Genomic DNA, 82661 nt, shown 5'->3' on the forward strand with positions numbered 1-82661 from the left:
TGCAGAGTACGGTTTTGTGGTTTTGCTGCACCCATTGCTGCAACAGCCGGAACACCTTGCTCTTGTAGTATACATCCAGTTGCTGCGTAGGCTCATCCAACAGGTTTATACTGGCGTCCTGCAGCATCAGCTGTGCGAGCCATACCAGCTGCTGCTCACCGCCGGAAAGCGTCGTAAAGTCGTGGTCCAGGAGGTGTGAAAGCTGTAATTGTTCCACTGTCTGGGCGGCCAGGGTATAATCAGCGGCATCGTAATTCTCAAAAAAGCGCTTCTTGCGGAATAGGCCCATCACCACTAAATCCTTTACTTTTATTGGGAAGGTAACGGTGCTTTTCTGAGGGAGGTAGGCAAGCAAGCCTCGCTCGGTAGGGCGGTGGATATGGCTCAGGTTTTGCCCATGCACCAACAAATCGCCTTTGTACTCAATCTGCTGTTGAAAAGCCCGGAAGAACGTGGTTTTGCCTGCCCCATTATGCCCGATAATGGCGACAAAACTTGGGGTGGGTATAGAAAAAGAAAGGTTGCGGATAAGGACACGCTGTCCATAGCCCGCAACCAGATTTTTTACTTCGATGATCAAGCTTTTGGTAATTACGAATTACAAATTATCAATTACGAATGTATGAACGATACTGAATCCGTAATTCGGAATTAATAATTCGTAATTCCTTTAGTACTCGTCTTCGTTAAACATGAAATCTTCCTTGGTAGGATAGTCAGGCCAGATTTCCTCGATATTCTCGTATGGCTGACCATCATCCTCCAAGGCTTGCAGGTTTTCTACAACCTCCATTGGTGCTCCTGAGCGGATCGAGAAGTCAATCAATTCATCTTTAGTGGCTGGCCAAGGGGCGTCCTCCAGGTATGATGCTAATTCAAGTGTCCAGTACATAATATTTTCTCCTTTAACTTATGGCTTTTTTGAAATGGTTTGCAAAAGTATGAATAAAAAGATAAACAAAAATTTTTCGCAGAAATTAATTGTTTTTTTGTTCGTTTTTACCAACACAACGCAGAGGATTCACAAATGTTCAAAATGCGCCAAATATTTTTCGATTGCCTGGGTTTAACCGTAACAGGGGATATAGGAGGGTGTTTGGCATAGAAATCAAACAAAAAGGTCCCTGCCGCATGAGTGGCAGGGACCTTTGATATTCTATTTAGCAACTTCAAGCCTGCTGGTTAGTTAGCAGAGCTCAACTGGCTTTTGAACATCTCGATCATGGCTGTTTTGGTGCCGATCTTCCGGTTAAAGTTGCGGATCTTACCTTTCAGCATGTTGCGGAAAGCATCGTTCCCCGGCGTGTCGCTTAACTTGCCCAGGTTGCCTTCCAGCACCTCCAGTTCATTTTTATCAGACTTGATGAAATCTTTCAGGGCGCTGATACGGGCCTGTATACCGTCTACTTCAGTAAAGTCTTCGTTGGCGGCCTGCTGGCGCTTACGGATGTAGTGCTCCAGGCTGCTCATTTCAAAAACCCGGTCGCAGGCTTTTATAAAGCGCTCCCAGATCATATCTGACACCTCAGGGCTCACAGGGCCTACTTTCTTCCACTCGGCCTGCAGTTCCTTGGCGCGCTTCACGGCCTCGTTCAGGCTATGCTGTTCCAGCAATTGCTCGGCTTCCTCTACCAACACCCGCTTTCGGTCATAGTTGTCATCGTAGTACTTGCCCCTCGATTCAACCTTCTCGTTGCTGATCTTTTTCTTCAGGCGCTCAAAGAAGTGGTTATGCGCCTTCCGGAAGTCTGTCCAAAGGCGTGTCATGGTTTTGCGTGGGAGGGTGCCGCCTACCTCTTTCCATTGGTTTTGCAGCTGCTTTAGCTTCGCAGTGGTTCCTTCCCAGTCCTCAGAGTTCTGCAGGGCCACCGACTGCGAGATCAGGTCACGGTATTTGTCATAGATGCGGTTCTGCATCTTCTTCTTGTCTTCGAAGAAATTCTTCTTGCGCTCGAAAAAGCCCTCTACCGCCGCTCGGAAACGCTCTTCGATCTCGTCGGTCAGCTCTTTCTCCACAGGGCCTGTTTTGATCCAGGTGCCGCGCAGGTCCTTTAGCTTATCGGTCGTTTCCTGCCATTCAATGCTATCACGCAAGGTTTCGGCCTCCTGTATAAGGGCAATCTTCGTGGTCAGGTTTTTCTCGCGGTTCTGCTTGATGGTCTCATTGATGGCTTCTTCTGCCGCCGTCAACGCATGGTATAGCTTCTCGAAATCGCCCAGCGCATCATAGCTGCCAATCAGCTCCTTCATGTGTAGCACCTTCATCAGGAAAGAGCCTTTGTTCTCTGATGCCTCAATGCGCTCCAGCAGGTTATTCACCTTTTCCTGAAACATCTCATACCGTTTTGCAAAATACACCAGTGAGTCATCCTCGGATTCCTTCACATCGCCCACTTGGCGGGCGGGGTAATTCATAAAAGGTTTCAGCCATACTTGCTGGTCCTGTGTAAAGCCGTACTTTTTGGCTTCTTCTAGTAGGTCATTGTTTTCCATGCTACTGGATAGGGTTAAGGGTCGAAAATTGGGGCTTTCTGAAACCAGAGCAAGCCCGCTGCGCAGCATCGCAAAAGCCAACGGCGGCAGTAAACGTTTTAGTACTGGTAAGTAACGCTTTGCCAACTTACCAGTACTAAGATATGCAAAGGAGTGCTACGCCTAATACAGTTTTTTTACAAGTTTAAGGATTTCAACCAATTTTGCGAAGTGCAAATGCATGAATTTTTACGATATTTGTAATTCTTTATCAAATAAGAATCAATACGATAGGGTTTGGGCCTGGCAAATGGCTGATGGCGATACCCTTGGAATAATATTAGGAAAACACTATAAATTACAGCATGAGTAACGAAACCATAATTTTTTCGATGGCTGGGGTAAGTAAAATCTACCCGCCGCAGAAGCAAGTGCTAAAAAATATCTACCTGTCGTTCTTTTACGGCGCCAAAATAGGCGTACTGGGCCTTAACGGATCCGGTAAGTCCACGTTGCTGAAAATCATTGCAGGCGTTGAAAAGGAGTTTCAGGGCGAAGTGGTATGGTCGCCGGGCTACACCGTAGGCTACCTGGAGCAGGAGCCGCAGCTGGACCCTACCAAAACCGTACGCGAGGTAGTGGAAGAGGGCGTGAGCGAAGTGGTAGGTCTGTTGAAGGAGTTCGACGAGATCAACATGAAGTTTGCCGAGGAGATGAGCGACGATGAGATGAACAAGCTCATCGAGCGGCAGGGCGAGGTGCAGGAGCGACTGGACCAGCTGAACGCCTGGGAACTGGACAACCGGCTAGAGCGCGCCATGGATGCCCTGCGCACGCCACCGGAAGATGCCAAAATCGAGCACCTGTCGGGTGGCGAGAAGCGCCGCGTGGCCCTTTGCCGCTTGCTGCTGCAGGAGCCGGATGTGCTCTTGCTGGATGAGCCAACCAACCACCTCGATGCAGAATCGGTGGACTGGCTGGAGCAGCACTTGAAGCAATACAAAGGCACTGTGATCGCCGTTACGCACGACCGTTACTTCCTCGACAATGTGGCTGGCTGGATTCTGGAGCTGGACCGTGGCGAGGGTATTCCGTGGAAAGGCAATTACAGCAGCTGGCTGGAGCAGAAGGCAAACCGCCTGTCGCAGGAGGAGAAAACGGAGAGCAAGCGCCAGAAAACCCTGCAGCGTGAGTTGGAGTGGGTGCGCATGGCACCAAAGGCGCGGCAAGCCAAGTCTAAGGCCCGTATCAGCCAATATGACAAGCTAGCCGGCGAGGAAGCCTCTAAGAAGGAAGAGAAGTTGGAGCTATTTATACCGGACGGTCCGCGACTGGGGGCACAGGTGATTGAGGTGAACCACGTAAGCAAAGCCTACGGCGACAAGCTACTGTTTGAGGACTTGAACTTCGCGTTGCCACAAGGCGGTATCGTGGGTATCATCGGGCCAAACGGAGCCGGTAAAACCACGCTATTTAAGCTGATAACAGGACAGGAGAAGCCAGATGCCGGTGATTTCACCGTAGGTTCCACTGTAGAGATATCTTATGTTGACCAGGAGCACGCGCAACTCGACCCAAGCAAATCGGTGTTTGAGATAATTTCAGGCGGCACGGAGCATATGATGCTGGCCGGGCGCCAGGTAGTATCCCGCGCCTACGTGAGCAAGTTCAACTTCTCGGGCGGCGACCAGGAAAAGAAAGTGTCGAAGCTATCGGGAGGTGAGCGTAACCGCGTGCACTTGGCCATGACGCTGAAAGAAGGCGGTAACCTGCTGCTGCTCGATGAGCCGACCAACGACCTGGACGTAAACGCGATTCGGGCCCTAGAAGACGCACTGGAGAACTTTGCGGGTTGTGCCGTAATCATCTCCCACGACCGTTGGTTCCTTGACAGAATTTGTACCCATATCCTGGCTTTCGAAGGTGACTCGCAGGTGTATTGGTTCGAGGGTAACTACTCGGAATACGAAGAAAACAAGAAGAAGCGTATGGGCGATGTAGAGCCAAAGCGCATCCACTACAAAAAGTTGGTTTAAACGCACTGCATAATTTTAGCAGGAGTTTAAACAAGCTTCTGTAACCGATAAATGAAAACAGCCGCTGTATTGGATACAGCGGCTGTTTTCATTTATCGGCAAATCGGGCCCTTTTTTCTCCTGGTGCAAGGCTAGATTTTTATTTGCACAGGCGCTGTAGAAGAGAAATGGATATTATTTAGGTATAGATCATAGGATATTAGCTCTGAAATTTAACTTATTTTTTTCTAACTCCGTAAATTAATAATAAGACAGTCAAAGGTTTACAGTGTTGTTTAACTTAAACGGATGTCAATGATGAAAAAATTTTACTCTAACAGCGATGCACTCGCTTATTGGCTTATCGCAGGGTATTTTACTGCAGTTGGCGCTTTCGCCATTTTAGTTTCTTAAATGTTAGTCCAACATTGTTGAGAAGGCCGCACATTGTGTGGCCTTTTTGATTTTATACCTACCTACCGTAACCAACACTTACGCGATGAATTCGTGTGGATAGGTCTATCCGGACTTTAGATGTAGCGGTACTTTTGTAAATTGCCCGCAGGCATCGTGTATGTCCGGCTTTTTTGCTGAAACAGAAAAGGCAGACGTCCGACACGCGACAATTTCATCAACTAACCGCTACATGGCCGTTTTATACCTCCAGCACAATGCCATCGACAAGGCAAAATGGGATGCCCTGGTTATGCAGTCGCGGCAGCGGCAGGTATATGCGATGTCGTGGTACCTGGATGCGGTAGCGGCAGGGTGGGAGGCCTTGGTAGAAACGGACTTGGCTGGCGACTACCGGAACGTGATGCCGGTGCCATGGAAGCGCAAGCTAGGGATACGGTATGTGCAGCAACCGCTGTTTTGCCAGCAGTTGGGCATTTACAGCAGTGCCGGGGTTGTGCCTGAGGCTATTTTCCACGCCTTTCTGCAGGAGTTATACCAACGCTTCCGGTATGTGATCAACCTGCACTTTAATGTGGCAAACCCCTTGCCTGATGGTCTGTCGCCAAACCTGCCTTTCAGCTATACTGCCACGCATTACCTGCCTCTACACAAGCCTTATGCCCAACTGCAATCCGCCTATACCCGCGACCGGAAGTTAAACCTGAAGCGGGCCTGCAAAGCAGGGCTCACCATACAGGAGAGCAGCGACATTGAGCCACTCATCCAATTCTTCAAACAGGAAACAGCCGGACAAATATACGGAGGTGTGGCAGCAGTAGCCTACCAGCAGTTGCGTGCACTGTACCAAGTCCTGCAGGAGCGGGGGATGGCTAGGTTATACTATACCCTGGACCGGCAGGGGCGGTTAAACAGCGGGTGTCTTTTTGTTATTTGGCAAGGGTATATCATTTACCTCTTCAACGCTGCGCCCCAACATGGCCGGAAACAAAATGGCCGCACGCTGATCATCGACCATGTCATTCGTCAGTATGCAGGGCAGGAAATGATACTTGACTTTGAAAGCCCGGTAGAGGAGCAGGAAGCGATTGTCCATTTCTACGAAAGCTTTGGCCCCGAGGCAATGCCCATCCCGGTGCTGCGGTATAACCAGTTGCCAACAGGCATCCGGCAAATCCGGGATGTGCGGATGCGGTTGGTCCAAAAGCTACAGCGCAAAAGCAAGCCTTAATGATCGCCCTCCTCGCGCGGCTTGTGCTGGCCGGTTTCATACGCCTTCTGCTCCTGTTGCAGCTTTAGCAACTCTTCTGCTGATAAAGCCTTCGGAAATGTGCGAAGGTCAGGCTGGCCGGCATCCACCCAGGCGGTATACCAATAGCTGGCCACTGTCCGGATTGCCAGGCGCATCTGCCGCTCCACCTGCCCGTTTAGTTTATCGCTGTAGGCTTTGGCAAAAGCTTGGGAGTAGACGCGGGTAGTCACGTTATTGCGCACCTCAAAGCTGTATTTCTTTTCTTCCTTAAACTCCTGGGTCAGTTGCTTCTCGAAATACAAGACCGAGTCCAGTGCGATATGGGCGCTGGCCACCAAGTCCCATGCCCGCAATTGCGGCTGCTCGATGTACTGGGCCTGACCTACAAAAAAGTCGTAGTTGCTGGAGAAGAGCTCTGGCAAGCGGGTTTCCCAAAAGCCATGGATGCCGCGCTGGTCTGTTAGCTGGCCGTTGTAGTTCTGGGTGGTATGCAGCGGCACGCAGGCATCGGCTACGTAATGGCCCAATTCCGTGCTGAGGCGCAGGATGCGGTCCAGGTTTCGCTCCTTAAAGGCTTGCGTTAGTTGAAACTTCATCAGGTTGATGTGCCAGGGCACGATGCCATATGCTTGTAGGGTATCTTCGGTATACCGTGCGACTGCCGCTGGCCAGAACCGGGGCATTTTATACAGGGCGCTGTCGCCGTATACGTCCAGGTCGATGTAGTGGCGGGCGGCTTCGCCATCCACGGCATAGCGACGACGGTCGGGGTTTACGGCATGCTCGGTGATGTAGCGGATATGCTTTTTGTAGAATCCTACCATTTCGGGAGGCAATGTGAAAACGGCCAGCCTGTTGATGCGCTGGTGCGCGAAGAACCCCCAACTGTAGCTGTTGAAGGGTAAAAGTAAGCTGATGAGCAGCAGGAAAGCTGCTTGTCGTCTGAGTGCCATACCAGCGGTATACGCGTATTTTCGGGAAGCAGGTGCTGGTGTGCCAGCGGGGTGGCTGCGGCTGTGGGAGGGGATATGAAAGAGGGGTAGTTTGCGGCGGGTTGCCTAAAAAGCACACATCACCTAAGCACCCACTGAAAAATGGTGGATGAGGTGATGCAGTGCGTTGGAAGGGCACCGGAACACGCTGTCGTATTTGTGCTTTCCGGGGTTATGAAGGAGTAGGGCGTATTAAGATTTTTCTTTCTCGTCCTCGTCATTGCTTTTTTTCTTCTCTTCTGGTGGAGTATCGGTTATGTTGCCGAACTCGTCCACATAAGCAATCATGTTTTCAAGGCTTCCGTCCGTGGAGTTCTCCTGACGTTCCTGCTTGCGCTGCTGTTTTTCTTCTTTCTTCTTCGCTTTTTTCTTTTCGAGTTGCTTCTTCATGAAGCTGTTCTGAGATCTACCCATATTGTGAATAATTTAGTGGTACATGTGCCCGGTGTTTTGCTGCTTACCTATAGCTATACGTAGCGGCAAAAAAACAAAGGGCAATTTTTAATGATGTATACGCTGCGCCAGGTGTAGCGGCGTTACTGAAAAACGGTAATTCAATACTGATTCCGAAGATTTCTTGCAAGAGCCAGGCCAATATTCGCTGCCAGGCAGAGTAAGAGACAAAAGGCCAGATTGGCGGAGAGAATTAAAGGAGAGTCAATTAACGCTTTCTTTTACAAAGATAAGCATTTTTATGCTACAAAACAGGCTCTGGGGCTAATTGGCTCGGTGTCAGTGGGAAATCGAAAAAGAAAGGCGGCCTGCCACATAAGTAGCAGGCCGCTGATAGGATCATCTGAATCTACTTTTGCTTAGCGCTTCTTGGTCACCAACGGAAACTTCATCTTGTAATCGGCATCCACGTCGCCTTTCGAGATCTTAGCCAACCTGCTTTTGATCAGGCGCTTTTTCAGGGCGTTCAGGTGATCTGTAAACAGGATGCCCTCAATATGGTCATACTCATGCTGTATCACGCGGGCCGTCATGCCATCGTACGTGTCCTCGTGCTCGTTCCACTCCTCATCAAAGTAACGAATCACGATGCGCTCCGGACGGTATACCACCTCGCGCACACCCGGTATGCTCAGGCAGCCTTCCTCAAAGCCCCATTCCTCGCCGTCTTCTTCAATTATCTCAGGGTTGATAAACGCTTTCTTTACGCCTTTGCCCTTTTCCTCGTCGTCCATCATCGGCTCTGAGTCGATCACGAACAGGCGGATGCTTTTGCTGATCTGGGGAGCTGCCAGGCCTACGCCGTGCGCATGGTACATGGTGGCAAACATATCGGCAATCAGTTCCTGCAAGCCAGGGTAATCCTGCGGGATGTCTTGTGCTTCTTCTTTTAAAACTGGATCGCCGTAAGCGGTAATCGGATAAATCATATAGTTCTGCTTTCTAAATACGATTGTAAAATAATGGCGGCGCTCACACGGTCCACGGTCGCTTTGTCCTGGCGGTCTTTTTTCTTCAGTCCACCGGCCAGCATGCTGGCCTGCGCCATTTTAGAGGTAAAGCGCTCATCCACGGTATGCACCGGTATGGCGGGCAGGTCCTTCTGGAGCTTGCGCACAAAGCCCACCACATGCTCCGTGGCCTGCGTCGCCTCGCCCGACAGCCGGCGGGGCATGCCCACCACAATAGCGTCTACGGGTTCGCGTAGCACATACGCCTTCAGGTAAGCTAACACATCCTTGGCATGAACGGTTTCTAGCGGGTTGGCAATTATCTGCAAGGGGTCTGTCACTGCCAGTCCCACGCGTTTTGTGCCGTAATCAATTGCTAATATCCTGCCCATGTGTAGCTGCCTAAACTGCAAAGGTAAAGATTTTATGCGGTTTCTTTCTCGCTGTGTTTTAGGGTAGGCATACGGGGCAAGAGGGTGCTTGGGGCAGGCATTAAATCATTTACAGCGAACGGGTGTTCTAGGTAATAGCAGCAGGCCAGCGGGGATACCCGAAACCTTCGCAAATTTGTGCTGGTATACTTATATTGGGCCCTTTGGATATTTAGTAACTTGTAGCCGCTACCTGCTATGACTACAGGTGTCAGCATTTTATTTCGAAAATTATGGACAACAAAGCGCACGGAGAAGAAAGGCAACACGTCCGAAACTCGGCCTTTCAGATAAAACTGCCGCTTTTTGTGGCCTTGGGGTTAGCCGTGGGCGTGCTGATCGGTGCCAATTCCTTTTCGCCCTCCACCAACAACCCGCAGGGCACTGCCAAAAGCTACCTCAAGTTCCGGGATATCCTCAGCTACATTGACCGCGATTATGTGGACACAGTGAACATAGAAGAGCTTTCAGACTACGCCATCACCAAAATGCTGGAGAAGCTGGACCCGCACACCGCCTATATTCCGGCCGACGAACTGGCCATGGCGCGCTCCTACCTGGAGGGCGACTTCGAGGGTATAGGGATAGAATTCAGCATTTTCAATGATACCATCTATGTCATTTCTCCGCTGAGCGGTGGCCCATCGGAGACGGCGGGCATACTGGCCGGCGACAAGATCGTTTCTGTGAATGGGGAGAAAGTAGCGGGCATTGGCATCAACAACGAGGGCGTGTTCAAACGCCTGCGCGGTCCGAAGGGTTCGAAGGTTGAGCTGACTGTGAAGCGCGAAGGCACCAAGAAACTATTGCCTTTCACGCTATCGCGCAGCAAGATCCCTACCCATTCGGTGGATGTGAGCTATATGGTGGATAACCGGACGGGCTATATCAAGGTGAGCCGCTTCTCGGCCACTACCTTCGACGAGTTTAAAGAAGCGCTCCTGAAGCTGAAGAAGCAGGGGCTGGAGCGCCTGATCCTGGACCTGCGCAACAACCCGGGAGGGTATATGGACCATGCGATCCGGATGGCCGATGAGTTTATTGCGGGCGACAAGATGATTGTGTATACCGACGGGAAAGGCACCAAGTACGACTCCAAGACATTTGCCCGCACTAAGGGCGAGTTTGAGGACGGCCCACTGATCGTGTTGCTGGATGAGGGCAGCGCCTCGGCTTCGGAGATTGTGGCCGGCGCCCTGCAGGACAATGACCGCGCCCTGATTGTGGGCCGCCGCTCGTTCGGGAAAGGGCTGGTTCAGATGCCGATTCCGCTAAACGACGGCTCTGAGCTGCGCCTGACCATCTCCCGTTACTTTACGCCGAGTGGGCGCTCTATCCAAAAGCCGTACAAAGCCGGAGCCGAGGAGTATGGGAAGGATATTGTGCACCGGTTCGAGAACGGCGAGTACTTCCATCCGGACAGCAGTTTGTTTGTGGATTCGCTGAAGTATAAAACCTTGCGCGGACGGGCAGTGTATGGCGGCGGCGGCATCATGCCCGACATATTTGTGCCCCGCGACACCACAGAGCTCTCGCCATACCTCAGCCAGCTGTATAACAAGAACGTGCTGCGGGAGTATACCCTGGAATATTACCGCACCCACCGCAAGGAACTGGAGAAAATGACGTTCGATAAGTTTAACAGAAGCTTCTCCGTAACCGACAAAATGCTGCAGGAAGTAGTGCAGTATGCCAGTGCCGCCGGCGTGGAGTTTAACCAACCAGAGTATAGCCGCTCCAAAAACCTCATCCGCAACAACGTTAAGGCTTTTATTGCGCGCAGCGTATATGGCAACGAAGGGTTTTACCCGGTGCTGCACCAATCAGACGAAGAGTTTAAGGAGGCGCTCAAGCACTTCAGCAAAGCCCTGGGGATGGCGAAGGGCGGTGCGTAGGTACAGCTAGCCTACAATGTCAAGAATTTTGAGAAGGATCATATAGCAAGAACGCATGGCCTACTACCATAAGTTAGGAGAGGTGCCGCACAAGCGGCATACGCAGTTCCGGCAGCCCGACGGCAGCCTCTACAAAGAGCAACTGGTGGGAACACTGGGCTTCAGCGGCGTATCGTCGTTGCTCTACCACATCCACCCGCCCACCCAGATCAGCCGCATTGGCGAGCCGGTGCCCTATGCCCCCAAAAAAGCCGAGGGTATAAAGCTTGCCCCGCACCACCTGCGCACGCTGCCCGTGGAGACGACGGGGCCGGATTACCTGGCTGCCCGCAAAACCATGCTTTTCAACAACGATGTGGCCATCAGCATCTGCAACCCTTCGGAGGCGGAGATGGACTACTACTACAAAAACGCGCAGGCCGATGAGGTGGTGTTCGTGCACGAGGGTACCGGCGACCTGCTGACCCAGATGGGCCGCATCCCGTTCTCGCCGGGCGATTACCTGGTTATACCCCGCACCATCATCCATAAGTTCCGCTTTGATGCGGGGCAGGTTAGGCTGTTGGTGGTGGAGTCGTTTAGCCCAATAGAGACGCCGCGCCGTTACCGCAACCACTTCGGGCAGTTGCTGGAGCACGCGCCCTTCTGTGAGCGCGACATGCGCCCGCCTGCGGAACTGATCACGGAGACAGACCCCGGAGAGCGCCTGGTCCAGATTAAGAAGGAAGGGGAGCTGCACCAGTTCTATTACGACTTCAGCCCGTTTGATGCCGTGGGTTGGGACGGGTACTTTTACCCGTATGCCTTCTCGATCTACGATTTCGAGCCGATTACGGGCCGCATCCACCAGCCACCGCCGGTGCACCAAACCTTCGAGGCGCATAACTTTGTGATCTGCTCGTTTGTGCCACGCCTCTTCGACTACCATCCGCTGTCTATCCCGGCGCCCTACAACCACTCCAACGTAGATTCGGATGAGGTGCTATATTATGTGGAGGGCGATTTTATGAGCCGAAAGGGCGTGGATCGGGCCTCGTTTACCGTGCACCCCGGGGGTATACCGCACGGGCCGCACCCCGGCACCACCGAGGCTAGCATCGGCAAGGCCGAGACAAAGGAGTATGCCGTGATGGTGGACACCTTCAAACCGCTTTACCTAACCGAGGATGCCGTGCCGTATATGGACCACAAGTACCCGATGAGCTGGAACGAGCACGGCAACGGCTCGGTGCGCAAAGGCGATCTATTTGATTAAAAGTGCTTAAGCTTTTGTAAATTTGCGGCAGGGGGATGGGTTCAGGCCTTTCACCCTGCCGCAAATTGCGTTTTTATACCCTTTTACAAATACCCTTTTTTATGAACAAAGTAGCTTTAGCCGTTGTCGCCCTGTTTGCGTTTGCAGCCATGGCCTGTGAGAAGATTGATAAACTGCTGACATTTTACATCGAGGAGCAAGAGAACATTACCATCGAGTCGCGCTTCCCGGTAGGGGCGATCGTACCCTTAACCCCGGTAACGGTTACCACCAACTCCGAGGAGACGTTCAAGAACAACCAAACCCGCGCAGAGCTGGTGAAGGACGTAACGCTGGATAAGTTGAAGCTGACCATCGTGAAGCCGGAGGGAGAGAACTTCAACTTTCTGCGCAGCATAGAGATCTATATATCCAGCCAGAATAAAGATGAGGTGCGCATCGCTTACCTGGACGAGGTGCCGCAAAACACCAACACCCTGAACCTGAAGCTGACGAACGCCAAGCTCGACGAGTTCATCAAGGGAGATTCCTATAGCATCCGCACGAAGGCGGTGCTGGCCAAGCCAGTCTCTCAGAACATTACCATCAGTGCCGACATGCGCTTTAAAGTGACGGCAGACCCATTATAAGATGCATTTGATACCCATGAGGATTTCGGAAGATAACAAACTGGAGAAAATTATCATTGTTGGCGACCGGGTGCTGATCAAGCCCAAAACAGCCCGCGACCAAACCAAAAGCGGTTTATACCTGCCGCCGGGCGTGCAGGAGAAAGAGAAAGTACAGGAGGGCTATATCATGAAGGTGGGCCCTGGCTACCCCATCCCGGCGGACTACGGGTTTGAGGAAGAGCCCTGGGGGCAGGAAGAGGAGGAGGTGCGCTATATTCCGCTGCAGGCAAAAGAGGGCGACCTGGCCATTTACCTGCAGCGCGACGCCATCGAGATCAACTACCTGAACGAGCGCTATTTTATTGTGCCACAGTCGGCGGTGCTGATGCTGGTACGGGAAGAGGACTTGTAGGCTTGCCTGCAGCCACCAGACAAAGGCCCGGCAATACTGCCGGGCCTTTTCTGTGTCTATACTATGTGCCATCCTGCCATAGTATAGATACAGAAAAGTTGGCTTATACAGAGGGGAGTAGCAAGAAGGGTCTTTCAAGGGAAAGTCGAAAAGGGCTACAGCCTGCCCTTCAAGTTGTCCGTAGTGAACCAAATGGAGAAAGGGCCTTGTCCACCATCTCGAAGCACCACCTGCGCAAGTTCCGAACGCCACATCTACACTGCAGGAGCTAATACAATGTTTTTTATGTGGTGGAGGCAACTATTGTGCTGGCAGGGTCATCTTTATACTATACCCACTGCCATCACATTACCTATACTATGAAATTGTGCATTAAAGCTTTTGTTAAAACCCTGTTGTTGGCGCCACTGGTAGCCTTTTTTTGTTGCCAGATGGCACAGGCGCAGTCAAAAAACGACGGTAAGTTTCCGCAACGCAGCCTGCAGGCCCTGCGCATTAGCGAACTACCTAAGATAGACGGAGTGCTGGACGAGCCGGCATGGCAGCAGGCCGAGGTAGCCTCGCAGTTTATCCAGCACAGGCCCACCCCCGGGCTGGCCTCCCGCTACCCGACAGAGGTGCGCATGATGTATGACGACGTGGCTATTTATATTGGGGCTGTGATGCAGGATGCGTCGCAGGACAGCATTTTCCGGGAGTTGGGCCGCCGCGACAATCTGGGCAACACCGACTTCTTTGGCGTGTTCTTCGATACCTATCATGACAAGCTGAATGGCTTTGGCTTTATTGTTACACCGGCAGGGGTGCAGTGGGATGCCCGTTACTCGTCGCAGGGCGAGGACGAGAGCTGGAATGCGGTATGGGAAAGCAGTACCCGGATGGAGGGCAACAGCTGGGTCGCAGAGATCAAGATCCCTTATTCAGCCATTCGCTTCGGGAGCAAGCAGGAGCAGGTGTGGGGCCTTAACCTGATGCGCAACCGGCAATCCACGCGCGAGCAATACTTCTGGAATTTCGTGGACCCTGCCACAGACGGCTTCGTGAACCAATGGGGCGTGCTGCAGGGCCTCAATAACATAGAAGCGCCGCTGCGGCTCTCCTTTACGCCTTACCTGTCGGGTTTTATGCAACGCTATCCAACAGGCAAGGAAGAAGAGAAGTATGGGCAGGATTTTAACTTCAGCGGGGGTATGGACCTGAAATACGGGATCAGCGATGCCTTTACGCTGGACATGACGCTGGTGCCGGACTTCAGCCAGGTGCAGTCTGATAACCGGGTGCTCAACCTCTCGCCATTTGAGCAGCAGTTCAGCGAGAACCGGCCCTTTTTCCTGGAAGGCACCGAGCTGTTCAACAAAGGCGATTTCTTTTACTCCCGCCGCATTGGCGGCACGCCGGTAAACTACGGGCAGGCTTACGACCAGGAGAAATACGCGGGGTATGAGGTGCTGCAAAACCCCCGCGAAACCAAACTGCTCAACGGCACCAAAGTGTCCGGACGAACGCAGTCGGGTTTGGGGATCGGGATATTCAATGCCGTGGTAGGCCGACAGCACGCGGTGTTGCAAGACAGTGCCGGCAACCGCCTAGAGGTAGAAACACAGCCGCTCACCAATTACAATGTAGCCGTCTTCGATCAATCGCTAAAGAACAACTCGTACATCACCCTGGTAAACACCAATGTCATGCGGCAGGGCGGAACCTACGACGCGAACCTGACGGGTGGCCTCTTCCGGCTGGCGAACAAGGGCAACAAATACGCCGTAAGCGGCAAGGCGGCGCTAAGCCAGCGGCATCTGGCGCAGGATACAGAGCTAGGGTATCTGTATGAGGTGGAGGCCGGCAAGGTGAGCGGGAACTTCCAGTACAGCATCAGCCATTCCGTTAAATCAGCAGATTACAACCCCAACGACCTGGGCATCCTGTTCATCAACAACACCATGGAGCAGGAGGTGAATCTGTCATATAACAAGTTTGAGCCCTTCTGGAAAATGCTGAACATGTCGGCACGGGTTGGGGCTGAGTACTCACGGCGCTATGAGCCCAGCGCGTTTCAGAACTTCTCGGTTTACAGTGGTGTAAACGGCACGTTCAAGAATTTCACCAGTGCCGGGCTTTCTTTTAACCTGGAGCCGGTGCATACCTACGACTTCTTTGAGCCGCGCATTGCGGGTTGGTACTATACCTTCCCGGTGAATTACAGCACCAACGCCTGGATTTCGACGGACTACCGCAAAAAGTTAGCGCTGGATGCAGGGTTCTATTACCGCAACTTCGAGGAGAACGACCGCCGGCAGCTGAACTTCTTCATAGCCCCGCGTTACCGGGTGAACAACCAGCTGAGCTTTTCTTATAATTTCGATTCCGGCAGAAGGCACGATGACATTGGTTTCTTCACTTCCACCACAACGATAAATTCGGAGGACAAGCCAGCGGATAAGATCATTTTTGGGCTGCGCGATGTTAACTCGGTTTTCAACAGCCTTTCGGGGAGCTACATCTTCAACAACCGCATGTCGGTGGCCTTGCGCATGCGGCACAACTGGTCTAAGGTGATCACCAAAGACTTCTTTGCGCTGCAGCGCGACGGCAGCCTGGAGCCGGATGCGTACCGTTCGGAGAAGCCGCACCAGAACTATAATTCCTTTAACCTGGATGTGGTCTACTCGTGGTGGTTTGCACCGGGCAGCGAGATCAACATCGTCTGGAAACGGGCTTTTGAGGAGAATCTTCGAATGGTGGAGCCGCGTTATTTCGATAACTTCTCGCACACGCTTTCTTCCCCGCAGTTCAGCACCTTCTCTATCAAAGTGCTTTACTTCCTCGATTACCTGACCCTGCGCGACAAACTGAAAAAGAGTTGAGACAACCCGTATAAACACAGCAACGGCAGGCTTCTATAATGGGAGCCTGCCGTTGCTGTGTTTATACTTACAACGCTTAACGCCTGATCAGCAATCGTTGCGTTTCGGTTTTATCTCCGTGCTGCACCTTCAGGATGTATATGCCTGACGAGTGCTTAGACAGGTCGAGGGGGATACGGTACTGGCCGCTGAACTGCTTTTTAGAATTGGTGTAAAGCCGTTTTCCGACCAGATCCACCACTTCGATGTAAATATCCTCTTTGCCCTGCGTTTCCAGCGTCATCGTGAACCTGCCGTTGTCGTTCGGGTTCGGGAATACGAGCAGGTCGGCGCTAGCAGCGTTTTTAGACGATTCGAAGTCAAAGAACAGTGGGGCCGAGGTTTCGGACACGCAGCCATTGTATGAAACAGCTACTGTATACTCGCCGCTAAACGTAGGGGTAAAGGTGCCGCCCATCGGGGTTTCTATCGGGCTGCCATTCAAATACCATTGGTGCTCGCCATTCGGGATGCTGGATACCAGCCTTTCCCCTTCCCGCGTGATGACGGGCACAGGCAATGGTTCACCGGCAATGATCGGTACTTCCACGCGTGGACTCTCGCAACCCAGCCCGCTTACTTTCAGGTCATAGAAGTAGTAATAGTAACCCAGCGTATTCGTGGTGGCGGTATTCCCGGTAATGGCGAACACATTGGGGATCTCAAACGGATAGCCTTGCACGCCCTCGTTGTTCCGGAAAATGGTCGCGTCATTCGCGTAAGAAATAGCGATGTTGTAGTTACCGGCTTCAGGCAGTTGCAGGCCCAGGTAATAAATCGCGCCCTTGTCGGCCGGGTCGTTTGGCTGTGCGCCAGTGGCCGGCACGGTACGGGTAGGAGTAACCTGCAGGGTGCGGGACGATACAGGCGAGCCGTTCTCATTGTAAACCGTAAACGTAATCAGTCCGCCATGCCCGATGTATAGCCTGGCCGATTCAAGTACCAGCGGAGCTTTGGCTGTGACCGTTACATCCGGAGAAAACTGATTATAGCCACCGCCAGAAGCAAAGTTTTTGTCTGGTGCGCCCACTGTGCCCTCAAAATCATTGAAGGCAGCGTAGAGCTTGCCGTTAACCTGACTTGCGGCCACCTGCTGCTTTGTGCCTGCTGCTAACGGCTGGGTACTTGTAGGCGAGTTATACCAGAACACAGTGCCTGCGGGCTCCTGGTGTGTAAGGGTAAGAACGGGCGAATTGCCGCAGCGTGTGGCAGAGGCGGTGGCAGGAGGCGCTGTGTCGCCTTGCACTGTAAAGGTTCGCTGCAGGCGGTTGTTTGTTGGGATAGCATCGTTTACCAACCCAGACAGCGCAACCAGTTCATAGGTTTTGCCTGCCTGTGTGGCAAAGCCAGCTGCCAATAGCAGCTCCCCTTTGCCAAATGCCTGCAGGGTATGTTCGTAAACCCCGTGCAGTTGGGCAATCTCTGTCCCGTTCTCCCGCACACTTACCGTAATCGGGATGTCGCGCTGCGTTTGCGTGCCCAGGTTACGAATCGTTACAGCCACTTTCTGGTCAGAGGAGGCGCAGAGTGAAATACCCACCGGCGAAACTGCCGTGATAGCGATGTCTTTGGCAGGCTGCACAAACCGTAGCAGGTAATCCTGGGTTTCGCCGCGGGTATAGCTGCCACAGGCCTTTACTGCGGCGGCATCCTGGGTTTCCTGCAACACGACCCGCATCCGCACCACATGGCCCACAGGCACCGTGGCGGGTGCCTTCACACTGCCTGTAAAAGTCGCCCCATTCAGCAGTACTCCCGAAGTAGCCACTGCCTCACCGGCATCGTCGAAATCAGCATCCCCGTTCCAATCCACAAACACCTTTGCTATTTTAGGCGCGTCTGCCCCGCAAGACCCTGCCACAAGGGAGAATTTGCTGGTTTGGTCGGGCTCTATTTGGAAGACGGTGTTGGTCAGGTTGCGGTAGGTCGTGCAGTTAGCAGCCCCTGCTACGGGTTTATCGGCAAAGCCAAATGAGGTTATCTTGGCGCCTGCGTCAGAAGTGGGTGCACTGGTGCAGGCTGTATTGCCGCCAACACCACTTACCAGCAGGGCATAGGCCTGCGGGCCTTTGGTTAGGGAGTTCTTATGGTTCACCGTGATGGTATACACTTCTCCCGGCACGGCATTGCTGACCAATACCTGTTCGAGGTTGTCGCGTACGTTGTCCCCCTGCTTAGCGTCGGATTCAGGCTTTAAAGGGTCCAGAATCCAGGGCAGGTACGTGGCTCCGTTTCCGCGCACGCGCACATCCAGGTCGTTTACCAGTCTCGGTGTCCGGTTGTTCAGCGCATTGCTTCCTACCGGTACCACAATACCCTCAGGGTCGGTCCACGAGATGGTAACCCGCAGCGGGCCGGCTCCGGAGGCTCTTACTTCCAGTGTTTGCGTCTGGCCCTGCGTCAACGATTTTTCCTGGATCAGATGAGTGCCGTCGGCATTGGTGATCATTCTGGCCGCAGTGGCGGCGTTTAGCACACCCCAACCATAAATATAGTCCGGCCCCGGCAGGGTGCCGGATTCATCTGCCGTATGTATAGCCAGCGCCTTTAAAGTGGCTGCGCGCATCACGGCACCATTATTCAGGTTGGCATAATGTTCCTGCAACAGTAGCAGGGACCCGGAAATGTTGGGAGCCGCCATAGAAGTGCCGCTCAGGGAGGTGTAATCGCGATCGCTGCCCGAAGAACTGGACAGCACCGAAACACCATTCCCGACAATATCCGGTTTAATGCGGCCATCGTCGGTAGGGCCGTAGCTACTGAACGAGGAAACGCGCACATCCTCGGTTCGGGTGTATCCATCCAGCAGCGGCGCAATAGCCCCAACAGAAAGGATGTTCTTGGCATTGCCCGCCGTAGAAATGGCATCGTAGCTGTCGTTGCTGCTCAGGTTGGCTGGCCGTGCTTTCACTAGTTTAAACTCGCCGTTGCTGGTCCGCTGAAAATAAGGTTTGCCGACCTCTGGGCCACGCTCTCCACGGTTGTTGCCCGCCGACTTCACGATCAGGTAATACGGTGCATTGTAAGCAATTTTATCCCACCGGGCCGATTGGCTGTCGTAATAGCCAAAGCGGTAATCCTCTGTTGGGCTAATTTCGGTATCGCCCCACCATTCCCAGTAAGGGTCTTCGTCTGTGCCTTTGCGGGTATCGTTATAGTGCCATCCGGCAATAGAGCCGTAAGAGTGATTTGAGACTAACAGGTTAGGAGCGGCCTTTGCCATCTCAGCTTCGTCGGCCTGAAAGTCATATGCCTGTAAATTGGCGCCATGGGCCATTCCTTTCGCCTGCGGGTTCACGCCGCTGCCAATCATGGTGCCGGCCACGTGCGTGGCGTGGTCATTCAACTCACTGGCATTGTCCACCTGCTGCACCCGGCCTCTTAGTTCCTGGTGTGTGAGGCGTACTTTGCCGCCATCCCACATCGCAAGCTTGGATGCCACAGAGGCACTGGCCCCGCTCAGGCTTAAACCAAGCGAGCCGCCGGCCCACAGCTGGTCGGTATTGGTGGTGGCAGCTGCGCGGGTATTGTTATACGTGATGTAGTAGATGGGCAAGCCCTTCACATCCACGCCCTGAAGCGAGATAAAAGTGCCGTCTTCCATGGTCTGCTCGATTACCCAGCCATATTGCTTGGCGAGCGCCAATGCTTTGGCGCGGTTCGCCTTATAGTCTTTCTCCGCAGAAACGGCTATCTGCTGCAGCACCTGCGTGTTAGCACGAAGAGGGGTGATACTGCGCTGCGCAAGTGCTGGGGCGGCGGAGATCAGCCACAAGGCCAAGAGCCAAAGGCTAAAACTTCTCATAAAAAGGAATTTGGGTAGTATGGTACTCTTTTCAAGTTACTATAAAAGTGTGTGAATGGCAAAGTCGTTCCATTACAGGCCCAGAATATCACGCGCGGAGCCATGATTTCCAGGAGGGAACCATACCGGCTGGCGAGCCGGACTTAACGTACGGAATAAAGCGTAACAAAAGATTGCTGGAATTACTTTTCACTTAGCAGGATGTCCGTCAGCACGGTTTCCACTTCCTGTTCGGCAAGGCCCACTTGCATGTCGGGGTGGTACAGCAGCCGGATCAGGTCTTTATCAATAGGAGCAAAGGAGGTAGTGGTCGTCCATTTCATCTGGAAAATACTATCCGGGTAACGGGGGGAGTCTTTGGCAAGCCCCAGGGCCTGGGTGAGCTCTTCCCGCAGGAGGTGTTTCTGCTCGGTAGGGTTGGCGCGTGCAATGTCAACATACATATGCCCTCTTACCAGGTGGTTGGCCTGGGTGTAGAAGATGCTGAACAAACCCCAGTTGGAGCTTACATGGCCGGCCGCTGAAGGATAGATTGCGGCATACTGTTGTCCGGTGCCCAGAAAAATGTAAAAGTTGGATTGGCTTGAGTCCTGTACCACCTCCATCCTAAAGCCATCGGTTGCCAACCCGTTGATCTCGTTTTTAACCCGCTCCAGCTCTGTCAGCATTTCCTGAGTAGGGCGGCCTCCCACGTATACCTTCATGTTCTGGTTCCACTTGCGGGTTACTGCACTGGCATTACCAAACTCAAATCCGAGTGCAATCTCCTTGAAATAGCTGATCACGTTTCGGTCATGCTCACTCAGGGTAGGAGCGGCCGATTCTTCATCTTTGGAGCACCCTGTAAAAAGCAGGGCGATGAGCAGCAAATAATGGAGATGTTTCTTCATGGTGATTCAGGTGTATGCTTTATGTTTTAGCAAAAGCTGTTCTCGTAATCAGGACGGGCTTTACAGATTATGACAATCATCATACGAAAGTAAATCAAAAAGAGCACAACGGCCTTGGCTGGTGTGCTCTCAGAAAATGTGTGCGGTCAAGCAGGTAGGCAGGTATAGCTTTGTACCATACCCCGCTTTTCGAATGTCTGGCTTAGGCAGGTGTGGGCAGTTGTTTTTCGAATGCCATCCGGGGGCTACCCCAAAAAAACACTTTCCCGCAATACGCATACCCTTGTTTCTCAAAAACCTTTAACATGGCCAGGTTGTCGTAATTGGTGTCTGCTTTGATGCTGTACACGTTGTTTTGCAGGGCAAACTCCTCTATAAATGCCAGCATTTTTTGGGCTAAGCCCTTGCCTAAATGCTTTTCAGAAACAGCTACCCGGTGTACCACCACAAAGTCGCCGTTCGTCAGCCACGCTCCTTCGATAGCATCATAGGCAGGCTCGTCGTTCAGCAGCAAGGCGCTATACCCTACAATCGTTTCGCCATCCGTCAAAACAAAGCCTACGCCTTTTTCAATGTCAGCCTTAATTACATCCGGGTTCGGATACCCATTTTGCCATTGGCTACTGCCGTCCTTTTTCCTGCGTTCGATTGCCTGCTGCAAGATGCCCCAAATCTGAGGGATTTCTGAAGCGATAGCTTTTCTAAATTGATAATGCATTTATTGAGTTTATAGGGTATTTAACTGTACTGGTACAGGCTATGGACGAGGCGTAGTCGCTTATAGAGCCTGTGCAGGGTTAACTTTGTTTTTAATACTCAATTTGTTTTAGATTGTATTTCTCGCTAAACCTATAGTCAAGTTCATTAATTATCTTATACAAGGCTGGAATAACTTTACCTACATAGTCAAAGTTAAAGTTTAGGCGCATGTTCTCTATGAATTCCTCTTTAGGAAACTGTTTAATAAAGTCTTTAGAAATTCTGCTTCTGTTGTGAACTGCTAAGTTTCTTTGTTTAATGATAAGGTTTATTTGGTTTGATTTCTCTTCAAATATTTCTACACCGATTCTTTCCTTGAAAAACTTTTGAATACCCTCAATCCCTTGGTAGAATAATGCCTCCACCTTTTTTTCAGCAATTGCATTAATTAAACTTTGATAGTCATCAAATGATAAAATGAAGTCAAGTTGTTCTGTTTCTTTAGATTTAAGTACTCGAGGTTCACTAATGACGATTTCAGATAAAATCTCTTTAAAATAATTTTCAAAGTTGTCAACGGTTTTGACGTACATCATTGTAGCTAAAGTATTTTCATAATAATTTATTTCCAAGAATTCTTTCTCTAGTTTAGGGTCAAGTTCATAAGGTGCCTCAAGTTTGGTATTAAATAATTTCAGTTTCGCGATAGACTTAAGCAAGTCTTCATTTATCAAGTTGTCACTAACTTTGAAGTAAAGTAAAATCCTCTCGATGCTTTCGAATTCGACAGCAGCGTTCATAAAAGATTGTGAAGCTTTGTTATTCTTTTGCATTGACTTCATGAAATTAAAGCTAACTAATGGGGAAGCGTAAACATACGGTTTTCTGTCAAAATCAACAGATAACCGGACTACCGAATATACTATATATTGGCGATTCAATATGTCTTGTTCAGCACCGTCGTTCAAAACAAGAAGAGCACATCAGTAGCGGCTGATGTGCTCTTAAAAAACGCTTGTCAGATAATTACTTCTGCAAATACTCCGCGTATTGCTTCGCGAAATAAGTCAGGATGATGTCGGCACCAGCCCGCTTGATGCTGGTCAGGATCTCCAGCATAGCCTTCTCACCGTCTATCCAGCCGTTTTGCGCGGCGGCCTTTACCATGGCATATTCCCCACTGATGTTGTAGGCCGCGATGGGCAGGTGAGAGTTGTCGCGCAGCAGTTTAATAACGTCGAGGTAGGAGAGGGCGGGCTTCACCATCAGGTAATCGGCTCCCTCGGCAGTGTCCAGTTCAGCCTCAATCAGCGCCTCTCGGCTGTTAGCGTAATTCATCTGGTAGGTCTTTTTGTCGCCGGCCTTTGGAGCCGAGCCCAGTGCGTCGCGGAACGGGCCGTAAAAAGAGCTTGCGTATTTAGCGGTATACGCCATAATCGCCACCTTCTGGAAGCCATTCTCATCCAGCACCTTTCGGATGTACCCAATACGGCCATCCATCATGTCGGAGGGGGCTACAATGTCTGCCCCGGCCTGCGCCTGCGTCAGGGCCATCTTGCCCAGCACTTCCAGGGTTTCGTCGTTCAGTATCTCACCATTCTCCACAATGCCGTCGTGCCCGTCGGAGCTGTAGGGGTCCATGGCCACATCGGTTACGAGGGCCACTTCCGGAAACTGCTTTTTTATCGCACGGATTGCGCGGGGGTATAAACCGTCCGGGTTATAGCTCTCCTTGGCGTACTTGTCTTTTATTTCTTCGCGGATGCTCGGGAAAGGGGCGAATACCCGGATACCGAGGGCCACACAGGCGCGGATTTCCTCCAGCAGCATGTCGAGGGAGTAACGGTAGATGCCGGGCATCGAAGATATTTCTACCTTCTGTTGCTCGCCTTCTATCAGGAAAAGCGGGAATATCAGGTCCTGAAGCCCGAGCGTGGTTTCCTGTACCATGTCCCGGATGGCCCCTGTCTGGCGGTTGCGTCTTGGTCTTCTGATCATAGTATCAATAGTTTACAGAAACGTGTTCAATTTATACTGCCGCAAAGGTACAGGTTAATTGCTTATGGCCGAAGTTTAAGGGTTGGGTGCCATACGTTGCCCATACTCCCATACGTGGCAGAGGCAGGGCCGCTTGCTGCAACCCTGCCTCTGCCAATCCTAAAGTTCTCCTTAGCGCTTCAGGATCTTCACCTGGCCACTTTTGCTTCTTTCCTGCCACTTCAGGATATACATCCCTGCGGCAAGCTCACTCACATCCAGCGACAAAGGCAGGTTAATGTCTCGGAACGTAAACTTATAGTCCTTGATTAGCCTGCCGGCAGCATCGTAAAGTTGGGCTTCGAGGGTGGTGGTGGCTTCTACCAGGTAGAGCAGCTGCACCTTATCATCCTCGTCGTTTATCGGGTTAGGGTATACTCTAAGCGCCCGCAAGGAGGCCGGGTTGATAACGCGCACCCTTGGCGAGAAGCTGTTTGAGTTGTTGTTGTACACCACACGGAGGCGGTAATAGGCAATGTCCGGGATGGGGGCATTATCCACAAAGGTATAGTCCTGAAAACCGCTGCTTGCCCCTTTGGAAGGTACCCGGCCAACATCCTCCCAGTCGGTGCCATTTGCACTGCGCTGCACCACAAACTCGGCCACGCTGCTTTCCCGCTGGGTTGTCCAGTCCACTACCACGGCATTCAGCCCCTGGTAAATGGCTTTGAGGGTATATATTTCCGGCGAGAGGTTGCATTGGCCCTCTTCACTGACGACCATAGGCGGTTCCTGGCAGATGTTTGCCCCGGTGCTGTTGGCGATCACCACGTTGCCGCCCTGAATGTCGGCTGAGCTCAGGTCGCGCACCAGAATCTCAAACTCAATGGCATAATGCATCACGGCCCTTGACAGGATAACGTGGCTCAGCTGGTGGGCATGGCCTAACTCGTGAAGCATTACGGTCTCAAAGTCGAACTGCCGGGTAACGGGCGGCGCAGGGCCATACTGCCACGAGATGTTGCTATTGATCTCCATGTCGAACTCAGTTACCCAAAACAACGTGTCCTGGCCGTTGCTGCAGCCCTCGTACCGGCTGATGGTACGGGCCAGCACGCCCTGCCCGGTAGTGGAGGCAGGCGCAAACCGGATCACGTTCACACCGTCTTCTGCGGCGGCCTCAATGGTGGTAGGCTTGCCCATTTGCCAGTTCACGCCCGATACGCAAATCCAGGTGTTCATGGCGCGCCGGAAGCCTTCCTGCGCAGGCTGCTTGTTCTGCATGCTTGGGGCAAACTGTATAGTATAACCGCCTGCTCCGTCGCGGTTGGTTAGTATAGGCCGAAAAGGCTTGTTGTCGAACCCAATGTTGGAGTACGCAAACTCAATGGTGATGGGCGTGAGGCTGGTAAAGACCTCGTTGCTGTTATTAACCACCTTGATAACGCCCGAGCCGGGTGTGCCGCCGTCCTCGGAAGTAGAGGGTATAAACAGCTCGATTTTCCGGTCTGTCCATGAGATGTACTCGGAGCGCAGTGGCCGCACAAAGGTCTGGCCGCCATCATCAGCATTGCGGAACTCCACAGCGCCATTGCCACGGGTGTTGCCGAATCCGAGGCCGTTGATAGTAAGCACTACGCCTGTGCCGGCACTGGCCACAGTCGGGGAAAAAGAGGTGATCACGGGGGCCTGCACATCGGCTTGCGCCCGCTGGGTGGCGGATATTTTCTCGGTTAACTCCGGGTTGCTGCGCAGCGTCCGGAACTGCTGCCCGGTTTGTTCGGTGATGCGCTGGTAAAGGTCCTGTGTGCGCTCATAGCGGTCAAACACGCCAATGGCTTTTCCCTCGGGGAGGTGATACCGCACAAAGCCCTGCTGGCTGCCATAGGCCATGGTGCTGGTATACTGGTTGCCGGGCGTGCGCTGCAGCCCCTGCTGCTTTGCCAAAAAGAACATGCCCTGCTGCCCGGGCCGCAACTGCAACGCCGTCGAGAATACGTGCTTTTTCATGCCGATGGCGCCGCCTTCCGTAATTAGCTCCAGCTTTTGGGTTTCTGTGCCTCCCTTAAAGGATTTATACACCTCAATGATGTTAGAGGTGTAAATGTTTTCGTGGCGGGCGTCCCAGAAAGACTGCTGCGAGATGACCTTGCCCTCTACCACAATGCCAGCAGCCTGCACACGCTCCGCCAACGAGAGAGGGGTCATGTGGGGGGGGGCTTCAGCAAAGGCACGAGGTGCAGCAACTAGTAATGCAAAAAGCAAGAGCAGAAATGGCAAGCGTAGCCCGGCTACGCAAGGGGTGTAGAGTTTATTCATAGAGGCGGCGATTGATCAAAAGCGGGTATAAATGATATGTTTGGTTATATAACGAAAAATTGAACGTTCTATTCTTACGGATATTAACCCTGTCAGGGATATATAGTTTTCTGTGCGTGTCAAAAACCGAAGATAGGTGTAAATTATAAAAAGCCCGCCAAATTTCTAGTTGGCGGGCTCCTATAGGTATGGTAAAATTTAAACTGGCTTTCACGCAGCAATGCCAGCGTGCCAGGTAGTTTATTGAGGCTCTTTCTGCATTAGTTTCTTATACTTCTCAGCCATTTCCTTCGACTGTTTCTTGTCGTTCACATAAAATTCGTCGTTTTTGAATTGTATTTGCAGGTTCTTGTCAGATTCCTTTATGATTCCGTCTTTTACCATTTCGGCTCTTACCCGCTGAAACTGCGCCTCGTGGCGGCGCTCCGTCTCTTTCGCGTGCGCTGCCATTTGCTTTTCATGTGCCGCCATTTCTTGCTGGTGCTGTTTTCCATGTAGCGTCTCCTGGCGGCGAATTTCCTTTTCGCGCTTCTGCATCCCTTCTTCAAAAGCTTTTATCTCTATCTCATAGCGCTCCATCTGCTGCTGCAAGGCGGGCGGCATGGGCGGTAGGGGAGGCGCTATGCCAGGGGCAGGGGGCATAGGCGGTGCCGGAGGTGGGGGCGGAGGCAAAAGCAGGCTATCGCCATCAGCTATTTCGATCTCATAATGGTATACCTCCTCCCTTCCACTGTGCTGGCGTGAAGAAGCGGCTTCGTCCCGGGCTCTATCCATCAGGATAACCACTTCTTTCTTGGATGCACGGGAAGCGTTCTCCACAGCTTGCAGGCGCTGCCGGACCAGGTCTTCGTACGCCTCCTGATGCTTTTTAGGAATGCGCTTGCCATCCACATACAGCTCCTTCAGTTTGCCCTTTTTATTCTGGATGATCACCACATCGTGGGGGTTTCCCAGTGAGTCCTGGGCGGTATAGGCCACGGAGGCGGGCAATGGAGAAGTAATGTTTTGATGTATAGCCTGTGCCGTGTCTTGCTGCAGTTGGGGTTTAAGCGCGGCCACCGCGCCAAACGACAGTGCCAGGAACCCTATCACCAGCACGATCGCGGCGGCGATACCCTCGCCTGCCGTTGTCTTCTGTGCAGGTGCTCCCACCAGGCGCTTGATGCGGTTCAGTAACGTTCCCTGCTTTCCCGGAAAGGCAACCACTAAAGACGGAGCAGCCGGCAGGCGCATCTCCGCGAGTTGGGCCAGGGTACGGGCATAGGTCAGCGTGTCGCCGCAAAGGGCAATGGCCATGTCATCGCAGCAGTTCTCGCGCTCAGCCCGCATCACCCCCGATACCCACCACATGGCCGGGTGATAGAAGAACAGCGTGTCGATAGCAGTTTGCAGCAAGTTCACTAAGTAATCCTTGCGCAGGATATGGGCCAGTTCATGGGCCAGCACCGCCTCTACCTGCTCTGGCCGAAGGCCCGTAACAGCACCGATGGGAAGCAGAATAACAGGCTTCGCGATGCCAATGGCCATGGGCACCTGCACCAGTGCCGACTCCATTAGCCGAACAGTTGTCTGCAAGCCCATGCCTTGGGCCAATTTCGCCAGCTTTTGTTGCCAGTGGTCACCTAGCGGAACAGCCTTTTCGTGCCGCAGGCGTTGGGCATAGGCAAACCCGCCGGTCAGCCGGATGGCCATCAGCAGCATGCCCAGCAGCCAGCAGGCCACCAGCAGCGGCAGGTGCTGCTCTACGTAGGCCTGCGCCGCCTCAAGCGGGGCTAGCCAACTAGCCTGGCTGACTATAGCTTGTTGCCAGTTTTGGGTATGGGCAGCGGCGGAAGGCAGTTCAGCAACGGACAACACAGCCTGTGAAGCTACGTTTGCCGTGCCAAGGTAATAGGTGAAAGTGCCGGCAGCCAGCAGCAACTGTGCCAGCAAGGCGGCCCCTGCTGCCCGGTAACGCGACTGGGCACTAGCGCGGCGCAGCGCTACCAATGTCAGGCTTAGCAGCAGCGCTACCAGTGCGCCTTGCCAAAGCGAGTGCAGCAACGTCCAGCCGAGGGCTTGCGTGAGGTTTGCGGGGAGTAATTCTGTGATCAGGGTCATTTTGTGCCTCCTTCCAGTTTATCTAATAAATTTCGTATTTCATCCAGCTCTTCTTTAGACGAGGCGCTGTTGCCAAGCGCCTGCATCACCAGTTTGCTAGCCGACCCCCGGAAGGCGGCCTGCACAAAACGGTTTAACAGTTGGCGTTGGGTATGCTCCTCTTCTAACAAGGGGCGGTAAATGTGTGAACGGCTGCTTTTGTCGGCATCCAGCATACCCTTTTCCGACATGATCTGCATCAGCTTCAGGGTAGTGGTATAGCCCACGTCTTTAGTCTTGGCCAGCTCTTCGTGTACCAGCCGTACCGTACTGGGGCCTTGCTGCCAGAGTATCTGCAGGATCTCTAATTCAGACTCTGTGGGTTTTTGAGGTTGTTCTGTAGCCATAATCGTGGGGATGAGGTTGTTTCTCTGGGTATACCAGCAATATATACGAATTGTTTCGTAAGTAGAAATAAAAGTACGATTATTTTCGTATGATGATTTGCAGTTACTACCATACAGGGATTGGCACTTGCAGTGCTTACAAAGAAGACAGGGTATTGTAAACGCTGTGCAGCAGGCGGGTTTATTGCGTCAGCGCAGATTTGATCATGATAAACTCATTGATATTGTCGGTGTTGATTACCCCGGCCAAGCGCCCGTTTTCAAGGACAGGGTAGAGCGGCACTTTGGTTTTCTGCAGCTCGGTATAGGCTTCGGAGAGTTTATCCTGCACGTTGAAGGTCCGCACCTCTGTGTCCATGATTTTGGATACGGTCGTTTGCATCAGTTCCTCTTTCACCGCCTGGATCAGTTGCGCCCGCGTAAGCGTACCCACCACCTGGCCATTTTCCTCCACTACAAACTCATGCTCCGAGCCCTGCAGCAGCTTGTTGAGCGCATCCCGTACGGTCTCGGTGGGAGACAGGGAGACGTAATTCGTCATCATACCCTCTCGCACACTGTGCCCGCGCAGAAAATCGAGGTGCTGCACAATGAGATTCTCGGAATAGGCCCCGAAAAACACGAACGCCCCAATCAGGATAAGAAAGGGGTTATAAAACAGGCCGATAAACACAAAGCCTATCGCTAAAATCTGCCCCAGGTTAGAGGCAATCTGGGTAGCCCGCACTCTGCCCAGCTTAAAAGCCAGCAACGCCCGCAATACCCGGCCCCCATCCATCGGGAAAGCAGGTATGGCATTAAACACCACCAGCATAATATTCACTGCCATGAGCAGGTATAGAAAGTTGTTGGGGGAGATATGGGCAAAGAAGGTCTCGTCGGGTATGGCTTGCAGGCCGGGCAGCACCAGCCACAGTATAAACGCGATCACAACGTTTACAGCGGGTCCGGCAACGGCAATGTATAACTCCTGCTTCGGGTCTTCGGGCAGCTTCTCGAGACTGGCCACCCCACCAATGGGCAGCAGGGTAATCATTTTAGTATCGATGCCATAGCGCTGGGCGGTGAGGGCGTGCCCCAGCTCGTGCAGTACTACGCACACAAACACGGCCAGCACAAAACCAATGGACAGCAGGATGGTTCCGGTGCTGTTGCCGCGTTGTGCTTCGGTGATGGCTACCCAGGCCAGTAGTAATACAAAGCTCCAGTGAACCAATATTTTAATGCCGGCTACCCTGCCCAGCTTCAGCGACCATTTCATTTGTCTATCGTTTTTGTTTTCTAACGCAGCCACGCAGGCAGGGTTAAGCCGCCGCAGGGTGGCGCGGCGGCTCAGAGCTAAGTTACTCTAATGTAGCCACGAAGCTTCGGACATGCTTCCGGAACTGCTCGGGCTGCTCCTGGTAAGGGCAGTGGCCTGTGTCCATGCGGCGGTACGTGGCGTTCGGAAACTTAAACAGTTTGTAATGCTTCGGGCCAACGGAGTAGTCGTGCTTACCGGCAAAGACCAATACCGGCGCTTTGATGCTGGCCGTTTTGAGGGTGAAGTCCTGCTCATACTCCCGGTGGTTCCAGACGTTAGCCCCAAACCCCCAGTTCAGGGTTGTGTCCATCACCGTGTTCATGGCATCAAACATGCTTTTGTCAGGATACATCATTTTATACATTAGGCCTTGCTCATTCAGCTTTTGCACTACTTTGTTAAGGGCCTGGCCAATGGGTGCGCCTGGCTGCCGTAACTCGGAGGCAGGTATGTTCAGGAAACGGGAGCCCTCCTGCACGTAGCTCTCCAAACTCTTATTCAAGTCCAGGGTGCTGTTCACGTAAATCAAGCCCTGTACCTGTTGGGGGTATACATAGGCGTATTCTGTGGCAATGGTGCCACCAAACGAGTGGGGCATCAGTAGCCATTTTTCATAGGCCAGGTGTTGGCGCAATTCCTCAAAATCCTGCAGCATGCGGTTAAGGGAGTAGTCGTTGTTTTGAGGGCTAGAGGAACGGCCGCAACCGCGCTGGTCTACATAAATCATTTGCATGTCCTGCTCCACCACATCGCCTCCGAGGGCATAGAAATACTTCGTCCAGGAACCGGGGCCACCATGCACAAACAGGCAGGGCTTGCCTTCGCCGGCCACGCGCACGTATAGCTGCACGCTGTCGGAGGTGGTAAAGTAAAAGCTTTTGGCTTGGGCCAGCAGCCCGAGTGGTAAAAGCAGAAAGAGTAGAATTGGTAATGCTTTTTTCATGAGTTCTAGTATATGTTTTCTTATCAGATCCTCCCAAAGACTTTTTAAAAATCTAAAAGACGCATGGCAGAGGAAATTTTTCGCAAATTTATAACTCGAAAAATAATTCAGGATGGCAAAATTAGAGGACAGGGGGTTTGAGCAGGAGTTGCAGTTCCAGATGTCGCGGAGTGGCGGGGCTGGCGGCCAGAACGTGAACAAGGTAAACACTAAAGTGGAGCTACGGTTTCATGTGCAAAGCTCAGCCTTGCTAACAGAGGAGGAGAAGGCACTGGTAGAAGAAAAGCTGGGCAATCGCATCAATAATGAGGGATTTTTGCAGCTGGTGAGCCAGACCGAGCGCAGCCAGCTCAAGAACAAGGAAATCAGCATCGAGCGCTTTTATGCGCTGCTACGAGGGGCGCTCACCAGGCAAAAAAAGCGTACCGCCACCAGGCCCACCCGCGCCAGCAAGCGCCGTAGACTGGAGGGTAAGAAAAAGCAGTCCGAGAAAAAAGCCAGCAGGGGGTATAAAGGCGAATAATACTCCTCTTTTTTATACCTCCTGCTGGCTTGAATATTATTCCTGCCAGTATACCCTATACAGTAAGTGCGGGCAGTATACCTAGCCTTTACTTACTGCTTGCTCCTACAGGCTTGTTATTCCCGGCTTTCAGGTGCGTATCCAGGAAGGAGAGGATGGCACCGTAGCCTTTCAGCTCATTCTCCTTCTTTACAAAACCGTGGCCCTCATCCTCAAACACCACATACTCCACGGGTACATTGTTATTCTTCACGGCAGCCACAATTTCATCCGACTCTACCTTTAGCACACGCGGGTCGTTGGCGCCCTGCAGCACCATGAGCGGCTTATTAATCTGGTTGGCAAAAAAGAGCGGCGACTTGTTGTATAGCGCTAGCGAGTCTGTTTCGGGGTTGCCCAATTCCTTGTACAGGCCCTCTCTCATAGCCTCCCAATAAGACGGGATGCTGCGCAGTGTGCGTAGCCAGTTGGAAACGCCAAAAATATCCACGCCAACGGCAAACTCCTCCGGGGCAAAGGCCAGGCCGGCCAATACCATATAGCCGCCATAGCTGCCGCCTATAATCCCGATCTTATCCTGCTGAATGTAGCCTGTGCCAGCCAAAAAGCCCTTTGCCTTTATCACATCTTTCAAGTCGGCGTCGCCGTGCTTCAGGTCGTCGGCGGCGAAGAAGGTTTTGCCATAGCCCGAACTGCCGCGGTTGTTCACGGCAAGGATGGCGTAGCCGTGGTTCACGAGGTACTGCATGAGTGCGCTGTAGTTGCGCCTTGTTTGCCCACCCGGGCCACCGTGAATCCAAAGCAGGGCAGGCACCTTGTTCTCTGTGGTGGCCGTCTTCGGTTTCATCAGCAGGGCGGGTATCTCCATGCCGTCAAACGACTTGTACCGGACGACCTCCATATCCACCATATCGTTCGGGTTGATCTCCGGGTTCATGGTATGAGTAAGCTGGGTCGTTTTGCCGCTGCCAAAGTCGTGCACAAAGAGGTTTCGGGACGATTTCAGGCTGTTCAAGTAGAAGCTCATTTTTTGCTCATCGTTCGAGAATACCACATTCGTTATGTCGCCGGAAGGTAACTGGGGCAGTTGAACCTCCTTTCCGGTAGCGGCGTCAAATAACTTCACCTCGGTGCGGGCGTCGTTGTTAATGGCTGATATCCGGTATTTGCCTTTGGGGGAGAACGTGGTATACATGATGTCCCAGTCGGCTCTTTCCACATCCACTATGTTAGCACTTGCCAGGTCATAGCTTTTGAGCTGCTTAAACTCAGCCCCTTCATCCGTCAGGAAGTAAAGGTGTTTGTTGTCAGGGGTAAAGGTTTGCGGGGAATAACTAATGTCCTGAGTATGGTTGGTGAGTTTCTTCAGCTGTTTGGTCTGCGTGTTGTACAGGTACAAGTCGCTGCTGTTGGTGTTAATGGACTTCGACAAGCCAATGTGTTTCTTGTCTCTGGAGATGGCTGCCACGTTCAGGCCCTGCTCGTTTTTCATGACCAGCTTGGGCGCTAGTGTTTGCAGGTCCATTTCATACAGGTCGAAGTATTTCGGGTCGCGCTTGTTCGAGATAAAGAAGAAGCTGTTCTGGTCGTGGCTCCAGTCTACAAACATGGCTTTGGCACCCTGCTCCGGCGTCAGGTCTTTGGTGGTGCCGTCGGGTTGGCGCACGAAAAGGTGCGTGATTTCATCGCCCCCTTTATCACTGGAATACAAAACACGCTCATCTTTCGGGAAATAAGATATGATAAACACCGAGTTGTCCGTTGAGTTGGTGAGTTGGTGTGGCTCGCCCCCGGAAACCGGCACCTCAAAAGCATTGTATATGCCTGTTTGGTTACTGGAATACAGTATCTTTGAATTATCCGGCGAGAACCCGTTTCCTCCGATAGCGGTCGTGTTCAGAAATTGCTCGATGGTGTAAGTGGCAGCTACCGGCTCTGTTGTGAGGTTGTCGGCGGCGGGCTTGTGCTGGCACCCGGACAGGAGCGTGGCGAAGACCAAAACGGCCATCGCCCAAACAGTGTTCTTTTGCATAGTTATATTTTTAGAGTTGTGAGAGAGTTAGGTTAAGGTATTGAAATTCAGGTTAAAATAAAGTAAGTGAAATTTAAAATACAATAAAATTCATCCTGCTCCGGCCTGCTACTTTATATACAGTTTGTATAGATAAAGGCTGGCATAAGCTTGGTGTAGTCAGGAACATCACCCTTCGATATGATCAAGAAAGTACTATTTACAATTGCGCTGCTTTGCGGCGTGTGCATGGCCGGTATGGCCCAGAAATACAGAACCGCCGCCGGTGTCCGAATAGAGAGCGACCGCTTTGGCGTAACCGTGCAGCAGAAACTGCACGAACAGGGCACCATAGAAGGCATTGCCACGGTCGGGTCGCGGGACTACAGCTTAACGGGGCTGTACGAATGGCACTTCCCGCTGTTAGGCAAGCGCTTCAATTATTACCTGGGCGCAGGTGCGCACATCGGTAACCTGAAGGATAGTGGGGCTTTTACCGGTGGCGATGTGATACTTGGGGTAGAGTATAAGGTAAACGGGCTCCCTTTTCTGCTCTCTGCCGACGTTAAACCGGCCTTCCATATTAACCACGAAGACTGGATCCAGCTTTCCTCAGGCATCTCGGTGCGCTATGTGCTTATAAAGGAAAAGAAGGAGAAAAAACGACTGTGGCCTTTCGGTAAGCAGAATGACAGCAAGAAAAAGAAAGGTGATAACAAGCCCGGCATCTTCGACATCTTCAAGAACCAGGACGATTAAAGGCCACACGGCCAGAAAAAATATAAGCCCGGTTGGGGCCGGGCTTAATTAAAAGAAGAGCTTGTGTTAGGCTGCAGTGCTTGGCTATGGGCTTAAGTTAGTTTTCATAGGCTGCCTTGGCGGGGACCTTAGCAGCTAAGCTTTATAGACAGGTGAACTGCCGCAAAACAGGTTTTAGTTGGTTTTTATTTAGGGTGTTGCTCTTCTTTGTCTTTATCTGAAGTTGCCGCTATGTAGCAGTAATTTTTGCGTTTCCAGCAATTGAAAAAGATAACGGTTTAATTAAAAACACTTTACTATCCAAAAGCAAAGGCAAATCTATAAAAGTGCCTGTTGCCAAAAAAGGTCATTTAAAAATAAAATGTAACATGCGTTTAGGCGCTATAAAAACATATGTTTTATTTTAACGCATTGTTTATTAGATATTTGATAATTTTATTTTTGCTTAAAATGGTGTCAAATGAAACATATTATTTATTTAATATATAGCTTCTCCAGTAAAAACATCTAAAAAAAACAAACACCCTCAAGCGTTGTGCCTGAGGGCGTATGAGTGGGGTGGTGTGCTGAAAGTATGACTGACTTGGGTATAAAGCTTGGCTAAGTACCGTGAAACTTAAATTTGCCCCGCTACAATTTCTACCTCTGGCAGAAGGTTCGGGTATACCTGCAAACTCTTCATCTCGTTTCTTTCAGCAATCTCTTTCAGGTCATCAGCAGATTTCTTCACGCTGGCCCCAATGCCAAAGCTAAATGCGAATAAAAGGATTATGATTTTCATGGCCGTAAAATTTAAGTTGTTGAATTGTTAACTGTTACGATTTAAAAGATGGCACCAAATGAAAGAAGGTTGCTTCTGCGATGGAAAAAAATAAAAAGGTGCGTGTAGCGTACTGTGTAGGGGTAAGGGTGTGATAGTTAGTTGTTTATATACGTACTGGATTTAATTTGGTAGATGGTTCAAGTCTGTTGTCTGTAAGCCTGTCGATTGCGCATAGAAAGGTTGAAGCAGCCCTGGCAAACCGAAACCAAATAGCCGCGCATATGGTAGCTAAGGGGTATGAAAATCATCTTCCCAAAATTCGATTTGGTGGGTATGCCCCTGTTGGGTGTACTGGCCTCTGCTTTGTTTGTCATCGAGGCAAAGCGGCAACTCCGAAAGCGCACCCGGCCTAAAGTAGAACGCCTGATCGAGAATGGAGGGGTTGCGGCGGCGGCCTTGCCTGCCCTACGGCTGTTGTTGGTGCCGGTGTCTTACGCCGCCGCTAAAAGGGCCAGCCAGCATCGGTTTGGCATCACGCACTGGCTCGGGCTTCCGAAGTGGGCACGGTATGCAGCCAGCTTTCTGCTGCTGGACTACGCTAATTACCTATGGCATGTGTTGCTGCATAAATCCGATTTGCTATGGCGCTTTCACAATGTGCACCACATCGATCTGGACTTGGATCTTTCCACCGCCTGGCGCTTTCACATTGGCGAAAACATCGCCTCAGTACCCTACCGTAGCGCTGTAGTAGCCTTAATTGGGGCGCCTGCATCGCTGGTCCTTTTTTATGAAGTGATCTTTGAGGGCTGCACGGCTTTCCACCATTCCAATACACGGCTCCCTTTTAAGGTAGAGCGGCGCCTGTGCCGTATCCTGGTTACACCTCGCATGCATGGTATCCATCACTCCATTGTAGCCCGCGAGACAAATAGCAATTACGCTGTTATCTTCTCGTGGTGGGATCGCCTGCATCGCTCCCTGCGCCTGAATGTGCCCCAGCAGGAAATAACCGTTGGCGTGCCATCTTACCGCGATCCCAAAGAACAAACCGTCATGCACCTATTCCGGATGCCTTTTGAGCAGCAGCGGCCCTGGCAGTTGCCAGATGGCACCGTGCCGGAGCGGGTTACGACGCTGCCTGTTGATATGATGCTGCCGTAAGTTGCTGTATAACAGTCTAGAACGCCCCAAGGCGCTGGCCTGGCCTTGAATTGCCTTCAACTTAGTGGCTTGCTATTGAGTATAAGGTGTTACTTTGATTGTTAACGTATTTATGGAGCAGGTAAAAGGAAAACTGATTGCACTTGGTGGAGGAGATGACGATGGCTTAATCAAATTAATACGCTCTAATATCTGCGAGAAGACCTCACGCGTGGAGGTGATTGCCACAGCCACGCCAGAGCCTGCCAATGCCGTGGAATCGGGGCAGGCCTATAAAGAGGCGTTTGAAGAAGTTGGCTGCCACCAGGTTAGCTTCATGCACATCGATGAGGTACACCTCGCCGACACTGAGGATCATTTGGAGCGCATAAAGCGCGCAGACGTGATCTTTTTTACCGGCGGAGACCAGGTGCGCCTGGCTAGTTTCCTGAACGGAACGGAGTTGCTTGCCCTGATGCGGCATCGCTACCGGACCGAGGATATTATCATTGCAGGCACAAGTGCAGGAGCTGCTATCATGTCGGACAGGATGATCTATAACGGTTACGGGCATTACTCCCTGATCAAGGGCGAAATGAAAACCACTGAAGGCTGTTCCTTTATCAAGCGTATTTACATCGACACGCACTTTGCGGAGCGGGGCCGCTTTGGCCGCCTGGCGCATGCCGTTGCCCACGACCCCGAGTATGTAGGCATTGGCCTAAGTGAGGAAACCGGTATAGTCATTAAGGCGGGAGACCAGGTAGAGATATTCGGGCCAGGCGTGGTTACAGTGATTGATGGCAGCCAGATCCGCTTTTCGAATACCCGGGCGGTAGAGGAGCAAGAGCCTATTGCCGTCGAGAACCTGAAGATGCACCTTTTGGTAAACGGCTACCGCTACTGCCTGCGCGAGCACCTTTTTCAGCCGATACCGCAAAAAGAAGAACGCGCCATTCCCCAAGAGGTCCCTGGAGAATAGCGCGGCACCTTACCTTTCCTGCAGGCTTTACACAGCTACTTTCCTGTCTTCTTTCTGTAGGTCCATGTTAATGGCCACACCCGCTTTGGCCCCCTCGGCGGCAGCCACAATCACCATTTGCATGTCGCGGGCAGCATCGCCGGCCACATAAAGCCCCGGTATATTTGACTGCTGCAGGCGCCGGGTCTTGATCACCCCTTTACTGGTGAACTCACAGCCCAGCATCTCGCCTAGCACGGATTGCTGTTTGGTGCCTTCCCCAAAAAACATCGCCTGCTGTGCCGTCTTCTCGCCACCCTGCAGCACGATGTGTGCTAACTGGCCATCCTGCCCCTCTAGTTTTAGAATTTTCCGCTTCTCCACTTTCACCTCGTTCAGTTCCAGCAACTCCAGGTCGTCTCGGCGCAATTCGTCGGTGCCATCTGTGTAGAGAGTCACGTCTTCGCTCCAGTTTTTCATGGCCAGTGCTTGCCCAATGCCGTTGCGGTCTTTGCCATACACGGCGATGGCTTTGTCGCGACTTTCCCAACCGTCGCAGTAAGGGCAGTGGTGGATGCTTTTGCCGTACAAATCCTCAAACCCATCCAGCTCAAGCCAGTTGTCTTTCAGGCCGGTGGCCAGTAGCAGCTTGCGCGAGTGGTATACGTTGCCGGCAGCGTCGTTCACCACGTACTGGCTTTTGCTGTAGGTAGCAGAATCGATTTCTATATCCTTGATCTCCACGCTGTACTTGGCCAGCTCTGCCCGTCCTTTTTTTATAAAATCGCGGGGGTCCATGCCATCGCTGGTCAGGAAGCCGTTCATGTTGTTCGACCAGCGGTTGCGCGGCTTGCCTCCGTCAAACACAATCACTTTTCTCCGGGAGCGGCCCAGTATCATGGCAGCATTCAGGCCAGCGGGTCCGCCGCCAATCACAATCACGTCATACATAATTTATTGTCCTATTTCCGAGCACTTGTAAACGTATAGAGCCGGAATAAGGTGGCCTGCTAGCAGTGATTTAGTTACATTTTAGGGATTTAAAAGATTGGGTCATTTTTTTTCGACTCAAACATGAAATTATTTGAAAAACTAGCTTGCGCATCCATGGAGTTATAATATATTTGTTTATACAGACAGACATTTACATTAAAAGAGCAGCTTATATGAAACGCAAGATTTTAGCCTTATTAGGAGGTACACTACTCTCTGCTACGGCCATGGCAGGCGGATACCAGGTAAACCTGGCAAGCCAGCGCCAAACTGGTATGGGCCATACAGGCACGGGCTTACAAACCGGTACGTCCAGCATTTTCTTTAACCCGGGCGCCATGAGTTTTATGCGCGAGAACGGCGTAACAGTGGGTGCCAACCTGATCAACTCCCGGATCGCCTACCGTGCCCCGGAGCCATCCAATACCACCGCGCTGGCCGACAACGACTTCGGTACGCCTTTTCAGTTGTATGGTGTGTTTGGCGTTACAGAGAAATTGAAGCTGGGCCTCGGCGTTTATACCCCTTTTGGTAGTGGTGTGCGCTGGGGGAATGAGTGGAGCGGCCGCTATGGCCTTGCTGAGATCGACTTGAAGGCCATCTACTTCCAGCCAACGGCCAGCTACCAGATTTCTGACAAATTAGGTATAGGCGTAGGCTTTGTGATTGCCTCAGGCGGCGTAGACCTGAAGCGGGTATTACCGGTGCAAAACCAGAACGGAATGGAAGGCAGCATTCAGTTAGACGGCGGTGCCGAAACAGCCTATGGGTATAACGTAGGCGTTTTTTACCAGCCGATCGAGCAGCTTTCTTTGGGCCTGAGCTACCGCTCGCAGGTGGACATCAAGGTAAACGAAGGCGACGTTACCTTCAGCAACATTCCTGCTGCCGCGAAAGCGAGTTTCCCCGACGGTACTACCTTCAATGCGGAACTTCCAATGCCCTCTACCTTGTCTTTTGGGGTAGGGTATCAACCAACGGACCGTTTGACACTGGCCGTAGATGTTAGCCGTGTGCAGTGGAGCGCTTACGAGAAGCTGCGCTTCGATTTTAGCCAGCCGGTGGCCGGTAACGCATCGTCGGAGAGCAGAAGAGATTACGAAGATGCGATGATTTACCGTATTGGCGGTGAGTACAAGGTTAACGGGGATCTGGCTGTACGTGCTGGTGCCTACTATGACCAAACACCTGTGCAGGACGGCTACTTAACACCCGAGACACCAGACGCTGATTCGCGCGGGTTGTCTGTTGGCCTAGGCTATAATGTGTCTGACCTGATCAGCCTGGATGCCTCTTTCTTATACATCAACAAAGCCGAGCGCACCGACACTGCCGATAAATCAAATAGCATTGGTGGCACTTATAAGTCAATCGCTTATATCCCTGGCTTAGCGGTTAATTTCAAATTCTAATTTCCCTCACGATCATGAAAAACATATTCTATAAATACAGCCTGCTGGCCCTTTCTGCCGGTATGCTGCTTACCAGCTGCGACCCGGAGATTGACGCACCGGCATCTACCGCCGGCGAGGCAGACTTCTCCTCATACCTGGCCGTTGGAAACTCGCTGAGTGCGGGTTACTCGGATGGCGGCCTATACCTGGAAGGACAAGTGGCCTCTCCTCCTGCGCTGCTGGCAAAGCAGTTTGAAGCCGTAGGCGGAGGTGAATTTAAGCAACCGCTTTTCACTGAAGCACAAAAGAACGGTTCAGGTTACCTGAAACTGACGGGCTTCACTGCCCAGGGCTCTCCAATTACGCAGAACGTAACAACGGAACTGGCCATAAGGGGCGTTAACGAGAAAGGCGCGCCGCTGTATACCAAGTTCACGGATAATATCAACAACCTGGCTATTCCTGGTATCAGAACGGCGGATGTTAAGACGCAGGGCTATGGTAGCACACAGGGGAATGCCTTTTTTGAGCGCCTAACCAATAATCCGGGCCAGACATACCTGCAGTATGTGCAGGCACAGGCGCAGGCTGCCGACTATACATTCTTTAGTATTTGGATGGCCGAGAATGATGTGCTGGGCTACGCTACTTCCGGCGGTGCTTTTTCCGGGGGTATGCTTAATGCAGATATCCGCACGATTACGCCGCTAGCTAAGTTTGACGAAAACTACAGCGCTCTGGTAAGCATGCTGGCTACAGAAGGCAAAGAGGGTATTTTGGTTACCATACCAGATGTTACAGCGATTCCGTTCTTCACCGCAGTAGGTCCGTCAGTGAAAGGTGCCTTAACGAGTGCCGGTGCGCCGGGTTTTGTAGCGCTTACAGGTTCTGGCAGTACGCGTGTTCAGGTGGCAACAGCCCAGATAAACGCCCCTCAAAACGGTGTTTATTTCACCCTGACTTCTTCAAGCTATATCCCATTGCTTGGTCAGAAAACAGGCAAGTATTGGAGAGACCTGGCCGCGCAGGTGAGCCCAAGCAAAGACCCGTTGGTGGTTAGAGGCACGTTGGCAGCGATATTGGCAAACTACCAGATCGATACGACGGCGATGTTCGGCTTTACTGCCGGCAACCCGATCCCGAGTGCCCTGTTACTTGATGTGGCTGAGCAAACTACGGTGAAGTCTGCCATTACTTCTTTCAACGACATCATCAGGGCGCAAGCCACTGCCAGAGGCCTTGCCCTGTGGGATGCGAACGCTTACTTCAACAATATCCAGACGGGTTTTGGAAAGAATGGCGTGGCTTATTCTCCGGCCTACATTACGGGTAACCTGTTCTCGCTGGACGGTGTGCACCTGACGCCAAGAGGCTATGCTGTGGCCACCAACGAGATGATCATGGCCATCAACGCCAAGTACAACTCGAATGTGCCTTTGCTGGACGAAACCCAGTACCGCGCCGTGTTGCTGCCTTAACAACCAGCAGGTATAAATAGCAAAGAGCACCTCCCGCAAGAGAGGTGCTCTTTTTGTTTGTGAACTAGGGCTTGCCGGATGTATGGATAAGCAGGAAGTTTTTTTGATTTACTTGCTACCCTCTGGCTTAAAGATACCCCGTTAGTGATTAAGGCATAGACCGATCCTGTTCATCCCTATATCCTGTATACCCTGATCGTTAATGTGCCTCGAGCCAGTTCTCGCCCACGCCCAGCCCGACTTCCATCGGCACGCTTAGCGGGAGGGCATTGGTCATCAGTTCCACGATCTTAGGCGTTACGATCTCCACTTCCTCTTTCGGCACATCGAATAAAAGTTCGTCATGCACCTGCAGGATCATACGCGTCTGCAGTTTCTCCTGCTTCAGGTAATCCTGTATGTGGATCATCGCGATCTTGATGATGTCGGCGGCGGTGCCCTGTATCGGGGCGTTGATGGCGTTGCGCTCGGCAAAGGCACGGATGGTCTGGTTGCGCGAGTTGATGTCGCGGAGATAGCGGCGGCGGCCCAGCAGCGTTTCGGCATACTCCAGGTCGCGGGCTTTCTCAATGGTGGTGTCCATATACTCCTTCACGGCCGGGAACTCCTGGAAATACGCCTCAATGATATCGGCGGCCTCGCGGCGCGGCACCCCCAGGCGCTCTGCCAAACCGAAGGCCGAGATGCCGTAGATAATTCCGAAGTTCACCATCTTGGCTTTGCGACGCATCTCGCTGTCCACCTGCTCCAGCGGTACGTGGAACACCTTGCTGGCCGTGGACGCGTGAATGTCGATGCCGTTCTTAAAGGCCTCTTTCATGGTTGGGTCATCGCTGAAGTCGGCCATGATGCGCAGCTCGATCTGGGAGTAGTCGGCTGAGATGATGAGGTGCTTGTTGTTGCGGGGCACAAAGGCCTTGCGTATCTCGCGGCCGCGCTCCGTCCGGACAGGTATGTTCTGCAGGTTCGGGTTGGTGGAGCTCAGGCGGCCGGTAGCGGTCACGGCCTGGTTAAAGGAGGTATGCACGCGGCCATCCAGCTCGCATACCAGCAAGGGCAGCGCATCCACGTAGGTAGACTTCAGCTTGGAGAGTTCGCGGTGCTCCAGTATCAGGCGCACGATCTCGTGTTCGCCCGCCATCTTCGAGAGTATCTCCTCGCCGGTGGCATACTGGCCGGTCTTTGTTTTCTTGATCTTGGATTTGCCGTGCAGTTCCAGTTTGTCGAACAGAATTTCGCCCAGCTGCTTCGGGGAGCCGATGTTAAACTGCTCGCCTGCAATCTCAAAAATGCGCTTCTCCAGAGTGGCGATCTCGGCTTCAAGTTGGAGCGATATGTCAGCCAAAGCATCCGAGTCGATGCTGATGCCTTCCTTCTCGATGTCGGCGATCACCTGCACCAGCGGCGTTTCCACATCATGGAACAGCTTTGTCAGGCCCTGCTCTTGCAGTAGCGGCTCGAAGTAGTGCTTTAATTGCAGCGTTACGTCGGCATCCTCGCAGGCATAGTCCTTCACGTCCTCCGGCTCCAGGTCGGCCATCGTTTTCTGGTTCTTGCCCTTCGGCCCGATCAGGTCGGTGATGGGCACCGGCGAGTAGTTGAGGTATGTCTCGGCCAGCACATCCATGTTATGGCGCATTTCCGGCTCGAGCAGGTAGTGCGCCAGCATTGTGTCAAAAATCGGCCCCTGGACCTCCACATCGTAGTTCTTCATCACCAGGATGTCGTATTTGATGTTCTGGCCGATCATGGCGATGGTAGGGTTCTCGAGCACGGGCTTAAACTCAGCTACAATGCGCTTCGACTCCTCCTGGTTATCAGGCGGCACAGGCACGTAATACGCCTCGCCGGGGCGGTAGCAGAACGACATCCCCACCAAACGAGCCGTGATGGCATCGATGCTGGTGGTTTCGGTGTCAAACGATATCTCATCCTGCTTCAGCAGGTACTTCACCAGGCTTTGGCGCAGCTCCGGTGTGTTGATGAGGTGATAATTCGTGACGGTCGTGTTGAGGGTTTTGAGTGTTGCCGGAACCTCTTCTTCTGCAATAACGGTATCAACTGCTGCTTCCGAAGGGGCGCCAAACAGCGAGGTCTGGCTTTGGCCGGAGGCTTTACGGCCACGCGAGGGCTTGGCAGCAGGCGTGGTGATGGCGGATGCCAGCGTTTGCCCCAGCACGCGTTGCGCCAGTTGCCGGAACTCCAGCTCGGCAAACAGCTCCGTGATCTGCTCTTCATTCGGGCCGTCGTAATGCAGCGCCTCTGCGCTGAAGGGCAGGGGCACGTCGCAATGGATGGTGGCCAGCTCCTTCGACATCATACCCTGGTCGGCGAAGTTCACCACGTTCTCTTTCTGCTTTCCTTTCAGCTGGTCGGCATTGGCAATGAGGTTCTCCACAGAGCCAAAGCGCTGGATCAGGGTTTTAGCCGTTTTCTCGCCGATGCCCGGTATGCCCGGTATGTTATCCACGGCATCGCCCTGCAGACCAAGGATGTCGATCACCTGCTCCACGCGCTCGATCTCCCACTTGTCCAACACTTTCTGCACGTCCCATACCTCCACGGCATTGCCCAGAAAAGCGGGCTTGTACAGGAACACATGCTCGGTTACCAACTGGCAGTAGTCCTTGTCAGGCGTCATCATGTACACATCGAATTCTTCCTTCTCGGCGCGGCAGGCCATGGTGCCGATAATATCATCGGCCTCATACCCATCCAGGATAAGGACCGGGATGTTAAAGGCTTCTACAATCTTCTTGCAGTAGGGTATGGCGATGGAGATGTCCTCCGGCATGGCCTGTCGGTTTGCCTTGTAAGCGGCAAAGTTGTCGTGGCGGAAGGTTTTGGCCGCCGAGTCGAAGGCAACGCCGATATGGGTGGGCTTTTCCTTCTGCAGCACCTCTACCAGCGTGTTTGTGAAGCCAAGGGCGGCTCCGGTGTTCATGCCTTTGGAGTTGATGCGCGGGTTTTTGCTAAACGCAAAATGCGCACGGTATATCAAGGCCATGGCATCTAGCAGGAAGAGTTTTTTACGTGGTTCGCTCATGGTATAAAGGTAATTAATTTTAGGTTACGGGCGCCAGCAAGCCTGTGGCGTCTTATTGTATGAGTGGCAGCCCGAAAGGTTGCCCCTGGCAGGGAAAGAGTGGGGTTGCTTACTGGCACAATGTAGAAAGCAATTCTACAACTTGTGGATTTCTTCTACAGTTTAGGATTTTTGTTCGTTTTTGACTTATACCTGCCGATGTTGCTAAATGGCTATAGGCTAATTGATTGGAGGTTATTTGCTTTTTTGGCACAGTTATCTCTAAATGTCTACACATCATAAATGTTATTTAAACCTGAATAGAGGGTAATGAACAAAGCGACTGTTGTAGCGACGACCATTATGGCACTGGCATTAATGTCAATAGATTCTGATGCCCAGATCAATAGATCGCCTTCATCACAGCTACCCCTGTCAGAGGAGCAACCCGCAGAAAAGCGGCAGATTTCTAAAAAGAAGCTGCCGGAACCTATCAAGCAGGCACTCAAAAGCGAGGTGCTGGCCATGTGGGACATCAGCGAAGTATACAAAGTAACACCTGCATCTGGCAAGCTTACCTATGAGGTTTATTTCAAAAATGAAGATAACATGCGGGGGATTGCCCGTTTCGACGAAGATGGAAACACTTTGACAGAGGCAACGCAGGAGCTAACAAGTACTAACTAAACACAACCAAACTAAACTAATCATGAAAATCTACCAGATCTTAGCTTTAGCGACCATCCATGTGATGGAGCAGGCAAAACGAGCCGGCCCTTTAATGTTTGCTGTAGCCTGATACTACAGGCCGCTGGCAGCCAGGTTTGCCGGCAGCAGCGCGTTAAAGCTTCGTTTATAAGTTATTCTGAAGAAGTTTCTGTTGGCGCGGAGACTTCCTCAAAGGGAAAGCTTCCGTTGGCGCGGAGGCTTTTTCTGTTTATATCCCATTGCATGCAATATTCTTAACAGTTTGATTGTTGGTATTATAGCTGTATATTAAGTAGCAACAGAGGGCAACTGTGGAAGTGACAGAGGCGTGTTGAACAATAGCCTTATCTTTGTCGTTACTTATTTGCTTTGTGCCGCCACACATAATGTGAGCGTTAGGCACTTTAGTTACACATGTTTATGCCAAAAATATTATTGATTGATGATGATCCTGCGTTTTGCATGATGCTAAAAGCATTTTTGCAACGACAGCAGTATGAAGTGGAAACAGCCTATACCGCCAACGATGGGTTGCGCCAACTCAGGTCATCTTCTTTTAACCTCGTACTCACTGATTTCCGCCTTCCGGACAAAACCGGCCTGGAACTGCTTCCGCAGATAAAAGTACTCGCCGAAAACGTGCCTGTTATCCTGATGACGCATTACGCAGACATCCGCACAGCCGTTAAAGCGATAAAAATGGGCGCCTTCGAGTATATCACCAAGCCCATCAATCCCGACGAAACACTGCTGGTCATTCAGAATGCGCTGCAAAAAAAGGCTGAGCCGGATACTGCCGCATCCAAAGGGAAGGCCCTGGTGCTGCCCCAGTTTGTGCAGGGGAAAAGCAGTAGTGCGGCACAGATCGAGGAATTTATCTCGCTGGTAGCGCCTACGATACTGTCGGTGATTATTGAAGGCGAGAGTGGTACCGGTAAAGAGTACGTTGCCCGCATGATCCATGAGCGCAGCAAGCGGAAAGGCATGCCCTTCATAGCGATTGACTGCGGTGCCTTATCCAGAGAGCTAGCCGGAAGTGAGTTGTTCGGTTATTTGAAAGGCGCATTTACAGGTGCTATGAAAGATACCCAGGGGCAGTTTGAAGCCGCAGAGGGCGGTACTATTTTTCTGGATGAGATCGGAAACCTGCCTTACGAGGTGCAAGTGAAGCTGCTGCGGGCGCTGCAGGAGCGTAAAGTGCGCAAGATAGGTAGCACCAGCGACGTAGACGTAGACGTGCGCGTGCTGGCAGCCACAAACGAGGACCTGCAGCAGGCTGTTGCCAATGGGCAGTTCCGCGAGGATTTATACCATCGCCTGAATGAGTTCAAGATCAATGTGCCGCCATTGCGTGACCGCGATGGCGATGTGCTGTTGTTTGCGAGCCACTTTATGCAGCAGGCAAACCGGGAAATGGATAAAAGTGTGACAGGCTTTGATGAAGCGACTGAAAGCATTTTGCTGAAGTATTCCTGGCCCGGCAACCTGCGCGAACTCAAGAATGTAGTGAAGCGCGCGGTGTTACTGGCAAAGGGGAATGTGATTACCCTACAGGAGTTTCCGGAGGAGATCGTGAGCCATACGCCCGCTGTGGCGGTTCCGCAGAATGGCGCTGCCGAGCGCCGTTTCAACTTCGACGACACGGACCTGAAAAGCATTAATGAGCGCAATGAGAAGGAGATGATTCTGCAAATGCTGGAGCGCGTGAAATACAACAAGTCAAAAGCGGCCCGCCTGCTCAACATAGACCGCAAAACCCTCTACAACAAGCTCAAGTTATACGATATCGACGCGTAGTTAAGCCTGCGTAACCGTAGCGCGCAAGGCCTCTTGTTCCTGTTGCAGCGCAGCCAGCACCAGTTTGGTGTGTTGGGCTACCTGCCTTGTTGCCTCCGTTAACTCTGCCGGGTCAGCATAGCCTGTATGCAGCACCTGCTCAACTTCCAGCAAGGCCGGTGTAACAGTATGCGCCTTTAGGTGCTTGAAGGCTGTTAGCATTTTATGGGCTACATTGGCCGCTTTCTCCCATTCCTTCTGCGCAGCGGCAGTGCTTAAGTCTTGCAGGTTTTGCTGCTGGTCAGCCAGAAGAACTTCCAGCACAGCAGCCAGCGCCTCCTCATCTGTTCCGGTAAACATACGCATTTCGCTCAGGTCGTAGAGCGGCGCATCTGTTGCAGACGCAACTACGGCTACAGGCTCCTCTATAGCTACCGGGTACGCAGGCGAAACTTGTGCAGGAACCGGCAGCGCTTCGGCCAGCTTCTGGTGCAGTTCCTGCTCTGTAAACGGCTTTAGTAAGTGACCTGAAATAGCAGAGTTCTGGAAGAAATTCTCTTCATTACTCAGGATATTGGCGGTAAGGGCCAGAATCGGCACCTTTTTATCAACTTTCCGGATGTTGCGGGCCACTGTTTTACCGCTCACGCCGGGCAGCTGAATATCGGTCAGCACAATATCAAATCGGCGCTCGCGTACCTGCGCCATGGCTTCCTGGCCATCGTTTGCCAGGTGCACTTCCATACCCCATCTGCTCAGGATCAGCTCACACAGCTTACGGCTGTAGGCATCATCATCAATGACAAGGGCTGTGTACCCCTGAAAAGTAGTGGGCAGGGCAGGGGCTGTGCTGGCAACAGGCGCTGGTAATCCTTCTTTGGACACTTGCAGTGGCAGCACAAAGGTAAACGTGGTGCCTTGGTTATGGACGCTCTGCACATTTAGGGTGCCGCCCTGCATTTCCACCAGCTTCTTGCTGATAGAAAGCCCAAGGCCCGTGCCGCCATACTTGCGCAGGATGGAGTTGTCGGCTTGGTTAAACTCACCGAACACATACTGGATGCGTTCTTCGGGTATGCCAATGCCTGTATCAGACACAGCAAAGCTAATGACAACACGGGTGCGGCGAATGGTTTTGAGGCGCACGCTTACCAACACACGGCCCTCATGCGTAAATTTAATGGCGTTATCTACCAGGTTGAAGAGCACCTGCTTCAGGCGCAGTGCATCGCCCTGCAGCACGTCCGGTATGGTTTCGTCGGTACGCGTCAGGAAGTGGATTCTTTTGCTGGAGGCCTTCAGGGCGAACGCGTGTTCCACCTGCTTCAGCATTTGCTTCAGGCTAAAGACCGTGTGGTTGATGTGTAGCTTGCCCGCCTCTATTTTAGACAAGTCCAGTACGTCGTTTACGATATGCAACAGGTGCTCTCCGGCACCATTTACCGCTTGCAGGTACTCTTGCTGCTGCTGCTCTAGCGGGGTATGGTGCAGCTGTTGCGAGAAGCCCATGATCACGTTCAGGGGTGTGCGCATCTCGTGGCTCATGTTGGCCACAAACGCCTCTTTGGCGCGAGCCAGCTGTAGCGCCTCTTTCTGGGCAATTACCAGTTTAGCCTTGTAATTGTTGCTGCGAGTGATATCGCGCAGAATAACCAGCATAAAGGCTAGCCCGGCGCTCAGGCCAAGCACTCCGATAATGAGCAGCACCGTAGAGGTTTCCTTGGCGACCTTACGGGCCTGCACGGAGTTCTCCTGCATTTGCGCCTGTTCGTTCTGCTCCAACTGATACATCATGTCCCGCACCTGGTCCATGATGTGCTTGTCCTGTTGCAGTAAGGCCAGCTCCTTTGCCTGCAGTACCTCCTTTTTCTTGTCTGACTCACGCTGTACGCTATGCAGGATGCGGCGCACTTTGGCCAGCGGGGCTACACGGGTGGCGGTGGCGTTGGTGTCTATCCGTACCTCTTGGGTAACGTTAAGCTGCGGCACGATTACCTTGGGCGGCGGGGTGGGCTTAATGTCTTCTTTCCCCTTTTTAGAGAACAGTTTGCCGAAAAAGCCACGCTTCGGTTCGCTTTGTTGCTCCTGCTGCTGAAAAACAGAGTCATCTGGCTCTTCAGCGTCTTTTTCGAGTGTCAGCCTATCGGAGATGGTGGTGGTGGTGTGTTGCTTGATGGTGGTTGCCAAAGGTTGCTCCTCTACCGTAGAGGCGATCTGGCGCATGGCTTTGCCGGAGTAGTCCAGGCTTTGCTGTTCTTTTTTGAGAGCAACATACTGCTCCAGGCTTTGCTCCTTTGCCTCCAGCAACGACGAAATCGAATCCAGCTGGGCTATTTCCTGTGGATTGTCCTGCATCAGGTAATGCAGCGAACTAATCTGGTCCTCTACTGTCTTGAGGTGGCTCAGGTATTCCTGGAAGTGCTCTGGTTTGGTAGTGAGGGTATAGGCACGGATGGAGCTTTCGGCTGAAGAGATGGTGGCTAGCGTAAACTGCATCTCGGCCAACTTGCTGTTTGGCTTCGAAAGTACATCCACTGAATTCAAAAGCTTCGTGAAGCTGGTATAGGTCAGGTAAACGGCTGCCAGCACAATGCCCAGCGCCAGTGTGAAGCCCACAATTACCTTCGATTTTATACTATCGCCAAATATCTTCATGCGTTGTTTTTCTGCTTCCTGTAGCTGCCCGAAAGCGGCAAAGTCCCTATAACGCCAGAAACGCTTAAATGATTACAAAACGCCTGGATTATCTCAGATTCAGGCGTATACCACATTTAAGGTTAATTTACTGTGATTTAAATTAAATATTTTAATGGATAGGTGCATTTTTTATTCGCATTTCTCGTAAGGGTGATTTTAGCGTGTCCTGAACAACCTCAAATGCCCTTATGAACTCCATGATACCCAAGATTGTCTGCAGCGTTGTCTGGCTGGTTTGCTTGCTTAGCCTCCGTGCAGAGGCACAAGACCTTATCATTACCACGCAGGGAGAAGAAATCATCAGCAAAGTGCTGCACATAGGCACTGACACGTTGCGCTACCGCCGTTTTAACGATGTTACGGGCCCTGCATTTGCGATGGCCCGACAGGATGTGGCGCAGGTGAGGATGATGGAGCAGGCAAGCACAGAAAGCAACTTAGAGAAGAATTTCACCTACGAGGCCCTGGAACTGGAGGAAAGACAGCAAATGCTGTTGCAGGCAAAAGTAGATGCCCGGGCCTACTACAAAGCAAGAGGCGTGTTCTGGACTACACTCGGCTCTACGGTGCTACACCCGGCAGTAGGGCTTGCGGCAGGTACACTGATAGCCACAATGCCTCCGGCCATAGAGGCAGATGAGAACCCTAACGGGCAGCTGCTAAAAAACGAGGTATACCGGCAGGCGTATCAAGAGCAGGCGAAAAAGCGCAAGGCAGGCAGGGCAGCCATGGGCTTTGGGACCGGTATAGGTGTTGTGAGCCTGCTGTATGTACTGGTGATGAATGTCGGCAGCTTGCGCTGACACCACCTTTAATGCGATACAACGCTGCGCATATAGCCACCCGGTAGTTCATGAGTTAGCCGAGTGAACCTCGAATCCTTCACCTCCCCATCTATTCTGCCACGGATTTACTGTTAGTGCCTTGCCGTAAAATTAGAGCCTGTGACTTGACCCGGTGGTATAAACCGCATCGCCCTGCAAGAGCCAGTGTAGGCTGCTGCAGGGCGATGCGGGTAAGAGGGATGCGTAGGGTTTAGTGCTGATAAGTTACCAACTGCTGCTGGCACCACCGCCACCAAACGAGCCGCCGCCAAAACCGCCGAAGCCGCCTCCGCCGCCACCGCCGCCAAACATCCCGCCGCCGGAGCGGAACGTGCCGAAGCCCCCAGGCACAATTACTGGCCCTCCCAGGGTACGGGCATACCGGCGCCCACCGCGTCCGCCTCCGCCACCTCGCTTAGAGATGATGAAAACAATCAACATCACGATCAAGACAATGAACAAGACAGAAGGACCGCCTTCCCCCTCGCCGTTTGTTGCCGTAGGGTCAGATTGGTAAGCCCCGCTGGCCAGCCCAATGATCAGGTTTGTGGCATCGTTCAGGCCTTTGTAGTAATTGCCTTGCTTGAAGTTGGGCTTCAGGGTGTTCTCGGTGATGCGCTTGGCAATGGCATCGGGCACATAGGCTTCCATGCCGTAGCCGGTTTGTATGGCAACCCGGCGCTCGTTCTTGGCTATCAGGATAATCAGGCCGTTATCGTTTTCGTTGCCGCCCACACCCCAGCGCTCGCCTAGTTCGGCAGCATACTGGTTGGCATCGTAGTCGCCGATGGAGGTGAGCGTGATAATGGCAATCTGGGTAGAGGTCGTGTCGTTGTAGTTAACCAGTTTCTGCTCCAGGGCCTGCTCTTCCTCGGCACTCAGCATGTTGGCCAAGTCATTGACGAGGCGTGGCGGATTGGGCCGGGGCGGAAAATCGCTGTCTTGCGCAAACACGGAGAGGCTGAACAAGCAGAAGGAGAGGTATAGCAGGTGCTTCATAAAGTTGGTTTAGTCGCCGAACGAGATGTCATCGCTCAGTTCATTGATATCGCCTTTGGGGTTGTAAGGAAAATGGGACTGTAGCTGCTCACCGGCCATACGGATGCCTTTAGATAGCCCCTCTGCGTATTTTTTTTCCTTGAAATGCCGGATGACCTCTGCCGTGATGTCTTCCCAGAAATGGTCTGGCACGGTGGCGTTAATACCGGCATCGCCTAGCACAGCAAACTGGTGATCCTCAATAGCGACATAGAAGAGCACCCCGTTGCGCAGCTCGGTCTTGTGCATGTGCAGGTCCGCAAACACCTCAGTGGCGCGGTCCAGCACGTTGCCCTCGCAGTTGCTCTCCACATGCACCCTGATCTCTCCGGAGGTATTCTGCTCCGCATCGGCAATCGCGGCCATGATCTGTTTCTCGTCGTCCGGTGTGATGATGTCTCTTGGCATATTAGGCTAATTGTTAAATAGTTGCATGGATGAATGGTTTACAACTGTATGTATAAAACCATTTATCCATGCAACCATTTAAGTTAAAACTGTACGGTAGGGGCGGTCTGTGCGCTGGCCTCGGCCTCGAAGTGGCCTTTGCGCTCGAATCCGAACATACCCGCCATCAGGTTATTCGGGAAGGAGCGGACCGTGGTGTTGTAGTCCTGCACGGCCTCATTGAACTTGCGCCGCTCTACGGCAATGCGGTTTTCGGTGCCCTCTAATTGCGCCTGCAACTCCAGGAAGTTCTGGTTCGCCTTCAGTTCGGGGTAGGCTTCTACGGTAGCCAAAAGTCGGGACAAAGCTCCCGAAAGCTGCCCCTGCGCTGCCTGAAACTGCTGAATGTTCTCCGGGGTCAGGTTGTCGGCGCTGATGTTAACGCTGGTAGCCTTGGCACGGGCCTCAATCACTTGGGTAAGGGTTTCCTGCTCGAAGTTAGCGGCTCCTTTCACGGTATTCACCAGGTTCGGCACAAGGTCTGCACGGCGTTGATAGGCGTTCTGCACGTTGGCCCAGGCCATCTCCACCGTCTCGTCTTTCTGCACCATGGTGTTATAGCCACACGACGATTGTGACATGAGTATTACAAATCCGATCAGGTAAAAAAACAGTCTTTTCATAAGTGGGGTGTTTGTGTGATTTTTTATACGTTTTGCACCGCGCTTGCAGGCGATATGAGTACGAATTTAACAAAGCAACGTTAAGCAGGGCAGTAAAACATGCAAAATTTAATATTTTAGGGGTTTTGCCAGTATAAAGTACGCCGCTGAGCAGGCAGTTCCGGGCTTCGGCCCGTAAGACAAAAACCCGTTGCAAAGGCAGCCCATACCGGTGCGGTAGCTGTTGATGTTACAGGTATCTTTTAATATATTGCATCAAATGTATAGTGTATGAAAGCAATCATCCCGGTAGCAGGCGTAGGTTCACGGCTCCGGCCACACACGCACACACAGCCTAAATCGTTGGTGCCAGTGGCCGATAATACTATTCTGGGCCACATCATCGATAAACTGTTGGATGCCGGCATACAAGACTTTGTGTTTGTGATCGGTTACTTGGGCGAGAAGGTAGAGCGCTATGTGCTGGCTAAGTATCCGCAGATAAACGTGGAGTTTGTGGTGCAGGAACCCCGCGAGGGGCTGGGCCATGCCCTGTGGGTGGCCCGCCATACCTATGAGCAGGAGGAGAGCGTGCTGATTATACTAGGCGATGCCATCGTAGACGTGGACTTGCAGGCGATCATCAAAGCGCCTTACTCGGTGCTGGGGGTGAAAAAGGTGGCCAAGCCCTCGCTGTTTGGTGTGACGGAAGTCGGCACTGACGAGTTCATCACCAAACTAGTCGAGAAGCCTAAAATCCCGAAATCCAATTTCGCGCTGGTGGGCCTGTATAAAATCGCCGACCCGAAAAAGCTAATCGAGTCGCTGGCCTATATTATCGATGAGGACATCCGCACCCAGGACGAGTACCAACTGACCGATGCCCTGATGCACATGGTGAAGAATGGGGAAAAGATGGTAACCTGGAGCGTAGACCACTGGTTTGACTGCGGCCGCAAGGAAACGCTGCTGGAGGCCAACGCCACGCTCCTGAATCGGCAGCAATTTAAAGACAAGCAGAACATAACGTATCCGGGTTGCATCATTATACCTCCGGTCAGCATCGGTACCGACTGCGCGATTTATAATTCTATCATCGGCCCCAACGTGGCCATCGGCGACAACGCCACCATCGAGAACTCTATTCTGAGCAACTCCATCATCGGCTCTTATGCCGAGTTGCGCTACGCCGTGATGCAGGACTCCATCATCGGCAGCGACGCCATTTTCAAAGGCTTCAGCCACAGCCTGAATATTGGCGACAGTACGGAGATCAATTTTGGGCAGTAACGGGGGAGCGTTTTGCCTTCCTCGTTACTGCCAGTTAGGCTTGTTTCAGCTTTTCGATATCGAACTTTTTCATCTGCATAAAAGCGTCAACTACCCGTGGTGCCTTTTCAGGGTCTTGTAGGAGCTTAGCCAGAACAGTGGGTACGATTTGCCACGAAACGCCATACCTATCCTTCAGCCAACCGCATTTCCCTTCCTGCCCGCCTTCGGTTAGGTTGTTCCAATACATATCAATCTCAGCCTGCGTTTCGCAGTTAACCACAAACGAAACAGCCTCGTTGAACTTGTAGGCCGGCCCGCCATTCAAACCCATGAATTTTGTTCCGTTCAACTCAAACTCCACCACCATCGGGTTAGCTGATAGTATTTTGGAGTTCGGAAAAAACGTGCAGTAATACGTTGCAGCTTCCTGAGCTTGCCCGTCAAACCACAGGCAAGGATAAATCTGATTTGTCATACACTTTTCCTCTTTTGATATAAGAAAGCCTTTATTCTTAGTATACCCGAAACCGCATATAGCCATTCTCGACCCGTGTCGGGGTTTGATTTGCGTCGAAAACGTTGGCTGTAAACTTCGCCTCCAGCAGGTAGGAGCCATCGCCTACAGCTTCGAATCGGGTGATGGCGAAGGTGGAGTTGTCCTGGCTGTTGGGGGCAGGTACAGCGGGCAGAGTGCTCAGGTCTTCCGATGAATAGCCATTTACTCTGCTCACGGAGATTTTAACACCGTTTTGCCGGTTGTCGTGAAGGAAATCTGAGGCATAGCGATATTGGCCTAGCTTATAATGGTCTGCTATGTTCTTGGGCTGCAACATAGCAGGAACTGTTGCGGAGGGAGTCATTTGGTTTTTCGCATACTTTCTAATAAAGTAGATGCTGACGTTGCCATTATTACTGTTGTCTTTTTGCTTTTTGGCAAAACCATATTCAGTATAATGCATAACAGTGTCAGCTTGGTAATACCCGGTGGTATTGTCCCGGTTTGCCCCTAGGTTGCCTCTGCCAAATATATAGCGCGTGTCACAAGTGTAATGCTTCCCATCGAGGGTATAAGCAACGGAGTCTTTCAGGCTGGCCAGATACGCTTGCGGATCGAGCGGTTTCTGTATGTCATCCATTTCGTGCTTCTCACAGGAAACAAAAACACCCGAAGCAAGAACGGAGAGAACTAACACAACTATATTGTGCGAAAAGAGTGTTTTCATGCAGTTGGTTTTAGGATCTGAAAATAGGAGGGAAAGAGATGTAGTTGCTACATGCAGATGCCACAAAGGACGCTGCTCACTAACGCTTGCGAACGAAGGTTAATCGGTCTACCCCCGGGACAGTCGTGTTGAGGTCTGAATCCCAAAAAAGAAGGTTTTGTTTTAGCTTTAATGTGTCTGCCGTAACTTCCTCCAGTATATAGCTGCTTTCGGCAGGGACTAGTACTGATGTTTGCCCCGAGTTCGTCAAGGTTTGGTTTATGTATAACCTGAGTGTTTTATTGTTTTCGAGTTTCCAATAACCTGCGTCAACATAGTTGTAGGGGTTGCAAGACAGGTCTTGTTCGCGCCTGAAATCTCCGTCCGTTTTAAAACTCCACGTCACCAGCTTGTTACAAGGATCCAAATAAGGCCACTTTAGCCTGAACTTGAGTGGCTCTATCGTTTCATGGGCATATTGGTTCCAGTCATTAGACAATGCCAGTTTCATTTTCATTAGCCTTTCCTCCTCCTGTTCTTTTTTGCATCCAGAGAAGACGGTAAGGATGAGGAGTAATAACAAGATGTTTTTCATGCTTTTTTAGCTGGTGGCGGTGTTAGATGGAGAAAATAAGGTATATGAGTATTGATAAGGAAGTATGAATATAATGGTATAACTGCTATATGCGGAGGCCCTGAACTATAAAATCTTCGCTAAAACTTTTGCCGAGTAATATCCTTTAGCAATATATAGAATCTACTTCATTCTTTAGTGAATACTCCAACCAAATCAGATAATTACATAATTCAGTTTTAGTAGCTATCCAGAGCCAGTTCAATCACCAACAGCCACACAAAAAAAGCTCCTCTGCCATACCCATAAAAGGTAGCAGAGGAGCTTTAGCATTCTATAAAGAAAGCGGCTTATAAAAACGTCAGTTCGCTCAATTGGTCCAGCATCCAGCCGGTGAGGCTGTAGCGGGGGCGGGTGGCTACCAGCACTTCGTGCGGAATCATGTCGGCGCGGAAGCAGGCGAGGCGGCCTGCTATAGGCAGGATGTCCACCGTTTCCTCTGCGCCATCCTCCTGCGGCAGGTATAAACGCAGGTTGCCGCCGTGCTCGGGCAGCCAGTCCTCGTTCAGGTAGCAGATAAACGACAGCTTGCGGTGGTCGTTGGTCTTAAACTGGTCGATGTGGCGCTTGTATACCGTACCCACCGGGTATTCGGTAAAGTGAAACTCGTAATCCTTCAGGCCCAGAAAGCAGGTGCGGTTGATGTAGCGCATCACCTCGTTCATGCGGTCGAGGAACACCTGCGTGGGCGGCAGCGCGTTTTGCGGCTCAATCCAGCGGATATAGTCGCCGCGCACCGACTTGTCTACCTGAAACTGCTCGGAGCTGCCGATGCCGGCTTTCTTAAAGGTACCCTGGTCGCGGTGATGCGAGAGCACCTCCAGCAAGTCGCGCACCTCCTGCGCCTCCAGGAAATTATCCACAACGGCATAGCCTTTCTCCGACAGCCGGTCAGCTATCTGCTCAAACTTCAGAAGCAACTTCTCGTCTTCCAGTTCTTCAATCATAAGTCAATCACTCCTTCAAGGGTGGGTGCTTCCCGGAGCGATCCTACGGTAGGGGCCTCAATGAAAGCGCGCAAAAGTAATGACTTATCGCATGTGTTGTGCATACATGCCAAAAAGAATTATAAGTATCTAGCTGATTGATATATAGGGGGATACAGGTAAATGGAATAGAGGGGTGATACCCTGAAAAGTTAAAATGAGTATATTGGTCGAATCTCTTTCACTATACCTTAAACAATTTAACGGGCGTAGTCCTTATGAAAAAAACAACTGTACTCTTGCTGGCCGGCGGCATCACGGCTTTGTCGGCTTGCAAATCAACTCAAAACGATACAAAAGCCACCGGCATGACCACAGAAAAGACCACCACTGCTACGGCTGAAACAGCATTGGATTACCCAAACACAAGAAAAGTAGACCATACCGACGATTATTTCGGTACCCCGGTAGCCGACCCTTACCGTTGGCTGGAAACGCACGATGATAGCGTGGACACTTGGATTGAAAAGCAAAACGAAGTCACGCAGTCCTATCTGAGCAATATCACCTTCCGCGACAAGATCAAGTCGCGGCTGACCGAGATCTGGAATTACCCGAAATACGGCGCCCCGTTTAAAGAGAACGGAAAGTACTACTTCTATAAAAACGATGGGTTGCAGAACCAGAGCGTGCTTTACGTGCAGGAAGCACTGGAGGCAGAGCCGCGCGTGTTCTTCGACCCGAACAAGCTATCAGCAGACGGTACCGTGGCGCTTACGGCCCTGGCCTTCTCAGAAGATGGCCGCTATGTGGCCTATGGTACCTCCAGCGGCGGCTCCGACTGGCAGACCTACCGCGTGATGGAGGCGGCCACGGGCAAACAACTCGACGACCAATTGGAATGGGTGAAGTTCTCAGGCCCAAGCTGGTACAAAGACGGTTTCTTCTACAGCCGCTACGACGCGCCGACCGAGGGCAACAAGCTGGCCAATAAAAACGAGTTCCATAAGGTGTACTACCACAAGGTGGGCACGCCGCAGAGCCAGGACAAGCTGGTGTATGAGGACAAGCAGCACGCGCTGCGCAACTTTTATGGCCAGACCACCGACGACGAGCGCTTCCTGGTCCTGAACGTGTCGGAGGGGGCTAGTGGTGCCAATGCGCTTTACTACAAAGACCTGAAAGACTCAAAAGGCACTATCAAGCCGATCGTGGAGAACTTCGAGAATGAGTACAACGTGGTGGATAACATGGGCGACAAGCTGCTCGTGATGACCAACAAGAACGCACCGCGCTACCGCCTCGTGCTCATCGACCCGAAGAAGCCGCAGGAGCAAAACTGGAAAACTGTGGTGCCGCAGAACGAGAACGTAATCACGGGTGTGTCGACAGTGGGCGGCCGCATCATCGTGACCTATATGAAAGACGCCACCAGCCAGGTGGTAGTGTATGACGGCACCGGCAAGAAGATAAACGACGTGCAGTTGCCGGGCCTCGGCACTGTGGGTGGTTTCAACGGCGAGAAAGAAGACACCGAGGTATTCTTTACCTTCACCTCCTTCACCTACCCGCCCACCATTTACCGCTACGACGTGCTGGCCAACAAGGTCACGCAGTTCCGCAAAACGGAAGTGAACGTAAACACCGATGCGTTTGAGACGAAGCAGGTATTTTATACCTCCAAAGACGGGACCAAGGTGCCGATGTTCATCGTGCACAAAAAAGGTTTGGAGCTGAACGGTCAGAATCCGACTTACCTTTATGCCTACGGCGGCTTCAACATCTCGCTTACGCCAAGCTTTAGCATTGCGAACATGCTGTGGCTGGAGAACGGCGGCGTATACGCCATGCCAAACCTGCGCGGTGGCGGCGAGTACGGCGATGACTGGCACAAAGCCGGTATGACGCCGAACAAGCAAAACGTATTCGACGATTTCATTGGGGCAGCGGAGTACCTGATCAGCGAAGGATATACCTCTTCTGAGAAACTGGCGGTAGCCGGTGGCTCCAACGGTGGTTTACTGGTGGGTGCCTTTATGACGCAACGCCCGGAGCTGGCTAAAGTGGCCATGCCGGCTGTGGGCGTGATGGACATGCTGCGCTTCCATAAGTTCACTATTGGCTGGGCTTGGGTGCCCGAGTACGGTTCTTCCGACGATGCCGCCCAATTCCAGAACCTGTATGCTTTCTCGCCGCTGCACAACATCAAGGAGGGGGTGGTATACCCGGCCACGCTCGTGAAAACGGCAGACCACGACGACCGCGTGGTGCCCGCGCACTCGTTCAAGTTTATCGCTGAGTTACAGGCCAAAGGTGCTCCCGTTAACCCATACCTCATCCGGGTGGATGTGCGCGCGGGCCACGGTGCCGGCAAACCAACCTCCCTGGTGATTCAGGAGTACGCCGACACGTATGCATTTATATATGAGAACATGGGCGTGAATCCGTATCAGAATCAGTAATCTGTAAAAGCATACCGATTTTTAAAGCCGCGCTGCCAGTTTGGGTAGCGCGGCTTTTTTATTCTCTCAGGATAGCGCACACCCGCCAGAGGCGTGTTTTACGGGGCAAGTTGGCTGCGCCGCCGATTCTTCCGTAACTTAGCGGAGCACAAACCTGACACGATGAAAGCAACCGGAGGAAGCAGCCAGTTTACGGTGCGCTCGCACGAGATAGATTACCGGGGGCAGGCCACGTTGCCCGCCCTGGTCAGTTATATGCACGAGGCCGCCTGGGACAATACCGTGACACTTGGCATCTCGATGTATGATTTATTAAAGCAGGACATGACCTGGGTGCTGCAGCGGATGCGCATTGAGATGTTTCGCTACCCAAGACACAGCGAGCAAATAACCGTAGAAACGTGGGCCTCGGGGCGTGAGCGCATCTTCATGCACCGCGACTTCAGGGTATACAGTGCGGGGCGCGAACTGCTGGGGCAGGCAACCAGTGTATGGCTGGTGATGGACATGGTGAAGCGCCAACTGGTGTCGTTGCCCGAACTGATTACCAGCATAGAGGTAGCGCCTACGGAGCCGCCTTTGCCCTTCGCGAAAGGCAAGCTGCCGCAATTCCAGGAACCGACCCACATGGAACATATCCCGGTGCGCTGGCACGACATCGACCTGAACCGCCACGTCACGAACACGCGCTACCTGCAGTGGGCCCTCGACTCGCTGCCGCTGGAGGTGCTGGAGCAACAGCAACTGCGCGAGATCGACATCATCTTCCGGTCCGAAACTGCCTTAGGCGATACCGTGCAGGCTGCTGTCGCACCCGCTGAAGAAGCCCATACCTATTTGCACAAACTCAGCAGCCAGGAAAATGGCAAAGAGCTGGTGCAAGCCAGATCTAAATGGTAGAAGGTAGGGAGTTAAAGAGTTTGAAAGGGGAGAGTTAAGTATTTAGAGAGTTAGAAAGTAAGGGATTGGTAAACCCTTGGACCATTCAGCCATATATCCATTTAACAATTAGCAACCAGCAATCAACAATTAACATGGAAGTAGCAATCAGAAAAGGAATAATAGACGACCTGCCGCAGGTGCATGCCTTGATCAAAGAATTGGCCGAGTTTGAGCGCGCGCCGCAGGAGGTTACCAATACGCTGGAGGATATGGAGCGCGACGGTTTCGGCGAGAACCCGATCTATAAGTTTTTTGTAGCCGAGTCGACAGAGGGCATTGTCGGGATTGCGCTATACTATTTTGTTTACTCTACCTGGAAGGGCAAAACGCTGTACCTGGAGGACCTGGTGGTAACAGAAAAGTTGCGCCGTGCCGGCATCGGGCGAAAGCTCTTTAAGGAAGTAGCGCTGGAGGCCAAAAATACGGGTGCCAAACGCTTCAGGTGGCAGGTGCTGGAATGGAACGAGCCGGCCATCGCTTTTTACAAGAATATCGGAGCCGAACTAGACAGCGAGTGGATCAACTGCACCCTGACGGAGGCACAGATACAGCAGTTTAACGGCTAACAACCCGGTGTGCTGGAAAGCAGAAAGGGCACTGCCGGAATGAACATCATCCGGTAGCGCCCTTTTATGTTTTATGCGGCTACTTCTCGTCGTTGCGCTCCACGTTTACACCCACTATCTCCAGCATGGTCCGGAACGAGGCATAGTAACCGGCATAGCGGTCGTTTACCTTTTTCTGTAGGGCAGGGGAGTGGTCACGCTGGTATTCTTTCAGGTCCTCGAAGCTGCGGCAGGTGTACTGCACGGCATAGGTTTTGCCGCCAGTTTCCTCATCTTCTACCACACGGCAAATCTGATTTCCGGTAAAATAGCCGGTTTCCATTACCTCAGGTATATGCACGGTTTTCATCCACTGCAGCCACTCATCGGCCTTCGCGTTATCTACGCTTACGGTTACGTTATATAAGATCATACACAAAATTACGCTTTTAAGCCGAAACAGGAGGTCATCGCCTGCTAGTTTCTGGGATAGTAGGAAGGTATATCCTGCATGGCTACAATGGCTCCATGTAATTGAGGTCTTTGGAGTAGGTTTCCTCCAGTGTCAGGATGGAGGCGATGGCGATGGCAATGCAAATGGCTCCGAGCACCATCGCGGTCGGCACCAGGCCCCAGCTGTCTTTCAGCGCTTCGAAGGACAAGGTAAGCGGCACCACGGCACCGCGCACAAAGTTGGGTACGGTGGTGGTAACGGTGGCCCGTATGTTAGTGCCAAACTGCTCGGCGGCGATCGTCACGAACACAGCCCAATAGCCGCTCGCCACTCCTAGCGCCACACACAGGATATAAAATGAATCCAGGGAGAGGTTGCGGCTGAGCAGGTAGAAGGCCACGAAGGCGGCCGTGAGCAGCAGAAAGGCCAGCACGATCATGCGGCGGCTCTTGAACCGCTGACTCATGAACCCACTCAGGAAATCGCCGGCCACCAGGCCCAGGTAGCAGAACGACACAGCCTTTGCCGCCGAAACGGTCTCTTCCATACCCAAGGCCACGCCAAACTCCGGCGAAAACGTAATGAGGATGCCGACCACATACCAGATCGGCACACCCACCAGAATGCATTTGAGATACTTGCGGAAGCGCTTGCCGTTGGTGAACAGGCTCAGGAAGTTTCCACGTGTAACATGCACAGCGCTTTTTACGTGCTCGAACATCCCCGACTCGTATACCCCGATGCGCAGGAAGAGCAGCAGAAAACCGAGTCCGCCACCGATAAAGTAAGCCGTGCGCCAGCCAAACGACTCGCCCACAAAACCTGCCAGAATTGCGCCCGAGATTCCGATGGTGGCCACGATCATAGTGCCATACCCTCGTTTCTCTTTGGGCAGCACCTCGCTCACCAGCGTAATGCCCGCACCCAACTCACCTGCCAGGCCAAGGCCCGCCACAAAACGCAGCAACGCATACATCGGGATGGTGGTCACAAAGCCATTGAGGATGTTGGCCACCGAGTACAGAAAGATAGAGCCGAACAGCACCGACAGCCTTCCGCGCTTATCGCCCAACACACCCCAGGCCACGCCGCCCACCAGCATACCCAGCATCTGCATGTTCAGCAGCATCACACCATCCTCCAGCAGGGCTGCTTGGCTCGTGATACCTAAATCCCGGAGGCTGGGGATGCGCACAATGCTGAAAAGCACCAGGTCGTAGATATCCACGAAATAGCCCAGTGCGGCCACAATCACGGAGGCGTTGAAGAGGATGTTTTTGTTGGAGACAGTTTTCTCGGCTGGCATATATAGTCGCGTTTATATCTTGTAAGATAGCTGTTGTGGCGAAAATTGCAAAGAGCGCGCGGTAAGTGCCAAGTAAAGAGAGTTATAAGGCGAAGGTTAATGCTCACATGTATCTGCCCGACAAAGCCTGCATCAAAACAAAGGTTTTGTTTGCTTTATTTTTGATTTTATTGTTATTTTTTTATTTTAATCGAAAACACAGCCTATGAAGCTACTATATTCGATTGTCCTGCTTTTTGTGAGCAGCAGTGCCTTTGCGCAGTATACTGTGAAAGCACTCTACGACGAACACAGAAAGAACTCTTTGGATTTTGAGGAAAAGTACATGAACAAGCGGCTTGTTATCACCGGAAAAATCCATAGCGTATCCCCGGCCACCTACTACATAGAAGGGTATAACGGAAACTTTCACAACGTTTACCTTACGGCTACGGGCTACGAGATATTTATCAAATGTGATATACCGTGGGAGGAGAAAGATAAACTGCGCAATTTAGAGAAGGGGCAGGAAATAGTGGTCACGGGCGTGTTTAGCAGCAGGATGCGGGATGGTATGACACTAACGGGTTGCGAGTTTGCTCAGCCTAGCGCAACGCTAGCCAAGGCCTCGCCGAAAAATGCCAAAGCCCCGCTGAATATTCCGATAGGGAAGTATAATGTGTACCAAACCGGAGGGGGCGGGTTCAGCTTCCAGTACGCTTTTCAGTTGAACAGCTATACCTCTTACACCATGCAGGGCAAAAACGGAAGTTGCAGCTACGACTCAAAGACAAAGGTTATCCGGTTTGCGTCTGGTCCCCTGAAAGGGTTTATAGGAAAGTACCGCCCTGTAAATCCCAGAAACGAGAAGGATCCTCCTACCATCGTCATTGGTTTTAATGGAGTTGTGCCTGACTTGAGCAAAGGGTATGGAGGCACTTACCAATATGCGTACTTTAAACCCGGAGAAAAGCTATAAAGGTGACTTTAGGCTTCAGAAGCGAGTTTATAAATCACCCACATTACGCAAGTCTATATATCCATGTCCGAACTACTCAAGAGCCCCAGCTAAAGCTAAATCATACCCTCCTTATTACTACATGCACCAAAAGGAATACTGTGGATGGTCTATCATAAAAAGATATCCGGGATTAGAATAGGCCTAACTCACTATAAAAGCACGACACATTAACAGCACCACCAAATCAGATAACTAAGTTTTTTTGTTAACTTAAACTTCTATACAAGATCACTTAACTCCCTTTCTATGAAAAAAGTAGTATTATTTTTATTCTTGCTAAGCGCATTTGCTTGCAAAAAGGAAAATGATATCATCCCTGATTTTCAGCTTGAGCAAGCTGACCAATTAACTGCTGATGAGTACGATATTTACGGCGTGATTTTGGAAAATTTTAGCTTCCCTGAGGTTGTTGTAAGGCAGCAGACTTCAACGGAAATATCACCTAAAGAAAATCATCAGCTGTTTTTCGAACTAGAGCAAACGGCTAACATGGAGGAAACTTTATATTCGAAGTTTGCCGATGGAAACCTTAACTCCTATTTATTAGATGAGAAAATTGAGATTCCGGCGAAGGGTATAAAACTGATATCAACGAAGGAATATGCATATTACTTTGAAAGGGAAGACCTCTATAAAGGGTGGGAGCTTTTTGAGAGCCAATACCCTACTTCTGGTAGATGGTACATCTCTCTGAATAAAATCGGCTTCAACGAAAATAAGACCCAAGCTATGGTAGGCGCAGAATCTTACTGGTTTCGGGAATCCCCGGATGGGCCTACCCGAAAGTTAGGAACGCTATATTACCTAGAAAAGAAAAATAATGCTTGGGAGGTAATGGCGTCTTCACCGTATCGCCTATAAGTACAGATTTTTAGCTTTTGAGAAGCCTTGTTTTACTAACTCGAATGAGGAAAATACACTAGTAAAGTGGAAGGCTGTACTATGAGAGGCTGTTTAGAGTTTTCGCTTTTAGGGTCAAAACCTGCCGTTATTGGTATTTTCATCGACAACCATAATTCACTAACAAGTTCTTGCTGGTGAAAACACGCAGCCAGGGCACCATGCATCTCGCATAATTTTACCCACACTGTCTAAACAATTGCGGTATATCTTAAATGATAAAACGCTACCTTACCCTACCATATTCCATACCCCCACTTATGCCCGAACTCTACAAAAAACTCCAGCTAAAGCCAGGCCATACCCTCTTGCTGCTCCATGCACCGAAAGAAATTGAGGTGATGTTACAGGAGAGCGGAACCAATGTGACAAGCCTGGACACGCTACCTACTTCGAGCATTTACGATGCCGTACTGGTATTTGTAGGGAGCACGCAGCAAGTAGAGCAGGATGCAGCCAGCGCGTTAGTACTGTTACAACCGGAAGGAGTGCTGTGGATAGCCTATCCTAAAAAGACTTCCGGAATCAAAACAGACCTGACCCGCGATAAGGGGTGGGAGGCGATGGCTGCGCTAGGGTATGAGCCGGTGCGGCAGGTGGCTATTGATGAGGTCTGGTCGGCACTGCGTTTCAGGCCCCGCGCCGAACGGAAAGCAACTTCGATGTTTGGCGTAGACCTGCCCGGCATCGACCGCAAAACCAAAACCGTGACGGTACCCGACGATATGCAACAGGCGCTGGAAGAGGCTGAAGTAGTAGATGTATTCAATCAACTCGCTTTCACGCACCGGAAAGAGTATGTGGTGGCAGTGCTGCAAGCCAAACGCCCCGAAACCAGGGCCAGCCGCATCCAAAAAGTAGTAGCGCAGCTCCGCCGAAAGCAGGAAGCCTAAAGCGAGAAAGATATATAGGTATAAAAAAGAAGACGGCTCTGGGATATCCCGGAGCCGTCTTCTTTTTTGTGGTAATGGCAATTACTGAATCACGGCAGGGAAGTCTACCTCCACATCCGTTTCGCCTTTCGAGATGTCGCTGGTATTGCCTTTCAGGTTGTTTGGCTGGTGCTTCAGCGTCACGCGCATTTTGCCGGAGCTGGCAGTTCCCGTCACGATGGTAGCCTCCAGGCCGATCGGGCGGTTGTTCTTGTCCATATCCGTTTTCTGTACCGAGGCGATGTTCAGCCCACCAGACGCGTTAAAAAAGAGCTCATGCTCATCGCCTTCGGCTTTTATCTCCGCAGTCATGTCCTTTGGTGGCGTCTGGCTGTCGTCCGACAGCGTAACGGTCATGTTATAGGTAGTGTTCGGAGCCAAAACCAACGTCTCGATGGTAGGCGCATTGCCGCCCGCACCATCTGGGTCGCTATATGTGGCATTCACATTCTGGCCTTTCCCCTCTGGTACTAAACTCAGCTTTACGGTGGTTATTAGTTCCTGGTCTTCCGTTGGCTCTGGGTCACTGTCTTTGCAAGCCGTATTGGCTACCAAAAGGGCACCTATCATAAAAGCGGTTAAAGAAGATCTCAATAGTTTTTTCATAAGTGTTTGTAAGTATAAAGGTGGTACATCAGTACGATGTTCCGTTTAAAATGATTGTGATTTTACGATTTTCTGAAGTTCAGTGGCACTTTCACGCGAAACATGAGCAGCCGGCCCACTTCATCCGAAAAATAGCGGAACCGGTTCAGGTAGTCGCGGTACATGGTGTTAGTCAGGTTGGTGCCTGTAATACCGAACTCTACTACCTGGTTGCCAAATTTCACTTGCGTGCCAGCCTCAGCATGCATTAAAAAATAGGAGTCAGGGGCCGGGGCAAAGTCTTCCTCCGTTTTAGAAGGCAGGCGCGTCTGCTTGGCTACATATGTTCCCCCAACCGATATATAAGTGTTTGAGAATATCGTGCTGTGTTCCTCCGGTTGGCGCAGCTCATAGCGCAGGCTGTTATCAAACCTGTCGGCGGGGATGTTGATCAGGTAATCGTCTGTGGCGGCATTGCGCGCACGGACAATGGCCGTTTTAGAATCCAGCGTCAGGTCTGGCAGCAGCTTATACTCCAGGCTCAGGTCAACACCCTTGAATGTCGCGTCTGTTTGCCGGTACTTAAATGCCGGGAAAGCACCCCGGATAGTCAGCACAGGCTCGGCCAACGGCGACAGGTAAATGTAGTTGTTGATCAGGTTGTAATAGATGCTCACTTGCCCATTCAGCCGCGGGTTGCCGAAGTAATTCACAGCAGCCTCGAAGTTGTATGCCTGCTCCGACGCAAGCCCCGGATCGCCTACCTCGTAAGTGGCGGCACTGTGGTGCACGCCCTCACTGAAAAGCTCGTTCACGCTGGGTGCCCGCCAGGCAGAGGTCGCGCTCAGCCCAAAGTTCAGGTGGTAGCCCACATCATACAGCGCACCCAAAGTACCCGACACATTATTGAAATCGAACGTCGGTTTTTGGAGTGCCTGGTTCACATCGAAGCGTTTTACCTGCAAATATTTATAGTCGTAGCGAATACCTGCCTCCAGTTGCAGCCTGTCCTGGCGCCACTTCTCCGTTGCAAACACCCCAGCGGTAATGCCTGTGTAGTATGGCAGAAAAGCGCTGTACTTATAGGTGTTGTTCTGGTAAATGGTGCTCAGGCCAACAGAGCCGCTGAAGTTTCCGCGCGGCGTGTGCTGCCAGATGGCCTCAGTGGTATGCGTGTTCAGGTTGAGGTATAGCGCCGGGCGATCGGCAGTGGCGTTGTGCAGGTCATACTCCTCGCGCCGGTTGCGCTGCCAGCCGTACGTAAACTCCAGCTCGCCGAGTTCGCCAGTCTTCAGGTATGCCTTGGCTTTTAGCAGGTCGTGTTGCACGTCCTGGTAAGGCCGCCCGATGGTATAGGTAAAGCCTACGGTGTCGGCACCAACGGGCTTGCCGCGCTCAATTGCAAATCTCAGGTCGGTCAGGTTTCCGATGTGCGATGCCTTCAGAATACCTAATTTGGTGTTGAACTGGCTGTAAAACAGCTCGCCGCCGAAACGCGCCTTCTTATACCCCAATGCGCCCGAGAAATTCTGCTCCTCCAGCCCGGTATTGCCGAGGTAGTAGTCCGGGGTTTTAGAGTTTCCGGCCTTTTTGAGCGTGCCCTGCATGCGCCAGCTTAGTGGGGGTATGGCAGCGGAATTGCCCTCCACCGTGGCAGAGGCCGCCAGTTGCCGGTTGTTGGTGCTACCCAGGAGGTTCACCTTCCCGCCAATGCCCGGCTTTGTGGGCAGGGCGCTGGGCTCTACGATCACCACGCCGCCAATGGCATCGGCGCCGTACCGGACCCCGGCTGCGCCTTTGATCACCTTCAGCTCGGTGGCCACAAAAGGATCGATCTCCGGCGCGTGCTCCGAACCCCATTGCTGCCCTTCTTGCCGCACGCCGTTGTTAAGCAGCAGCACGCGGTTGCTGTGCATGCCATGGATGACGGGTTTGGCAATGGTAGGCCCCGTCTGGATGGTGGACACGCCCGCAATGCCCTGCAACGATGCTGCCAGCGTCTGGCCCCGCGTTTCCTCCAGCGCTCTCCCGGTTAATGCCTGCGAGGTCTGGGCCTGCTCCTGCAGGCGGTTGCCGCGCACCTCGACTGTGCTTAACGTCATGGAAAGAGCATGCAGGGGCAGGTCTTTTACCGTGGAACCCGTGAGCTTTACTGTGAACGTCTCGGGCTCATACCCTACGTAGGTTACTTGTAGGGTATAGGTGCCCTGGCAGAGGTGGTGGAAGTGGTAATTGCCGTACTCGTCGGCGGCAGAGGCCTGGTGCAGCTTTGGGATAGCAACGGTGGCGCCCACCAATGTTTCACGGGAATCATGGTCCAGTACCTTACCCGAGAGCGTAAGGCCGCAGTCTTGCACTGTGCCTGGTGCATCGATGCCGGGCGGAGGCAGGAACTGGGCCGCCGCCGCATGTGCCATGAAAAGGAAAAAGGATAGGAGCAGTGCAGGCAGGTGCTGCACCTTCTTATAGAAATACATAGAAGCTCTTTAACAGGAAGCTAGGAGATGGACGCAGGGGCCGGCGCTAGCTCAACAAAAAACAGGGGCCCCTGCCAGAAAGGCCTTAGGAGCAGCGAGGGTTAGGCCAGAGCCGGCGGGCCACGCAGGTACTCGAACGGGCCAGCTGTACCGTAGCCACTGCAACTAAACGCAGGTAGTTGGGCAGCGTTGTGGGTGAGGGGCACCGTCAGCAGGGGAGGCAGGCTTCCCTGAAATGGCTTTCCGAACACATCCTCTACCGGGCAATGCTTGTGCTTTGCGCCCACCTGTGCCTTTTTGGCATCGGTTTGGTCGGTGTGGATGGTATGGGTATGCGGGTGCAGCTCCAGCAAAAGGGCATCCGGCACCATCGCCCTGCAAAAGAGCAGCAGCAAGAACAGGGCGATATGTCTGTAAAGCTTAGGCACCAGGGGCAAACGCTAGCATAACCAAAGTAAAGGTACTATAAATTCCACAATGTTGCATCTTGGCCTCGATACCGGCGCAAATCTGACCATCTGGGTACGCAGTTCCGGCCTTTTTAGCTGTTTTCTGACAACCTGTCACAGCGAGCGGGTATGGAACAGGATTTGAAAGCACCCGGACAGATGCATACGTCTGACAAATCTATAAATTCAAAATATAAAGTATAAACATGGAAGAAAGAGGTAATATTTCGATTCACACCGAGAATATTTTCCCCATCATCAAGAAGTTTTTATACTCTGACCACGAGATTTTCCTGCGTGAGTTGGTGAGCAACGCCGTGGACGCTACACAGAAAATGAAGCGTCTGGCAGCCATCGGAGAGTATAAAGGCGATTTGGGCGAGCTGAAGGTAAAAGTAGCGGTTGACAAGGATGCCCGTACCATCACCATCTCCGACAACGGAATCGGTATGACGGCCGAGGAGATCAAGAAATACATCAACCAGATCGCATTTTCGGGCGCGACAGAGTTCGTGGAGCGCTTTAAAGACTCCGGCGACAAAGACCAGATCATCGGTCAGTTCGGTCTGGGCTTTTACTCTGCCTTCATGGTGGCCGAGCGTGTGGAGATCGTAACCAAGTCCTTCCGCGAGGGCACAGAGGCCGCGCACTGGACCTGCGACGGCAGCACCGAGTTCGCCATCATCCCGGCCCACAAAGAGGACCAGGGCACGAACGTGATCCTGAACATCGCCTCGGACTCGGAGGAGTTCCTGGAGCCGGCGCGTATCCGCACCATCCTCAACAAGTACTGCAAGTTCCTGCCGGTGCCGGTGGAGTTTGAGGGCGAGGTGATCAACAACCCGAACCCCATCTGGACGAAGCAGCCAACCGACCTGACCGACGAGGACTACAAGAACTTCTACAAGGAGCTGTACCCGATGTCGGAGCCGCCGCTGTTCTGGATTCACCTGAACGTGGACTATCCGTTCAACCTGACCGGTATCCTGTACTTCCCGAAAATCAAGAACGACTTCGAGATCCAGCGCAACAAAATTCAGCTCTACTCGCGCCAGGTGTTCATCACCGACGAGGTGAAGGACGTGGTGCCGGAGTTCCTGATGTTGCTGCACGGTATCATCGACTCGCCGGACATTCCGCTGAACGTGAGCCGCTCGTTCCTGCAGGCCGACTCCAGCGTGAAGAAGATCAATACTTACATCACCAAAAAGGTAGCCGACAAGCTGAACGAGATCTTCAAGAAAGACCGCACTGCTTTTGAGACTAGCTGGGAAGACATTAACGTGTTCGTGAAATACGGCATGCTGTCGGATGATAAGTTCTATGAGAAAGCCAAAGACTTTGTGCTGCTGCAGAACACCGAGGGCAAGTACTACACCATAGAGGAGTACAAGGCGCTGGTGCAGACTAACCAGACCAACAAGAGCGAGCAATTGGTGATGCTGTATACCACAGACGCCGACAAGCAGCACGCTTTTGTGGAGGCCGCCCAAAGCCGCAGCTACGATGTGCTGAAGCTGGATTCGATGATCGACAGCCACTTTATCGGTCTGCTGGAGCAGAAGCTGGAGAAAGTAACGCTGAAGCGTGTGGACTCTGAGACGATCGACAAGCTGATTGAGCGCGACGAGACAAAGGAAAGCGTGCTGAACGACACGGAGAAGGAAGAGCTGAAGGGTATCTACGAGAAGGCGATCAACAACCAGCATATGATGGTGGAGGTTGCGCCGCTGGCACCAGACGATGCGCCGGTGGTGATTACGCTGCCTGAGTTCATGCGCCGCATGAAGGACATGAGCAAGACCGGCGGTGGCGGTATGATGTTCATGGGCGACATGCCGGACACTTACAACGTGACCATCAACGCGAACCACCCGCTGAACCAGCGCGTGCTGAAAGCGGAGGGAGAAACCAAGTCGGCTGTAGCCCGCCAGGCCTTCGATCTGGCCCTGCTGTCGCAGAACATGCTGTCGGGTGCCGCGCTTACTACGTTTGTGAAGCGCAGTTTCGAGCTGATGACAAAAGAATAGTACCGAAAAATTATACCAACAGTATTAAGGCAGTGCCCCCAGGGTGCTGCCTTTTTTGCTTCTGAGCCAGCACCTGATGAAACTAAGCGGCCGAAGGCGAAGTTATAGACTCAGTTTGCGTATTGGTGCCTATATGAAATATGCCCATCTTTACGTTTACAATCTGGCGGGTACCTGGTAGCTTCCGGTAGGGCAGTGGCGAGGTTTCCTGTTGCAGAATTATTTATTTCTGAAATCAGTCAGATACCAGTCAGTCAATCAAAAATCAGTCATTCAAAATTATCAGATGCGTCATTCTCTTCTTCTGTATTTTTCTTTTGTGGCAGGTATGGGCATGTTGTTGCTGGGCGGCTGTGGCCAACCCAAATGGAACAGTGACTATTTGCTGAACCAGGCACGCCTGAAAGACAGCAGCAAGGCAGAAGTGCTCGCTTCCGGCGACACCATTAACGTGGAGATAGAGGAGCGGACAGCCCTTACGAAGGAAGACCTGCAGGAGGACAAAAAGCGCAAGAAGAAGAAATATAACAAGAAGTACTTCCTGGGCCAAAAGGTGAAGCGTGGCTTCATCAAGTCGGGCAGAGGCTCGCGGGAAACGCTGGAGACCTTCAGCTACCTGGACAGTTACCAGGACCCGGACCCTTACGCTCCGCTGAAATACCTTTACGACACCAAAAAACGCAAACTCTACCGCACCAGCAGCGACGAGGCCGACGCTAACCGCTATAAACTGCTACATGGCCCTTATGAGAAGAAAATAAACGGGCAGGTAGTGGAGGAAGGCTACTTTTATGTGGGCACCAAGCACCTGCGCTGGGAGAAATATCGCCCGGATGAGGAAGGAACCCTGGTAGATAAAAACCATTATGAGAAAGGCTTCGTGCGCGATGCCGTTATCTCTTACTACGGCGACACCAAAAAGATAAAGGAGGTGATCCCATACCAGTATGGTCAGGTGGAGGGCACTTACTACCGCTTCTATGAGAACGGGCAGGTGCAATGGTCCGGGCAGTATGAGAAAGGACGCAAAGTAGGCACCTGGGTCAACTACTACGATTTCAGGGGGCGCCGCCACTACGAGTACCAGTACCCTAAAACAGCCTATGACTCCCGCTTCGAGCCATTCCTGGTAAAAGAGTACGACCGCCACGGCACCCTGATCTATGAGAAGGATAAGCTGGACAAGCGCTCACAGGCGCAGCGTTAGTGGAAGGCGTCTTCGATGTGGTGCACGGTAACTGGCCTGGAGAGCGTGATCGAGATGATGTCGAACCGTACCTCGTGCTGCCAGCCGGATTTCTCAATATAGGCCTCTGCGGCCCCCAATAGCATGGCTTCCTTCCGGTAATTAACTGCCTCCTCCGGATATCCGTACCTATCTGTACCCCTGGTTTTCACTTCAACAAAAACCAGCAGGTTCTCTTTCTGGGCAATAATATCAACCTCTGCGCGCCGGTGCCGGTAATTCTGGCATATAATGGTGTAGCCCTGCTGCTGCAGGTGAGCCACTGCGCGGGTTTCGCCGGCCTGGCCGGTCAGGAGGTGGGCGTTTGTTTGAGATGCCATGATTTATCCCGTAATTTGCACCAGTCTGAGATGACAATGATTGTTCATTAGAGATTAAAGACGAATTATGAAGCAACTTGTTGGGGGCTTCGCAGAACAGCTGCGCGATGCCATGGACATAGGGGAAAAGGCGACAGTCACGTTCTCCGCACCTAAATATAATAATGTAGTGATCATGGGCATGGGGAGCTCCGGTATTGGGAGCAACCTGGTGCAGGCCTATGTGGCCGATAAGCTCGATGTGCCGGTAATTGTGTGCAAAGGGTATAACGTGCCGGCTTTTGTGGGTTTGGGCACCTTGTTCATTGCCTCGTCTTTCTCGGGCAACACCGAGGAGACCATTGCCGGGGTGAGGGCTGCCATGAACTCAGACGCGAGCGTGGCCTTTGTTACTTCCGGAGGGGAGTTGCTGCGCATCGCGCAGGAAGAGGGCATGCCGCACATCAAGCTGCCTGACAGGTATGTGCAGCCGCGCGTTAGCCTGGGCTACTCGTTTGTGTCGATGCTATACATACTGCACTATGCCGGTTTGCTGGACAGCACGTTTAAAACCGAACTGAACCAGACCGTAGACTTGCTAGACGAGCAGGTGGGTATCATTAAGGTGCAGGCAAGCGCATTGGCCAACAAGTTTCATGACAAACTGCCGGTGCTTTATGCCAGCAGCGCGATGGAGCCGGTGGCCCTGCGTTTTCAGCAACAGCTTAACGAGAACGCCAAGCAACTGTGCCATGTCAATACCTTCCCGGAGATGAACCACAACGAGGTAGTGGGGTGGGAGCGTGCCGGAAACATGTACCAGCAACTGGCGGTTCTGCTCATCAAAACAACCTACGACCATCCGCGGGTGCAGCTACGCATGGAGCTCTCCAAAAAACTGTTCGAGAGCAAAGCGCAGAATGTGCTGGAGATCGAGGGGCAGGGAGCTACATACTTGGAGCAGGCATTTTACCTGATTCACCTCTTTGACTGGGTGTCGGTGTATTTAGCCGAGCTCAACAGGGTAGATCCAGCCAGCATGACAAACATTGATTACCTGAAAGGCGAACTTTCTAAAAGATAACGTGCAGAAAAACACCGAAATAGATTTCAAGGACTTGGGCCTGATCGATTACAAGGAGGCGTGGGAGTACCAGGAGCGGGTATTCAATAGTATTCTGGAGTTAAAGGTGCAGAACCGTAAGGCCGATGCCGATGCGCAGCAACCAACGCCCAATTACCTGCTTTTCTGCTCTCACCCGCATGTATACACGCTGGGCAAGAGCGGCCACGAAGAGCACCTGCTCCTGAACGAGGAGGGGCTGAAGGAGAAAGGTGCAACCTATTACAGGATAAACCGGGGCGGCGATATTACCTACCATGGGCCTGGCCAGTTGGTAGGCTACCCCATCCTGGACCTCGAGAACTTTTTTACTGACATTCACAAGTACCTGCGCTACTTGGAAGAGGCCATCATTCTGACGCTGGCAGATTATGGCGTTGCGGCGGGGCGCATACCCGGCCTCACGGGGGTATGGCTCGACCATGAGGAGCAGCGAAACCCACGCAAAATCTGCGCCATGGGGGTGAAATGCAGCCGCTGGGTAACCATGCACGGCTTTGCCTTCAACGTAAACGCCGATCTCACCTATTTTAACAATATTGTGCCCTGCGGTATCTCAGATAAGCAGGTTACGTCGTTAGCGAAAGAGCTGGGGCGTGAGGTGCCGCTGCCAGAAGTGGCCGAAAAGCTTACAAAACACCTGGCTGCTTTGTTTGGGGCCGTTATTACCACTACTAACTCATGAAGAAAGACATAGACTTTGGCACTGTAGAGGGCGTCTCTATAGCGGTGGCCACTTCTACAAATGATATCGGGGAGGCGCAATGGGACGTATACCTCCTCAACAACAACGCGTTTGCGATTGACAACGTGCTGGTGGCCTCCAAAGGGTATGGCACGTTAAATGACGAGGAGGTAAAAACCTCGGTACTGCGGCATATGTTTGAGCGTGTAGAGGCAAAATCGTTTGTGCAGGTAGAGCCGATTGACCCAGCCCTTTTCTCGATCAATAACGAGTATTGGGTCAGCTACTACATCGACAAGCAGATTTTTGACAAAAAGTTTGTGTTCGTGCCGGATACGATCAAAGAGGAAAACCTGGTTGCTATAAGCATGTTGCAGCTGCAGGGCGTGCTGCATACTTAGCGTGTGCATAAGTTTTCGGGGCATTTGGCCTGCTTTGGTCTTGCGTTAATTTATGGTAGCTTGCTGTTATTTTTTAATTGCAGGAACTAACCACCAGCTTAGCGGGCTTGTGCTGTTGTTAACCACCTGAGGGAGCAAAAACCTTTATTGCTTCAGATTTGAGCCTATGGATCAGAGAATCTTACCACTTATATTGGCCTTTAGCTGGGCTTTTCTTATCGCGATCTTCGCTGTTCCGTCCATTATTAGGGTGGCACACCTCAAGAACATCCTGGACGCGCCTAACCTGCGCACCGTTCACGAGGAGCTGACGCCACGGCTGGGCGGTTTGGCCATGTTTGCAGGCTTTATGTCGTCGCTCAGTATTTTTGCCGACCTCAACAACGGGGTGCAGCAATTGCTGGCCGGGTGCATCATCCTTTTCTTTATAGGGCTGAAAGACGATCTTATTTCTATCTCGGCACTGAAGAAATTTGCTGTACAGCTGCTGGCAACGGGCATCGTCATGTTTATGGCTGATATCCGGATCACGAGCTTTCAGGGCATATTTGGTATCGGTGAGTTGCAGATTGGCATCAGCTATGCCTTTACCTTTATTGTGATTGTGGGAATCACCAACGCCATTAACCTGATCGACGGGCTGGATGGCTTGGCAGGTACGATTGTCCTGATCATTGCCGGCACGTTTGGCATTTACTTTTTCTTGGAAGGAGGTCCGGCCTATAGCAATTATGCTGCCGTAGCGTTCTGCCTGATAGGGGGGATTCTGGGGTTTTTGCGGTATAATTTCCATAAAGCCACTATCTTTATGGGCGATACCGGATCGTTGCTCTGCGGTTTTATCCTGTCGGTGCTGGCCATACAGTTTATCGAGATGCGCACAGAGCCCGCTGCGCCAGCCATGGCCATGGGCATCCTGTTTGTGCCGCTTTTTGATACCTCACGTGTTTTCCTTATCCGCATTCTCAAAGGGAACTCCCCTTTTATACCGGACAAAAACCATATACACCACCGGCTGCTAGCCATGGGCTTTAGCCAGATCGGCACCGTGCTGGTTTTAGCGGCGCTGAATTTGCTCGTGATTGTGTTTGTGTTGAGCTTTGAGGATTGGGGCAGCCAGAACATCATGTTAGCGCTGCTTGGGTTTTCAATTTTATTAAGTATTGTACTTGGAGTTTATAAGTCGCGCAGTGCACAAAGCGTTTCCACGACAGCCAGAGCGAAAGCGTAGCCGCTGTTTTCTTTTGCTTTGCCTGATGGCTTGGTTGGGCATGGCCCCGGCAAGCGCGCAGGTGCTGCCCCTAGAGCAGAAAAACACCCTCACAGCCGACTGGGTGGTGCAGGCAGAGAGGGGTGCGCAGTTGGTGCCCTACGTCGCCGAAAAGCACACAAACGTGCATGCGCTGCACCAGTGGGTGTCGGTGGCAGAGGGCCGGCAGTTCCAGATAGGGTTTGCCGCGCCCCGCGACCTCTGTGTCTTTCTCAACAACCAACTGATCTTTAAAGCCAATTTCGCGGCTACTTATACCCTCGACCTGAACACGTATAGCAAGCGCATCCCCCCCGTTGATGGGAAGTACCTGCTGACGGTATGGCACCCGGAGCAGCAGCCCAACATCAACTCGTTCCGGAACCAGTTGCAGGGAACCGGTAACGCCCGTCAAAAAAACCAGCGGCCCCTATCACTGCGGGTGCGGGAATACACCAACCAGAGCGCCTTCATCCTGTTTTTGCTGGTGGTGGGGCTGTTGTACGGCATTCTGCGCACCAACTTTCCCAACGACTTCCGGAACCTGTATAGCTTGAAAGCCCTGCTGCCAGCTAATGCCCTGGAAGAGGAGAGTGGCATCAAGTCGGTGGGTTCGGTGTCCAGCCTGCTCTTTGTGCTGGCCTTTTCGCTCACGCTGGCCCTGCCCATTGCGGCTATCCATACCAACGTGCAGCAGATTCAGCTTTTCAACCAGCTCTTTCCGGTGTCTGAGGCTAGCATCATCACTAAAATTTTATTCTATACCCTGCTGATACTCGCGGTAATCCTGCTGAAGTACCTGTTCCTTAAAATAATGGGCTTTATCTTTGGGCTGGAGCAAATGGTGCAGCTGCAGTACCGCACATTTCTGCGCTCTATGCTTTTTTTGGGGATATTCCTGCCGCTGGTGATGCTGCTGTACCTGGTGCTGAATGCCGTGATGCCGAACACCATTTTGCTGATTTCTAACCTGGCGGTTTCAATTGTACTGACCGTCACATTGATGCGTGTGTTTGTAACAGTAAATAAGAGGGCGTCGGTACTAAATTTGCATTTATTTTCATACCTTTGCGCCACAGAAGTAATTCCGCTGGCCATTATGCTGAAATTGATCGTTTTTAATTTTTAATTAGAGATAGCAGCGATTTTAAGCGGGGATTGCAGCAGGAAAATATTAAACCGTATCATCTAACTATGGCTGAAAGCAACGCAAAGGGCAGCGCGAACCCTGAAAGGTACAAAATTCCTATCAAGACAATCTTGGTTACGCAACCGCAGCCTACTACCGATAACTCTCCTTACCTTTCTATCGCTGAGAAATACGATATAAAGGTCGATTTCAGGGCGTTTATCGAGGTGGAGCCAGTGCCTTTCAAAGAGTTCAGAAAAGATAAGGTCGATATTCTGGCGCACACGGCCGTGATCTTCACCAGCCGCAACGCGGTCGATCATTTCTTCAGGATATGTCAGGAGAGCAAGATCGAGATGCCTGCTGACATGAAGTATTTCTGTATATCAGACCAAACGGCCTATTACCTGCAAAAGTATATCACGCTGCGCAAGCGCAAGCTTTTTGTAGGCGAGAAAACCGCCAAGGACCTGTTTGAGGTGATCAAGAAGCACAAAAACGAGAAATACCTTTTCCCGTGCTCGAATATCCGCAAAGATGATATTCCGCAGTTCCTTGCCACCAACAAGATCAAGCACACCGAGGCGATCATCTACAAAACGGTAGCTGCCGACTTATCTGACTTAGACGATGTGACATACGATTGTATTGCTTTCTTCAGCCCGTCGGGTATCAGCTCGCTGTTTATCAACTTCCCTGACTTTAAGCAGAACAACACTCGTATCGCTGCCTTTGGCCCAACCACGGCAAAAGCAGTGCGCGATGCAGGGCTTGAACTGGATATAGAGGCTCCGATGCCGAACGCGCCTTCCATGACGGGAGCCATAGAGGTATACATTCAGGAGCAAATGCAGCATCTAAATAAGTAAGGGAATTTGTAACCTTTCTTCCCGGATTGCATAGGTACTAAAACGCAAACGCAAGCGCTGCTCACTGGCAGGCCTGCATTTGCGTTTTAGTGTTTTATGTCTATATTTGAAAAGAGGCAACCCGTTTTGAGGGTTGTTGCTTACTTTGCCCTGTTGCCACGGCCTATGAAGAAATTTGTTCCCGTTCTGCTGTTCCTGCTTCTGCTAGCTCCCTTCTGGGCGTCGGCGCAGCAACAGCCGCAATTTACCCACTACGGGTTTAACGGCATGCAAATCAGCCCGGCCTATGCCGGCATTACCAACCGCCCCGAGTTTACTTCTATTTACCGCTACCAATGGCTGGGCTACGATGCCTCCTTCGATGATGGCGGCTCCCCGAGAACATTACTGATCACGGCGCATACGCCTGTAAGGCTCCTGCACGGCGGGGTAGGTATAAACCTGATGCGCGACCAGATTGGCAATACCACAGTATTGTCGGCAGCTTTGTCTTATGCCTACCACATCCAGATAGGAGAGTCGGGTCGCTTGGGCTTGGGCGTGCAAGGCAACGTGAACAACTACAAGAAAGGTAACTACAGGGCCATCGACGCCAACGACCCCAACGTGCCCTTTAACAGCTCAGACACGAAATTTGATGTTGGAGCAGGCCTGTGGTATGAATCAGAGACATTTTATGCCGGTGGTGGCGTCACCAACTTTCTACACGCCCAATACGAGTTCGCTGACTCAGCTAATACCGGCGCTGGCACACTGCTGGGCGAGAACCACATTTATGTTACCGCCGGGTATAACCTGGCGCTTACCTCAGAGCTGACCGTTACCCCAACAATGCTGCTGAAGCACGATACCGAGTCTTTTTCTTTTGACGTGGGCGGCCGCGCAACCTACCTTGAAAAATATTGGGTCGGATTGAATTATAGACACCAGGAAGCTGTTAGTGCGCTTGTGGGAGTCTCTCTGTTTCAGGACAATGCGCTACGGGTAGGGTATGCGCTGGATGTTACAACGTTTAATGCGGCTGCTAAAGCGGCTACCTCGCACGAGGTGATGTTGAATTACCGCCTGCCTGAGCCGATCATTCGGTTCAAACCTCCGGTTAGAACCCCACGCTATTACTTCTCAAGATAATTGCATTTAATTATTGTATAATTTTGTGCTCGATGTTGCGCATCGTTGCACTGAGTACAATAAATTAATTTTTAGGAAGATAATAATCAGTTCGTTAAGTCGTTCAAAAATAATAGAAACCTCCGGGTATGAATTGTTTTTTTATTGATTGTAATTCTTATATATTTGCTACACCTGTCAAAGTGTGTTAAAACAATATAACCGAACCATTTACTACTTTTAATACTCGTCATGAACAAACTATTTAAGCTGTCTTCATTCGCCTTGGCGGTGGTACTGCTTGCAAGCTGTGGGATGGGGCGTGGGCCGCAAGGAGATCTTGTAGGAGCTGAAGACCGCCCAGAGTACAACCCACAGGAAGTGCCTTACGGTATGGTGATCTGCCCCGGCGGTACTTTCCATATGGGACAAGCAGATCAAGATATTGCAGCCTCTATGGCCAACCTGAACAAGCAGGTGACTATTGGAGGCTTTTATATGGATGAAACCGAAATCACGAATAACGAATACCGCCAGTTCATCAATGTAATGACAGAAGATTCATTGGATGTACTGGGCGAGGAGTTTGTGATGACAGAGCTTTATCCGGATACAACCGTGTGGGTTAGGGATTATACCTATCATATGGGCGACCCGCTGATGGAGTACTACTTCTCTCATCCGGCATTCGACGACTACCCGGTGGTAGGAGTAGACTGGTTTGCAGCCAAGTACTTTAGTGAGTGGCGCACCAAGCATAAGAACCAGGCCAACCAGGAATCTGGAATGGCGCCTATGCCACAGTTCCGACTGCCAACAGAGGCAGAGTGGGAGTATGCTGCCCGCGGCGGACGCGACATGGCGGTTTATCCGTGGGGCGGCCCATACCTGCGTAACGCAAAAGGCTGTCTGCTGGCTAACTTCAAGCCGGGCCGGGGTGACTACTACAGCGATGGATTTACTTATACTGCGCCAGTAGCCCAGTTCTTCCCGAACGACTTTGGCCTCTACGACATGGCCGGTAACGTAGCAGAGTGGTGTGCCGATGCCTATTCTGATGCGACTGTGCCGATTACCTGGGATTTGAATCCGGTATATTATGATGATGCTGAGCCACGCAAAGTAGTAAGAGGCGGTTCTTGGAAAGACATCGCGTACTTCCTGGAGACAGGTACCCGCAACTTTGAGTACCAGGATTCGGCCCGTTCTTATATCGGCTTCAGAAACGCCATGATTTACCTAGGACGTTCTTCCGGCAACGAATTCAGATAATCCTATAATATTCGAAACCCTTACCCTTATCAACCTTTTTTAACGTCAATTATTAATCAGAAAACAAAATGAGCAAAGCTAAAGGTCGTAATTTCCTCTTCGACGTGTTAATGCCTAAAGTATATGGTATTGGTGCTGCTGTCGTTATCGTGGGTGCCCTGTTCAAGATTCAGCACTGGGACTTTGCAAACGAAATGCTTATAGCAGGTCTCTTGACAGAAGCCGCCATTTTCTTCTTAAGCGCTTTCCAACCACAACCGCATGAGCCAGATTGGGCACGTGTATACCCACAGTTAGCAGATGAATATGCAGGCGAGGGTTTAGTGCCAGCCACAGCTGCTTCTGGTCCTTCTATTACAGGCAAACTCGATGACATGCTACGCAATGCAGACATCACTCCTGAAGCAATTAATAACTTGGGCTTTAGCCTGAACAGATTGAGCGATACAACTGCCCAACTGTCAGACATGAGCCAGGCAACTGTTGCTACTGAAGAGTATAACCTGAAAGTAAGAGCTGCCGCTAACCAACTTGGCGAGATCAACAAAGCCTATGCCACTACAGCTGAGGCACTTTCGCAAATGGCCGTTGCCTCTGGTGATGCACAGGAGTACCATAACCAAGTGCAGTCGATGACGCGGAACTTAGGTGCTTTGAATGCGGTTTACGAAATGGAGCTTCAGGACTCTAATAACCACCTGAAGGCCATGAACAAGTTCTATGGCAACCTAAGCATGGCAATGGAAAACCTGACGGACGCCAGCAAAGACACTGCTCAGTTTAAAGAAGAAGTTTCTCGCCTGACGCATAACCTGCACAACCTGAACACGGTGTACGGTAACATGCTGACAGCCATGAAAGGCTAATCTTTAGGCTACTATTCTTAAATAAACAAGCAACAATAGTTTATAAAGTATAAAATGGCTGGAGGAAAAGAGACACCACGGCAGAAGATGATCGGTATGATGTACCTCGTACTGACCGCTATGCTGGCCCTTAACGTGAGCTCGGCTATCCTGTTAAAGTTTCAGTTCCTGGACGAGAGTTTACAGGAAGTGAATACGAGAACAAAGACGGATAACGCCGGGGTCGTATCAAATATCAGAGCTGCCATTGCAGAGAACAAAACACCGTCTGCCAATGACAAGCGTGTTTTAACAAACGCACAAGAGGTACGTCAGCAGACGGCAGAGATGGTTTCCTACATTCAGGGCATCCGCAAAACGCTGATTGAGAAAACTGGTGGCGAAGGCGATGAAGGTGTAGGATACGCAAACCCTGAGGGGAATGACATTGTGGCCAACACCATGATCGGGGCCGCTGACAGGAACAACGGTTTGGCATACGAGCTGAAGGACAAGCTGAACAACTATGCTAAGTTCCTGAAGAAGTATAACCCGAACATGCCGGATCAGCTGGCTTTTGACGGTGCACAGGACCCGGTGGCAAGCCAGGACCCATCGCAGAAGAACAAGGATTTTGCAGAGCTTAACTTCGAGGAAACTCCGATGGTAGCCGCTTTGGCTGTTCTTTCGCAGAAGGAGAGCGAAATCCTGAAGTATGAGGCTGATGCCTTGCAGAAGCTCGCCGCAGAAGTTGGCGCTGACATCATCAAGTTCGAGAAGATTTTTGCCATGGCCCGCGCTGAGTCTAAAACAGTAGCAGCTGGTACAAAATACAGAGCAGACATGTTTATCGCCGCTTCATCTGATAATATCACGCCGAGGATGTCTTATCAGGGCAAACCTGTTAAAGTTGAGAATGGCCTTGGTAAAATAGAGTTTGTGGCTTCGGCCTCCAATTACGACAAGGACGGCAACTCAAAGCAGACATGGAAAGGCCAGGTAACGATCAACCAGAACGGCCGTGACACTACGTTTACAGTAACAGAAGAGTATGTGGTTGCCAAGCCTGTCATTCAGGTGCAGTCAGCAGCAGTACAGGCGCTATACTTCCAGTGTGCCAACGAACTAAACATCCAGGTACCTGCTTTGGGAGCTGTTTATGACCCAAGCTTTAGCGCTAGCGGTGGCTCGGCCATCAAAGGCTCTAAGAAAGGCGAGGTTACAATCATCCCTACATCAACGGAGGTTACGATCAACGTGAGCAGCGGCGGTAACGCCATCGGTAAGGAGACATTCAAAGTGCGCCCAATACCAAAACCAGAAGTGGTTGCGTTGGTTAACGGAAGGCCAATTGATGTGAAGCGCGGTGTACCAGCACAGTCTTTCAGAGCGGTGCGTTTGGATGCGGTTGCGGATGAGGGCTTTAAGCAGCTACTGCCTAATGAAGCACGTTTCCGTGTAACGAAATGGACAGCTTACCTGGTGCGAAACAACCAGCCAATTGCACAGGAAGACTTTAACGGCCCAGATGCTAACCTGACCAGCTTTGCTGCCAAGGCAAGCAAGGGAGACCGTGTAGTTTTGGAAGTGAAAGATGTGAAGCGCCTGAACTACAAAGGAAATGCAGTGGATGCGAACGTGACCGTTTCTCCGTTTAACATTCCGCTTAACTAACCATTACAAGCTTAAAAGGAGTATGAAATTAATAAAAGCATTAGGTGTAGCCGCTGGCGTGATGTTATCTGTAGGTGCGATGGCACAGCAGGTATCTAACTCCGCATCCAGTAATCCTTCCGCTAGACCCATTCCTGAATCAGATGTACTGTTTAAGAAAACGGTTTGGCGTAAAGTGGATTTGCGTGAGAAGCAAAACCGGCCGATGTTTTCTGAGAACAGAGAAATCACGAAGATCATCATCAATGCGGTGAAGAGTGGTGAGCTGACAGCTTACAAAAACGACTCGATCAACACCCCCTTGACGCGTGAGGAGTTTATTGCAAACATGACTCCGAAAGAAGGTGGAAGCCAACTGAGTGATGCGGAAATTGCAGCTGGTTTCGGCCAGCCGGCAGAGGAAGAGGATGCTTGGGGAGATGCGTTGGGTAGTAATAAAAGCAACCAGCAGAGCGGCGCAACAGCAGTTAGCAACGAGTACTTCCCTAAGCAGCTGTATTTACTGGAGGTGAAGGAAAACGCTATTTTTGATAAAAAGCGCTCCCGTATGTACCACGACATACAGACGATTAGCATCAAAGTGCCTTCTACACTGAACCCGCTGGGTTTTGAGCAGAACGTGGGTTCTTTTATGATGAAAGATCTGGTACGCATATTCCGTAACAACCCGGAGATGGCGATCTGGTACAACGCGCAGAACGATGCACAGCACAAGAACTTGGCAGATGCATTCGATCTGTGGCTGTTCAGCTCTTACATCACCAAAATCTCTAATCCGAATGATAGAGGCTTGGCCGATATCTATGGTGGTGGTAAAAAAGGACTATTAGCTGCCCAAGATGCTGCAGAAGCCTTAATCGAGTACGAATACAGCCTTTGGAGCTACTAAGCAATAGGGTTAATTATGTCTTGTCCTGAAATAAGTTGACGGATTTTAGACGAAATTACTTTTTAATTTGAGACCTCCAGTGCATTTGTATTGGAGGTTTTCTTTTTCCACTGTTTTGCCTTTAGCTTACTTTGC

General features: G+C 51.7%; 71 protein-coding genes (1 of these 71 only partly in view). 36 read left to right on the forward strand and 35 right to left on the reverse strand.

The window, feature by feature from the left end; all coding sequences use genetic code 11:
* The 3 genes from ACXYMU_RS16090 to ACXYMU_RS16100 form a co-directional block, all read right to left on the reverse strand.
* On the reverse strand, nucleotides 1-580 hold the 5' portion of the coding sequence (locus ACXYMU_RS16090) for an ABC transporter ATP-binding protein (RefSeq protein WP_458987440.1). It extends 146 nt beyond the left edge of the window; only the first 580 of its 726 coding nucleotides appear in the window; its start codon is at nucleotides 578-580; the stop codon falls past the left edge of the window.
* Nucleotides 581-670: 90 nt separating this feature from the next.
* Nucleotides 671-892 (reverse strand): DUF2795 domain-containing protein, encoded by a 222-nt coding sequence (locus ACXYMU_RS16095; RefSeq protein ID WP_025608825.1) that lies wholly within the window; start codon nucleotides 890-892, stop codon nucleotides 671-673.
* 290 nt (nucleotides 893-1182) lie between these two features.
* Complete coding sequence (locus tag ACXYMU_RS16100; protein WP_458987441.1) at nucleotides 1183-2493, reverse strand: DUF349 domain-containing protein; 1311 nt, start codon at nucleotides 2491-2493, stop codon at nucleotides 1183-1185.
* Nucleotides 2494-2837: 344 nt separating this feature from the next.
* On the opposite strand from ACXYMU_RS16100, the gene ettA reads away from it, so the two are divergent.
* Together ettA and ACXYMU_RS16110 are read left to right on the forward strand one after the other, a co-directional pair.
* Nucleotides 2838-4508 (forward strand): energy-dependent translational throttle protein EttA, encoded by a 1671-nt coding sequence (gene ettA / locus ACXYMU_RS16105; protein ID WP_458987442.1) that lies wholly within the window; start codon nucleotides 2838-2840, stop codon nucleotides 4506-4508.
* Nucleotides 4509-5133: 625 nt separating this feature from the next.
* Complete coding sequence (locus ACXYMU_RS16110; RefSeq protein WP_458987443.1) at nucleotides 5134-6132, forward strand: GNAT family N-acetyltransferase; 999 nt, start codon at nucleotides 5134-5136, stop codon at nucleotides 6130-6132.
* On the opposite strand, the gene ACXYMU_RS16115 is transcribed toward ACXYMU_RS16110, so the two are convergent.
* The 4 genes from ACXYMU_RS16115 to ruvX form a co-directional block, all read right to left on the reverse strand.
* Entirely contained in the window at nucleotides 6129-7106 is a 978-nt protein-coding gene (locus ACXYMU_RS16115) for a zinc dependent phospholipase C family protein (protein WP_458987444.1), read from the reverse strand. The two genes, ACXYMU_RS16110 and ACXYMU_RS16115, sit on opposite strands and share 4 nt — an antisense overlap.
* Before the next feature lie 231 nt (nucleotides 7107-7337).
* Complete coding sequence (locus ACXYMU_RS16120) at nucleotides 7338-7559, reverse strand: cold-shock protein (RefSeq protein ID WP_458987445.1); 222 nt, start codon at nucleotides 7557-7559, stop codon at nucleotides 7338-7340.
* A gap of 398 nt (nucleotides 7560-7957) precedes the next feature.
* Nucleotides 7958-8527 carry a peptide deformylase gene (gene def / locus ACXYMU_RS16125; protein ID WP_458987446.1) on the reverse strand — a complete coding sequence of 190 codons (570 nt, stop codon included), beginning with the start codon at nucleotides 8525-8527 and terminating at the stop codon, nucleotides 7958-7960.
* Nucleotides 8524-8940, reverse strand: coding sequence for a Holliday junction resolvase RuvX (gene ruvX, locus ACXYMU_RS16130; RefSeq protein WP_458987447.1), 417 nt, complete (start codon nucleotides 8938-8940; stop codon nucleotides 8524-8526). Before ruvX ends, def begins: the two co-directional genes overlap by 4 nt.
* A gap of 272 nt (nucleotides 8941-9212) precedes the next feature.
* On the opposite strand from ruvX, the gene ACXYMU_RS16135 reads away from it, so the two are divergent.
* The 5 genes from ACXYMU_RS16135 (at nucleotide 9213) to ACXYMU_RS16155 (ending at nucleotide 16016) form a co-directional block, all read left to right on the forward strand.
* Entirely contained in the window at nucleotides 9213-10874 is a 1662-nt protein-coding gene (locus tag ACXYMU_RS16135; protein WP_458987448.1) for a S41 family peptidase, read from the forward strand.
* A gap of 55 nt (nucleotides 10875-10929) precedes the next feature.
* Nucleotides 10930-12129, forward strand: a complete 1200-nt coding sequence (locus ACXYMU_RS16140; RefSeq protein WP_458987449.1) for a homogentisate 1,2-dioxygenase — start codon at nucleotides 10930-10932, stop codon at nucleotides 12127-12129.
* Nucleotides 12130-12230: 101 nt separating this feature from the next.
* A complete protein-coding gene (locus ACXYMU_RS16145) occupies nucleotides 12231-12758 on the forward strand; it encodes a hypothetical protein (protein WP_458987450.1) in 528 nt (175 codons plus the stop codon).
* Between the two features lie 16 nt (nucleotides 12759-12774).
* Nucleotides 12775-13152, forward strand: coding sequence for a co-chaperone GroES (locus ACXYMU_RS16150; RefSeq protein ID WP_458987451.1), 378 nt, complete (start codon nucleotides 12775-12777; stop codon nucleotides 13150-13152).
* A gap of 359 nt (nucleotides 13153-13511) precedes the next feature.
* Complete coding sequence (locus ACXYMU_RS16155; protein WP_458987452.1) at nucleotides 13512-16016, forward strand: DUF5916 domain-containing protein; 2505 nt, start codon at nucleotides 13512-13514, stop codon at nucleotides 16014-16016.
* A 76-nt stretch (nucleotides 16017-16092) separates the two neighbouring features.
* On the opposite strand, the gene ACXYMU_RS16160 is transcribed toward ACXYMU_RS16155, so the two are convergent.
* The 10 genes from ACXYMU_RS16160 to ACXYMU_RS16205 all read right to left on the reverse strand — a co-directional run bounded on the left by ACXYMU_RS16160 (nucleotide 16093) and on the right by ACXYMU_RS16205 (nucleotide 30477).
* Nucleotides 16093-19860, reverse strand: coding sequence for a S8 family serine peptidase (locus tag ACXYMU_RS16160; RefSeq protein ID WP_458987453.1), 3768 nt, complete (start codon nucleotides 19858-19860; stop codon nucleotides 16093-16095).
* A gap of 182 nt (nucleotides 19861-20042) precedes the next feature.
* The gene (locus tag ACXYMU_RS16165; RefSeq protein ID WP_458987454.1) at nucleotides 20043-20750 is read right to left on the reverse strand and encodes a DUF2927 domain-containing protein; all 708 of its coding nucleotides are present in this window, start codon (nucleotides 20748-20750) and stop codon (nucleotides 20043-20045) included.
* Between the two features lie 202 nt (nucleotides 20751-20952).
* Nucleotides 20953-21468, reverse strand: a complete 516-nt coding sequence (locus tag ACXYMU_RS16170) for a GNAT family N-acetyltransferase (protein ID WP_458987455.1) — start codon at nucleotides 21466-21468, stop codon at nucleotides 20953-20955.
* Between the two features lie 91 nt (nucleotides 21469-21559).
* Complete coding sequence (locus ACXYMU_RS16175; RefSeq protein ID WP_458987456.1) at nucleotides 21560-22282, reverse strand: hypothetical protein; 723 nt, start codon at nucleotides 22280-22282, stop codon at nucleotides 21560-21562.
* A gap of 193 nt (nucleotides 22283-22475) precedes the next feature.
* On the reverse strand, nucleotides 22476-23447 hold the full coding sequence (gene hemB, locus ACXYMU_RS16180) for a porphobilinogen synthase (protein WP_458987457.1): 972 nt from the start codon (nucleotides 23445-23447) through the stop codon (nucleotides 22476-22478).
* 171 nt (nucleotides 23448-23618) lie between these two features.
* A complete protein-coding gene (locus tag ACXYMU_RS16185) occupies nucleotides 23619-25634 on the reverse strand; it encodes a T9SS type A sorting domain-containing protein (RefSeq protein ID WP_458987458.1) in 2016 nt (671 codons plus the stop codon).
* A 351-nt stretch (nucleotides 25635-25985) separates the two neighbouring features.
* Nucleotides 25986-27845: a M56 family metallopeptidase gene (locus ACXYMU_RS16190; protein ID WP_458987459.1), complete on the reverse strand. Its 1860-nt coding sequence runs from the start codon at nucleotides 27843-27845 to the stop codon at nucleotides 25986-25988.
* Nucleotides 27842-28231 (reverse strand): BlaI/MecI/CopY family transcriptional regulator, encoded by a 390-nt coding sequence (locus ACXYMU_RS16195; protein WP_458987460.1) that lies wholly within the window; start codon nucleotides 28229-28231, stop codon nucleotides 27842-27844. Before ACXYMU_RS16195 ends, ACXYMU_RS16190 begins: the two co-directional genes overlap by 4 nt.
* Before the next feature lie 181 nt (nucleotides 28232-28412).
* The gene (locus tag ACXYMU_RS16200; RefSeq protein WP_458987461.1) at nucleotides 28413-29492 is read right to left on the reverse strand and encodes a site-2 protease family protein; all 1080 of its coding nucleotides are present in this window, start codon (nucleotides 29490-29492) and stop codon (nucleotides 28413-28415) included.
* An 82-nt stretch (nucleotides 29493-29574) separates the two neighbouring features.
* The gene (locus ACXYMU_RS16205) at nucleotides 29575-30477 is read right to left on the reverse strand and encodes an alpha/beta fold hydrolase (RefSeq protein ID WP_458987462.1); all 903 of its coding nucleotides are present in this window, start codon (nucleotides 30475-30477) and stop codon (nucleotides 29575-29577) included.
* Between the two features lie 112 nt (nucleotides 30478-30589).
* Here ACXYMU_RS16205 and arfB point away from each other — a divergent pair, with 112 nt between their 5' ends.
* A complete protein-coding gene (gene arfB, locus ACXYMU_RS16210) occupies nucleotides 30590-31000 on the forward strand; it encodes an alternative ribosome rescue aminoacyl-tRNA hydrolase ArfB (protein WP_458987463.1) in 411 nt (136 codons plus the stop codon).
* An 88-nt stretch (nucleotides 31001-31088) separates the two neighbouring features.
* On the opposite strand, the gene ACXYMU_RS16215 is transcribed toward arfB, so the two are convergent.
* The gene (locus ACXYMU_RS16215; protein ID WP_458987464.1) at nucleotides 31089-33032 is read right to left on the reverse strand and encodes a S9 family peptidase; all 1944 of its coding nucleotides are present in this window, start codon (nucleotides 33030-33032) and stop codon (nucleotides 31089-31091) included.
* Between the two features lie 180 nt (nucleotides 33033-33212).
* On the opposite strand from ACXYMU_RS16215, the gene ACXYMU_RS16220 reads away from it, so the two are divergent.
* Nucleotides 33213-33770: a hypothetical protein gene (locus ACXYMU_RS16220; RefSeq protein ID WP_458987465.1), complete on the forward strand. Its 558-nt coding sequence runs from the start codon at nucleotides 33213-33215 to the stop codon at nucleotides 33768-33770.
* 616 nt (nucleotides 33771-34386) lie between these two features.
* Here ACXYMU_RS16220 and ACXYMU_RS16225 read toward each other — a convergent pair.
* On the reverse strand, nucleotides 34387-34551 hold the full coding sequence (locus tag ACXYMU_RS16225; RefSeq protein ID WP_458987466.1) for a hypothetical protein: 165 nt from the start codon (nucleotides 34549-34551) through the stop codon (nucleotides 34387-34389).
* Nucleotides 34552-34830: 279 nt separating this feature from the next.
* On the opposite strand from ACXYMU_RS16225, the gene ACXYMU_RS16230 reads away from it, so the two are divergent.
* Nucleotides 34831-35697 carry a sterol desaturase family protein gene (locus ACXYMU_RS16230; protein WP_458987467.1) on the forward strand — a complete coding sequence of 289 codons (867 nt, stop codon included), beginning with the start codon at nucleotides 34831-34833 and terminating at the stop codon, nucleotides 35695-35697.
* A 94-nt stretch (nucleotides 35698-35791) separates the two neighbouring features.
* On the forward strand, nucleotides 35792-36658 hold the full coding sequence (locus ACXYMU_RS16235; RefSeq protein WP_458987468.1) for a cyanophycinase: 867 nt from the start codon (nucleotides 35792-35794) through the stop codon (nucleotides 36656-36658).
* A gap of 27 nt (nucleotides 36659-36685) precedes the next feature.
* On the opposite strand, the gene ACXYMU_RS16240 is transcribed toward ACXYMU_RS16235, so the two are convergent.
* Nucleotides 36686-37588 carry an NAD(P)/FAD-dependent oxidoreductase gene (locus ACXYMU_RS16240; RefSeq protein WP_458987469.1) on the reverse strand — a complete coding sequence of 301 codons (903 nt, stop codon included), beginning with the start codon at nucleotides 37586-37588 and terminating at the stop codon, nucleotides 36686-36688.
* Between the two features lie 215 nt (nucleotides 37589-37803).
* Between ACXYMU_RS16240 and ACXYMU_RS16245 the strand changes: the two genes are divergently transcribed.
* Nucleotides 37804-39042 carry an OmpP1/FadL family transporter gene (locus ACXYMU_RS16245; protein ID WP_458987470.1) on the forward strand — a complete coding sequence of 413 codons (1239 nt, stop codon included), beginning with the start codon at nucleotides 37804-37806 and terminating at the stop codon, nucleotides 39040-39042.
* Between the two features lie 14 nt (nucleotides 39043-39056).
* Complete coding sequence (locus ACXYMU_RS16250) at nucleotides 39057-40502, forward strand: SGNH/GDSL hydrolase family protein (RefSeq protein ID WP_458987471.1); 1446 nt, start codon at nucleotides 39057-39059, stop codon at nucleotides 40500-40502.
* Nucleotides 40503-40701: 199 nt separating this feature from the next.
* Here the strand turns inward: ACXYMU_RS16250 and polA are convergent, their stop codons facing one another.
* A complete protein-coding gene (gene polA, locus ACXYMU_RS16255; RefSeq protein ID WP_458987472.1) occupies nucleotides 40702-43548 on the reverse strand; it encodes a DNA polymerase I in 2847 nt (948 codons plus the stop codon).
* A gap of 309 nt (nucleotides 43549-43857) precedes the next feature.
* On the opposite strand from polA, the gene ACXYMU_RS16260 reads away from it, so the two are divergent.
* On the forward strand, nucleotides 43858-44214 hold the full coding sequence (locus tag ACXYMU_RS16260; protein ID WP_458987473.1) for a hypothetical protein: 357 nt from the start codon (nucleotides 43858-43860) through the stop codon (nucleotides 44212-44214).
* Between the two features lie 441 nt (nucleotides 44215-44655).
* Complete coding sequence (locus ACXYMU_RS16265) at nucleotides 44656-46032, forward strand: sigma-54-dependent transcriptional regulator (protein WP_458987474.1); 1377 nt, start codon at nucleotides 44656-44658, stop codon at nucleotides 46030-46032.
* Here the strand turns inward: ACXYMU_RS16265 and ACXYMU_RS16270 are convergent, their stop codons facing one another.
* The gene (locus ACXYMU_RS16270) at nucleotides 46033-48666 is read right to left on the reverse strand and encodes an ATP-binding protein (RefSeq protein WP_458987475.1); all 2634 of its coding nucleotides are present in this window, start codon (nucleotides 48664-48666) and stop codon (nucleotides 46033-46035) included. It abuts the gene before it with no gap.
* 230 nt (nucleotides 48667-48896) lie between these two features.
* Here ACXYMU_RS16270 and ACXYMU_RS16275 point away from each other — a divergent pair, with 230 nt between their 5' ends.
* Nucleotides 48897-49511, forward strand: coding sequence for a hypothetical protein (locus tag ACXYMU_RS16275; RefSeq protein ID WP_458987476.1), 615 nt, complete (start codon nucleotides 48897-48899; stop codon nucleotides 49509-49511).
* A 246-nt stretch (nucleotides 49512-49757) separates the two neighbouring features.
* Here ACXYMU_RS16275 and ACXYMU_RS16280 read toward each other — a convergent pair whose 3' ends face one another.
* From ACXYMU_RS16280 to ACXYMU_RS16290, 3 genes are all read right to left on the reverse strand, one after another.
* Nucleotides 49758-50531, reverse strand: coding sequence for a TPM domain-containing protein (locus tag ACXYMU_RS16280; protein ID WP_458987477.1), 774 nt, complete (start codon nucleotides 50529-50531; stop codon nucleotides 49758-49760).
* Nucleotides 50532-50540: 9 nt separating this feature from the next.
* On the reverse strand, nucleotides 50541-50978 hold the full coding sequence (locus ACXYMU_RS16285; protein ID WP_458987478.1) for a TPM domain-containing protein: 438 nt from the start codon (nucleotides 50976-50978) through the stop codon (nucleotides 50541-50543).
* An 83-nt stretch (nucleotides 50979-51061) separates the two neighbouring features.
* Nucleotides 51062-51640 (reverse strand): LemA family protein, encoded by a 579-nt coding sequence (locus ACXYMU_RS16290; RefSeq protein ID WP_458987479.1) that lies wholly within the window; start codon nucleotides 51638-51640, stop codon nucleotides 51062-51064.
* Nucleotides 51641-51910: 270 nt separating this feature from the next.
* On the opposite strand from ACXYMU_RS16290, the gene ACXYMU_RS16295 reads away from it, so the two are divergent.
* On the forward strand, nucleotides 51911-52909 hold the full coding sequence (locus tag ACXYMU_RS16295) for a sugar nucleotidyltransferase (RefSeq protein WP_458987480.1): 999 nt from the start codon (nucleotides 51911-51913) through the stop codon (nucleotides 52907-52909).
* Between the two features lie 34 nt (nucleotides 52910-52943).
* On the opposite strand, the gene ACXYMU_RS16300 is transcribed toward ACXYMU_RS16295, so the two are convergent.
* From ACXYMU_RS16300 to ACXYMU_RS16315, 4 genes are all read right to left on the reverse strand, one after another.
* The gene (locus tag ACXYMU_RS16300) at nucleotides 52944-53366 is read right to left on the reverse strand and encodes a VOC family protein (RefSeq protein WP_458987481.1); all 423 of its coding nucleotides are present in this window, start codon (nucleotides 53364-53366) and stop codon (nucleotides 52944-52946) included.
* A gap of 37 nt (nucleotides 53367-53403) precedes the next feature.
* Nucleotides 53404-54114, reverse strand: a complete 711-nt coding sequence (locus ACXYMU_RS16305) for a hypothetical protein (protein ID WP_458987482.1) — start codon at nucleotides 54112-54114, stop codon at nucleotides 53404-53406.
* A 79-nt stretch (nucleotides 54115-54193) separates the two neighbouring features.
* Nucleotides 54194-54688: a hypothetical protein gene (locus ACXYMU_RS16310; protein WP_458987483.1), complete on the reverse strand. Its 495-nt coding sequence runs from the start codon at nucleotides 54686-54688 to the stop codon at nucleotides 54194-54196.
* Between the two features lie 329 nt (nucleotides 54689-55017).
* Nucleotides 55018-55674, reverse strand: a complete 657-nt coding sequence (locus tag ACXYMU_RS16315) for a 2OG-Fe(II) oxygenase (protein WP_458987484.1) — start codon at nucleotides 55672-55674, stop codon at nucleotides 55018-55020.
* Nucleotides 55675-55931: 257 nt separating this feature from the next.
* Between ACXYMU_RS16315 and ACXYMU_RS16320 the strand changes: the two genes are divergently transcribed.
* The 3 genes from ACXYMU_RS16320 to ACXYMU_RS16330 all read left to right on the forward strand — a co-directional run bounded on the left by ACXYMU_RS16320 (nucleotide 55932) and on the right by ACXYMU_RS16330 (nucleotide 59623).
* On the forward strand, nucleotides 55932-58115 hold the full coding sequence (locus ACXYMU_RS16320; protein ID WP_458987485.1) for a prolyl oligopeptidase family serine peptidase: 2184 nt from the start codon (nucleotides 55932-55934) through the stop codon (nucleotides 58113-58115).
* A gap of 162 nt (nucleotides 58116-58277) precedes the next feature.
* Complete coding sequence (locus tag ACXYMU_RS16325) at nucleotides 58278-59015, forward strand: acyl-[acyl-carrier-protein] thioesterase (protein WP_458987486.1); 738 nt, start codon at nucleotides 58278-58280, stop codon at nucleotides 59013-59015.
* 134 nt (nucleotides 59016-59149) lie between these two features.
* Nucleotides 59150-59623 (forward strand): GNAT family N-acetyltransferase, encoded by a 474-nt coding sequence (locus ACXYMU_RS16330; protein ID WP_458987487.1) that lies wholly within the window; start codon nucleotides 59150-59152, stop codon nucleotides 59621-59623.
* Between the two features lie 79 nt (nucleotides 59624-59702).
* Here ACXYMU_RS16330 and ACXYMU_RS16335 read toward each other — a convergent pair whose 3' ends face one another.
* A complete protein-coding gene (locus tag ACXYMU_RS16335) occupies nucleotides 59703-60035 on the reverse strand; it encodes a DUF4286 family protein (protein WP_458987488.1) in 333 nt (110 codons plus the stop codon).
* Nucleotides 60036-60117: 82 nt separating this feature from the next.
* Complete coding sequence (locus tag ACXYMU_RS16340; protein WP_458987489.1) at nucleotides 60118-61362, reverse strand: MFS transporter; 1245 nt, start codon at nucleotides 61360-61362, stop codon at nucleotides 60118-60120.
* A gap of 205 nt (nucleotides 61363-61567) precedes the next feature.
* Between ACXYMU_RS16340 and ACXYMU_RS16345 the strand changes: the two genes are divergently transcribed.
* The 3 genes from ACXYMU_RS16345 (at nucleotide 61568) to ACXYMU_RS16355 (ending at nucleotide 64155) form a co-directional block, all read left to right on the forward strand.
* Nucleotides 61568-62320, forward strand: a complete 753-nt coding sequence (locus ACXYMU_RS16345; protein ID WP_458987490.1) for a hypothetical protein — start codon at nucleotides 61568-61570, stop codon at nucleotides 62318-62320.
* Nucleotides 62321-62608: 288 nt separating this feature from the next.
* Nucleotides 62609-63223, forward strand: a complete 615-nt coding sequence (locus tag ACXYMU_RS16350) for a hypothetical protein (RefSeq protein WP_458987491.1) — start codon at nucleotides 62609-62611, stop codon at nucleotides 63221-63223.
* Between the two features lie 299 nt (nucleotides 63224-63522).
* Nucleotides 63523-64155: a YdeI/OmpD-associated family protein gene (locus ACXYMU_RS16355; protein ID WP_458987492.1), complete on the forward strand. Its 633-nt coding sequence runs from the start codon at nucleotides 63523-63525 to the stop codon at nucleotides 64153-64155.
* Between the two features lie 81 nt (nucleotides 64156-64236).
* On the opposite strand, the gene ACXYMU_RS16360 is transcribed toward ACXYMU_RS16355, so the two are convergent.
* The 3 genes from ACXYMU_RS16360 to ACXYMU_RS16370 all read right to left on the reverse strand — a co-directional run bounded on the left by ACXYMU_RS16360 (nucleotide 64237) and on the right by ACXYMU_RS16370 (nucleotide 67684).
* Nucleotides 64237-64800, reverse strand: coding sequence for a hypothetical protein (locus ACXYMU_RS16360; protein WP_458987493.1), 564 nt, complete (start codon nucleotides 64798-64800; stop codon nucleotides 64237-64239).
* 62 nt (nucleotides 64801-64862) lie between these two features.
* On the reverse strand, nucleotides 64863-67256 hold the full coding sequence (locus ACXYMU_RS16365) for a TonB-dependent receptor (RefSeq protein WP_458987494.1): 2394 nt from the start codon (nucleotides 67254-67256) through the stop codon (nucleotides 64863-64865).
* 101 nt (nucleotides 67257-67357) lie between these two features.
* Nucleotides 67358-67684: a hypothetical protein gene (locus tag ACXYMU_RS16370; RefSeq protein ID WP_458987495.1), complete on the reverse strand. Its 327-nt coding sequence runs from the start codon at nucleotides 67682-67684 to the stop codon at nucleotides 67358-67360.
* Nucleotides 67685-67911: 227 nt separating this feature from the next.
* Between ACXYMU_RS16370 and htpG the strand changes: the two genes are divergently transcribed.
* Together htpG and ACXYMU_RS16380 are read left to right on the forward strand one after the other, a co-directional pair.
* Nucleotides 67912-69735, forward strand: coding sequence for a molecular chaperone HtpG (gene htpG, locus ACXYMU_RS16375; protein ID WP_458987496.1), 1824 nt, complete (start codon nucleotides 67912-67914; stop codon nucleotides 69733-69735).
* 286 nt (nucleotides 69736-70021) lie between these two features.
* On the forward strand, nucleotides 70022-70942 hold the full coding sequence (locus ACXYMU_RS16380) for a toxin-antitoxin system YwqK family antitoxin (protein WP_458987497.1): 921 nt from the start codon (nucleotides 70022-70024) through the stop codon (nucleotides 70940-70942).
* Here the strand turns inward: ACXYMU_RS16380 and ACXYMU_RS16385 are convergent.
* Nucleotides 70939-71301: a YraN family protein gene (locus ACXYMU_RS16385; protein ID WP_458987498.1), complete on the reverse strand. Its 363-nt coding sequence runs from the start codon at nucleotides 71299-71301 to the stop codon at nucleotides 70939-70941. The two genes, ACXYMU_RS16380 and ACXYMU_RS16385, sit on opposite strands and share 4 nt — an antisense overlap.
* 67 nt (nucleotides 71302-71368) lie before the next feature.
* On the opposite strand from ACXYMU_RS16385, the gene ACXYMU_RS16390 reads away from it, so the two are divergent.
* The 11 genes from ACXYMU_RS16390 (at nucleotide 71369) to porN (ending at nucleotide 82526) form a co-directional block, all read left to right on the forward strand.
* Nucleotides 71369-72364, forward strand: coding sequence for a bifunctional phosphoglucose/phosphomannose isomerase (locus ACXYMU_RS16390; RefSeq protein ID WP_458987499.1), 996 nt, complete (start codon nucleotides 71369-71371; stop codon nucleotides 72362-72364).
* Nucleotide 72365: 1 nt separating this feature from the next.
* Entirely contained in the window at nucleotides 72366-73088 is a 723-nt protein-coding gene (lipB, locus tag ACXYMU_RS16395; protein WP_458987500.1) for a lipoyl(octanoyl) transferase LipB, read from the forward strand.
* On the forward strand, nucleotides 73085-73489 hold the full coding sequence (locus ACXYMU_RS16400) for a hypothetical protein (protein ID WP_458987501.1): 405 nt from the start codon (nucleotides 73085-73087) through the stop codon (nucleotides 73487-73489). Before lipB ends, ACXYMU_RS16400 begins: the two co-directional genes overlap by 4 nt.
* A 166-nt stretch (nucleotides 73490-73655) precedes the next feature.
* Entirely contained in the window at nucleotides 73656-74720 is a 1065-nt protein-coding gene (locus tag ACXYMU_RS16405) for an MraY family glycosyltransferase (protein WP_458987502.1), read from the forward strand.
* 25 nt (nucleotides 74721-74745) lie between these two features.
* Nucleotides 74746-75867, forward strand: a complete 1122-nt coding sequence (locus ACXYMU_RS16410) for a DUF4271 domain-containing protein (protein ID WP_458987503.1) — start codon at nucleotides 74746-74748, stop codon at nucleotides 75865-75867.
* 65 nt (nucleotides 75868-75932) lie between these two features.
* Nucleotides 75933-76736, forward strand: a complete 804-nt coding sequence (locus ACXYMU_RS16415) for a uroporphyrinogen-III synthase (protein ID WP_458987504.1) — start codon at nucleotides 75933-75935, stop codon at nucleotides 76734-76736.
* Between the two features lie 165 nt (nucleotides 76737-76901).
* On the forward strand, nucleotides 76902-77867 hold the full coding sequence (locus ACXYMU_RS16420) for a PorP/SprF family type IX secretion system membrane protein (RefSeq protein ID WP_458987505.1): 966 nt from the start codon (nucleotides 76902-76904) through the stop codon (nucleotides 77865-77867).
* A gap of 231 nt (nucleotides 77868-78098) precedes the next feature.
* Complete coding sequence (porK, locus tag ACXYMU_RS16425) at nucleotides 78099-79118, forward strand: T9SS ring complex lipoprotein PorK/GldK (RefSeq protein ID WP_458987506.1); 1020 nt, start codon at nucleotides 78099-78101, stop codon at nucleotides 79116-79118.
* A gap of 68 nt (nucleotides 79119-79186) precedes the next feature.
* Nucleotides 79187-79984, forward strand: coding sequence for a type IX secretion system motor protein PorL/GldL (gene porL / locus ACXYMU_RS16430; protein WP_458987507.1), 798 nt, complete (start codon nucleotides 79187-79189; stop codon nucleotides 79982-79984).
* Between the two features lie 54 nt (nucleotides 79985-80038).
* Nucleotides 80039-81637 (forward strand): type IX secretion system motor protein PorM/GldM, encoded by a 1599-nt coding sequence (gene porM / locus ACXYMU_RS16435; RefSeq protein ID WP_458987508.1) that lies wholly within the window; start codon nucleotides 80039-80041, stop codon nucleotides 81635-81637.
* A gap of 22 nt (nucleotides 81638-81659) precedes the next feature.
* Nucleotides 81660-82526 carry a type IX secretion system ring subunit PorN/GldN gene (gene porN / locus ACXYMU_RS16440; RefSeq protein ID WP_458987509.1) on the forward strand — a complete coding sequence of 289 codons (867 nt, stop codon included), beginning with the start codon at nucleotides 81660-81662 and terminating at the stop codon, nucleotides 82524-82526.
* Nucleotides 82527-82661: the final 135 nt, after the last annotated feature.

Source organism: Pontibacter sp. CAU 1760 (genome assembly GCF_054482735.1).

What these genes read in the sequence shown, in the direction of transcription:
- ACXYMU_RS16095 (WP_025608825.1), bottom strand. Translation starts at nt 892, where the DNA reads ATGTACTGGACACTTGAATTAGCATCATACCTGGAGGACGCCCCTTGG.
- ACXYMU_RS16100 (WP_458987441.1), bottom strand. Translation starts at nt 2,493, where the DNA reads ATGGAAAACAATGACCTACTAGAAGAAGCCAAAAAGTACGGCTTTACA.
- ettA (WP_458987442.1), top strand. Translation starts at nt 2,838, where the DNA reads ATGAGTAACGAAACCATAATTTTTTCGATGGCTGGGGTAAGTAAAATC.
- ACXYMU_RS16110 (WP_458987443.1), top strand. Translation starts at nt 5,134, where the DNA reads ATGGCCGTTTTATACCTCCAGCACAATGCCATCGACAAGGCAAAATGG.
- ACXYMU_RS16115 (WP_458987444.1), bottom strand. Translation starts at nt 7,106, where the DNA reads ATGGCACTCAGACGACAAGCAGCTTTCCTGCTGCTCATCAGCTTACTT.
- ACXYMU_RS16120 (WP_458987445.1), bottom strand. Translation starts at nt 7,559, where the DNA reads ATGGGTAGATCTCAGAACAGCTTCATGAAGAAGCAACTCGAAAAGAAA.
- def (WP_458987446.1), bottom strand. Translation starts at nt 8,527, where the DNA reads ATGATTTATCCGATTACCGCTTACGGCGATCCAGTTTTAAAAGAAGAA.
- ruvX (WP_458987447.1), bottom strand. Translation starts at nt 8,940, where the DNA reads ATGGGCAGGATATTAGCAATTGATTACGGCACAAAACGCGTGGGACTG.
- ACXYMU_RS16135 (WP_458987448.1), top strand. Translation starts at nt 9,213, where the DNA reads ATGGACAACAAAGCGCACGGAGAAGAAAGGCAACACGTCCGAAACTCG.
- ACXYMU_RS16140 (WP_458987449.1), top strand. Translation starts at nt 10,930, where the DNA reads ATGGCCTACTACCATAAGTTAGGAGAGGTGCCGCACAAGCGGCATACG.
- ACXYMU_RS16145 (WP_458987450.1), top strand. Translation starts at nt 12,231, where the DNA reads ATGAACAAAGTAGCTTTAGCCGTTGTCGCCCTGTTTGCGTTTGCAGCC.
- ACXYMU_RS16150 (WP_458987451.1), top strand. Translation starts at nt 12,775, where the DNA reads ATGAGGATTTCGGAAGATAACAAACTGGAGAAAATTATCATTGTTGGC.
- ACXYMU_RS16155 (WP_458987452.1), top strand. Translation starts at nt 13,512, where the DNA reads ATGAAATTGTGCATTAAAGCTTTTGTTAAAACCCTGTTGTTGGCGCCA.
- ACXYMU_RS16160 (WP_458987453.1), bottom strand. Translation starts at nt 19,860, where the DNA reads ATGAGAAGTTTTAGCCTTTGGCTCTTGGCCTTGTGGCTGATCTCCGCC.
- ACXYMU_RS16165 (WP_458987454.1), bottom strand. Translation starts at nt 20,750, where the DNA reads ATGAAGAAACATCTCCATTATTTGCTGCTCATCGCCCTGCTTTTTACA.
- ACXYMU_RS16170 (WP_458987455.1), bottom strand. Translation starts at nt 21,468, where the DNA reads ATGCATTATCAATTTAGAAAAGCTATCGCTTCAGAAATCCCTCAGATT.
- ACXYMU_RS16175 (WP_458987456.1), bottom strand. Translation starts at nt 22,282, where the DNA reads ATGCAAAAGAATAACAAAGCTTCACAATCTTTTATGAACGCTGCTGTC.
- hemB (WP_458987457.1), bottom strand. Translation starts at nt 23,447, where the DNA reads ATGATCAGAAGACCAAGACGCAACCGCCAGACAGGGGCCATCCGGGAC.
- ACXYMU_RS16185 (WP_458987458.1), bottom strand. Translation starts at nt 25,634, where the DNA reads ATGACCCCTCTCTCGTTGGCGGAGCGTGTGCAGGCTGCTGGCATTGTG.
- ACXYMU_RS16190 (WP_458987459.1), bottom strand. Translation starts at nt 27,845, where the DNA reads ATGACCCTGATCACAGAATTACTCCCCGCAAACCTCACGCAAGCCCTC.
- ACXYMU_RS16195 (WP_458987460.1), bottom strand. Translation starts at nt 28,231, where the DNA reads ATGGCTACAGAACAACCTCAAAAACCCACAGAGTCTGAATTAGAGATC.
- ACXYMU_RS16200 (WP_458987461.1), bottom strand. Translation starts at nt 29,492, where the DNA reads ATGAAATGGTCGCTGAAGCTGGGCAGGGTAGCCGGCATTAAAATATTG.
- ACXYMU_RS16205 (WP_458987462.1), bottom strand. Translation starts at nt 30,477, where the DNA reads ATGAAAAAAGCATTACCAATTCTACTCTTTCTGCTTTTACCACTCGGG.
- arfB (WP_458987463.1), top strand. Translation starts at nt 30,590, where the DNA reads ATGGCAAAATTAGAGGACAGGGGGTTTGAGCAGGAGTTGCAGTTCCAG.
- ACXYMU_RS16215 (WP_458987464.1), bottom strand. Translation starts at nt 33,032, where the DNA reads ATGCAAAAGAACACTGTTTGGGCGATGGCCGTTTTGGTCTTCGCCACG.
- ACXYMU_RS16220 (WP_458987465.1), top strand. Translation starts at nt 33,213, where the DNA reads ATGATCAAGAAAGTACTATTTACAATTGCGCTGCTTTGCGGCGTGTGC.
- ACXYMU_RS16225 (WP_458987466.1), bottom strand. Translation starts at nt 34,551, where the DNA reads ATGAAAATCATAATCCTTTTATTCGCATTTAGCTTTGGCATTGGGGCC.
- ACXYMU_RS16230 (WP_458987467.1), top strand. Translation starts at nt 34,831, where the DNA reads ATGAAAATCATCTTCCCAAAATTCGATTTGGTGGGTATGCCCCTGTTG.
- ACXYMU_RS16240 (WP_458987469.1), bottom strand. Translation starts at nt 37,588, where the DNA reads ATGTATGACGTGATTGTGATTGGCGGCGGACCCGCTGGCCTGAATGCT.
- ACXYMU_RS16245 (WP_458987470.1), top strand. Translation starts at nt 37,804, where the DNA reads ATGAAACGCAAGATTTTAGCCTTATTAGGAGGTACACTACTCTCTGCT.
- ACXYMU_RS16250 (WP_458987471.1), top strand. Translation starts at nt 39,057, where the DNA reads ATGAAAAACATATTCTATAAATACAGCCTGCTGGCCCTTTCTGCCGGT.
- polA (WP_458987472.1), bottom strand. Translation starts at nt 43,548, where the DNA reads ATGAGCGAACCACGTAAAAAACTCTTCCTGCTAGATGCCATGGCCTTG.
- ACXYMU_RS16260 (WP_458987473.1), top strand. Translation starts at nt 43,858, where the DNA reads ATGAACAAAGCGACTGTTGTAGCGACGACCATTATGGCACTGGCATTA.
- ACXYMU_RS16265 (WP_458987474.1), top strand. Translation starts at nt 44,656, where the DNA reads ATGCCAAAAATATTATTGATTGATGATGATCCTGCGTTTTGCATGATG.
- ACXYMU_RS16270 (WP_458987475.1), bottom strand. Translation starts at nt 48,666, where the DNA reads ATGAAGATATTTGGCGATAGTATAAAATCGAAGGTAATTGTGGGCTTC.
- ACXYMU_RS16275 (WP_458987476.1), top strand. Translation starts at nt 48,897, where the DNA reads ATGAACTCCATGATACCCAAGATTGTCTGCAGCGTTGTCTGGCTGGTT.
- ACXYMU_RS16280 (WP_458987477.1), bottom strand. Translation starts at nt 50,531, where the DNA reads ATGAAGCACCTGCTATACCTCTCCTTCTGCTTGTTCAGCCTCTCCGTG.
- ACXYMU_RS16285 (WP_458987478.1), bottom strand. Translation starts at nt 50,978, where the DNA reads ATGCCAAGAGACATCATCACACCGGACGACGAGAAACAGATCATGGCC.
- ACXYMU_RS16290 (WP_458987479.1), bottom strand. Translation starts at nt 51,640, where the DNA reads ATGAAAAGACTGTTTTTTTACCTGATCGGATTTGTAATACTCATGTCA.
- ACXYMU_RS16295 (WP_458987480.1), top strand. Translation starts at nt 51,911, where the DNA reads ATGAAAGCAATCATCCCGGTAGCAGGCGTAGGTTCACGGCTCCGGCCA.
- ACXYMU_RS16300 (WP_458987481.1), bottom strand. Translation starts at nt 53,366, where the DNA reads ATGACAAATCAGATTTATCCTTGCCTGTGGTTTGACGGGCAAGCTCAG.
- ACXYMU_RS16305 (WP_458987482.1), bottom strand. Translation starts at nt 54,114, where the DNA reads ATGAAAACACTCTTTTCGCACAATATAGTTGTGTTAGTTCTCTCCGTT.
- ACXYMU_RS16310 (WP_458987483.1), bottom strand. Translation starts at nt 54,688, where the DNA reads ATGAAAAACATCTTGTTATTACTCCTCATCCTTACCGTCTTCTCTGGA.
- ACXYMU_RS16315 (WP_458987484.1), bottom strand. Translation starts at nt 55,674, where the DNA reads ATGATTGAAGAACTGGAAGACGAGAAGTTGCTTCTGAAGTTTGAGCAG.
- ACXYMU_RS16320 (WP_458987485.1), top strand. Translation starts at nt 55,932, where the DNA reads ATGAAAAAAACAACTGTACTCTTGCTGGCCGGCGGCATCACGGCTTTG.
- ACXYMU_RS16325 (WP_458987486.1), top strand. Translation starts at nt 58,278, where the DNA reads ATGAAAGCAACCGGAGGAAGCAGCCAGTTTACGGTGCGCTCGCACGAG.
- ACXYMU_RS16330 (WP_458987487.1), top strand. Translation starts at nt 59,150, where the DNA reads ATGGAAGTAGCAATCAGAAAAGGAATAATAGACGACCTGCCGCAGGTG.
- ACXYMU_RS16335 (WP_458987488.1), bottom strand. Translation starts at nt 60,035, where the DNA reads ATGATCTTATATAACGTAACCGTAAGCGTAGATAACGCGAAGGCCGAT.
- ACXYMU_RS16340 (WP_458987489.1), bottom strand. Translation starts at nt 61,362, where the DNA reads ATGCCAGCCGAGAAAACTGTCTCCAACAAAAACATCCTCTTCAACGCC.
- ACXYMU_RS16345 (WP_458987490.1), top strand. Translation starts at nt 61,568, where the DNA reads ATGAAGCTACTATATTCGATTGTCCTGCTTTTTGTGAGCAGCAGTGCC.
- ACXYMU_RS16350 (WP_458987491.1), top strand. Translation starts at nt 62,609, where the DNA reads ATGAAAAAAGTAGTATTATTTTTATTCTTGCTAAGCGCATTTGCTTGC.
- ACXYMU_RS16355 (WP_458987492.1), top strand. Translation starts at nt 63,523, where the DNA reads ATGCCCGAACTCTACAAAAAACTCCAGCTAAAGCCAGGCCATACCCTC.
- ACXYMU_RS16360 (WP_458987493.1), bottom strand. Translation starts at nt 64,800, where the DNA reads ATGAAAAAACTATTGAGATCTTCTTTAACCGCTTTTATGATAGGTGCC.
- ACXYMU_RS16365 (WP_458987494.1), bottom strand. Translation starts at nt 67,256, where the DNA reads ATGTATTTCTATAAGAAGGTGCAGCACCTGCCTGCACTGCTCCTATCC.
- htpG (WP_458987496.1), top strand. Translation starts at nt 67,912, where the DNA reads ATGGAAGAAAGAGGTAATATTTCGATTCACACCGAGAATATTTTCCCC.
- ACXYMU_RS16380 (WP_458987497.1), top strand. Translation starts at nt 70,022, where the DNA reads ATGCGTCATTCTCTTCTTCTGTATTTTTCTTTTGTGGCAGGTATGGGC.
- ACXYMU_RS16385 (WP_458987498.1), bottom strand. Translation starts at nt 71,301, where the DNA reads ATGGCATCTCAAACAAACGCCCACCTCCTGACCGGCCAGGCCGGCGAA.
- ACXYMU_RS16390 (WP_458987499.1), top strand. Translation starts at nt 71,369, where the DNA reads ATGAAGCAACTTGTTGGGGGCTTCGCAGAACAGCTGCGCGATGCCATG.
- ACXYMU_RS16400 (WP_458987501.1), top strand. Translation starts at nt 73,085, where the DNA reads ATGAAGAAAGACATAGACTTTGGCACTGTAGAGGGCGTCTCTATAGCG.
- ACXYMU_RS16405 (WP_458987502.1), top strand. Translation starts at nt 73,656, where the DNA reads ATGGATCAGAGAATCTTACCACTTATATTGGCCTTTAGCTGGGCTTTT.
- ACXYMU_RS16410 (WP_458987503.1), top strand. Translation starts at nt 74,746, where the DNA reads ATGGCTTGGTTGGGCATGGCCCCGGCAAGCGCGCAGGTGCTGCCCCTA.
- ACXYMU_RS16415 (WP_458987504.1), top strand. Translation starts at nt 75,933, where the DNA reads ATGGCTGAAAGCAACGCAAAGGGCAGCGCGAACCCTGAAAGGTACAAA.
- ACXYMU_RS16420 (WP_458987505.1), top strand. Translation starts at nt 76,902, where the DNA reads ATGAAGAAATTTGTTCCCGTTCTGCTGTTCCTGCTTCTGCTAGCTCCC.
- porK (WP_458987506.1), top strand. Translation starts at nt 78,099, where the DNA reads ATGAACAAACTATTTAAGCTGTCTTCATTCGCCTTGGCGGTGGTACTG.
- porL (WP_458987507.1), top strand. Translation starts at nt 79,187, where the DNA reads ATGAGCAAAGCTAAAGGTCGTAATTTCCTCTTCGACGTGTTAATGCCT.
- porM (WP_458987508.1), top strand. Translation starts at nt 80,039, where the DNA reads ATGGCTGGAGGAAAAGAGACACCACGGCAGAAGATGATCGGTATGATG.
- porN (WP_458987509.1), top strand. Translation starts at nt 81,660, where the DNA reads ATGAAATTAATAAAAGCATTAGGTGTAGCCGCTGGCGTGATGTTATCT.